We start from the raw sequence: 95,461 nt of genomic DNA, 5'->3' as shown, positions 1-95,461 counted from the left end.
CGCCGATGATAGTGCGGATTCCCGTGTGAAAGTAGGTCATCGCCAGGCTCTTATACTGCAGAACCCCCAGCCCCAAAGGCTGGGGGTTTTTGCTTTGGCGCGGCGCAAACGCCCGCGCCCCTCATGCCGTCATCCGCCGGTCCGCGACAGCCAGCGCAACGCCGGCCAGGCAGCAGCCTCCAACCAGCAATGCCGCTGGCACGGTGCCGTGCACTGCCAGGGAGCTGGCCGCAACCGGCATCAGCATCAGCACAGCCAGGTTGTTGATGCTTTCCGAGACGGCCAGAACCTGTCCCTTTGCCGTGCCAGCCCGCCGCGCCAGGATGGCGGTGCTCGATGGCGCCGCGATGCCGAGTGCCGCGCCCCACGCCAGCAGGCAGCCAAGCGACCCGGGCAACGCCAGGACGGCTGTCGTGAACAAAGTCATGGCCACGGCGACAAGCGCGGTGGCCGCTATCAGAACATTTTCCTCGCGCGCGAAGCACTGGCTGGCACGCCCTGCCAGCAGATTGCCAACGGCCAGGCCGAGGCCGAAGACCGATAGTGCCGCGCCGACGCCGGCCACGCCGAGCCCGTAACGCAACCGCAGCACTTCCCCCGTCAGTACATAGCCCGCTACGGCGCTTCCATTCCAGGCGCCTTTCGCGATCAATGGCAGCAGGATGCCTGAAGATGTTGGGGTGTTCCTGGATTTTTCCTGGCAGTCGCCGCTACGCGGCAGATTGCGCGGAAGTACGCAGTAGCCGGCAAGAAAGGCCGCCAGGCAACCGCCGGCGATGACAAGGAAGGGCGCGCGCCAGCCGAATCCATCGGCCAGCACCCCGGCCACTGCCGGGCCTGCGGCAACGCCGGCGGTCATGCCTAGCATGACGCCGCCCATGGCGCCAGCCTGCCGCGCCGGGGGAACCAGATCCGCGATCAATGCGAAGACGGTGGGAATCGTTGCCGCGGCGGCGAGCCCGCCGAGGATACGCAATGCCATGGCGGCATGCAGCGTAGGGACGAGCGTGAGAGCGATGGCATCGAGCGCGAACAACAGCAATGCAGCCAGCAGCACGCGGCGCCGTCCGGCACGGTCGGAGAACCAGCCCATCAGCGGCGCGGCCAAGGCATAGGAAAGGGCATAGGCAGAAACCAGTCCCGATGCGCGCGCCGGGGTGGTGGCAAAGGCGTCTGCAAGCGGCGCCAGCATCGGTGACAACATGAATTCGGCAGCGCCGACCATGCACACGGCGAGGGCAAGCACGGACAGCAGGCAAGGAGATGGCATAACGTAGCCTCCTCGGGCTTCAACATGGATGGGATGTGGCGATACCGGCCGAGACGTGCGAAACGTGACATAACAAGGCCGCATCACCGCCTAACAGTGGGTAAATCCGGAAAGTGAATGCACCGCTGAGTCGGGCGCGAAGAGGGTGGTGCGAGCGGGCACCGGGGATTGCGAGAAGGGGCGATTCAGAAAGATCGCCGGGAAGTCAGGGATGATTCTATCGTATTACCAGCAATCAGGGGCCACCGGTGCCCAGGCACCGGCGGCATGGCGGAAAGTTAGTCGGCCTCGATCTGCATCGACTTCAGCAGAGGCTGCCACTTGTCGCTCTCAGCCTTGAGCATTGTGCGCAGGCCTTCCGGCGTCTGCTTGTCGACCGGCACGATTTCCGCACCCAGGCCATCGAGTTTCTTGATCACCACGGGATCTTGCAGCCCCTTCTGCAGCGCCTTGGTCAGCCGCGCCACTGCAGCGGGCGGCGTGCCCTTGGGCGCGTAGATGCCGTGCCAGACCTTGACGTCAAAGCCTTTGAGACCGCCTTCCTGCAGCGTTGGCGCACTGGGCAGCGCCTTGATCCGCGCCGGCGTGGTCACGCCGAACAGGCGCACGCGGTCGGCCTGGATATGCGGCAGCGTGGCCGTGGTCTGGTCGCACAGCAGGTCGACCTGGCCGCCCAGCAGCGCGGTCAACGCGGGGCCGGCGCCCTGGTAAGGGATTGCATTGAGCTTGACGTGGACCGATTGCTCGAACAGCACGCCGCATAGTTGCGAAACGGCGCCCAGCCCGGCATTGGCCAGCGACACCTTGTCCTTGTTCTGCGTCACGTAGCGGATCAGTTCCGGCACGGTCTTGGCCGGCAGGTCCTTGCGGCCCATCAGGGTCATCGGCACGTCCGCGACCTGGCCGACATACTCGAAATCCTTCAGCGGCGCGTACGACAGCTTCTTGTACAGTGCCGGCGCGGTCGCCATGCCGTTATGGTGGATCAGCAGCGTATAGCCGTCCGCCTGTGCGCGGGCGACAAAGGCGGCAGCCACGGTGCCGCCGGCGCCGGTGCGGTTTTCCACCACCACGCTCTGGCCGAGATCCTGCGACATCGCCTGCGCCAGTGTGCGTGCCACGACGTCGGTCGGGCCGCCGGCGGAGTAGGGGACGACCAGCGTGATCGGCTTGCCGGGGTACGCTTCAGCAGCCGCCGCGCCGCTTGTGCCAGCCAGCGTCGAGGCCATCACCATCACACCCGCCAGCCATCGTGGCCCGGCGCGCAAATCCTTCGCATCCTTCATTGCTGTCTCCAGATTGGTGCCGCGCCGTGAGTCCGGGGCGGCTTGTCGGGGTTGCGCGGCTAGCATGGGGGTATGCCGCGGCGACCACAATCTGGTTCTCGTGAAGGGTGCCTAATCCCCGATGAAAGATCAGGCTGGCTGGCCGCGCGTGGCGACCACGCGGTATGTGCTTTGCACGAAGCCGCTTTCGTAGGTGGTGGTGCGCAGGTGAGCCAACCGGATGTCGTGTCCGGCATCACCGAACAGCGGGATGCCATGGCCGATCAGCACCGGGATGCGGGTGATTGTCAGCGTATCGATCAGCCCATCGGCCAGGAAGGACTGGATCAGCTTGCCGCCGTCGACATAGACACTGGCCGCACCGGCCGCGGCCAGTGCCGCGGCGGCTTCGCCCACCGTGCCGCGCAGCAGGCGCACATCATCGGCCAGGGCTGGCGGCACGGCGTCGGCCGCCAGGGTGTTGCTCATGACCACTACCCGCTTGCCGGCATAGGGCCAGGGGTCGAAGGTCAGGACTTTCTCGTAGGTATTGCGCCCCAGCAGCAGCGTGTCGACCGACTGCATGTAGGCGGCGTAGCCGTGGTCGTCGGTGGAGGTGGTCGCGGACAGCAGCCAGTCCAGGTCGCCGTCGGCGCGGGCGATGAAACCGTCGAGGCTGGTGGCAATAAAGACGGAGAAGCGCAGGTTCGGTGCAGTGGTCAAGGCTCGCTCCGGGTCGGGGCGATCCGGGGAAGCTGCGGCCAGCCTGCCGGATCCGGGCCGCCATGCTAACCCGGTTGTCCCGCCACTGCACAGCTCAGGCGACTTCGGCCACGCGCACTTCCACCAGCAGCTTCTTCAGTTCCGGCACGCACGAGCCGCAGTTGCCGCCGGCCTTGACGCAGGCGGTGATCTCCGCGGGCGTCTTCAGGTCGTGCTTGCGCACGGCGTCGCAGATGGTGTTGCGGCCCACGCCAAAGCACGAGCACACCGTCGGGCCGGTGTCGGCGCCTTTCTCCATCGGCTGGCCGAGCAGCAGGCCGATGCGGTCAGCGTCTTCCAGCCGCTCGCGGCCGAACAGGCCGGCGAGCCACGCGCGCGAGGGTAGCTCGGGCCGGGTCGACACGTAGACGCACGCTTCCAGCCGGTCGTTGACGACATAGCCCGCATGGTAGACGCCGGCGGTGCGGTCTTCGTACTCGAGCCAGTCGGCGTCCGGGTCGGTCACGCCGAGCAGCGCGCGGGCCCAGGCGGTGCGGTCGGCCACGGTGTCGCGGCCGGCGAATTCATAGCGCTGGAACTGGCGGCCCTGCACGCGCGTCCAGTAGGTCAGCGCTTCCGCGGGCAGCGCGCCGCGGCTCAGCACGAAGCCATGCCAGTTCACGCCGAATGGCTCCACGCGCACGGGCGTGTGCTTGAATTCGGGCTCGCCGGAAACGGGATCGACCACGGGATTGACCAGCGCGCCGACGCGTGCGTCGGAGCTGAACTGGCCGTTCCAGTGGATCGGCACGAACACGCTGCCGCGCGGGATGCCGCCGCCATGGCGCACGCGTGCCACCATCGCGCCCCAGCGCGTGCTGACGCGCGCGAGCTTGCCTTCGCCCACGCCGGACAACAGCGCGTCCTGCGGGTGCATGTCGACGAAGGGCTCGGGCAGGTGGTCGGCCAGCTTGGCCGACTTGCCGGTGCGCGTCATGGTGTGCCACTGGTCGCGCACGCGGCCGGTGTTGAGGATCAGCGGGAAATCGTCGTCGGGCGCGTGGGCCGGCGCGCGCGGCGGCGTGGCGACAAAGCGGGCCAGGCCGTCGGCATGGGCGTAGCGCCCGTCGGCAAACAGGCGTTGCGTGCCGGCTCCGGCCGGTGCGCCCGCGGGCAGCGGCCATTGCACGGGCTCCAGCGCGTCATAGTGCTCCTGGTCCAGGCCGGCCAGCCCGCCGATGTCGAACACGCGCGGTGCGGCATCGTTGCGCCAGGCGCTCAGGCGCGCGTGCTCGTCGAAAATCTCATGCACGCCCGCATAGTCAAAGCCATCAAAGCCCATGCGGCGCGCGACGTCGCACAGGATCCGCCAGTCGGCGCGCGCCTCGCCAGGCGCGGGCAGGAAGGCGCGCTGACGGGAAATGCGTCGTTCCGAGTTGGTAACGGTGCCGTCTTTCTCGCCCCAGCCCAGCGCGGGCAGCAGCACGTGCGCGGCAGCATTGGTGTCGGTGCGCTCGATGATGTCGCTGGTGACCACCAGTTCGCACCTGGCCAGCGCGCGGCGCACCTGGTCGGCGTCGGGCAGGCTTACCACCGGGTTGGTGGCGATCACCCAGACCGCCTTGACGCGGCCGGCTTCGATCGCCTCGAACAGTTCCACCGCCTTCAGGCCCGGGCGGTCGGCCACCACCGGCGATTGCCAGAAGCTCTGCACGACGTCGCGATGCAGCGGGTTGGCCAGTTCCATGTGCGCGGCCAGCATGTTGGCCAGGCCGCCGACCTCGCGCCCGCCCATTGCATTGGGCTGGCCGGTAAGCGAGAACGGGCCCATGCCCGGGGCGCCGATGCGGCCGGTCAGCAGGTGGCAGTTGATGATGCTGTTGACCTTGTCGGTGCCGGCCGACGACTGGTTGACGCCTTGCGAGAAGGCGGTCACGGTCTTTTCCGTATCCGCGAACAGTTGGTAGAACGCCAGCACGTCCTGCACGTCCAGCTTGCAGGCGCGGGCCACGGCAGCGGGATCGGCGCAGGCCGCGTCCGCGGCCTGCAGGGCTTCATCCAGCCCCGCGGTGCTGGCGGCGACGAAGGCGGCGTTGGTGCGGCCTTCGCGCGCCAGGTAGCTCAGCAGCCCGTTGAACAGCCACACGTCGGTGCCCGGGCGGATCGCCAGGTGCAGGTCAGCCAGTTCGCAGGTGGCGGTGCGGCGCGGGTCGATCGCCACGATCTTCATCTCGGGGCGCGCTTCCTTGGCCTGGGACAGGCGCTGGAACAGGATCGGATGGCACCACGCGGTGTTGGAGCCCACCAGCACCACCAGGTCGGCCAGTTCCAGATCTTCGTAGTTGCCCGGCACCAGGTCTTCGCCGAAGGCGCGCTTGTGGCCGGCCACTGCCGACGACATGCACAGGCGCGAGTTGGTGTCGATATTGGCGCTGCCGATGAAGCCCTTCATCAGCTTGTTGGCGATGTAGTAGTCCTCGGTCAGCAGCTGGCCCGAGACATAGAGCGCGACCGAATCCGGGCCGTGGCGGTGGACGACGTCCGAGAAGCCTTGCGCGACGGTGTCGAGCGCATGGTCCCACGAGACTTGCTGCAGGGAGCCATCGGTGCCGCGCACCTTGGGGTGGAGCAGGCGGCCTTCCAGGTCCACGGTTTCACCGAGCGCCGAGCCTTTCACGCACAGCCGGCCGTGATTGGACGGGTGCTGGGCGTCGCCCGCGATCTCGACCTGGCCGTCGGCACGCACGGTGGCGCGCACGCCGCAGCCGACGCCGCAGTACGGGCAGGTGGTGGCGGTGGTGGTGGTCAGGGTCGCCGAGACGACCGGGATGTCGGACAGGTTCACGCGTTCTCCGTGCGGGGACGTTGTATGGCTTACGGTGATGCTTAAGCGGCGAGCGCTTCGCACTGCGCCTGACCGAACAGCAGGCGCTGGCGCAGCGCGCCCACCGGCGTGCGGCGCTGGATCATGTCGAAGTACCAGGGGCCGTCCTGCACGTCGCCGTACAGCACGGCGCCGACCAGATAGCCGTCCTGCAGCACCAGGCGCTTGTAGACGCCGCGGCGCGGGTCGCGCAGCACCAGGTCTTCACTGCCTTCGGCGCCGATGAAGTCGCCGGCGGAATACAGGTCGACGCCGGTCACTTTCAGCTTAGTCGCGGTGGCCTGCTGCACGTAGTGGCGATGGCCGGCGCCGGCGAGGTGCGCGGCGCACACGCGCGCCTGATCCCAGATCGGCGCCACCAGGCCGAAGGTGGCCTGGCGATGCTGCACGCATTCGCCCACGGCGTAGATGCGCGGATCATAGGTCTGCAGCGTGTCGTCGACGACGATGGCGCGCTCGCAGTGCAGGCCGGCGCCGGCGGCCAGCTCGATATTGGGGCGCACGCCCGCGGTCATCACCACCAGGTCGGCGCGGATCTCGCTGCCGTCCTTGAAGCGCACGCCGGTGACGCGGTCGGTGCCGAGAATCTCCGCGGTCTGAGCGCCCAGCAGGAAGCGCAGGCCCTTGCGCTCGAGCGCGCCCTGGAGCAGCATGGCAGCGGGCTTGTCGAGCTGGCGCTCCATCAGGCTGTCGGGCAGGTGCACCACGGTCACGTCCATGCCCTGGCGCAGCAGCCCGTTGGCGGCCTCCAGGCCGAGCAGGCCGCCGCCGATCACCACCGCATGGCGGTGGTCGCGCGCGGCTTGCTGCATGGTCTCCACGTCCTGGATATCGCGGAAGGCGATCACGCCGTCGAGCTGGTGCCCCGGCACCGGCAGGATGAAGGGCTTGGAGCCGGTGGCCAGCAGCAGGCGGTCGTAGCGCACTTCGCGGCCGGAGGCCGAGCGCACGATGCGGCGTGGGCGGTCGATGGCCACCACCGGATCGCCGGCAAGCAGTTCGATGCCATGCTCGGCGTACCACTCGCGCGTATTCAGCATGATGTCCGCTACCGTCTTCTCGCCGGCCAGCACCGGCGACAGCAGGATGCGGTTGTAGTTGCCGTGCGGCTCGGCCCCGAACACCGTGATGTCGTACAGGTCCGGGGCGAGCCTGAGCAGCTCTTCCACAGTGCGCATGCCGGCCATGCCGTTGCCGACGACGACCAGGCGCGGGCGGGCTTGGGGGGTGGCGGAAGGCGTCATGCCGGCATCTCCGTTGGCGTGGCTTGAGGACAGGGGGAACATCAAATGGCCGCCGGTGTCAGGCTGCGAGTTCTTCCTCGGCCTCGCTCATGGCCACGCCGGCGGCAATCCAGACCTTGCCGTCATAGACGCGTGCGGCGTAGGCATTGACGGACTGCTCGGGCGCTTCCAGGCATTCGCCGGTGCGCAGGTCGAAGTGATGCTTGTAGATCGGCGAAGCCACCACCAGGCGCTCGCCCAGGTTGCCGACCAGCCCGCGCGACAGCACCGCGGCCTGCGAGTTGGGATCGAAGTTGTCGATGGCGTAGACCTCGTCGCCACGGCCGATGCGGAACACAGCGACCTGCTTGTCGTCGACCAGCGCGCACACACCAGTATTGGGCACGATATCGCGTACGGTGCAGACAGCGGTCCAGGTCTCAGGATGGTGGGGATGGCTCATCACGTTCTCCTTGTTTGCGGGCACGGTCAGGCTGCTTTTGCGGGCATGGCAACCACGGGAATCTGGCTCAGGCGGGAACGATGCAATTTCCGTTCCTCCGGCGTGGCCGGGCGGATCTGCCCGCGCTCTTCGATGAAGGCGACATTGTCGTCGCGGCGGTCGCTGTTGACGAAATGGCGGAAGCGCTTGCGCGTCTCGGGATCGGTCACGGCCTTCTTCCATTCGTCTTCGTAGGTGTCGACCACGTGCTGCATCTCGGCTTCCAGTTCGGCGGCGAGGCCCAGCTTGTCGTCCAGCACCACGGCCTTGAGGTAGTCCAGGCCGCCTTCGAGGTTGTCGCGCCAGACGCTGGTGCGCTGCAGGCGGTCGGCGGTGCGCACGTAGAACATCAGGAAGCGGTCGATGTAGCGCACCAGGGTGTCGTGGTCCAGGTCGCTGGCCAGCAGCTCTGCATGGCGCGGCTTCATGCCGCCGTTGCCGCACACGTACAGGTTCCAGCCCTTGTCCGTGGCGATCACGCCAACATCCTTGCCCTGCGCCTCGGCGCATTCGCGGGTGCAGCCGGACACGCCGAACTTGATCTTGTGCGGCGCGCGCAGGCCCTTGTAGCGGTTCTCCAGCTCGATCGCCAGGCCCACCGAATCGCCGACGCCATAGCGGCACCAGGTGGAGCCCACGCACGACTTCACCGTGCGCAGCGCCTTGCCGTAGGCATGGCCCGATTCAAAGCCGGCGGCGATCAGTTCTTCCCAGATGAAGGGCAGTTCCTCGGCGCGTGCACCAAAAAGGTCCACGCGCTGGCCGCCGGTGATCTTGGTGTACAGGCCGTACTTCTTGGCCACCTGGCCGACCGCGATCAGGCCCTCGGGCGTGACTTCGCCGCCCGGCATGCGCGGTACCACCGAGTAGGTGCCGTCCTTCTGGATGTTGGCCAGGTAGTAGTCGTTGGAGTCCTGCAGGCTGGCGTGCTCTTCCTTGAGCACGAATTCATTCCAGCACGAGGCCAGGATGCTGCCCACCGCGGGCTTGCAGATGTCGCAGCCCATGCCCTTGCCATGCGCTTCCAGCAGCGCATCGAAGGTCTTGAACTTGCCCACGCGCACCAGGTGGTACAGCTCCTGGCGCGAGTACGGGAAGTGCTCGCAGAGGTGGTTGTTGACGGCCATGCCCTGCTTCTTCATCTCGGCCTTCATGATCTGCGTGACCAGCGGCACGCAGCCGCCGCAGGCGGTGCCGGCCTTGGTGCAGGTCTTGAGAGCGCCGATGCTGGTGGCGCCGTCGCACACCGCGACGCAGATCTCGCCCTTGGAGACGTTGTTGCACGAGCAGATCTGGGCGGCGTCGGGCAGGGCATCGGCGCCCAGCGCGGGCTTGGCCTTGCCGCTGCTGTCGGGCAGGATCAGGAATTCGGGCGACTCGGGCAGCTCGATCTTGTTCAGCATCATCTGCAGCAGCGTGCCGTACTCGCTGGCGTCGCCGATCAGCACGCCGCCCAGCAGGTACTTGCCGCAGTCGGACACCACCAGCTTCTTGTAGACCTCTTTGCGGTCGTCGCAGAACTGGTAGAAGCGCGCGCCCGGGACGGTGCCGTGCGGGTCGCCGATGCTGGCCACGTCCACGCCCATCAGCTTGAGCTTGGTGCTCATGTCGGCGCCGGCAAACTCGGCGGCTTCGCCCTGCAGGTGGCGCGCGGCGACGCGGGCCATGTCATAGCCCGGTGCCACCAGGCCGTAGATCTTGCCTTGCCACAGCGCGCATTCACCGATGGCGTAGATGTCGGGGTCCGAGGTGAGGCACTGGTTGTCCACCACGATGCCGCCGCGCTCGCCCACCGCCAGGCCGCTGGTGCGGGCCAGTTCGTCGCGCGGGCGGATGCCGGCCGAGAACACGATCATGTCGGTGTCGAGGTGGGTGCCGTCGGCAAACACCATGCGGTGGGTGCCGTCTTCGCCGTCGATGATCTCCACCGTGTTCTTGCCGGTGTGCGCGGTCACGCCCAGGCCATGGATCTTCTGGCGCAGCATGCGGCCGCCGCCTTCGTCGACCTGCACCGCCATCAGGCGCGGCGCAAACTCGACCACGTGCGTCCGCAGGTCCATGTCGCGCAGCGCCTTGGCGCACTCCAGGCCAAGCAGGCCACCGCCGACCACCACGCCGGTCTTCGAGCGCGCACCGCATTCGCGCATCGCTTCCAGGTCTTCGATGGTGCGATAGACAAAGCAGTCCTTGCGGTCCTTGCCCGGCACCGGCGGCACGAAGGGGTAGGAGCCGGTGGCGAGGATCAGCTTGTCATAGGACAGGGTCTCGCCGGTCGACACCTTCACGGTGCGCGCGGCGCGGTCGATTTCCACCGCGCGCGCATTCAGGCGCAGCAGCATGTTGTTGTGCTGCTCGAAGAAGCCGGCGGGCACCAGCGACAGGTCCTCGGCTGACTTGCCGGCGAAGAATTCGGACAGGTGCACGCGATCGTAGGCGGGACGCGGTTCTTCGCACAGCACGGTCACTTCCACGTTCTGCGCGCCGGCTTCCGCCAGGCATTCCAGGAACTTGTGACCCACCATGCCGTGGCCGACGATGATCAGTTTCATGATGCTTTCCTTGTCCTGTAGTCAGTCTTTGCTGCTTGTTGTGCTGTGGGGGCGATGCTTCAAAATCAGTTGGCCAGCGCGCTGTCGTACAGCGCCTGCTCCTGGGCCTTGTGCTCGGCGCTGAAGCGGATGGCGATGGCGCACAGTGCGGCGATGGTGGCAAGCACGCCCAGCACCGTCAGCGTGTGCTGCAGGTCGCCCAGGCCCTTGAGCAGGAAGCCCGCGGCGACGGCGCCAACGTTGCCGCCCGCGCCGATGATCCCGGCCACGCCGCCCAGCGCCTTGCGGTCGATAAAGGGCACCAGCGCGTAGGTCGCGCCGCAGGCCATGTGGGTGAACAGGCCGAACAGCAGCATCGCGACCACCGCCAGCGTCACGCTGCCGGCCTGCGCGAACCACAGCAGGCCCAGGCCTTCGCCCAGGATCAGCACGAACAGCAGCGTGGCGCGTGCGTCCAGGCCGCGGCGGCGCGCCGCCTTGTCCGACAGCCAGCCACCCAGGGCGCGGGCAAACAGCGCCAGCAGGCCGAAGCTCGCGGCGGCCATGCCGGCGGCCTTCAGGCTCAGGCCGAAGCGGTCGACGTAATACGACGCGGCGATGTTGTGGATGAAGATCTCAACGCCGAAGCAGGCGCCGTAGGTGATGAACAGCAGCCACACGCGATAGTTGGCGCTGGCGGCGCGGAAGCTGGCCCAGCCGCCGCCTTTGCCACCGTCCTTGCCGGTGATGGCGATGCCGCGGGCGCGCAGGTCCGAGTAGTTGCCGTCCGGGCAGTCCTGGGTGAAGCGCCAGTAGATGACGGCCATGATCAGCATCAGCACGCCCGGCACCAGCAGGGCGAAGCGCCAGCCGAACGCCTGGTCGGCGCCGAGCATCAGCACGGCGGCCAGCAGCAGCGGCATGATGGCCTGCGCGGCGCCGCCGCCGGCATTGCCCCAGCCGGCCGCGGCTGCGTTGGCGGTGCCGACCACGTTGGGCGCGAACATCACCGAGGTGTGGTACTGCGTGATCACAAAGCTGGCGCCGACTGCGCCGATCAGCAGGCGGAAGGTCAGGAAGGTCTCATAGCTCTGTGCCAGCGCCACGCCCAGCACCGGCAGCGCGCCCAGCGCCAGCAGGCCGGTATAGGTCTTGCGCGGGCCGAAGCGGTCGCACATCGGGCCGATCACCAGGCGCACCAGAATGGTCACCGCCACCGCCGCGATATTGATGTTGGCGATCTGGCCCGGGGTCAGGCCGAACTCGCCCTTGAGCACCGGCATCAGCGGCGCGCAGGCAAACCACGCAAAGAAGCAGACGAAGAACGCCATCCAGGTCAGGTGGAAGGCGCGCATCTGCGGGGTCCTAAAGCTCAGCAGCTCGATGCGGGTGGCTTTGGCGGTCATCGTCCTTGGCTCCAAAAAACAAATGGCGTCCCGCAGACCAGGCCGCTCAGGCCAGTTCAGGGGACGCCGTTGTCCTGACAGCCACTACATGGGATAGGGGCTGCGTATGTGGGGTGGGCCGGTCGCCGTTGACGGGCCCGTACCCTGTTACGCAAGGGGTGTGCCAGGCCGGTATGTGACGATGAATGGGGGTTTGTTGCGCCGGGGTACGGCGGAGTGATGCCGGGATGCGCTGTGGTGGGGCGGCCGCCGGGCTGGCGGCACACTCATGGTGCAGTGCGGTGGGCTGCGCTGGTGCGATGCAGCAGCGCGCTCGATGCTATTGGTCCGAAGCCGGGGGCTGGGCGTTGACGGGGACGATCCGCATATCGCGCGGCGATACTTCCGCGCCATCCTCGTCGACCAATGCCGCGCGCACCAGCTTGCCGCTGGCGCTCGAGCGTATCTGCACCGGGCCTTCGCCGGACGGGGCCATGTGGCTGTCGCCCCACTGCATCAGGCCGACCAGCACCGGCAGCAACTCCACGGCGGCGCGGGTGGGGCGGTATTCGAAGCGTTCGCGCTCGCCGGGCTCGCGGTAGCCGACCTTGCGCAGCAGGCCGGCGTCGGTCAGCGTCTTGAGACGCGCGGACAGCACCGCGGGCGAGCATTCGAGCCGGCGCAGGAAGTCGTCGAAGCGCGTCACGCCATGGAACACATCGCGCAGGATCAGGATCGTCCACTTTTCGCCGATCAGCGACAGCGTCGCGGCAATCGAGCAGTGGCGGAGGTCGGACGCATTGAGGGTCATGATGCCGGCAAGCATAGCACGCTGACTTCATTTGCAAAAGTCAGGTTATCTCCTATATTCTGACTACGAATTTTGAATCCAGATGGTGCCGGCATGGATGATCAGGGCAAGACCCGCACGGGCAAGGCGGAAAGCTGGACGGTGGGACGGGGCGTGCAGGTCACGCTGCGCCATACGCGGCCGCAGGACGGCGGGGCACTGCGTGCGCTGGTGGACGGGCTCTCGCGTGAAAGCCGCTACTTCCGCTTCCTGAGCGGCGGGCGCGTGGTGGACGAGACTGTCGAGGGTCTGGCCGCACCCGGGCCGGGCGGCGTGGCGCTGGTGGTAGAGGCGCCCGACGAAGCTGGTGTATTAGCCATTGTCGCCAGCGCGGAATACGTGGTGTCCGGGCAGGTCGGGGAATTTGCCGTGGTGGTTGCCGACGGCTGGCAAGGGCAGGGACTGGGGCGGCGCCTGATCGCCAGGCTGTGCGAACTGGCGCGCGCGGCCGGCCTGCGCACCCTGCGCGGCGACGTGCTCAGCGAGAACCGCCGCATGCTGGCCATCCTGCGCGGCCTCGGCTTTGCCAGCCGCCGCAATCCGGAGGACAGCTACCTGCATGAAGTCACGCTGGCGCTTGGCCAGCCGGCGCGCAGCCCGCAGCGGCTGCCGGCGGACTGGTTCGGCGCGCGCTGATCAACTGGCGTCGCGCTTGCCGCGCGAGGTCATGGTGCAACCTACCGAGGCCGTGATGATGCTGGCGATCGCCAGCCATTGCAGCGCGCTCAGCTGTTCATGCAGGAATGCCAGCCCGGCCAGCGCGCCCATGGCCGGCTCCATGCTCAGCAGGATGCCGAAGGTGCGCCGGTGCAGGCGCTTGAGCGCCACCATCTCCAGCGAATAGGGAATCGCGCTCGACAGGATGCCCACCGCCAGCCCGAACAGCAGCAGCGTCGGGCTGAACATCGCGGTGCCCGCATGCGCCAGCCCGAACGGCAGCACCACCAGCGCCGCCATGGTCAGCCCCAGCGAGGTGGCCTGCCCGCCGTGGGCGTTGCCTGCCATCTGCCCGAACACGATATACAGCGCCCAGCCTACGCCCGCGGCCAGCGCATAGCCGATGCCCACCGGATCGAGCGTACCGGCGGCATCGCCGACCGGCAGCAACAGCAGCAGCCCGGCCACCGCAAAGGCGATCCACAGGAAATCGATCGCGCGCCGCGACGACAGCACCGCGACCGCCAGCGGCCCGGTGAACTCGATCGCGATCGCCAGCCCCAGCGGGATGGTGCGCAGCGACATGTAGAACAGCAGGTTGGTCGCGCCCAGCGCCGCGCCGTACAGCGCGATCGCGCGCGCGTTGGTTCGTGTCAGCGGAATGCGCCACGGGCGCCAGACGCACAGCAGGATCAGCGCGGAGAAGCTCACCCGCAGCGCCGTGGTGCCCTGCGCCCCGAGCGCCGAGAACAGGCTCTTGGCAAAAGAGGTGCCGATGCACAGCGAGGCCATCGAGCCGGTCAGGGCCAGCACGGCGAGCAGGGTCGAGCGACGGTGGGCGGCGGTTTGCGGCAATTTGGGGATCCCGTTTTTTGGCGTGGCCTGTGCAATGCTGCCGCATCATGCGGCAAGCACGGCGCGGGCGCCATATACAGGTGTGGACCAGTGGCTCAGTACAGTTGGCCGTGCCCCGAGTACGCCCGCCGTTCAGTGGTCCCGAGCTGCCGCCTTGCGCCGCTTGCCGGGCTTGCTGGCGCAGTCCGGGCAACGCCCCAGTAGCGTCAGCTCGTGGTGCTCCACTTCGAAACCCGGTGGCGTGATCTCTTCCAGATGCCCGGGGCACCCTTCCAGCGGGAAGACGCGGTCGCACGACAGGCACTGGAAATAGTGCCGGTGGGTCGCGGCACCCGGCACTTCCGACAATTCATAGCGGTCCGGCTGGCCCGGCAGTTCGACTGCATGCACCTGCTCGCCTTCCACCAGGGCACGGATGTTGCGATAGACCGTGGCCAGTCCTAGTGAGGGCACCTGGTGCTGGGCCGCGGCCAGGATCTCGGCCGGGCTCAGGGGCCGGCCGGCTTCGCGCAGCGCGTCGATGACGGCGCCGCGTTGACGGGTCATGCGTTCCATGACTAGAATCTTAATGAGAAAATATTATCATTAGTGGGTCGCTGCGGTTTGCCAGTCGGATGGCCGCCGCCGCGACTCGTTTTTATTGGGGTGTTCCTTATGCTGCTTGCGCAGCTCAGCCGTGCCCGGCGCCGCGCGCCGTTTTCGTTCCTGCCTGTTGTGCCAGACTTGCGCCCGGTCCAGGCGCGTTCATTGCGGCCGGTGGCCGCCCTGATGCTGGCGATGTCCGGCCTGGCCGAGGCGGCCGATACCGCCGAGGCCTCCGATATTACGCTGCCGGCGGTGTCGGTGGTCGGCACGGCCTCCGCATCATACAACCCGCCCGACGCCTCCGGCGCGACCCGCACCGACACGCCGCTGCGCGAAATTCCACAGTCGGTGCGCGTGGTGCCACGTGCCATGCTGGACGATATCGCCGCGACCCGTTTCGACCAGACCTTCGACTATGTCAGCGGCATCGCACGCCAGAACAATTTCGGCGGCCTTTGGGACAACTTTGCCATGCGCGGCTTCACCGGCCATGAGAACACCGGCGCGGGCTACCTGGTGAACGGCTTTGCTGCCAACCGCGGCTATACCGCGCCGATGGATGCGGCCACGATCGAACGCGTGGAAGTGCTCAAGGGCCCGACGTCATCGCTGTACGGCACCAGCGAGCCGGGCGGCACCTTCAACGTGGTCACGCGCCAGCCGCAGTTCCGGCCCGCGCAGCGCTATGGCTTCGAGCTTGGCACGCGCGACGGCTATCGTGCCACGGCCGATGTCACCGGCCCGCTCGGCGAGAACGTGGCCGGCCGGCTGATCGCCGTGGCCGACCACCAGGGCAGCACGCGCGACTACATCAACAGCCAGCGCTCCCTGGTGGCGCCGTCGTTTACCTGGACGCTGGGCAACGACACCGTGCTGCAGTACGCGGCCGAATTCCAGCGCTACACCACGCCGATGGACCGCGGCGTGGTGGCCGTCAACGGCCAGCTGGGCCGCATCCCGCGCTCGCGCTACCTGGGCGAGCCCGGCGACGGCGACATGCGGCTGGACAGCCAGTCGCACCAGCTCAGCGTCGAGCACCAGTTCAATCAGAACTGGAAGGGCAGGCTCGGCCTGTCGTATCGCGGCGGCGCGCTGACGGGGCATAGCAGCGAGGCGACTTCACTGGCCGCCGACGGCCGCACGCTCTGGCGCCAGCGCCGCTACCGCGACTTCCAGTCGGACGATGTCTCGCTGCAGGCCAGCGTGACCGGCAAGTTCAGCACCGGCCCGGTCGGGCATGAACTGCTGATGGGGGTGGATGCCTACCGCTTCGGCAATACCATGGCGATCCTGCGCAAGAACCCCAGCGCCGCGGCGCCGTACGCGATCGACATCTACGACCCGGCCTATGGCCAGCCGGCGCCGCCGATGCCGTGGAACATGGACACGTACGAGCGCCAGCGCAATCTCGGCGCCTACGCGCAGGACCAGCTGAGCCTGGGCGAGCGCTGGCGCGTGCTGGCCGGCGTGCGCTTCGACGCCTTCGACCAGTCGCTGGACAACCACCTGCGCGGCACACGCACCACGCAGCACCAGAGCGCGGTGTCGCCGCGCGTGGGCGTGAGCTACCTGGCCAGCCGGAACGTGTCGCTGTTTGCCAATGCCAGCCAGTCATTCCGTCCCAATGCCGGCGCCGACGCCGCGGGCCAGCCGTTCGACCCCGAGCGCGGCCGCGCGGTGGAGGCCGGCATCAAGTTCGACAGCGAGGACCGCCGCACCGGCGCCACGCTGGCTATCTTTGAGATCCGCAAGCGCAATGTGCTGGCCACCGACCCGTCCGATCCGTCCTTCTATATCGCCGCCGGCGAAGCGCGCAGCCGCGGCCTGGAGCTGGACGTGGCCGGGCAGCTTGGCACGCACTGGCGCGTGTCGGGCAGCTTTGCGCTGACCGATGCCGAGATCACGCAGGACACGCGACTTGCCGCCGGCACGCCGCTGTCCAACGTGCCGCGCACCAGCGGCAGCGTGCTGGCGGTGTATGAGGATGCCGCGCCGGTGGGCCAGCGCTATGGCGTCGGGGCCGGCCTGCGCTACGTGGGGCGGCGTCCGGGCGATGTGCAGGACAGCTTCTCGCTGCCGGCCTATGTGCTGGTGGACCTGCATGGCTACTGGCAATACAGCCGCAATGTGCGCGTGTCGCTCAACGTGGGCAACCTGTTCGACAAGACCTATTACGCCAGTTCGTACAGCAGCCTGTGGATTGCGCCGGGCGCGGGCCGCAGCGTGCGGCTGGGCGTGCAACTGAGCTATTGACGATGCTGCCAGCCAAGGTGCGCACTGCCGCGCCCCAGTCTTCTCCGACAGTCTTCCCTTCTGCCGCGGTCGCGCGGCCGGCCGGCGGCCGGCTGCTGTCCATCGACGCTCTGCGCGGACTGGTGATCCTGATCATGCTGCTGGACCACGTGCGGGACATGTTCTTCCTGCACGTCCAGGTGGCCGATCCCATGGATGTCGCCACGACCTCTCCGGCACTTTTCTTCAGCAGGCTCGCCGCGCATCTGTGCGCACCGGTTTTCATCTGGCTGGCCGGCGTATCGGCGTGGCTCTACGGTGCCGCCGGCCACGACCGGCGCGCCGTCAGCGGCTTCCTGCTCAGGCGCGGCGTGTTCCTGGTGCTGCTGGAGGTGACGCTGGTCGGCTTTGCCTGGACCGGGACCTTGCCGCCGCAGGTGATCTACCTGCAGGTGATCTGGGCCATCGGCCTGAGCATGATGGCGCTGGCGGCACTGGTGTGGCTGCCGCGGGCGGTGCTGATTGCCGCGGGCATTGCGCTTGTTGCCGGCCACAACCTGCTGAGTCCGCTGCATTTCCCGGTTGACAGCGCCTGGCACGTGCCCTGGGCCATCCTGCACGACCGCACCTGGATCGAGGTGGCTGACGGCTTCAGGGTGCGTACCTCATACCCGGTGCTGCCGTGGATCGGCGTGATCGCGCTGGGCTATGCGGCGGGGCCGTGGTTTGCCGCCACGGTGCCTGCCGCGGTACGGCAGCAGCGGCTGGCTGGTCGCGGGCTGGCGGCGCTGGCAGGCTTTGCGGTGCTGCGCGCGCTGAACGGCTACGGGCAGGAGCAGAAATGGCTGGCGGGCAGCGATGCCTTGCATACCGCGATGAGCTTCCTCAACGTCACCAAATACCCGCCGTCGCTGCTGTTCCTGCTGCTGACACTGGGCGTGGGCTGGTTGCTGCTGGCGTGGCTGGAGCGAGCGCAGGGCGGCTGGATCGCGCGGCGCCTGGCCGTGTTCGGCGCCGTGCCGATGTTCTTCTACCTGCTGCACCTCTACGTGCTGCAGGGGCTGTACCAGGCCTGCGTGCACCGCTGGGGCCTGAACCAGGGCAGGGTGTTCGGCCTCGACCACGTCTGGCAGCTGTGGCTGGGGGCGGCCGTGCTGGCCCTGGCGCTGTGGCCGGCGGTGCGCTGGTTCGCGGCGCTGAAGGCAAGGCGGCGGGACTGGCGCTGGCTGAAGTACTTCTGATCAGCGCCTGGGTCCCGCACGCCCCTAGCTTAGCGCGGCGTAGCCGCGACGGGTGCCGGCTGTGCCGCCGCCGGGGATTGCGCCGGAGCCTGGGGTTGCGCTACAGCCTGGGGCTGGGCTGCTGCCTGGGCCGGTGCCACGGTTTGAGGCTGTGCGGCGGCTTGAGGCTGCGCCACGGCCTGGGGCCGCGCTACGGCCTGAGGTTGTGCCACGGCTTGAGGCCGTGCCACCGCCTGGGGCTGTGCCGCGGCTTGCGGCCGCGCGGCGGGTGCCTGGCGTGCGCCGCCATTGGCCGCCGGCGCAGCCTCGGTCACCTCGCGCCAGCCGCCGCCCAGCGACTTGTACAGCGATACGCGGCTGGTCAGGCCGGCCAGCTTGTACGTGATCAGCGCCTGCTGCGCGGTGTAGAGCTGGCGCTGGGCGTCGAACACACCGAAGTAGTCGTCCACGCCGTTCTTGAAACGCATTTCCGACAGCCGCCGGGTCTCGCTGCCTTCGCGCACCAGGGCTTCCTGCGCCTGCACCTGGCGCTCGTAGGTGGCGCGTGCCGCCATGCTGTCGGCGACCTCGCGGAACGCGGTCTGGATGGTCTTCTCGTAGTTGGCGATGTTGATGTCCTTGCGCACGTTGGCCGCATCCAGCCCGGCCCGGTTGCGCCCGGCGTCGAAGATCGGCACGGTCAGCTGCGGCGCGAACACCCATGCCATGCCGCCGGAGAACAGCCCCGCCAGGCTGCTGCTAGCTACGCCCAGCGCGCCGGTCAGCGAGATGCGCGGGAAGAACGCCGCGCGCGCCGCGCCGATATTGGCGTTGGCCGCCTTGAGGCGGTGCTCGGCGTTGAGGATGTCGGGGCGGCGCACCAGCACGCTGGACGGCAGCCCTTCGGGGAACTCGCTCACCAAGGCGCGCGCGTCCAGCGGATCTCGCGCGGCCGCGTTGGCGTTGGCAGTTGCCGCGCCGGCATCGGTCACGGATTTCGGCAACGGGCCGCCGATCAGCAAAGACAGCGCGTTCTCATCCTGGGCCACCTGCCGCGTGTATTGCTCAACGCCCACCTGCGAGGTCTGCACCTGGGTTTGCGCGCGATGCTGGTCCAGTTGCGCCATCGCACCGACCTGCCGCCCGCGCCGCACCATCTCTGCCGCGTCCTGCTGTGTCTTCAGCGTGTCCTGCGACAGCTTCAGCAGTGCGCGGTCGGCCAGCAGCGTCAGGTAGGCGTTGGCCACCTCGGACACCAGGCTGATCTGCGCACTGCGGCGCGCTTCTTCCGTAGCCATGTATTCCTCGAGCGCGGCATGCTTGAGGCTGCGCACCCGGCCGAAGAAATCAAGCTCGAACGCGGTGAAGCCGATGCCCGCGTTGTAGGTGGTGATCTGCGGCGACTGGCCCGCCGCGCGCAGCCGTTGCGGCAGCCGCTGCGAGACCATGCCGGCATTGCCATCCACCGTGGGGAATTGCGCCGCGCGCTCGATCTGGTACAGCGCGCGCGCTTCGTCGATGGCAAGCGTGGCCATGCGCAGGTCGCGGTTGTTGGCCAGCGCCAGTTCGATCAGCTGGCGCAGTTGCGGGTCGACGAAAACATCGCGCCAGCCCAGGTCCGCGGCCGAAGGGCCGGCGGGTCGGGCCGGCTGGCCCGGCTGTGCCGCGCCGGCCTGCGGGGTGCGGTAGGCAGCGCCTTCCGGCCACGCTGACGGGACCGGCGCGTCGGGGCGCTGGTACTGCGGCTCGAGCGTGCAGGCCGCAAGGGCCAGCACGAGTGCGCCGGGCAGCAGCAGGCGCGGCGGGGGCAGGGTACGGGGGCGTGGCAGGCTTCGCATGGATGGTTCCGGAGAGTGGGGATTGTTATCTGGCATGGTTCAGCCCAGCAGCGCGCGCCGCACAAAGCGCGACAGCGCCAGCTTGGGCTGCCCCTGCCGGGCAATGTTGTGTGCGGGATCGGTGAACAGCAGCCGGATCAGCGCGTGGCGCGCCGCCATGCCGGCGTTCAGGGCGATGCCCAGCAACTGGCCGTCGCGGCGCACCACGCGGCACGGGATCCAGCCGGTCTGCGCCAGCCACAGCGCGCCCTCGGTGCCGGCGGGAATGGCCGGCGCCAGCGGCGTGGTGACGGCCACGCCGTTGCAGGAAAGATCCCTGGTGGTGACGCGGTATTCCTTGCCATGCACGCGCAGCAGCGCTGCCGCGCGGTGCGGGAAGCGCTCTTCCTTGCGCGGGCGCGGCAGTTCCACGCAGACCAGCAGCGAGGCCAGGTACAGCATCAGCGCCACCCCGGTCCAGATGGTGTTGAAGGCGAGCCCTTGCGCATCGGGGTCCACCACCAGGGCGCGGCCCAGTCCCAGCGCGGAGAAGCCCAGCAGCCCCGCGTACAGCGCCGCGAACTTGCCGTGGATTACCAGCTTGGAGCGGTCCAGCCCCTTGTTCGTGACCTTGAACGGCCGCCCGAACGGCTTGAACATCGCGCTTACCAGCGATGCGGTGACGGCCAGCGCCGCCACGATCTGCGTGACTTCGGTGAAGATCGGCAGCGCGCGCTGGCCGGTGATCCAGATGCTGTACGCCCAGTACGCCACCAGCGCCGGCAGGCCGTAGGCGAGGAACTGCAGCGGCTCGCCGTAAAGCGTGGAGACACCGAGGTACCAGTACAGCAGCGGCCCTGCCAGCAGCATCAGCGTGAATGGCCGCGACAGCCAGTGCAACAGGCCGTGCACGTAGTGCAGCCGCTGCATCCCGGTGTAGCCGCGCCCGCGCAGCGGCCCGTCCGCGGTCAGCGCCACCTGGATCGTGCCCAGCCCCCAGCGGCTGCGCTGGCTGATGTACTCGGGCAGGCCTTCGGCTGACAAGCCCACGCTCAGGCGCTCATTGAGCCAGCGCGTGATATAGCCGTGCGGCAGCAACCGGTAGGTCAGGTGGATATCCTCGGTCACCGTGCCGGTGGGGAAGCCGCCGATCAGGTCGATCAGGTCGCGCCGCACCACGAACGAGGTGCCGATGCAGAACGCCGCGCCCCAGGCGTCCTTGGCCGGCTGCATCACGTCGAAGAAGGCGCGCTGTTCATCGACCCAGCATTCGGTGGCGCGCAGGTTGTACTGGATCGGATCCGCGTTGTAGTAGAACTGGGGTGTCTGCACCACGCCCACGCGCGCATCGCTGAACAGGCCCACGGTGCGCAGCAGGATATTGCGATGCGGTGCGAAGTCGGCGTCCAGCACCAGGATGTAGGGCGCGCCGCCGGCCGCGGCGCTGTGGCGCAGGCCGTTGTTGAGATTGCCGGCCTTGGCGTGGGCGTTGTCCGGGCGCGTCACGTAGTGCGCGCCGACGCGTTCGCAGAACTCGCGCAGCCAGTCGCGGCGGGTGTCGTCCAGCACCCAGACGCGGAAGTCGGGATAGTCTATCGCCAGCGCCGAGACAATGGTCTTCTCCAGGATGTCCAGGCCTTCGTTGTAGGTGGCGATGAAGATGTCCACCGGCGGCACCTGCTTCGCGCGGCGCAAGGCGGCCTCGCCCGCGTCGGCGTCGGGGGTGTGGTTGCTGGTGCGCGCCAGCACCACGATCGACAGCAGCGTATAGGCCAGCGTCATGCATTCGAAGGCAAAGAACACATGGGCCCACACGCTGGCGAAGGTCATCTGCCAGTCCGGCAGTGTTTCGCGGATGCGCCAGGTCAGGTACACCGCCAGCAGCAAGGCGGTGACGCCGCCGAACAGCACGCGGTCCGCCGGCCGGTCTTGCCGGCACAGCATCGAGAGCAGCACCATCGCCAGCAGCACGCCGCCGTTGATGACCAGCAGCGTCTGGTTTTCCAGAAACAGGGCGAACATCGTCACTCCTTGGCGGCGGTGTTGACAGGGGCGGTTGCAGGTGCCGCGGCCGCAATGGCCGGCGGCGGGCAGGACGGTTCCAGGCATCCGCCCGGACGGAAGGGGTTCCAGCGCGCCGCGGCCAGCACGGCCCATGCGGTGGCGCCCAGGTGGGGCAGGTGGAAGTAGTGGAAGTCTTCCGTGGTCGAGGTGGGCCCGATCGACAGCCCGGTGCTGATGCGCGCCTCGGGCGTGGCGTAGAGCATCCCGGACGGCGCCCGCTGCGACAGCAGCAGCTGCCACAGCGGCTGCGCCTGTTGCGCCTGCCCGGCGGCCTGCAGCACCAGCGCGGCCTGCCCGGTGCCTTCGGTCCAGATGCCGTCGGGGCCGCCCTTGAAGCCGTAGCCCGCGCCGGCGCGATGCTTGGCCTCCACCCACGCCAGGTTGCGGCGCCAGTCCTGCGGCGGGTCCGGGATCGCGATCAGCGGCCACAGCACTGCGTCCAGCGCCGACGGGCCGGCGTTTGGCGCGCGCCCATCGTCGCGTGTGCCGATGATGAAGCGGCCCTCGCGCGCCTGCCACATGGCGCTGACAAAGCCGCGCGAGCGCGCCGCGCCATCGCGCCAGCGCGCATCGTTGCGCTGGCTCGCGAGCCAGCTGAAGGCGGCATAGGTATCGACGTTGTGCTCGGTCGACTTCCAGCCCTGGCGGGTCTGTTTCGGCTCATGGCCGAAGAAGCCGCCGATATAGCCGGCGGGCGCGCCCGAGTCGGGCACGATGGCATGCACCCAGCCCATCAGCGCGGCGGCGCCATCGAGGTAGCGCGCATCGCGCGTGGCGTCATGCACGGCCAGCAGCAGCAGCGCGGCCCAGGCCACGTTGCCGGTGGCAGTGCCGGCCTGGTAGGCATCTTCAAACCAGCGCTTGCTGGGCTCGTCCCACCAGCCTGGCAGGGGTACCGGGCCGGCCGGCAGCGGGCCGGCGCGATAGGCGTTGCGCAGGCGCGCATCGCGGAAGTGGCGGTCCTGGCGAGTTGCCTGCAGCACGGCGTCGGCAATGCGGCGCGCTTCGGCGGGACGCTTGCACGCCACCAGCGCGATGCCGGCCAGCGCGTTGTCGTAGACGAAGGCGGCATTGCGCAGCGCCGGGGCCAGCGGCTCGCCGCCCGGCGCGGGTTCATAGCTGGCGAGGAAGACGGGGCCGTTGCCGCTTTCACGGCTGACGCGCTCGGCCAGTGTCTTGCAGCCGTCGGCCAGCAGCGTCTGCTGGGCAGGCTCGGCAGCGCGCGCCGCGCCTGGCGCCAGCGCGAGCACGGCGGGCAGCAGCGCGCCGGCAACCAGGCGGGGCAGGCGTGTCGTCGGGATCGGCAGTCGCATCCGGGTCTCCTTTGCCTGCGTCGGCGGTTATATCAGCGATGCCCGCAGCTGGCCCAGCCAGCTCTGGTTCAGCGTCACGCGCGCCCAGCGGCCCATGCCGCAATGGCCCGACTGGCTTGGCCCTGCCGCTGCCCGTGTTGCTGTCGCTGAGGCAGCCGCCTTGCCCGGCACGTTGTCCAGCGGGCGGTCGAGCTTGGCGATCACATAAATCTCGTTCTTCTCGATCGGCGGGAAGGGCACGAAGTAACGCGCCTGGTCGCCGTCCGGCGCGCGCGGCAGCACCTCTGCCACCGATGCCGGCAACGCCGTGGGCACGCCGTCGACATTCACGTTCAGCCGTGCACCGGGCAGCAGGTTGTCGCTGAGGCTGCGCGGGAACACCGCCACCACGCGCGTCTGCGCGCAGTTGCTGGCGCGCGCCAGGGTGGCGCCGGCGGCCACGCGCATGCCGGGCTGCGCGATCAGGTCTTCGATGGTGCCGGGTTCGGCCGAGCGGATCTCCAGGTTCGAGAGCCGGTCGAGACGCTCCTGTTCCGTGGCGATCATCTCGTCGACCGACTTGCCATAGGCCTCCAGTTGTTCCAGCTCTGCCGTCAGCTGTGCCGATTCCGCGCCCAGCACCTGGCGTCGCTGAGCCAGCGTGGCGCTGGGGCCGTCGGTGGATGAGGCATAGACCTTGTTGCGCGCGGCCTCGCTCACGCTGACTGCGTTATCGAGCTCGGCCTTGGCCGCTGCCTTGGCATTGGTGAGCATCGACAGCTGGTAGCGCGAGGCATTGGTGTAGGCCTCGCTGACGGCCCCGGCCCACTGCATGCTCTGGTTGCGGTTGACCACTTCCTGCTGCTGGTCTTCCTGCGCCCTGGCCGATGCCAGGCGCGCCTCCAGGGCGCGCACGCGCGCCCCGTGCTCGCGTTGCGCAGCGCTGTTGTAGCGTTGCAGGTCCTGCTCGGTGGCGGCCATCAGCCGGCGGTTGCTTTCCAGCCGCGCGCGGGCGGAGTCATGGCGCTGCTGGTTGTCGAGCTTCTTGCCGGTCAGGTCGACCAGCAGCGAACGGTCGATGTTCGGGTTCTGCACGACCATCAGCGCCTGGTTGGCCGAGAACGGCTGGCCCGCGGCCACCATCTGCTTCATCACGATGCCTTCCACGGGAGAAGTCACCAGGCTGACCGGGCTGTTCACCACGGCCCGCTCCGACGAGCGCGTAAACACATTTGGAAACATGATTGTCAGCACGGCCCAGATGATGAACAGCACCACGCCGTAGCCCGCCATGCGCGGCACGATGTGCCAGAGCGGCACGGTAACGGGCTGCGGGCGTTGCACCAGGCCGTCGCCGTGGGGCTGGCGCAGCGGAGCCGGGGTCAGCGGGTGTTGTCTGGGTGGCGGATTATTGCGCTGGTCGGCCATGGTGTTGTTCTCCGGCAAGCAAAGTCAAAAAGCGTCCCCGCCGGCATGCACAGGGTGCATGCCGGATGAGCGAAATTCCAGGCAAGCGGGTAGCGTCGCGCAAGGGCTGTCGCGCGGTGCCCGGCTTGCATGTCCCCAATTCAGCTTGTTGTCTGCAGCGCGCTCGATGTGGCCAGGCCGTATCGGTGCGCCTTGCAATCGGGCCGACAAGCGGCCCGTGGATTTGCCCGGCTTCATCCGGGCAGAGTTGAACAATGGCCAGTCAATGGCCAAGAAGTGGCAGCCCGCTGACGCAAAGATTCATGCACTCAGGCCGCCGTGTGTGAGTTAAAGGCTAGTCAGTTGCCCCGTCCCTTGCTGTAAAAATGTGTAAGGGGAGGCTGTAGCACTGCTTAACACGGCAGTAACATGGCATGCGACGAACGACGAATGGAGCACAAATTGACGGGGCTTTGACGCAGGTGAAGAAATTGAATCCGGCAGCGATGGCAGTTGGCGCGCGCTGCGGTGACGCGGCTAATCGTCGGCGGCAAGTGGCGGCGCGATGTGCTCCAGCGGCCGCCGCTCGGCGTCGATGCCGAAGCGCAGTGCCAGCAGCCCGGCGACGATCACCAGCACCGCGCCGAAGCCGTAGCCTGCCGCCACGGCTTCGCGGCTGCCGCTTTCAATCAGCGCGCCCAGCAGCACTGGCGCGATAAAGCCGCCGGTGCCGGTGCCCACGGCATAGAACACCGAGATCGCCAGCGCGCGCATTTCCAGCGGGAAGACTTCGCTGGCGGTCAGGTAGGCGGAGCTGGCCGCGGCCGAGGCCAGGAAGAATACCGCCGACCAGCACAGCGCCTGGCCGCGCGCATCGAGCCAGCCTTCAACGAAGGCCCAGCCGGTCAGTGCCAGCCCGATGCCGGACAGTACATAGGTGGCGGCAATCATGCGCCGGCGCCCGATGTGGTCGAACAGCGGGCCAAGCAGCAGCGGCCCCAGGGCGTTGCCCAGCGCAAAGGGGAAGATATACATTGCCACGCGCGCTTCCGGCACGGCATAGAAGCGTGTCAGCACCAGCGCATAAGTGAAGAAGATCGCGTTGTAGAAAAAGGCCTGCGCCACCATCAGCGCCAGCGTGATCATGCTGCGGCGGCGGAAGCGCCGCAACAGCAGGCGCATGACTTCGCCCACGCCCGGCGCGGCGCGCCGGCGCATCGCCACCGCGACGCAATCGGGTGCCACCGGCGGCAGCGGGCCGTGGCGGGCGCGCACCTCGGCCTCGATCGCGGCGATCACGCGCTCGGCCTCTTCCAGCCGGCCGTGGGTGGCAAGCCAGCGCGGGCTTTCCGGCACATGCTTGCGCACCAGCACGATGGCCACGGCCAGTACAGCGCCCAGCGCGAAGCAGACGCGCCAGCCCCAGACCGGGCCGAACACGCGCGCATCGAGCAGCACCAGGCTCAACCCGGCGCCGAGTGCCGCGCCCAGCCAGAAGCTGCCGTTGATGGCCAGGTTGACGCGCCCGCGCACGCGCGCCGGGATCAGTTCGTCGATGGCGGAATTGATGGCCGCGTATTCGCCGCCGATGCCAAGGCCGGTGAAGAAGCGGCAGGCCGCAAAGAAGGCAAAGCCGGGTGAGAACGCGGTGGCCAGCGTCGCCACCATGTAGACCGCGAGCGTGGCCAGGAACAGCCGCTTGCGCCCGAGCCGGTCGGCCATGCGCCCGAACACCAGCGCCCCCAGCACCGCGCCGGCGATATAGAGCGAGCCCGACCAGCCCACCTGCGTCGCGGTCAGGCCCAGCGTATCGGGGCGCTCCAGCACGGCGCCGACCGAGCCCACCAGCGTGACTTCCAGGCCATCGAGGACCCAGGCAACGCCCAGCGCAATCGCCACGCGCCAGTGCCAGCGCGACCATGGCAGGCGGTCCAGCCGCCCCGGAATGTCGGTGCGGAATGCGGTGTCGACGGGAAGGCTGGCGAGGGCGGTATCGGTTGGCATTGCCAACCAGTATAGGAAACGGGGGCAAACGGGTGCCGCAGCGTTCAGCGGTACAGCACCGTGGGCAGCCAGAGGCCGATGCCGGGGAAGACGTAGAGCAGCACCAGCGCAATCAGCTGGATGCCCATGAACGGCAGCATGCCCAGGAAGATCTGGTTCAGCGTGACATGCGGCGGCGCCACGCCCTTCAGGTAGAACGCGGCCATGGCCACCGGCGGCGACAGGAAGGCGGTCTGCAGGTTCAGCGCCACCAGCAGCCCGAAGAACAGCGGGTCGATGCCGAAGTTGTCCAGCAGCGGGATAAAGATCGGCATGAAGATGATGATGATCTCGGTCCATTCCAGCGGCCAGCCGAGCAGGAAGATGATCAGCTGCGCCAGGATCATGAACTGCACCGGCGACAGGTTCAGCGACAGCACCCATTGCTCGACCAGCGCCTGTCCGCCCAGCAGCGCGAACGCCGCAGAGAAGATCGACGAGCCCACGAACAGCCAACACACCATGGCGCTGGTCTTGGCCGTCAGCAGCACCGATTCCTTGACCACGCGGAAGTTCAGCTGCCGGTACGCTGCCGCCAGCAGCGCGCCGCCGAGCGAGCCCACCGCCGCGGCTTCGGTCGGCGTGGCCAGCCCGAACACGATCGAGCCCAGCACCGCCAGGATCAGCAGCGCCAGCGGGAAGAACGACGACAGCAGCATCTTGAAGATTTCCAGCCGCGCGAAGCTGAAGCGCCAGTAGAAGTACACCAGCACCGCCGCCACGGCCGCCAGCGTGATCCAGAACCAGCGGGGCGCAGATACCGCAGCTGCCGCCGGCACTGGCGCTGGCTGCGCCCCGGCTTGCGCTGCGGTCGTGGGTGCAGGAGTGGTAGCGGCGGGAGCGGCCGGCGCTGCGGGCGCAGCTTCCACTGGCGGCGCCTGCAGGTCGTCGAGTGATGCGCTGCTTTCCTCGGCGCCTCCCATCGACAGCGGTGCCTCCACCGCGACGCTGGCGGCGGGCGCGGTGACCGCGCTGTATATCGTTCCCATCACCAACACCACGGCGATCGCCGGCAGCAGCACGATGCCCAGCTGGCGCGCGAACACTGCCGTCGGCAGGTCGGCATTGCGCGGGCCCTTGAGCGCGCGCATCAGGCCGGCACCGAGCGCAGGCAAGGCATGGGTGGCGCCGCCGGCTTCCAGCGTGCGCGCCACCGGCGGCAGCGGCACCACCCGCTCGGCTTCCGGCAGCGGCGGCGCGAGCGCGGGCTTGAGCTTGGCCAGGATCAGGATGTAGAGGATATAGAGCCCGGTCAGCATCAGGCCCGGGAAGAACGCGCCCGCATAGAGCTGCACCACCGACACGCCCGCGGTGGCGCCGTAGACGATCAGCAGCACCGACGGCGGGATCAGGATGCCCAGGCAACCGCCCGCGGTGACCGCGCCGGCCGACAGCGAGGTGTTGTAACCCGCGCGCAGCATGGCGGGGAAGGCGAGCAGGCCCATCAGCGTGACCACGGCGCCGACGATGCCGGTGGCGGTCGCGAAGATCGCGCAGGTCACCAGCGTGGCCACCGCGAGCGAGCCGGGAATCCACGCCAGCGCAAGGTGCAGGCTGCGGAAGAGCTTTTCGATCAGGTTGGAGCGCTCGACCAGGTAGCCCATGAACACGAACAACGGGATCGAGATCAGCACGTCGTTGGTCATGACCGCATAGGCCCGCTGCACCATCAGGTCCAGCGTCTGCTGCACCGCGATCGAGGGGTCGGCGTGGCGGTAGGCCAGCCAGGAGAACAGCACGCCCATGCCCATCAGCGTGAACGCGGTGGGGAAGCCCAGCATGATCGCCACCACGATCAGCGCCAGCATCAGCAGGCCGAGATGCCCGTTGGTCCAGTCCGCCGGCGCGGGCATGAACCACGCCACGGCGCCGACGATCAGCACCATCAGGGAAACGCCGAACCACAGTTCCTTCCTCATCGGCCGGCTCCAGGCTGGTCGTCGCGCGGCGGCGGTGACTCGGCCAGCTCAGCGGTAGGGGTGCCTTGCACCATCTCCTTGAGCTGCTCGACATCGACTTCCTCGACATCGCCTTCGCGCAGCGGCCAGCTGCCGTTCGCCAGGCACAGGATGCAGCGGATGGTCTCGGCCACGCCTTGCAGCAAAAGCAGCGCGCCGGCCACGGGAATCACTGCCTTGAACGGATAGATCGGCGGGCCGTCGGCGGCGATGGAAGAGTGTTCGTCCTGTGCCAGCGAGACCTCGAAGAAATCGATGCCGGCCCAGGCCAACGCAATCACCCCGGGGAAGAAGAAGGCCAGGTAGAGCACCAGGTCGATTGACGCCTGCATCCGCGGCGACAGGAAGCCGTAGAGGATGTCGCCGCGCACGTGGCCGCGCTTGGCCAGGGTATAGGCGCCGGCCAGCATGAACAGCGTTCCGTACAGCATATTGCTGGCGTCGAACACCCAGGCGTGCGGCGTGCCCAGGACATAGCGCGAGAACACCTCGTAGCTGATCATCAGCGTGAGCCCGATGATCAGCCACGCGCCGGCCTGGCCGACGAAGGTGCTGATGCGGTCGATGCCAAGCAGCAGGCGTTGCACGGTTTGGCCCCCGGAGTGGCGCGGCTCAGGTGCGTTTGGAGAAGTAGTGGCTCGTTGCCAGCCGGAAATCGACGTTAGTGTCGTTCTGCCAGCGCGTGGCGCGCTCGGCGAAGGCCTTCATCGAATCATTGACCTTCTTGAACATCGGGTTTTCTTTTTCCTTGCGCGCCACGATCTCATCCCATACCTTCAACTGCGCCTGCAGCACCGAGTTGGGGGTCGCGTAGAACTTCACGCCTTGCTTCTGCAGCGCCTGGTAGTCCTTGGAATAGCGGTCGATCGCCTTGATCGACATATCCGCGGACGCCGCCTCCACCGCGTTGGCGATCAGCGCCTTGAGCTTGGCCGGCAGCGCGTCATAGCGCTTGCGGTTGAACAGGATCTCGAACTGCTCCGAGGGCTGGTGGAAGCTGCGCAGCATGCAGACCTTGGACACGTCCTGGAAGCCCAGCGCGCGGTCGGAGCTGGCGTTGTTGAACTCGGCCGCATCGAGCAGCCCGCGGTCCAGCGCCGGCACGATCTCCGCGCCCGGCAGCGCATTCACCGCGGCGCCCAGGCCGGTGAAGATGTCGATCGACAGCCCGACCGTGCGGAACTTCAGCCCCTTGAAGTCTTCCGGCTTGGTGATGGGCTTTTTGAACCAGCCCAGCGGCTGGGTCGGCATCGGGCCATACAGGAACGACACCACGTCCAGGTTGAGGCTGCGGTAGATCTCCTGCTGCAGCTCCTTGCCGCCGCCGTACTTGTGCCAGGCCAGCAGCATGTTCGGGTCCATGCCCCAGGCCGGGCCCGAGCCCCACAGCGCCAGCGCCGAGTTCTTGCCATACCAGTACGCGATCACGCCATGGCCGCCGTCCAGCGTGCCCTTGCTGACCGCGTCGATCAGGTCGAAGGCCTTGACCACCGCGCCCGCGGGCAGCAGCTCGATCTTCAGGTCGCCGCCCGACATATTGTTTACCTTGGTGACGAAGTCGCCGGCGAACTCATGGAAGATGTCCTTGGTGGGCCAGGTGCTCTGCCAGCGCATCGTGACCGGGCCTTGCGCCTTGACGATGGCCGGGAAGCCCATTGCCGCGGCGCCCGCGGCCGCACCGGCGGCCCCCCCAAGGAAGCCGCGCCGGGAAACGCCTGGCTTGGTTTCCGCTTCAGGTTTTGCTGCGCCTGCTTTCCTTGTCCTGGATGCCATGACCGCCTCCATTTGCTATGTGTTGGATTACCCGCGAGCGCCGGCCATGGGGGCCGAGACAACTCGCCACTGACGCGAACATCGGAAAAGTCGGGAAATCTGGAGCATGCCGGGCCAGTGGCCGCGCGGCAGGGGCGGGCGTGCAGGTGGCCCGTGATTCCCTTCATGGTAGGAAAGGGACAGGGAACCACAATCTAGGGATTACCCGCGCGGTGGGGGCCCGCGCACTTTGGCGGGGCCGGCCGATGCCGCGGACCTGGGGCTGGGCGCTCAGGTGCGGGCGATGCCGACCGTGAACTCGGCCTCCAGCAGCCCCGCTGTATCGGCAGCCTGGCGCACGCGCATCTGGTTCGGGTGCGACCCCGCGATCGGGTCCTGCGTGGTGGCGCGAGACGGCACGCCGCGCGCGCGGTAGGCCGGGTGGCTGCCCAGCACCTCGCGGTTCAGGGTATCGCTGAAGTACAGCTGGCTGGTCAGGGCTTCCGACCGCCCCAGCAGCACCTTGAAGTGGATATGGATGGCGCGTGGCGCGTACCAGCCGGGATAGATCGACGTGAACGTGGCCACGCCGTCCTGGCTGGTAGGCTGGACGCCACGCAGGAAACGCGCCTGGCGGTTGCCGCGGCCCTCGCCGCTGTAGTTGCCGTCGGCATCGCAGTGCCAGATGCTGACCAGCGCACCCGGCACCGGCCCGCAGCCGCGCCCGGCATCCACCACCCGGATGCGCAGCCGCAAGGGCTGGCCGGGCCGGTCGTCGCGGATGTCGGTGCGCACCAGGGCATCGTCAAGGTAGAAGGGGCCTTCGGTGGCGGCGGGCGTCAGCAGGCAGGCGGCAGGAGTGGCTGCTGCCGCCCCGGGCGCAATGCCGGCAGCGGCAAGCAGGCCGCCCAACTCATGCAGGAAGCGGCGGCGCGCCGCGTCGGTGGCTGCCGCGCTATCGGCGCCAATTGCCGGGCGCACTGTCATGGTGGGCTCCGAGGTGATCCGCGTGCGCCTTGCGGCGCGTGGTGCTGCCGCGCTGGCGCCGGGACGTCAGCGTCCCATCGCCTTGAGCATCGAGTAGCCGTGGCTGGTGATGCGCGGCTCCTGCCGGCGGCCGTGCAGGATCTCAAGTTGTACGAGTTGCTTTTCGACCAGTGCCTTCAGGTCGATGGGGTCGATCTGGCGGGAATCGCTGGAATCGAGGGAATCGGGGCCGTCGCTCAGCAATAGCAGCGTGGCAAGTTCATGCGGGCTCAGCACGTTCGTCTCCTTGGCTAGAGGGGGGCGTTTGCTGGGAGTCTGCGCGGCGCAGCAGCGCCAGGCGCGGGAAGATTGTCAAGAAGCCCTGGAGACGATGCGGCACATGCCGCCCATGCGTGCTGCGCCGCGGTGAAATGCTGCGGCGCGGCATCCTGTCTCCGGCGACTAACTGGTTTGACGAGGCCGGCAGCACGCGGTTCCGTGCAACCGCTCGACGGTTACATGTGACCGGGCGTCGCACCGCCGTCATCGTCATCCGTCGTTCATTATCAGCCTGTCACGATGACAATGTGATGGCCATGCCGATACTGTGGAATTGGGCGGCAGCCTACCGCCCTTGCACCGCTTGCGCCGCATCGCGGCGTCTATCGGCCCTGCTGCTCGCGCCACGCCTCGTACAGGTCGATGCCCTCGTCACGCGCCGGCACGTAGGCCAGCGTCATCTCCCGTTGCTCCAGCGGCCGGGCCAGCTCGATATAGCCGCGCTCCGCGGACAGGTCATAGGGTTCGCCGTCTTCATTGGAGTAGGCGTAGTAGACCGCCTTCACGCCGGCCAGGTACATTGCCGACAGGCACATCGAGCAGGGGTAGCCGCTGGCGTACACCGTGCAGCCGCTCAGGTCCGGCTTGCCCAGCGCCCGGCTGGCGGCGCGCACGGCCTGCATTTCGGCGTGTGCGCTCGGGTCGCAGGTGGCGTCTACCTCGTTCACCGCGCGGGCCAGCACCTCGCCGTCCCTGACGACCACGGCGCCAAAGGGCCAGGTATTGCGTTCGCGCACGTTCCCCATGGCGAGGCGGATGGAATCAAGCAGATAGGCTTCTGTCGTGGACACGCGTTGTCTCCGTTGAGGCCTGGCCCGTGCAGGCGGACGATGGTTCGGGCCTCGGGACTATAGGCCAGCGTGCGCCGGCATGGTGGCGTGGGCTGTTATAGGGCGTATTTGGGCCGCGCGCGAGCCGCGCCGGTTATTGGCGATGGCACTGGCGCGCATTCGAATCCTTAACTTCGCGTGGCGTGGCCCGCATGACAGAATGCGCCAGACCGCATCGATACCCCCATACCACTCACACCCGACGCATCCGCACGGAGGAAAGAACATGCTGGCGGCGCGCCTGTCCATCTGCCTTGCCCTGGTCATTGCCATGCTGACATCCATCCCAGCCGTCGCCGGCGGCCCGCCCGAACAACAGCTGCGCGAGGCCGCGGCCAGCGGCAACGCCGCGCAGGTCACCGCACTGCTAGGCCAGGGCGCCAGCATCGATGACCGCGATGCGCAGGGACGCACGGCGCTGCTGCTGGCCACGCACCACAACCGCGTGCAGGCGGCCAGGGTCCTGATCGATGCCGGCGCCGACGTGAACGCGAAAGATGCCATCCACGACAGCCCCTACCTGTACGCCGGCGCGCGCGGCTACAACGAGATCCTGCGCCTGACGCTGGCCCACGGCGCGGACCTGCGCAGCACCAACCGCTACGGCGGCACCGCGCTGATTCCCGCCGCCGAGCGCGGCCATGTCGAGACCGTGCGCACGCTGATCGCGGCCGGCGTGGCGGTGAATCATGTCAACAAGCTCAAGTGGACCGCCTTGCTGGAGGCCATCATCCTTGGCAACGGCGGGCAGGCCCATACCGAGATCGTGCGCCTGCTGGTCAAGGCGGGCGCCGACGTGAACCTGGCCGACGGCGACGGCGTCTCGCCGCTGCAGCATGCGCGCCAGCGCGGCTATACGCAGATCGAGCAGATTCTGAGCGCCGCCGGCGCACGCTGAACCTTGCGCCGCAAGGCGGCTCGCTCTCGCCTGCCTCATATATACTGTCAGTGTGCATACAAAATGGTGAGAGCGATGTCTGCGAGAGCGAAACGCAACGCAACGAGCGGCAGTCATGAGGTGGCGGATGCCGTGCCGGAAGCCGATCCGGCAAAGGAGTTGCTCTGGGCCCGCCCGGGGTTCCTGGTGCGGCGCTTGCACCAGATCCACGTCGCGATGTTCTTCGAGGAGTGCAAGTCGCCCAATATCACGCCCGTGCAATATGCCATCCTGACGGTGCTGTCGGTGCTGCCGGGATTGGACCAGACTTCGCTCGGGCAGGAGGTCGGCCTGGACCGGACCACGACCGCCGACGTCGTGCGCCGGCTCGAGGAGCGCGGGCTGGTAGAGCGCCGCGACAACCCCGCCGACCGGCGCACCCGCCATGTCCACCTGACGCGGGAAGGCAAGAGCGTGGTCACGGCGCTGCGTGGCGACATGGCGCGTGCGCAGGAGCGCATGCTGGCGCCGCTGAAGCCCGCCCAGCGCGAAGTGTTCATGGACCTGCTGGCGACGCTGGTGGAAGCCAACAACCAGTACAGCCGCACCGTGCTGCGCAGCATGTAGGCCCGACGGCGGGCGCAAGGCCCGCCGCGCCCACGCGCTAGACCGGGTAGACCAGGTCGTTGGCGATGATGGTGGTGTCGTAGACAACCTGCCGCTCGCGCAGCAGCAGCCTGCCACCCTGGCGGCGGAAGCGGTCGTAGTAGGTCCCCGCCAGGTGGATCGTGGTGGGGCCCTCCACCAGCGTCTGCAGCAGCATGTAGTTGGCCTGTGCCACGATATCGCCGTCCGCGGTTTCGTCGCTGACACGCGTGTTGGTCACCAGGTGCAGGTTGTAGCGCGGCGCGAACATCTGGGTATTGGCAATCGCAGCGGCGCGGTCGCGCATCATGCCCACCCCTTCGGCGTAGACCAGCCCCACCGGCAGGTTGCGCTCGGCATTCTCGCGCGCGGTGATCCGGTAGAGCGCGTCCTCGGTGAAGAAGCGGGGCCATTGCTCGACCAGGCCGGCGTCGAGCACCGCGCAGTATTCCGCGTGGAAGGCCTCGATCTCCAGCCGCAGTTCAATGGCGCGCGCGGTGCCGAGGGCGCTCTCGCGATAGAGGGAATAGTTCATCGGTTTCATGTTCTGGGGAATCCCGTTAGCCGCCGTTCAGAATCCCATCACGCCGCGGTAGTACTGGTACATCGCACGGATGGCGGATTCGGAGATCAGGGAGTTGGAGGTGCCGACCTGGTCCGGATCCAGCTTGAGCACATTGAGGTCGCTGCTGGAGCGGCGCACGCCTTCCTGCACGAACTTCATCGCCTCGTTGTCCTCCAGACCCAGGAAGCCTGCGGGGCCCATCAGGTTGCCCTGGCGCAGGCGGTGTTGCGTCATCTCCTCGGTATCGTCCTCGTAGCCGAACATGGTCCACAGCATCAGCATGCTGTCCGGCCCGTTGGGCACGATCTGGCGCACGCCGAGGGTGTTCATTTCGCGCTGCACGATCAGGTTCGGCCAGATCGTCTGCATCGTCACCGACCACGGCGAATCGAACTCTTTCACATACTCCAGGAAGCGTTCGTCCTCCAGGCGCATGCCTTCATGGTATGAGCGCATCTCCTTCTTGTTCTCGTCGCTGACCGCCGCGTACTTGTCCTCCTTTTTCGCCGACGCCATGGTGCCGTGCCGCCCGTGCACAGGATCGGCGATCATGGCGCTTTCATTGCCCGCCACCAGCAGTCCGAACACCACCAGGAAGGAGTGCAGCAACGTGGCGTGGTACGGGTCCTTGAGGTTCTCGTGGTACATCTTCCAGTTGCACGGGAGTTCGTTCTTGTAGTACCCGAGCACCTTGAGCGGCTTGCCGTTGAAGACGATGTCGAAGTCCTTGAGGATCTCCGGCGTCAGGTAGTCTTCCAGGCTTTCCATGTCCGCCGCGTACGAGGCGAAGACTACGCCGTTGCGCGTGGCCACATTCAGCTTGACCAGGCCGTGGTCCTCGTTGCGGAAGTCCCTGGGCATGCCGCCCGCGCGATTAACGCCGCGCTTGAACGGAACGCCCTGCAGGTTGCCCTTGAGGTCGTAGGACCACTGGTGATAGGGGCAGACGAATTCCTTCGCATTGCCCTGGCTGTGGCGGCAGAATTCGGCGCCGCGGTGCGCGCAGCGATTTTCGAAGACGTTGACCGAGCCGTCTTCGGCGCGCGACACCACCACCGGCGTCGCGCCGACATAGGAGCGCTTGTAGTCGCCGGCGTTGGGGATTTCCGCTTCGAGCGCGACGTAGTTCCAGGAGCGTCCGCGAAAGATCTTCTGCAGCTCGAGGTCATGCACCTCCTTGCTGGTGTAGACCCAGTCCGGGATGTAGTGCAGGCTGTCTTCGGGCCAACGGCAGTCGGCCAGGCCGGCGTCTTTCTTGCCCAGCGTGTGCTGGATCACCGCTTGTGTCTGGTACATGTGGGAGTCCTTTCAGAGTGTAGTGGGGCTGGCCGCTGCCGTCGGGAGCTCGCGCACCAGCTGTCGCAGCGGCAAGGCGTCGTCGCACAGCCGTGGCAGCAGGTCTTCGACGGCATGGCCGAAGAGCGCGCGCAGCGGCCGCAGGTCGCCGCCGGCATTGATGGCGATGGCGTGGCTGAGCCGGCCGTGCCGGGTGCCGAGCAGCATGAACCTGGGGCAGGGCGCGTCGCTGGCGGCGATGCCGCGCCAGGCATAGCGGGTATCGGGAGTGGCCGCGCCGAGCATCTGCACGTTGCAGCCGAACTGGTCGGTCCAGAACCACGGCATCGCCGCGGGTTCGGCCTGCACGCCCAGCATGGCCGCGGCGGCGATGCGCGCCTGCTCGTTGGCGCTTTGCCAGGATTCCAGCCGCATGTGGGCGCCGAACCGGGGCTGGTACTGGCTGCAGCAGTCGCCCGCGGCATAGATGCCGGCCGCGCTGGTGCGGCCCTGCTGGTCGACCTGGATGCCGCCGTTGGCTGGGTCCAGCGCCAGGCCGGCGGCGGCGCCGAGCGCAACCTCGGGCGTCAGCCCGATCGCGACCACCACCAGCGGCGCCTGCAACGCCGCGCCGTCCGCAAGCCTGACCTGCACGCCATCGGCCCGCGGCACCAGGGCCGCGATGCCGCAGCCGAGCCGCAGCTCGACGCCTTGCGCAAGCACGCGCTGCGCCAGCCAGCTGCCAAGCTCAGGCGGCAGCGCGCGGCCGAGCAGCCGGTCGGCGCTTTCGATCAGCGTGAGCCGGAGGCCGAGTCCGGCCGCGGTCGAGGCCGTCTCCAGGCCAAGGAAGCCGCCGCCGATCACGATCACCTCACGCGCGCGCTGCGTGGCGTCACGCAGGCGGGCGGCGTCGTCGAGCGTGCGCAGGTAGTGCACGTGGGGCGTGCCCGGGGGAAGCGTAGGCAGGACGCGCGCATTGCCGCCTGTGGCGAGCAGGCAGGCGGCGTAGCGAATGGCCTCGCCGTCGGCGCAGTGCGCCACGCTGTGCGCGGGGTCCAGCGCGGTGACCGTGGTGCCAAGCCGCAGCTCGATCTCCTGCCCGGCATAGAAGCCGGCGGGGTGCACGCCGATCTTGCCGTCCTGCGCGGCATCGGCGAGCACGGACTTGGACAGCGGCGGGCGTTCGTACGGTGCATGGCGCTCGCCGCCGGCCATGACGATGCGGCCACGATGGCCGAGCCTGCGCAGTTCGGCAGCGGCCATCGCGCCTGCCTGGCCGGCGCCGACAATCAGGATGGGCGTATCTTGTGGCATGCTCGGCTCCTTCAAAGCTCGACCCACACCCGGCTGTCTTCGAACTTGACCGGGTAGGTGCGGATGTCGCTGGTGGCAGGCGCGCACATCGCCTTGCCGGAGCGGATGTCGAAGCGGGCCTGGTGCAGCGGGCACTCGATGCAGCCGTCTTCCAGGTAGCCGTCGGACAGCAGCGCGTACTGGTGCGTGCAGACGTTGTCGGTGACGAAGTACTGGTCGTCGCTGCGATAGACGGCGAGCTGGCGGTCCCCCAGCGTGAGCGGCATTACCTCGTCGTTCTGCAGGCCGTTGGCGGCGTCGATTTCAATCCATGCCATGGCGATCTCCGTGAATTTGATTTGTCAGTATGCTGAATATATAAGATCAGTGTACTGATGTTTCTTGCTCGCAGTATTCTGGTTAACCCTGGGCCGGGTTGGCCGCGCCGGATCGTGCTGACCCCACCGCGGGCGCGCCGGCCTGCAGCGACGGGCGGGCCTGCCAGCGCGCCAGGATCTCGCCCATGATGCCGCGGCGGAACGTCAGCACGCACACCACGAAGATCAGCCCCGTCACCATGCTGACCGATTCGCCCAGCGTTTCGAACCAGCCGATGCCGGTCATGGCCGCGAGCGCATTGCCGGCGTCGCCCAGCTTGTTTTCCAGCGCCACGATCACCAGGGCGCCGACCAGCGGGCCCGACAACGTGCCCATGCCGCCGACCAGGGTCATCAGGATGACCGTGCCCGACATCATCCAGTGCACGTCGGTGAGCGTGGCAAAGCCCAGCACCAGGGTCTTGAGCGCGCCCGCCAGCCCGGCCAGCGCCGACGACAGCACGAACGCCAGCAGCTTGAAGCGGTCCGCGTCATAGCCCAGCGAGATGGCACGCGGCTCGTTCTCCTTGATCGCGCGCAGGATCTGCCCGAACGGCGAGTTGACGATGCGCATGATGCCGAGAAAGGCCGCTGCGGTGATCAGCAGCACGACGTAGTACATGGTGTGGTCCGACGCCAGCGGCAGCACGCCGAACAGGTCGCCCCGCGGCACCGCCTGGAGGCCGTCTTCGCCACCGGTCGCGGGCGTCTGCAGGCAGAAGAAATAGAACATCTGCGCCAGCGCCAGCGTGATCATGGCGAAGTAGATGCCCTGCCTGCGTATTGCCAGTGCACCAAACACCAGGCCGAGCAGGGCACCGAAGGCGGTGCCTGCGAGCAGGCCCAGCTCCGGCGTCAGCTGCAGGAACTTCATCGCATAGCCGCAGGCATAGGCGGCGCCGCCGAAGAAGGCCGCGTGGCCGAACGACACCAGGCCGGTGTAGCCCAGCAGCAGGTTGAAGGCGCAGGCAAAGAGCGCGAAGCACAGCAGCTTCATCACCAGCACCGGGTAGGCGCCCAGCCAGGGCGCAAGCAGCAGGACCGCCAGCAGCAGTCCGTAGGCGAAGGTTGCACGCTTTCCGCTTGCCATCATTTTTCCTTTCCAAAGAGCCCGGCGGGGCGCACCAGCAGCACGCACACCATGGCGACGAAGACCACCGTCGCGGAGGCTTCGGGGTAGTAGACCTTGGTGATGCCCTCGAAGACACCCAAACCAAGTCCGGTGAAGATCGAGCCAAGGATCGAACCCATGCCGCCGATCACCACCACGGCGAAGACCGTGATGATCAGGTTCTGGCCCATCAGCGGCGAGACCTGCATCACCGGCGCGGCCAGCACGCCCGCCAGCGCGGCCAGGCCCACGCCGAACGCGTAGGTCAGCGTCACCAGCAGCGGCACATTGACGCCGAAGGCCTCGACCATGCGCGGATTCTCGGTGCCGGCGCGCAGATAGGCGCCCAGCCGCGTCTTCTCGATCATGAACCAGGTGGCAAAGCACACCGCCAGCGACGCCAGCACCACCCATGCACGGTAGTTGGGCAGCACCATGAAGCCCAGCTGGCTCACGCCAGACAAGGCTTCCGGCGTGGGGTAGGGCAGGCCTGAGACGCCGTAGACCGAGCGCAGCGCGCCTTCGATCAGCAGGCAGATGCCCAGCGTCAGCAGCAGCCCGTACAGGTGGTCGAAGCGGTAGAGGTGGCGCAGCATGGTGCGCTCAAGCACCACGCCGAGGGTCCCGGCCAGCACCGGTGCCAGCACCAGCATCAGCCAGTAGTTGAGCCCGAGGTAGTTCAGGCCCATCCAGGCCAGCACCGCGCCAAGCATGAACAGCGCGCCGTGCGCAAAGTTGATCACGTTGAGCAGGCCGAAGATCACGGCCAGCCCCAGGCTCAGGATCGCGTAGAACGAGCCGTTGACCAGTCCCAGCAGCAACTGGCTCAGCAGCGCGGGCAGGGGCACTCCAAACAATTCCATGAAAAGTCTCCTTAAACGCCCAGCAAGGCGCTGAGCGTGGGCATCTTTCGTTCGAGCTCATCGGCGCCGAACGCCTCGACGATGCGGCCGTGCTCCATCACGAAGAAGCGGTCCGCCAGCGGCGCGGCAAAACGGAAGTTCTGCTCCACCATGACGATGGTGTAGCCGCGGCTGCGCAGCATGGCGATCATCTTCGCCAGCTTTTGCACGATCACGGGCGCCAGGCCTTCCGAGATCTCGTCGAGCAGCAGCACGCTGGCGCCAGTGCGCAGGATGCGGGCCACCGCCAGCATCTGCTGCTCGCCGCCCGACATGCGCGTGCCCTGGCTCTTGCGCCGCTCGTGCAGGTTGGGGAACATCTCGTAGATCTCGCCCAGCGTCATGGGCTCGCGCAGTCCGACCGCGCCCGGGGTGCAGGCGAATTGCGGCGGCAGCAGCAGGTTCTCCTCGCAGGACAGGCTGGCGAAGATGGCGCGCTCTTCCGGGCAGTAGCCCAGGCCCAGCGGCGCGATGCGGTGCGTCTTCATGTCGATGGTTTCCTGGCCGTGCACGCGCACCGAACCCTTGCGCATGCCGACCAGGCCCATGATGGCCCGCAGCGTGGTGGTGCGTCCGGCGCCGTTGCGGCCGAGCAGCGTCACCACCTCGCCCGGGTTGACGGTCAGGTCCACGCCGTGAAGGATGTGCGACTCGCCGTACCAGGCGTGCAGGCCGCGGAGTTCGAGGGCAGGGGAGGCCGTCCTGGTCATGATGCCTCCGCGTTCAGCGCCGCCGCGGCTGCGGGGCGGTCTTCGGGTTCGTCGGTGGTTCCCATATAGGCTTCCCTTACCTGCGGATTGCGTGAGATCTCGTCATAGGTCCCTTCTGCCAGCACCGCGCCGCGCTGCAGCACCGTGATGCGGTCCACGATGGACGACACCACGCTCATGTTGTGCTCCACCATCAGCACTGTCCGCCCCGCCGAAACGCGCTTGATCAGGGCGGTGACGGTCTCCACGTCTTCATGGCCCATGCCTTGTGTCGGTTCGTCCAGCAGCATCAGTTCCGGGTCGGTCGCGAGCGTGGTGGCAAGCTCCAGCGCGCGCTTGCGCCCATAGGCCAGCTCCGCCGTGCCCAGGTGCGCGAAGCCGGCCAGGCCGACCGCATCCAGCAGTTCCATGGCGCGGCTGTCCAGCCGCGACAGGGAGCGCCTGCCGCGCCAGAAATGCCACGAGGTTCCCAACCTGCGCTGCAGCGCGATGCGCACGTTCTCCAGCACCGTCAGTTGCGGAAATACCGCCGAGATCTGGAACGAGCGGATCACCCCCATGCGGGCGATCTGGGCCGGCCGCAGCGCGGTGATGTCGGTGCCGTTGAAGTGGATCGAGCCGGACGAGGGCGCATGGAACTTCGTCAGCAGGTTGAAGCAGGTGGTCTTGCCGGCGCCGTTGGGGCCGATCAGCGCATGGATCGAGCCCCGCCGCACGGACAGGCTGACATCGCTGACTGCGGTAAAGCCCTTGAAGGCCTTGGTCAGTCTCTGCGTCTGCAGGATTACATCAGTGTCAGGCATGGCGCGCTCACTTCTTCACCAGGGGGCATTCGCTGGCGGACAGCGGCCGGAAGGCTTCGTCGCCGGGGATCGTGCCGACGTACCTGACCAGGTCCCACGGGCCCTTGGACTCGGCCGGGGTCTTGGCCTGGGCCAGGTACATGTCATGCACCATGCGGCCGTCGACACGCACCTTGCCGTTGCGCACGAAGGCATCGTTGACGGGCAGCGCGCGCATCTTCTCCGCCACGGCCGGGCCTTCCACGGTCTTGGCGGCTTCCACCCCCTTCAGGTAATGCAGCACGCCTGAATAGACGCCGATCTGGCCATGCGTGGGATAGGCCTTGTGGCGCTTGTAGTAGCGCTCGACGAAGTCCTTCGACTTGCCATCCAGGTCGAGCTTGAACGGGTCGACATAGGTCAGCCCCTGCGCGGCGTTCAGGCCCAGGCTCTTGATATCGGTGATGAAGGTGGAGGGCGTGATCACCGTCTGGCCTGCCTTGATCAGGCCGAACTCGCCGGCTGCCTTGACCCCGTTGATCATGTCGTTGCCGGCATTGGCCAGCACCACCACCTTCGCCTTGGAAGCCGAGGCGGCCACCACCGGGCTGCTGAAATCGCTGGCGTTGAGCGGATGCCGGGTGGCACCCACGTTCTTGCCGCCGCCGGCGTCCACGGCCTTGCGGAAATCCGCCTCCAGCGACTGGCCGAAGGCGTAGTCCACGGTGATGTAGTACCAGCTGTTGCGGCCCTGTTCGATCATGCGCCGCACCAGCGGGTAAGACACCGAATACGTGTCCCAGGCCCAGTGGAAGCCGGTGGGCGAGCAGTTCTGGTTGGTCAGTGCCATGGCGCCGCCGGTCGAGACGATGTCGATCTTCCGCTTCTGCCGCGCCACCTCCTGCACCGCCAGCGCGGTCGACGAGTTGGGGAAGTCGATCACCATGTCGACGCCATCGGTATCGAACCAGCGGCGCGCCAGCGACGAGGCGATATCGGCCTTGTTCTGGTGATCGGCGGAAAGCACCGTCACGGGTTTGCCGAGGGCCTTGCCGCCGAACTCTTCCACCGCCATCTGCGCGGCAAGCACGGAGCCCTTGCCGGAGAGGTCGGCGTAGGAGCCGGACATGTCGGTGATGACGCCGATCTTCACGCCATTGGCGTCGGCCAGTGCGGGCGTGGCGGCGGCCAGGCCCAGCAGGGCGGAGGACGCAGCGAGGGTGCGGAGGATGCGAGAGGTGGACATCAGGGGCTCCAGGTTGTCTACGCGAAAGATTGGAATGGTTGCGATGGCTGCGTCGGCAGACCGCGGCGCCATCGCTGCGCCGCGGGTAGCGCGGATAAACTCAGTATGCTGAATAGTTGACCGGAAGAAAGGGCGGAGAGATCCGCCCTTCAGCTTCACCCGTAGTGCCGCTCAGGTAGCCAGGTCGCGGCCGCGCGTCTCCGGCACGAACAGCATGCCGATGACGAAGGCCAGGCCGGCGATGATCACCGGGTACCACAGGCCGAAGTAGACGTCGCCGCTGGCCACGTTCATGGCCGTGACCACGAAGGACAGCATGCCGCCGACCCAGCCCGCGCCGAGGTGGAAGGGCAGCGACAGCGAGGTGTAGCGCACCCGGGCCGGGAACAGTTCCACCATGAAGGCCGCCATCGGCCCGTACACCATCGCCAGGAACAGGATCGGGACCAGCAGCAGCACGAATACCATCGGCGTGTTGATCTTCGCGGGGTCCGCGCGCTCGGGCCAGCCGGCCGCCACCAGCGCGCTCTTGATGGCGTCGCGGTCAAAGCCCTGCAGCGTGCGATCCGCGATGCGTACTTCCGCCTGCGCCGGATTGCTGGCCGGCACGAAGGTGTAGCCCACGCCCAGGTCGGTCAGGTAGCCGCGGATCTTGTCGCAGGCGGACACCGGCTCGCCGAACAGGCGCGCCTTGCAGTCGCTGGCCGTCACCTGCACGGCGCCTTGCTGCTGGAACTGCTCGAGTGCCGGATTGGCATAGTGGGTCAGGCCCTTGAACACCGGCTGGATGCACACCGCCGCCAGCAGGCAGGCGGCCATCATGATGTACTTGCGGCCGATGCGGTCGGACAGCCAGCCGAACAGCAGGTAGCAGGGCGTGGCCACCACCAGCGCGATCCCGATCAGCATGTGGACTGTTTCGAGCGGCACGTGCAGCGTCTTGTTGAGGAAGAACATCGAGTAGAAGTGCCCGGTGCCGAAGATGGCGCCCAGGCCCGCCGCCACCACGAACAGCAGCAGCACGGACTTGAGGTTCTTCCAGTTGGTGAAACTCTCGCGGATCGGCGCCCTGGAGGTGGTGCTGGCAGCCTTCATCCGGGCAAAGACCGGCGATTCATGCAGCTTGCCGCGGATGTAGACCGAGATCACCAGCATCACCAGCGACACGATGAAGGGAATGCGCCAGCCCCAGTCACGGAACTCGGCCTCGGTCAGGAAGGTCTTGAGCAGGTAGACGACCAGCAACGAGGACAGCAGGCCCAGCGTTGCCGTGGTCTGCAGCGAACTGGTGTACAGCCCGCGCTTGTGCACGGGGGAGTGCTCGGCCACGTAGGTGACCGCGCCGCCGACCTCGCCGCCCAGCGCTAGGCCTTGCAGCAGCCGCAGCAACACCAGCAGCACCGTGGCGGTGATGCCGATCTGCTCATACGTGGGCAGCACGCCGACGCCGACGGTGGCAACACCCATCAGCAGGATGGTGACCAGGAAGGTGTACTTGCGCCCGATCAGGTCGCCCAGGCGGCCGAACAGCAACGCGCCCACCGGCCGTATCAGGAAGCCTGCGCCGAAGGTGGCCAGGCTGGCCAGGAAGGCGGCAGTCTCATTGCCCTTGGGGAAGAACAGTGCGCCGAAGTACACCGCCAGTGCGGCGTAGATGTAGAAGTCGTACCACTCCATCAGGGCGCCGAAGGAAGAGGCAAGGATGACCTTGCGCTCCTCGGCTGTCATGCCGGAGGCGGGGGCGCGTGTCTCGCTGCGAGTCAGGCTGATCGTCATGGCGGGGGTCCTTTGGTCTAGCTGTTGTCTCTATATGTCTGCTCGTCCCGGCGGTGCCGGCGCCGCTGGCCAGGGCCTGTCGGTCCCTCGCGCAGTGCAGCGCCGCATCCTTCCGGTGCATCAGTCAGTATGCTGATGAGAAACGCAGTATGCTGAGCAAAATGTAGGCCAGTCCACAATGTGCCGGAAGCCCGAAATCGCCTGTTTAAATGGTCTTTTAATATCGTCAGCATACTGAGCATCTGGGCTCAGTGTACTGAGGGCCTATGGCCATCGTTATAGGTGTTAACCCTCCGCGCCGCTTCTAGACTTTTGGAAATTCGCTGACTAGAATCCGAAACTAATCAGTGTACTGAGCAATTGCATCGGCGCACGCCGCATGCCATGCAGGACGCGCCCGCAGCGAAGCGATTTCACCAATCAGGAGCCCCCACCAGCATGACCAAAGTGAAGAAGATCGCCCTCGAAGAGCATTTCATGACGCCGGGATTCCAGGCCTATTCCAAGGCGTTCACGCAGCATATCGATCCGGCGGTGTTTGCCGAGCTGGACCGCCGCCTCGCCGATTTCGACGAGGACCGCCTCGCCGAGATGGACCGTGCCGGCATCGACATCACGGTGCTGTCGCAGACTGGCCCGGGCGTGCAGGGCGAGTCCGACACCGGCCTTGCCCTGGCGCGGGCGCGCGAGAGCAATGACTTCCTGGCCGCGCAGATCGCGCGCCACCCGACGCGCTTTGCCGGCTTTGCCGCGCTGCCCATGCACGACCCGGAACAGGCCGCGCGCGAGCTGGAACGCGCCGTGCGCGAGCTTGGCTTCAAGGGCTCGCTGGTGAACGGCCATACCCACGGGCGCTACTACGACGACCCGGCATACGATGCGTTCTGGGAACGCATGCAGGCGCTGGACGTGCCCATGTACCTGCACCCGACCGACGCGCTGGTTCAGCCGCAGGTCCTGGCGGGCCACCCCGAACTGACCGGCGCGGCGTGGGGCTGGGGCGTAGAGACCGCATCGCATGCGCTGCGGCTGCTGTTCGGCGGCGTGTTCGACCGCTTCCCGCGCCTGAAGCTCATCCTCGGCCATATGGGCGAGGGCCTGCCGTACCAGCGCTGGCGCTTCGACAGCCGCTTTGCGGTCTATTCGCACGGCGTCCGGCTGGCGCGCGCGCCTTCGGAATACATCGGCACCAATATCGTCATCACCACTTCGGGGGTGTGTTCGCACGGCGCGCTGGCCGGTGCCATTGCCGAGCTCGGCGCGGAGGCCGTGATGTTTTCGGTCGACTATCCCTACGAATCCACCGAAGTCGCGGCGAAGTTCATCGAGGACGCGCCGCTCGACGACACCACGCGCGCGCTGGTCTGCCACGGCAACGCGCAACGCCTGCTCAAGCTGTAACCGTACAACCCGAGGACCCTCATGCAAAAAGTCTTTCGCATCGGCCAGATCGTTCCCAGCTCGAACACGACCATGGAAACCGAGATTCCCGCGATGCTGCTGGCGCGCCAGCAGATCCGTCCGGAGCGCTTCACCTTCCACTCCAGCCGCATGCGCATGAAGAAGGTGGTCAAGGAAGAGCTGGCCGCCATGGATGCCGAATCCGACCGCTGCGCGGTGGAGCTCAGCGACGCCCGCGTCGACGTGCTCGGCTACGCCTGCCTGGTCGCCATCATGGCCATGGGCCACGGCTATCACCGCAAGTCGGAGCAGCGCCTGAAGGCCCACACCTTCGAGAATGGCGGCGACGCGCCGGTGATCACCAGCGCCGGTGCGCTGGTGGATGCGCTGCGCGTGATCGGCGCGCGCCGCATCGCCGTGGTGGCGCCGTACATGAAGCCGCTGACCGAGCTGGTGGTGGACTACATCCGCAACGAAGGCTATGAGGTGGTGGACTACCGTGCGCTGGAGATTCCGGACAACCTTGAGGTCGGCCGCCACGATCCGTCGCGGCTGCCGGGCATCGTGTCGCAGATGAAGCTGGCGGATGTCGATGCCATCGTGCTGTCGGCCTGCGTGCAGATGCCGTCGCTGCCGGCAGTGGCAAAGGTGGAGGCGATGACGGGCAAGCCGGTCATCACCGCGGCCATCGCCACCACCTACGCCATGCTCAAGGCGCTGGACCTGGAGCCGGTCGTGCCGGGCGCCGGCGCGCTGCTGTCGGGCGCCTACTGAGGGCATGCCATGACCACCTTCCTTTATGGCGGGCATGTCCATGCCAACGGCATTCGCCAGCACTTCCTGCGCTATGGTGGCAACGACGGTGAACGCGCCGCGCGCGATCCCGTGATCATCGTGCCGGGCATCACCAGCCCGGCAATCACCTGGGGCTTCGTCGGCGAGCGCTTTGGCGCCAGCTTCGATACCTATGTGCTGGATGTGCGCGGGCGTGGCCTGTCGTCGGCCGAGGCCGGGCTGGACTACAGCCTCGACGCCCAGGCCCGCGACGTGGTGGCCTTTGCCGAGGCACTTGGCCTGCGCCGCTACAGCGTGGTTGGCCATTCGATGGGCGCACGCATCGGCGTGCGCGCCGCGGCGGGCCGGCCTGACGGCATGGCCAGGCTGGTGCTGGTTGATCCGCCGGTGTCGGGGCCCGGGCGCCGCGCATATCCCGCGCAACTGCCGTGGTATGTGGATTCCATCCGCCTGTCGCGCCAGGGCACCGACGTGGAGGGCATGCGCCGCTTCTGCCCGACCTGGACCGACGAACAGCTGCGCCTGCGCGCCGAATGGCTGCATACCTGCAACGAAGATGCCGTGGTGCGCAGCTTCGAGGATTTCCATCGCGACGACATCCATGCGGACCTGCCCCGGGTCACCGTGCCGACGCTGCTGATGACCGCCGGGCGTGGCGACGTGGTGCGCGCTGAAGACGTGGCGGAGATCTGCACGCTGCTGCCGGGGGTGCTGGTCAGCCATGTTGCCGGTGCCGGCCACATGATCCCGTGGGATGACGAAGCGGGCTTTTACGCGGCGCTGGGGGATTTCCTCGGCGCACCGCTGACGCAATGACAAGCAAGGAGGCGACATGCCGGTAAGTGACCACCAGATGATCGAGGCCTGGCGCAAGGTGCTGAAGCTGTCGCGGCTGGAGCCGGGACAGACCGTCACCATCCTGACCAGCGCTGCGACCCACCCGCAGACGCTGTCCACCGCGCTGATCGCCACGCAGGCGATGGGTGCCATCGTCAACCGGCTCGACCTGCCGCCGGTCAACGGTGAAAAGGCGCTGAGCCGCGACGCGCTGGCCTACCTGGGCACGACTCCGCTCACGGGCAACCGTGCCGCGATTGCCGCGCTCAGGGAAAGCGACCTGGTGCTGGACCTGATGACGCTGCTGTTCTCCCCCGAGCAGCACGACATCCTGAAGGGCGGCACCAAAATCCTGCTGGCCGTCGAGCCGCCCGAGGTGCTGGCGCGCCTGGTGCCTTGCGAGGCCGACCGCGAGCGCGTCAAGGCCGCCTCCGAGCGGCTGGCCCGCGCCAAGGAAATGCATGTGGTGTCGCCGGCCGGCACCGACCTGCGCTGCCCGCTGGGCGAGTTCCCGGCCATCAGCGAGTATGGCTTTGTCGACGAGCCCGGGCGCTGGGACCACTGGCCCAGCGGCTTCGCGCTGACCTGGCCCAACGAGGGCGCTGCCAACGGCACCATCGTGCTGGAGCGCGGCGACATCCTGCTGCCGCAGAAGACCTACGTCACCGAGCCGGTCATGCTGACGGTCGAGGGCGGCTTTGCCACGCGCATCGAAGGCGGCCTGCACGCCGAGCTGCTGAGCGAGTACATGGCCTCCTTCAACGACCCGCAGGCCTATGCCATCTCGCATATCGGCTGGGGACTGCAGCCGCGCGCGCACTGGTCCACGCTGGGGCTGTACGATCGCGAGGCCACCATTGGCATGGACGCGCGCGCGTTCGAGGGCAACTTCCTGTTCTCGCTCGGCCCCAATAACGAAGCCGGCGGCAGCCGCACCACGGCCTGCCATATCGATATTCCCGTGCGCAACTGCACCGTCCGCCTGGACGGCGTGGATGTGGTGACCCGCGGCAAGGTCACGGACGGATTCCGCTATCCGGAGGAGAAGTAGCCATGCACAAGGAGATCGGCGCGTACCAGCGCCAGGGCTTCGGCAACGACCTGGAACTGGCGGGCCCGATCGGGCTGCTGGTGGTCGATTTCGTCAACGGCTTTGCCGATCCGGAGGTGTTCGGCGGCGGCAATATCCGCGAGGCCATCGCCAACACCGTGCCGCTGCTGGCCGTGGCACGGCGCGAGGGCTGGGCGATTGCACACAGCCGCATCGTTTTTGCAGACGATGGTTCGGACCACAACATCTTCTCCATGAAGGTGCCGAACATGCTGTCGCTGAAGGAGCGCGAGCGCAACAGCGCCATCGTCGAAGAACTGGCGCCGCGGGCCGGCGAGCTGGTGGTGCGCAAGACCGTGCCGTCGGCGTTCTTCGGTACGTCGCTGGCCGCCTGGCTGACGCAGCGCGGCGTGCGCACGCTGGTGGTGGCCGGCGCGGTGACCAGCGGCTGCGTGCGCGCCAGCGTGGTGGACGCCATGCAATACGGCTTCCGGCCGCTGGTGCTGTCGGATTGCGTCGGCGACCGCGCGCTTGGACCGCACCAGGCCAACCTGTTCGACATGGAACAGAAATATGCGACGGTCACCACCCGCGCGGAAGGGCTGGCGGCCATCGGGGTGCGCGAATGAGCGCTTGCATGAATCATCGGGACGGATAAGACAATGACATCGTCGATGGAACCGGATCATTCGGAAGGAGGGCGCGGCCAGGGCGTGGGCGCCCGGGTGGCGCGCAAGGAAGACGCCAGGCACCTGCACGGCAAGGGCCGCTTTGTCGCGGACATCGCCATGCCGGACTTGCAGGAGGTGGCCTTCCTGCGCAGCCCCGTGGCGCATGCCAGGCTGTTGTCCGTGACCAAGCCCGCGCGCCACGCGCAAGCGGTGATCGTGCGCGAGGACATGGCGGCGGCGCGGGACATCGTCGCGGATTCGGCGTTCCCGTCCTACCAGCCGTCGGCGCAGGCGCCGCTGGCCAGCGGCAAGGTGCGCTTTGTCGGCGAGCCCGTTGCCATGGCCTTTGCCCCCACGCGCGCCGAAGCCGAGGACATCGCCGAGCAGGTGGTGGCCGAGTTCGACGAGCTGCCCGCGCTGACCGACGTGGCACAGGCCCGCCAGCTCGCAGGCGAGGTGCGCGTGCACGAACACTGGCGCGACAACACCTTCCTGACGCTGAATATCGACAAGAACTTCGACGCGCGCCAGCGCGAGGCCTCAGTCGTCGTCCACCGCAAGGTCAACCTGGCGCGCCAGTGCATGGTGCCGATGGAGGGCAAGGCGGTGCTGGCCTACTGGGACCACCAGTTCGACCAGCTGGTGGTGTACAGCGCCACCCAGGTGCCGCATATGATCCGGACCATCCTGAGCCATTGCCTGGGCCTGGACCAGGCGCGCGTTCGCGTGATCTCGCCGGACGTTGGCGGCGCCTTTGGCTACAAATGCGTGCTGCAGCAGGAAGAGCTCTGCATCGCCTGGCTGGCGCTGACCTACAAGCGGCCGTTCCGCTTTGTCGAGGACCGGCGCGAGCACCTGACCGCCGGCGCCAACTCGCGTGAGCATCACTACGAGCTTACCGCCTACGCCGACAAACGCGGCCGCCTGCTGGCGCTGGACGCGAACATCGCCATCGACGGCGGTGCCTATTCGGTCTGGCCGTTCACCATCGGGCTGGAGCCGGGGCAGGCGATCGGCAACCTGCCCGGCCCTTATGCCTTCGACGGATACCGCTGCGAGACTACCTGCGTGGCTACCAACAAGCCGGGCTTCGTGCCGTATCGCGGCGTGGCCCGGACCGGCGTCTGCTTCGCCATGGAACTGATGATGGACGCGATCGCGCGCGAGGTGGGGCGCGAGCCGTGGGAAGTGCGCTGCGAAAACCTGGTGCCGCCGCAGGCCATGCCTTACGTCAACGTGACCAACAAGCACTTCGACGGGGGCGACTACCCGGCCAGCGTGCGCCAGGCGATGGAGATGATCGATCTGCCCGCGATCCGCGCGCGGCAGCAGGCGGGTCCGCAGGGCAGCCGCTATGTCGGCGTGGGCTTCGGCACCTACACCGAGCAGTCGGCGCATGGCACTTCCGTGTTCGCGGCCTGGGGCACGCCGGTGATCCCGGGCTTCGACTCGGCCACAGTGCGCATCACGCCGGACGGCGGCCTCGAAGTGCGCGTCGGCGTGCATTCGCACGGGCAGGGGATGGAGACCACCTTCGCGCAGATTGCCCACGAGATCCTGGGCATCGACATCGGACGGATCAAGCTGGTGCATGGCGATACCGGTCTGACGCCGTTCTCCACCGGCACCTATGCCTCGCGCTCGCTGGTGATGTCGGGCGGCGCGGTGTCGCGGGCGTGCAAGGCGCTGCTGCCGCGGCTGCGGAAGATTGGCGCGCATATGCTGGGGCAGCCGGTGGAGGCGGTGACGTTCGCGGACGGTGCGGTTCGTGCAGGCGATGCCAACGTCATCGACATTGGCCGCATTGCCGACGCCTGGTATATCAATCCCCAGCTGCTGCCGTCCGACGTGGATGCGCAGGGCCTGGAGGTCACCATGGGCTTCAAGCCCGCGGTCGATACCGGCAGCTTCACCTACGCCACGCATGCGGTCGCGGTGGAAGTCGACATCGATTCCGGCCATGTCGAGATCCTGGACTACGTGGTGGTGGAAGACTGCGGCACCATGATCAATCCGATGGTGGTCGAGGGCCAGACCTTTGGCGGCGTGGCGCAGGGCATCGGCACCGCGATGTTCGAAGAGATGCGCTATGACGGCAACGGGCAGCCGCTGGCCTCCACGCTGGCGGACTACATGCTGCCCGGGCCGACCGAGATTCCGTCGATCCGCATCCATCATTTCGAGACGCCGTCGCCGCATACGGAATTCGGCGCCAAGGGGATGGGCGAGGGCGGCGCCATCGCACCGCCGGCGGCGATCTTCAACGCGGTGAACGACGCCTTGCGCGACTTCGGCGTCGAACTTCAGGAAACGCCGCTGACCCCGAGAAAGATCCTTGAAGCGCTGGATGCGGCAGTGGCCGGCGCACAAAGCAAGAAGGCAGCCTGACCGATGAAAGCCGTCGCTTTTTCCTATCATGCACCCGGCTCGCTGCCGGACGCGCTGGCCCGCCTTGGCGCGGGCACCGACGTGGCCAAGACCATGGGCGGAGGCCAGTCGCTCGGCCCGATGCTGAACCTGCGGCTGACCCGTCCCGACACGGTGGTCGATGTGTCGGGGCTGGCCGAACTGCGGCAAGTCGCATCGACCCCCGATGGCATCCGCATCGGCGCCTGCGTGACCCATGCGCAGATCGAGGACGGCGTGTTCGCGCCGCTGCGCGGCACCATGCTGCAGGCCGTGGCGGGCGGCATTGCCTATCGTGCGATCCGCAACCGCGGCACCGTGGGCGGCAGCCTGGCCCATGCGGACCCGGCCGCGGACTGGGTAGTGGCGATGACCGCGCTGGGTGCGCGCATCGAGATCGCATCCGGCACCGGCACGCGCGAGGTGCCCATGGAAGCCTTCATGATCGGCGCCTACACTACGGTGCTGGCCGACGGCGAGCTGATCGCCGCCGTGCGCGTGCCGCATGCCACGGCGCACAGCCGCTGGGGCTACCAGAAGCTGTGCCGCAAGACCGGCGAGTTTGCCGAAGCCAGCTGCGCCGCGTACTTCGATGCCAGCCGCCGCTTCGCCCGCATCGTGCTCGGCGCGCTGGACGGGCCGCCGGTGGTGCTGCCCGGACTCACGCGCGCGGTCGCCGCGCAAGGCGCCGCGGCGCTCACCGCCGGTGCCGTGGACGAAGCGGTGGCGCAGGCCGCGCCCGGCAAGGACGCCATCGACCGCAAGCTTTACCGTACCGTCGTGATGCGCTGCGTCACGCAAATGCTGAACTGAGGAGCGCCCGTGCAGACCATCGAATTCAATGTCAACGGCCGCCGGGTTTCCGGCGCGTGCGCGGACCGGACGCACCTGGGCGACTTCCTGCGCGACACGCACCGGCTGACCGGCACCCACCTCGGCTGCGAGCACGGCGTGTGCGGCGCCTGCACCGTGCTGCTCGACGACAAGCCGGTGCGCTCGTGCATCACCTTCGCGGCCGCCTGCCAGGGCGCCGACATCGTCACCGTCGAAGGCTACCAGGACGATGCCGTGATGGCCGGCCTGCGCGCGGCCTTCAACCAGCACCACGCGCTGCAGTGCGGCTTCTGCACGCCGGGCATGCTGGCGACCGCGCGCGACATCGTGCTGCGCCTGCCCGACGCCGACGACGCCACCATCCGTCACGAGCTGTCGGGCAACCTGTGCCGCTGCACTGGCTATATGGGGATCGTCGCCGCCATCCGCTCGGTACTGGACGCACGCCGCGCCGCAGCCGGCGTGATTGCGCGGCACGCCGCGGGCGCGGCACCGGCCGAAGCGCCGTTCACCGGTTTTGCCGTTGCGGACGAAGCGCTCGGCACGCTGCCGCACCTGGCCGCCGGCACCGGCGCCGAGGCGGAACGCTCAGCCGACCGCAAGGGCTGGTCGCGCATCGAAGGCGGCTTCACCGTTCCCTGCGCGCTCGACGCGGTATGGGCCTTCATGGCCGACCTGCCGGCCGTGGCGGGCTGCCTGCCGGGCGCCGTGCTGACTGAAATGGAGGGGGAGAAGGTCAAGGGCCATATCGCCATCAAGTTCGGCCCGATGTCCGCCAGGTTCGAAGGCGCCGCGCGCCTGCAGCGCGACGACGCGAACAAGCGCGGCGTGCTGAAGGGGGCGGGGCAGGACTCGCTCAGCAATTCCAAGGCCGCGGGCGACATCGCCTACCAGCTGAAGGCGCTTGCCGCGCACGAGACCGAAGTCGCGGTCGACCTGCAGTATTCGCTGCAGGGGCCGCTGGCGCAGTTCTCGCGGTCGGGGCTGGTGCGCGATTTCGTGCGGCGCATGATTGCGGATTTCGGCAAGTCGGTGGCGCGCAGGATGGACCCGACGCTGAGCGATGCCGAACGCAACCAGGCGGTACGCCTCAATCCCGTGGCGATGTTCTTCGGCGTGCTGTGGGAGCGGGTCAAACGGTGGTTCGGCGCCCGCTGAACCCGCCCGCCGGGCTGTCGCAACCCTTGCCCGCGTCAGCCCGGATGCACTACAACCAGTAGTGCGGTGGCAGTGGTCTTGCCGCCATTGGAGATCGCATGTGCGACATCGGCCGCATAGCGCGCGGTCTCGCCGTGCCTCAGCTTCTTCTCATCGGCGCCCGCGCGCACCGTCATCGATCCGCTCAGCACCGACAGGTGTTCCTGGGTGCCGGCCTCGTGCGGCTCGGAGGCCAGCACGCCGCCGGCCTGGATGGTCAGCTCATACCACTCGAAGCGCCCGGCCAGGTCGATCGGGCCCAGGATGCGCAGGTCGCAGCGGGTATCGGGGCTTTTCAGCGACGGGATCGCGTGCGGCTGGACCACGGTGATGCCGCCGGCGGGGCGCTCAGCGGCGCCTCCGGCGAGGAAGTCCGTCAGGTTCACGCCGAGCGCATTGGCCAGGCGCCACAGCACCGCCACGGTGGGGTTGGCCAGGTTGCGTTCGATCTGCGACAGCATCGACTTGGAAACCCCGGCACGGCGCGACAGTTCATCGAGCGACAGCCGTTGCTGCTGGCGCAGCGCCTGCAGCGCCATGCCGACGGCGGGCGGGCCATCGGCCTGCGGGGTCTGGGCGAGGGCTTGCGTCATGGATTAATGTTCGTTATATTGCGCAAAATGTTCGATATACAGAACGTGTTCGATTTATCGATCGAATCCTAGCACATCCCTCGCACACCAACGGGAGCCAAGCCATGTCGAATGCCGAGGCATTCTATGCATCCATCCGTACCGAACTCGAAAGCATCCGCGCGGCGGGGCTGTTCAAGAACGAGCGCGTGATCGCCACGCCGCAGGGTGCGCGGGTGCGCACCACCGACGGCCGCGAGGTCATCAACCTGTGCGCCAACAACTACCTTGGCTTGTCGTCGCACCCGCAGGTGATCGAGGCCGCGCATGAAGCGCTGCGCACGCATGGCTTCGGGCTGAGCTCGGTGCGCTTTATCTGCGGCACGCAAGACCTGCACAAGACGCTGGAGACGCGGCTGTCGGCCTTCCTCGGCACCGAGGACACCATCCTCTATGGCTCGGCCTTCGATGCCAATGGCGGTTTGTTCGAAACGCTGCTGGGCGCGGAAGACGCGGTCATCAGCGATGCGCTCAACCATGCCTCGATCATCGACGGCATCCGCCTGTCCAAGGCGCGCCGCTACCGCTACCAGCACAACGACATGGACGACCTGCGCGTGCAGCTGGAGCAGGCGCGGGCCGACGGCGCGCGCTACATGCTGGTGTTTTCCGACGGCGTGTTCTCGATGGACGGCACCGTGGCGCGGCTCGATGAGATGCGCGCGATCTGCGACGAGTACGGCGCGCTGCTGGGCATCGACGAATGCCATGCCACCGGTTTCATGGGCCAGCGCGGGCGCGGCACGCACGAGGCGCGCGGCGTATTCGGCAAGATCGACATCATCACCGGCACGCTGGGCAAGGCGCTGGGCGGCGCCTCCGGCGGCTTCACCAGCGCGCGCAAGGAAGTCGTGGCGCTGCTGCGCCAGCGCTCGCGGCCCTACCTGTTCTCCAATACGGTGGCGCCGGCCATCGTGGGCGCGTCGATCGCGGTGCTCGACATCCTGGAAGCCAGCACCGAGCTGCGCGACCGGCTGGAGGGCAATACCAGGTTCTTCCGCGCGGGACTGGACCAGCTGGGCTTCGACGTCAAGGCGGGCGACCACCCCATCATCCCGATCATGGTCTACGACGCCGACAAGGCACAGCAACTGGCGCAGCGCCTGCTGGAGCTGGGCGTGTACGTGGTCGGCTTCTTCTACCCGGTGGTGCCCAAGGGCCAGGCGCGCATCCGCGTGCAGATGAGCGCGCTGCATGACGAGGCCGCGCTGCAGGCGGCGCTGGATGCCTTCGGCCAGGCTGGCCGTGAACTGGGGCTGATCTGATGGAAGACGGCAAACCGAAGATCCTGATCGTCGGCGCCAACGGCCAGATCGGGTCTGAACTGGCATTGGCGCTGGCCGAGCGCTACGGGCGCACCAACGTGATCACCTCCGACGTGGTGCCCACCGGCCGCCATGTGCACCTGACGCACGAGATGCTCAACGCCACCGACCGCGGCGAGCTGGCCACCGTGGTCGAGCGCCACGGCATCACCCAGGTCTACCTGCTGGCGGCCGCGCTGTCCGCCACCGGCGAAAAGGCGCCGCAGTGGGCGTGGAACCTCAATATGACCAGCCTGCTCAATGTGCTGGAGCTGGCGCGGCAGACCGGACTGGAGCGGGTGTTCTGGCCAAGCTCGATTGCGGCCTTCGGCCCGACCACGCCTGCCGGACAGACACCGCAGAAGACCGTGATGGAGCCCACCACGGTCTACGGCATCTCCAAGCAGGCGGGCGAGGGCTGGTGCCGCTGGTATCACGCCAACCATGGCGTGGATGTGCGCAGCGTGCGCTATCCCGGTCTGATCTCGCACAAGACCCCGCCCGGCGGCGGCACCACCGACTATGCGGTCGACATCTTCCATGCGGCGGTGAAAGGCGAGCCCTACACCTGCTTCCTGAAGGAAGACGAGGCCCTGCCAATGATGTACATGCCCGATGCGATCCGCGCCACCATCGAACTGATGGAAGTCCCGGCCGGCAAGCTGAGCGAGCGCGGCAGCTACAACATCGCCGGCATGAGCTTCACGCCCGCGCAGATCGCCGCGGCCATCCGCGAGCAGGTGCCGGGCTTCCAGATCCGCTATGAACCCGACTATCGCCAGGCGATTGCGCAAGGCTGGCCGGATTCGATCGACGATTCGGTCGCGCGCGCGGACTGGGGCTGGCAGGCGGAGTACGGCCTGAAGGAGATGGTGGCGGACATGCTGGCCAACCTGAAGGCGACGCTGCCCGCCTGAGACGCTATGGCGCGATCGTGCCGTCGATGGCGATGCGGGTGCCCTCGGTGCCGACTGCCACCGGTCCGGTGCGTCCCACCAGGTCCCCGGCTTTCGGCAAGGCGCTGCCGCTGGCGGAGATGCGCGCTTCCAGCATGACCTGTTGCTGCCCTGACAGCCGGTGGTCGGGCCGCATCGCCATCACATCGTCCAGGGTGAACGACAGCGGCAGATCGCGCGCCTGCCGGCGCAGCACCGCCAGCGGCATGCGTGAGCCGTCGGCGGGCAGCGCATAGACAAAGAGCGTGTCGCCCGGTTGCGGCGTGCGCCCGGCCTTTTCGCTGAGCGTGACCATGCCGGTGATCTTCGGGGTTTGCGCCGCGGCATCCGTGCCGCGCGCGGCCGCGAGGTTGGCGGCGATGCGCGCCGCGGTCTGCGAATCCGCCGGCAGCAGCCGGTACAGGTGCTCCCAATATCCGATCGCCGCCTGCTTGTCGCCGCGTTCGGCCGCGGCGCTGGCCGCAAGCGCCAGCGCCTTGGGGTCGTCCGGGTCCAGTGCCAGGGCCTGGCGCACCTGTGCCATGGGCGGGCCTTCTAGTGAGCCGCCGTTCAGGCTGGCCGCACATCGGCGTAGTCCGAGCGCAGCGCGGCCACGTCCGGCGCCAGTTCGACTGCCCGCGCGTACGCCGCGGCGGCATCGGCGTGGCGTTTCATCACGCTGTATGAGCGCGCCAGCATGGCCCAGCCCTGCGCGTCGCCGGGCGACTCGCGCAGGCGCTGCGCGAGCTGGTTCACCATGCCCTCTATCTGCGCGCCGCTCAACTGGTGCTGGCTGCCGGTGTTTTCGGGCAGGTCGTCGGCACGCCAGAGCGCGACCGGGTTGCCCAGGTGCAGATAGAGCAGGATGGCGGCGCTGGGAAGCAATGCGAGCAGCAGCGCGGCGAGCAGCGGCGAGGTGCCTGCCCGTCCCGCGCCGGTGGCGGCGCCGGCGGCGTCATCGAGCAGCCGGCGGCCGAGCTCGTCGCGGGCTTCGGCGTGGCGCGCCGCGGTGAGGGTGCCGCCGCGCAGGTCGGTGTCGAGCTCGCGCAACTGGTCGTGGTATAGGTCAACCAGCAAGGTGCGTTCCGGCGTGCCCGGGTCTGGCACTGCCCGGCGGCGCAGCAGCGGCCACAGCAGGCAGGCCGTGGCGGCAGCGATCAGCGCGGCGGCGAGCAGCCAGAGTCGCGGGTGCGGCGCTGGGTTGGTCTGGGCGCGCGGGCGCAGGGTGGTGCCCAGGGCGTGGATTTCCCGGCACGCACGGTGCGCATCGTGATGCCGTACGCCGCGGGCGGGACCGGCGACGTGGTCGCGCGCATGGTAGCGGACGGCCTGGCCAAGGCATGGGGCAAGGCGGTTGTGTTGGACAACCGGCCAGGCGCCGGGGGCATGATCGGCGCGGACATGGTGGCCAAGGCGGAGCAGGCAGGGCCGGCTGGTGCGGGCGCCTGCCTGCCGCGCGTTTACTGGTAGGTCACTACCACCACGTACGCGTCCGGCGTGCCGCGTTGCCTGGCACGGGCGGGCTCGACGTCCAGCCTTGCCACGCCGATGCGGGCTTGCCCGGGCATCCGGGCAGGCGACAACGGCAACGGCGCCGAGACGATCTGCCCCGACGGCTGCTGGCAGCTCGCCTGCAACTGTCCGGCGGACGGACGGAAGCCGCAGGACGGATACGAGATTCCCCCAAGGAACGTAAGGGTGCCGGTATGCGCGGCAGCGGGGCCGATACCCGCGGCTGCCAGAACGCCCGCTGCGACCAGCCGGCCGGCAACGCCGGCGGCCTTCCTGCTGAGTTCGACCGTTTTCATGACTACCCCTCTCTCTTATTGTCAGCGTGGCCCCGAGACAGGGCGCCACTGAGAACCGGCACAGTGCAGGCCCACGGATCCGCGCGTGGGCCATATTCATCATAGCGACGGTTTCAGAACATTCTTAAGAGTTATGACACTTCTGTGACAATTGAGCCTGGGGACGGCCGCTGTCCTATCGCAGGATCAGCCGCGAGCGGGCAAAGCCTGCATGGGTGCGCAGCGCCTGCATCAGCTGGTCTGACGGCACGCGGTCGAGGTCGGTGACCACATAGCCGGTGTGGCCGCGCGTCTGCAGGTGCTGGCCGGTGATATTCACGCCTTCCTGCGCCAGCAGCGTGTTCAGTGCCGCCAGGGCGCCCGGCGCGTTGCCGTGCACATTGAGCAGCCGCGCCGGCGCGTGCAGCGGGCCGGGATCGACCTCGGGGAAGTTGACGGCGCCGATGGTGCCGCCGGTGGCCAGGAAGTGCGCCAGCTTGGCCGCCACTTCGGTGCCGATATTCTCCTGCGCCTCTTCGGTGCTGCCGCCCACGTGCGGGGTCAGCAGTACGTTGGGCAGGTTCTGCAGTTCGCTGACGAAGGGATCGTTGTTGGTCTTCGGCTCCTCCGGGAACACGTCGATGGCGGCGCCGCCCAGGCGCTTCTCGCGCAGCGCCGCGGCCAGCGCGGCAATGTCCACCACGCTGCCGCGCGAGGCATTGATCAGGATCGCGCCCGGCTTGCAGGCGGCCAGGATGCGCGCATCGATCATATTGCGCGTGCGCGGTGTGGCTGGCACATGCAGGGTCACCACTTCGGCCTGCGACACTGCCTCTTCCAGCGATCCCGCGGCGCGCGCGGAACCGTGCGAGAGTCGCGCCAGCACGTCGTAGTAGACCACGCGCATGCCCATCGATTCGGCCAGCACGCCTACCTGCGAGCCGATATTGCCGTAGCCGACGATGGCAATGGTCTTGCCGCGCGCCTCGAACGCGCCGGCGGCGCCCTTGGCCCACTTGCCGGCGTGTGCCAGGGCGTTCTTTTCCGGAATCCGGCGCAGCAGCATCACTGCTTCCGACACCACCAGCTCGGCCACCGAGCGGGTGTTGGAGAAGGGCGCGTTGAACACCGGGATGCCGGCCGTGGTGGCGGCTTCCAGGTCCACCTGCGAGGTCCCGATGCAGAAGCAGCCAATCGAGAGCAGCTCGGGCGCGCTGCGGATGTCGTCGGCGCGCAGGTGGGTGGCAGAGCGGATGCCGACCACGTCGTGGCTGGCCAGCACCTGGCGCAGTTCGGCACCGGCCAGGGCGCCGGTGCGGCGCTCGACCTGCAGGCCGGCTTCAGCCAGCCGGGCATTGGCGCTCTGGTGGATGTTCTCGAGCAGGATCGCAGTGGTCACGTTCGTTTCCGCATGGAGGGTTGGCGGCGCTTGCCGCATCGTCACCATTCTGCGCGCAAAAAAGCCCGTGGGCCGGGGAGCCCCTGCTGCCGGCAATGGCACCGGCTGCCTCGCTGGCGTCGCTTCAGCGCGAGCGGCGCGCGTCGCCGCCGAGCGGGTCGACGATGATCATGGTCTGGCGCAGCACGCCGGCGTCATCGAAGTAGCAGCTGAAATGCGCGGTCTGCAAGCCATCTTTGTACATGCGCCAGGACCAGGCTTCACGTTTCATCAGGGCGTAGTACTGGATGGGCTCGCGCGGCAGGCCAAAGTGCTCCTGCACGTCCTTCTTGGTCCAGGTCCCGACCTGGGCGCGGTAGATCTCCGTCTCGGTCAGCATCTGGCGATAGTTGGTGAGCTTGCCGCCGGCGTCGAAATCGGCGGCGTAGACCTCATGGCCAAGGGGCTGGCGCGACCAGATCCAGCGGCTGGTGCCGTCGGCGAGGCGGTAGGTCTCGGTGGGGGATCCGAATGTACTGCGTACGGCACTTTCCGGGCTGCCGATCATTCGCTTGCCGGTCTGTTCCGGCTGCAAGGTCGCACAGGCCCCGAGCGAGCCGAGCACGACAGCGGCGACGCACAGTTCGCCGATACACCGGGATGGCGTGCGGGATTGCATGGCGCTCTCCTGCGGACGAGATGCCCGCATCCGGCCATTCTCCGTCCGCCAGGCCGGCCCGTGCAACACCGGCTGGTGCCGGGGGCAGCCGGGGCCGCCGGTCAGTGCGGCGCCGGCGCTGGCTCAGCAGCGGCCTTTCTTGGCCTGTCCCGGCGGGCAGAAGGACTCGTTGCCGTACGGGTCGACGCGGCAGTTGCCCTTTTTTGCCTGCCCAGGCGGGCAGCCCTGGGGGCCGCTGCCGTAGGTGTCATAAGGGGCTACCACGCAGCCGCCCAGCAGTGCGCTGCAGGCGACCAGAAGGGCCAGAGCGGATTTCATCGCATTCTCCTTGTTGTGGGGGATTCCGTTTGCGACAGGAGAATAGATGGTGGCAACGTCTTTGTCTGTAAGGAATAGTGAAAACGATCCGCTCAGGATGAATGCCGGCTACTTGCCCGCGGCGCCGGCGGGGCGCTTTCCGGCTGGCCCGGGCCGGCGCACTGCACGGATCTTGCCGCTGTTGCCGCCGCCGCAGAAGAACTGGTCGCCGCCATCGGACTCCAGCCCCGACACGCCCGCACCGGCCGGCATGGTGACCGATTCCAGCACCGCGCCCGATTGCGGGTCGATGTGCCGCAGCTCGCTCTGGTCACCTTCCCAGGTGCCGTGCCAGAGCTCGGCATCAACCCAGGTGACGCCGGTGACAAAGCGGTCGGACGTGATGGTGCGCAGGATCGCCCCCGTCTGTGGATCGACCTGGTGGATCTTCCGCTCCCGGTACTGGCCCACCCACAAGGTGCCTTCGGCCCAGGCAAGCCCCGAGTCGCCGCCGCCGCCCGGCGCGGGGATCGTGGCCAGCACGCGGCCGCTTTGCGGATCGATCTTCTGGATCCGGTCCTCGGCAATCTGGTACAGGTGCTGGCCGTCGAAAGCCGTTCCGGCATGGGCGGCGACATCGAGCGAGCGCAGTGTCCTGCCGGTGACCGGGTCCAGGGCATTGAGCTTGTCTCCGCTGGCAAACCAGACCCGCTGGCCGTCATAGCTGACACCGTGGACGTTCTCGACGCCGGGGAAGGGGCCATACTCGCGAAGCACTTCGGCTTGTGATCGTTTCATGCTGTGATCCTGTTGGCTTGGGGATGGCTACATGCTAGTCAACCGGCAGCGGCGAGGGGAGTAACAAGGTCGTCGTGAATCCCGGCACCGGCGGCGTCATCCAGCGGCGCGCGCGCCCGTGGCCAAGGGACTGGATCTTGCCCGCTGCCGCCAGCGTTTCCAGTGCCCGTTGCACCGAGCGCTGGCCGGCACCCAGCGCCAGCGCGAGCGCGGAACTGGACCATGACTCGCCATCGGCCAGCAAGGCGAGCACTGCTGCGTGCTTCTCTTCCACAGGCCGCGCCAGCACCACTACCTCGCGCGCGCGCTGCGGCACCAGTGCGAAGCCGCGCCCGGTTGCCGTGACGCCGGCAAATGCGCCAAGCACCGCCCGCAGCCGCCCGATCTCGACACGCAGCCGCGCGCGGTGCGAAGCATCGGCATGCCTGGTGCGGAAGGCGTGCGCGATCAGCGTGTCCCGGGGCACGTCGGCGGGCCAGGCCTCGGCCAGCGCGCGCGCCAGCGTGAACAACACCGGCCGCCTGGCGAGCGAGACCGCGGTGCCAGCGCAGCGCACGGCATAGCGGCACGCATCGACGACCAGCGCTTTCGATGCCAGCAGCGCTTCGACTTCCTCGAGCAGCAGCGGCCGTTCCTCGCCGCGCGCGATGCGGCGTGCCGCGGGGCTATGCAGCGCCAGGGCCGCGCTTTCTACCTCGGCGCGCAAGGATGGGATGCCGGCGCGCTGCGCCGCGTGCGCGGCCTGTGCCAGCGCGGCGCGCGCCGGCCGGGTCTGCACGCGCCGCATCGCGATGCCCGCCACGATCAGGGCATGGGTTGTGCGCAATGCGGGCGGGAAGGGGGTGGGGTCAAGCCCGGCAAGCGCCTGCTCGGCGTCGTCGATGCGGCCGATCAGCAGCAGCCGCCGTATCTCCAGATAGCGCGCATGGGCGGCGTTGACCCAGTCGCCGTGCGCTTCCAGGGTGGCGCGCGCGCTGTCCAGCGTCTTTGCGGGCCAGCCCAGGTCGCGCGAGACAAAGGCGATTTCGGTTTCGGCCACCACGCACCTGGCGCGCGCGACGGCTTCGCGCGGACCGAAGGCGCGCGCCGCGCTGCGCAACAGTGCCCGCGCGCGGATGAGGTCGCCAAGCTGCGCCATGGCGATGCCGCGCAGCGCCAGCGCCGGCGGATCGTCGCGCAGGGCAACCCGGTTCAGCGCGCCAAGCGGATCGCCCGCGGCGAGCGCTAGCGCCGCGGCGGCAATGCGTGAGTCCATCCGAATCCCGCCAGAAATCCCGCCACACTTGTCACTCCCACCGTTGGAAGCCGGCGCCTAATCTAGCACACGAACACCAACCAACGGAGGGATGCACGATGACCACACACAGCACCGGAACCCGTGAAGCCTGGCTGGCCGCGCGGCGCGAACTGCTCGAGGCCGAGAAGGATCTCACCCGACGCAGCGATGAACTGGCACGGCAGCGCCAGGCCTTGCCGTGGGTTCGAATCGACAAGCCCTACCGGTTCGAGACCGCGGCGGGCAGCGCCGCGCTGGCAGACTTGTTCCAGGGACGTTCGCAACTGCTGGTCTACCACTTCATGTTCGGCCCGGACTACCAGGCAGGTTGCCCGTCCTGCTCCGCGATTGCGGACGGGTTTGACGGCTTTGCCGTCCACCTGGCGCATCACGACGTCACGCTGGCCGCGGTGTCGCGGGCACCGTTGGCGAAATTGCTGGCGTACCAGCGGCGCATGGGCTGGACCTTCTCGTGGGCGTCGTCGCAGGGCAGCGACTTCAACACGGACTTCAGCGTCTGGTTCAGCGAAGCGCAACAGCGCCAGGGCGATATCGACTACAACTACCGGCGCGAGGCGGCATTCGCCTGGCGACCTGAACTGGAGGCCGGCGGCGCAGCGGCCGAGGCCCAGTTTGCTGCCATGTGCGGCACCGATGCCGCAACGTACCAGCGCGACCGGCCCGGCATGAGCGCCTTCGCGCTGGAAGATGGCGTTGTGTACCACACCTATTCCACCTATGCGCGCGGGCTGGATGGCCTGTGGGGCATGTACCAGTGGCTGGACCGCGCGCCGCGCGGACGCAACGAGGCCGGGGTCTGGTGGCGCCGGCACGACGAGTACGAGCAGGGCTGAGGCAGGCCGTGTCCAGCGTACTCACCGCGCACAGGCCGGCGCGCTCACGCAGCGCCGGCCCGCGCCTTGCCTTCTTTGGCATCCTGGCCGTGCTATTCATCGCCGGCGTGGCGGCGACACTCGCCTGGCATGCGTCCATGCCCGCAATGGGCGCGACGCCGATGCCCGGCGGCTGGACCATGTCGATGGCGTGGATGCGGATGTGCGGCCAGACCTGGATCCGCACGGCAATGGCCTTCCTCGGCATGTGGTTCGCCATGATGGTGCCGATGATGCTGCCCTCGCTGGCACCGATGCTGTGGCGCTACCGCCAGGCGCTGGCGGCGGCAGGGCAGGTCCGCCCGGGCATGTCGACGGTACTGGCGGGCGCCGGCTACTTCTTCGTGTGGGGCATGGTGGGCCTCGCCGTTTTCCCGGTTGGCGCTGCGCTGGCAGCGATAGCCATGCAGGCGCAGGGCCTGGCGCGCGCGGCGCCGCTCGCTGCTGCGGTGGTCCTGGTGATGGCAGGCGTGCTGCAGTTCACCGCGTGGAAAGCACGGCAGCTTGCCTGCTGCGCCAGCGCAGCGGGCCGCACGCGCGCACTGCCGGCGGATGCCGGCTCGGCGTGGCGCCATGGCCTGCGGCTGGGCGCGCACTGCACCCGGTGCTGTGCGGGCTTGACCGCGGCATTGCTCGTCATGGGCGTGATGGACCTGCGCGTGATGGCAGCGGTGACATTGGCGATGACGCTCGAACGATGGAAGCCGGCGGGTGCGCACGTGACCAGGCTTGCGGTACGGCTCACCGGGGCCGTCCTGGTCGGCGTGGGCGTGGCTACGCTCGTGCAGGCAGGTTGGGGCGGATGACGGCAGGGTACTCGTGTCCTGTTCCGCAGATACCTTGCCATGAAATCGCCCAGTTGGCCGCCATGCGTCGTTGCTCGTCGTTGCCATAGCTACGGCTATGGCGCCTCCTCGCGCCTGGCCTGACGACCAACTGGACGACAAGCTATCTGCGGAACAGGACACTAGCCCAGCGCGACCGCGAACAGCGCCGCAATCAGCGGCCGCTCCTTGCGCACCGCCAGGCAGCACAGCGAATAATCGATCGACAGCAGCGGCTCGTCGACCGGCACCACCTGCAGGCCCGGCAGCGGGATGCATTCGATCTGCGTGACGAAGCTGATGCCCATGCCATTGGCCACTGCATGCAGGATGGCCTCGCGGCTGTTGATCTCCATCACGCAGTTCAGCGCCACGCCATGCTGTGCGCACGCGCGTTCAACCCGGAGCCGGGTCTTCGAGCCCGGCTCGCGCAGGATCACGGCTTCGCCGGCGACCTCCTGCACCGTGATCGAAGCGCGCGCGGCCAGCGGATGGCCGGCCGGCATCACGGCAACGATGCGCTCTTTCCGATACGGCGCGATATGCAGGCCATCGACCGGATCGGGCTCGGCCAGGATGCCGACGTCGATATCGAAATCCTGCAGGCCGCGCAGCACCGAGGCTTCCGAGCCGATGGTGACCGTCAGTTCCAGCGAAGCATGGGTGGAACGGAAACTACGCGCCAGCCCCAGCGCGATCGGCGGCGACACCGCGCCCACGCGCACCAGCCCGGTCTTGAGCTTGTGCGCGCTCTGCAGGAACTGCATGGCCTCTTCTTCCTGCCCGAACAAGCCCTGGGTGATGGCGTAGAGCCGCTCGCCGGTGTCGGTCAGGCGCACGGTGCGGCCCGCGCGCAGGAACAGCTCCACGCCGAAGCGCGTCTCCAGCGCCTTGACCTGGTCGGTCACGGTCGGCTGCCCGATATGCAGGTATTGCGCCGCGGCAGTGAAGCCGCCCGTCCGGGCGACCGCATGGAAGCAGCGGATCGACTTGTAGTACTGGTGGAACATGGGGTCTCGATGGGGGCTGGCCGCCGTTCTGCGCGGTGTGTGCGGCGAGTCTCCCACAGACGCGTGCCGTTGCGTACAGGGTTTCCCCGAGGCCGGCAGCGTGCCGGCGATCCATTGGTTTTGGCGCACCTCGCCGTCAAAGATGCGATTGGACCGGGGGTTTGGCGTCTCCCAAACTTCAGCCACCAGGAAACGCGGCTCAAGCTGCCGCCCAGGCTACCCAGAAAAGAAGTGAGGAGACCCCATGAACCATGCCTACCACAACCCCGTGTCGATCCATTGCGGGGCTGGCAGCCTTGACCGGCTCCCGGCCCTGCTGCACGGCCGGCGCGTCGTCGTCGTGACCTTTCCCGAAGCGCGTGCGCTGGGACTGGTGGCGCGGCTTGAAGCCCTGCTGGGCGCAGACCTTGCCGGGCTGATCGAAGATGTGCAGCCGAACCCGGATGTCGCCCAGTTGTCCGGCCTGTACAACCGCTTCTGGGAAGACGCCGACGCCTGCGACGCCATCGTTGCGGTCGGTGGCGGCAGCGCGATCGATACCGCCAAGGCGTTGATGGTAGGGACCAGGTCGGGCCGGTTCGATTCGCTGATCAGCCTGCTGGCGACCGGCAAGGCGTTCACGCCGGCGCAGGTCAAGCCGCTGATCGCGGTGCCGACGACTGCCGGCACCGGCAGCGAAGTGACGCCCTGGGCCACCATCTGGGACGCCGCGAACCAGAAGAAGTACTCGCTTCACCTGCAGGCAACCTGGCCCGAAGCGGCCATCGTGGATGCGGAGCTGATGATGTCGGTGCCGCGGGGCACCACGATCTCCACCGGGCTCGATGCCCTGTCCCACGCGCTGGAATCGATCTGGAACGTCAATGCCAACCCGGTTTCCGACACCTTCGCGATTTCGGCGGTGGAGGACATCTTCGACACCTTGCCGGAACTGGTGCGCAACCTGGACGACATTGGCCTGCGTGAGCGCATGGCGCTGGCCGCCCTCAAGGCCGGACTGGCGTTCTCCAATACCAAGACGGCACTTGCGCACTCCATCTCCTACGAAATGACGCTGCGCCATGGCCTGCCGCACGGCATCGCGTGCTCGTTCACGCTGCCGATGGTGCTTGAAAAAGCCTGGGCACGCCGGCCCGACCGCGACCGCACGCTGCAGCGGCTGTTCGGGCCGGTGCTGGGCAACGGGCAGCAGCGGCTGCGCGCCTTCCTGCAGGACCTGGGCGTGAAGACCGAGTTTGCCGACTACGGCGTCTCCGACGACGAGGCCGGCGCCATGATCGCGCGTGCGCTGGACGGCGCCCGGGGCAAGAACTTCATCGGCGCTGTGCCGGCCTAGTGGCACGACCCCGGCCGACGGTGCCGCCGGCCAACACGAGCCCGCAATACGGGCCGACAATACAAGAGGAGACAAAAATGGAAACTGCCGATCGCATCCAGGCAGGGGCGTTCGTCGCTCCGGCCGAGCATTCGTTCCGGCGCGCCCAGTGGCGCATGCTGCTGGCCGCGATGTTCTGCTACTTCTTCTTCTACACCGGGCGGCAAACCTTTGGCTTCGCCATTCCCGGCATCCAGCAGGAATTCGGGTTTTCCAAGGAAGCGCTGGGCTGGGCCTCCACCTGCCTGCTGTGGTGCTACGCCATCGGGCAGGCCATCAACGGCAACCTGGGCGACAAGTTCGGCGGCCGCCGCGTGATGACCGCCGGCGCGATCCTGTCGTGCGCCGCCAACTGGGTGGTCAGCTTCGCCGTCGGCTTCAAGAGCCTGGCGATTCCCTGGGGCATCAACGGCTACTTCCAGGCCCTTGGCTGGGCGCCCGGCAGCCGGCTGCTGTCGAACTGGTGGGGCGCCGAAGAGCGCGGCAAAGTCTACGGCTTCTACGTGTTCGCGGCCGGCTGCGCCTCGGTGCTGTCGTTCGTCACCTCGATCGTGGTCGTGAACATCCTGCACCTGGACTGGCGCTGGATCTTCCGCCTGCCGGTGCTGCTGATGCTGGTGGGCGGCATCACCTTCTTCCTGATCGTGCGCGAGCGGCCGGAAGACCTTGGCTTCAAGTCGCCCGATACCGGCGTGGCCAAGGCCGAGGATGCGGAGAAGGCCACGGCAGTCGAGACCGATGCCGGCGAAAGCTCCTGGTCGCGCTACAAGGCCGTGCTGCGCAACCCGCGGCTGCTGGTCGCGGGCCTGTCGATCGGTTTCCAGAATGCCGCGCGCTATGGCCTGATCGTCTGGGTGCCGGTCCACTTCCTGGGCAAGAACTGGAAGAGCGCCGAGACCCTGATCGACCCGGCCTGGATCTCGGTGGCGCTGCCGGTGGGCATGGCCTTCGGCGCGCTGTCCAACGGCTGGATTTCCGACCGCCTGTTCGGCTCCAGCCGCAGCAAGGCCATCATGCTCTACATGGTGCTGGGTGCGATTGCCTCGATGATCATGTACCAGCTGCCCACGGGCATGGGCGCGATCGTCGCGCTGTTCCTTGCCGGCTTCTTCGTATACGGCCCCGCCTCGTCCTTCTGGGCGCTGTGCCCGGACCTGGTCGGCGCCAGGCGGGCCGGCACCGCTACCGGCATCCTGAACTTCTTCTCGTACCTGCTCGCAGGCCTGGGCGAACCCCTGATCGGCCGCATCCTGGACCAGTCCGGCAATACCTCGCTGGTGTTCCCGATCGTGGCAACCAGCTGCATCATCAGCGCCGTGATCGCGGCCTTCATCCGCCGCTGAGCGCGCCGGGCCGGCAAGGCGCCGGCCCGCCCGCGACGGCTGCATCTCCTTCCACCCACTGCTCAAGACCCGCGAGGGCAAGCTCATGACCGCATTGCAAGCCACCCCCGAAATCCGCCACGAAGCGCTGCGCATCGCCGGCGAGAAGATCTACCGCGAAGACGTGATCGAGGTGACCTATCCGTACACCGGCGAAGTCATCGCCACCGTGCCGAAGGCCACGCTCGACGACGTGCGCCGCGCCTACCGCATCGCGCGCGACTACCAGCCCACGCTGACGCGCTATGAACGCTACAAGATCCTGATGCGCGCGGGCGAGATCATCGCCTCGCGCCTGGATGAGATCTCGCGCACCATCACGCTGGAATCCGGCCTGTGCCGCAAGGATTCGCTGTACGAGGTGGGCCGCGCCTCTGACGTGCTGCTGTTTGCCGCCAACCAGGCGCTGGTCGACGACGGCCAGGTGTTCTCGTGCGACCTGACCCACCACGGCAAGAGCCGCAAGGTCTATACGCTGCGCGAGCCGCTGCTGGGCGTGATCACCGCGATCACGCCGTTCAACCACCCGTTGAACCAGGTGATCCACAAGGTGGCGCCGTCGGTGGCCACCAACAACCGCATGGTGCTCAAGCCCAGCGAGAAGACGCCGCTGGCGGCCTACCTGCTGGCCGATATCCTGTATGAGGCCGGGCTGCCGCCGCAGATGCTGTCGGTCATCACCGGCGACCCGCGCGAGATCGCCGACGAGATGCTGACGCACCCGGACGTGGACCTGGTGACCTTCACCGGCGGCGTGCCGATCGGCAAGTACATCGCCGCCACGGCCACCTACAAGCGCCAGGTGCTGGAGCTGGGCGGCAACGACCCGATCATCGTGATGGAAGACGCCGACCTGGAAGAGGCCGCCACGCTGGCCGCCAGCGGCTCGTACAAGAACTCCGGGCAGCGCTGCACGGCGATCAAGCGCATGCTGGTGCATGAGTCGGTGGCGGACCGCTTTGTCGACCTGCTGGTGGCGAAGACCGAAGCGCTCAGCTACGGCGATCCCATGGACCCGAAGGTGGACATGGGCACCGTCATCGACGAAGCCGCGGCGATCCAGTTCGAGGCGGTGGTCAATGAAGCGATTGCCGCCGGGGCCACGCTGCGCTACGGCAATATCCGGCGCGGCGCGCTGTATTCGCCGACGGTGCTCGATCATGTCGATCCCGAAATGACCGTGGCCAGGCATGAGACCTTCGGGCCGGTGTCGCCGGTGATCCGCTTCAGGGACATTGGAGATGCGATCCGCATCTCCAACGGCACCGCCTACGGCCTTTCGTCGTCGGTCTGCACCAACCGGCTCGACTACATCACGCGCTTCGTGCGGGAGCTGAAGGTCGGCAGCGTCAATGTGCGCGAGGTGCCGGGCTATCGCCTGGAGCTGACGCCGTTCGGCGGCATCAAGGATTCCGGACTGGGCTACAAGGAAGGCGTGCTGGAGGCGATGAAGAGCTTTACCAACACCAAGACATATTCGTTGCCTTGGTAGTTAGCGCCCGGTCCTGGCGGTCACGGACTAAGCAGGCGTTCCTGTGCGTGCGGCGTGCCGTGGTTGCCGGCAGCCAGGAACGAAGTGTCTTCGCGCAGGGCGCCGGGCATGCCTGCCGGCGCGGCGCACAGCAGCGCGTTCATCTGGGACAGTTCGCGCAGGGTGTCCAGGTGCAGGGCGCTGGTTTCCACGCTTGCGGTACGGCGCTGCGCGACACGGGCAATGTGGCGGGCGGTGAAGCGCTCGGCGCGCGCCTGGAAGTCGCCGGCGCATTCGAGAAGCAACGCCGACGCTGCGCGGTCGTTGGCAACAAAGAGCGACATCCTGGTACGCAGGTTGGCCACCAGCATGTCGCAAAGTTCCAGCAGTTCGGCGCTGCCCTCGGCCGAGAAGCAGAAGTTGCGGGCGAGCTTGCGCTGGTCCAGGTCGACCAGGATCCGTTCGACGATATCGCCCGCGTACTCCAGGTTGATATTGACCAGCATGATCGCGTCCCAGCGTGCGGCATCCTCGCCGTCGAGGCTGCCGGCGTCGACGTCGGTCAGGTACATCTTGACGGACGAATAGAGGTCGTCGATGCGGTCGTCCAGCGCGCGGCAGCGGACGTTCGCGGCGCGGTCGTTGCCCACGATCGAGAGCTTCATGCCATTGAGCATCTCCTCGATCACGTCGCCGATGCGCACGACCTCGCGCGTGGCATTGCCCAGCGCGACGGACGGGTGCCGCAGGTCGCCCTGGCTCAGGTAGCGCGCGCCGCCGGGCGCCGCGTCGTCGTGCGCATCAGGCAGCCATCGGGTGCAGAGGGCCGCCACCGGGTTGACAAACCAGATCAGCGTTGCGGCCAGGGTCAGGTTGAAGGCCATGTGGAAGTCGATGGCCATGGTGCCGGCACTGCTGCCCAGGCGCGCCAGCAGCCAGGGGATGGCGTCAAGCAGCGGCAGGAATGCCAGTATCCCCACGAACCGGAAGATCAGGTTCGCGAGCGATACGCGCCGGGCAGCAGGCGCACTGCCGGAATTGGCCAGGCAGGCTATCAGTCCACTGCCCAGATTGGCGCCGAGCACCAGCGGCAAGGCGGTGGCAGGGCCGATGACACCACCCATGGCCAGCGTTGCAGTCAGCAGTACCGCGGCCAGGCTGGAGTACGCGAGCAACGTCACAAGGGCGCCGATCACCAGGGCCAGCAGTGCGTCGTTGCCAAGCGAGGTGAAGATGGCGCGCACGATCTCGGCGTGCAGCAGCGGCGCGGCGTAGAGGCGGATCAGCTGCAAGGCCAGCGTGATCAGCCCCAGTCCCACGATGACTTCGCCGGCCTGTCCGCGCAGGCTGGCCTTGCCGGACAGGCGCAGGGCAATGCCGATCACCAGCAGCAGTGGCGAGAGCCAGGAGATATCGACCGACAGCAAGCGTGCCATCAGGCTGGTGCCGACGTCGGCACCGAGCACGATCGGCAGTGCCGCCGGCAACGACACCAGGCCCCCTGCCACAAAGGCGCTGGTCATCAGCGCCGTCGCGCTGCTGCTCTGGATCAGCGCGGTCACGCCAAGCCCGGCCAGGAAGCCACGCGCGGGACTGGCCGTGCCCGCGGCCAGCACCAGCCGCAAGCGCGGCCCCAACAGCTCCAGCATGCCGTGGCGCGTCACATGCGCGCCCCAGATCAGCAGTGCGACCCCGGACATCAGGGAAAGCAGGATTTGCATGGCGCCGCCCCCTGGTGGTGGCTGTCTTCGCGGCCACCCTTATCTGCTTGTTGAGGAAGCGTGCCGGCCAGGCCGGCACACACCGGACTTAGTCCGCGTGGTTCAGCGCCAGCCGCAGGATGTCGAAATTGCGCAGCCGCTGGCCTGCGGGCGCAGTGACCTTGCGGTTGAACAGCAGCGGCACCTTCTGCTCGGACAGGCCGCCGTGCGAGCGCAGCGGGGCATCCAGGCCACTCAGGTCATGGCGCGCCGGCGTGGTGCCGAGCACGGTCAGGCGTTCGCTGACCACCACCAGGTCGCCGATGCGGTCGGGCGGCAGCTCGAAGCGCTCGCTGGCGGCGCGCTTGTCCAGCACCAGTTCGATCCCGGGCAGTGCGGCGATGGCTTCATGCACGGCCTGTTGATCGGTGCCGGCAGGCAGGTACACGGTCGCGTAGGAGCCCAGTGCGCCATGGTGGGCGACGTAGGGATCGGTGATCGGCAGCAGCACGCGCGTGGCGTCCGCGCCGAAACGCTCGTCCAGCACCTGCTGCAGGAACAGGATGTTGGCCTTGCCCAGCGAATCGGTCTTGGCATTCATGCCGTGGTCGGCGGTGACGCCGATGACCGCACCCAGCGCGTCCAGGCGCTGCAGGTAGCTGTCGATCATGGCGTAGAAGGCACTGGCCTGCGGCGTTCCCGGGGCATGCTTGTGCTGGATGTAGTCCGTGGTGGACAGGTACATCAGGTCGGGGCGGACGGTTTCCAGCAAGGCCACGCCGGCGGCGAACACGAACTCGGACAGGTCGGCGCTGTAGACCGAGGGCAGCGGCATGCCGACCTTGCGCAGCACGTCGTCGATGCCGTTGTCTTCGATGGTGGCCTGGTCGGCCTTCTCCGCCGAGAAGCAGATGCCCCTGAGGCCGTGGCCCAGCAACGCGCGCAGCTTGTCCTTGGCGGTGACCACCGCCACCGATGCGCCGGCCTGCGCTGCCGCGGCCAGCACGGTGGGGGCGCGCAGGTAGCGGGCGTCGTTCATCAGCACCTCGGCGCCGGCTTCGGTGTCGTAGAAGAAGTTGCCGCAGATGCCGTGCACCGACGGCGGCACGCCGGTCACGATCGACAGGTTGTTGGGGTTGGTGAACGATGGCACCACGCAATCGCCGGTCAGCACGGTACCGCGTTTGGCCAGGCTGGCGAAGAAGGGGGTGGCGCCCGCCTGCACGGCAAGGCTGATGTATTCCTGCTCGCAGCCGTCGATGCAGACGATGACGGTGGGGCGGGCGGGAAGCTGGTAGTGGTGGCCGTTGACCTGGATCTGGGTGCTCATGGCGTCTCTTGCGGAGGGATTGTGAATGGGATTTGCCTGAGACCCATGCTAAGTTAGGCGATAAGCTCTCACAATCGAGTTTATTTTCCAGATCCTGTCAGGAAATCTCACAATGCCGCACAAGCTGCCCCCGCTCAACGCCCTGCGCATCTTCGAGGTTGCCGCCCGCGCCGGCAGCTATTCGGCGGCCGCGCGCGAGCTGCACCTGACCCATGGCGCGGTCAGCCGGCAGATCGAGATCCTGGAGCAATGGCTGGGGCAGCCGCTGTTTATCCGCCAGGGCCAGCGCATGGTGCCGACTGTCCACGCGCAGGCGTTCGCGCGCGAGATCAGCACGGCGTTCGACCAGATCAGCGCCGCTTCCGAGCGCTATGGCCGCATCGCCACGCGCAAGGTGGTGCGGGTCAATGCCCCGGCAACCTTTGCCATGCGCTGGCTGATTCCGCGGCTGGATGACTTCCGGCGCCAGCAGCCGGAGGTCGATGTGCGTGTGTCGACCGCCTTCAGCAACGAGGCGGGATTCAACGGCACCTTTGACGTGGCGATACGGCGCACCCTCGAACGTGGCGAACAGTTCGAGTCAGTGCCGATCTTTTCGGAGTACCAGACGGTGATCGCCAGTCCGGCGATACTGGAGCAGGTGCCGTTGCAGGGTGTAGAGGACCTGGTGGAGGGCGTCTTCCTCTATACGGAGACCCGGCCGGGAAGCTGGGAATCGTGGCTGCAGCAGGCGGGACATGCCTCGCTGCTGCCGGTGCGCACGCTGCGCTTCGACCATTTCTTTGTCACGCTGCAGGCGGTGGTGGACAGCCTTGGCTTTGCCATCGGCACCTTTCCGACCCTGGAAACGGACCGCGCGGGCGGGCGCATTGCGACGCCGTTTGCCGCCATCCGCGCACCGGGCAATACCTATCATGCGCTGGTGCCGCGCGATGCCGACAAGCCGCTGCATCTGCGCGCGTTCCTGGAGTGGCTGCAGCAGCAGGGGCAGGCGGCCGCGGCGACCTGAAGCGGCGCACGCCGGGGAAGCGGGGTGAGGGTGGCGCGCGGCCCGCGCGATGCGGGCCTGCGCTGAGACGGGAGCTCAGGCCCCGTCGAGGAACGCGCTGCGCTGGCCCAGGCGCGAGCCGAGCGCATCGGGTGCCAGGCTCATGCTGGCGGGGTCCACGGCCGAGGCGGGGCTGCCTGCCATGGACGGGTCGGCGGCTGCCGGCGCCATGCCCGGCTGGGCCGCCTGTACCGGAGCCTGGGCATAGCTGCCGCCCGCTGCGGGTGCCACCTGGGCCGACGGCGCTGCCGACGGCATGGCTTGCGCGGGCTGGGCGGACTGCACCGGCTGAGTGGATTGCATCGGCTGCATCGGCTGCGTCATTGGCATCGGCTGGCTCGGCTGCAGGGGCTGAGCCTGCTGCGCAAACAGCGGGTAGGACGCGATCATCGCGCCAGCCACGACCAGGGATTTCGCCAGATGTTGCTTCATTCGTGTACCTCCTAGAACGCCTACAGGCAAGGGAACAGTCACTGTAGCGCCGCGGCACCTGACATTCTGTTTGATTTTGCAACGGTCGTTAACCAGCCTTGCCATCGCGGCCAGGGCAGGTTAATTGCGCGCGCGGCCTGCAAATCTTGCGCGGCCGTCAACGCCGGGCCAATCGCTTGAGCGCCGCGGGGTCCAGCAGTTCGATCTGGCGGTACTCGCGGCGGATCAGGCCCGCGTCTTCCCACGCCTGCAGGTACTTGGCCACGGTCTGGCGCGAGCGGTTGACCATGTCGCCAAGGTCCTCAGCGCTGATGCGCACGACATGGTCGGTGCGGTCGGCCAGTTCCAGCAGGCGCGCCGCCATGCGCGCGTCGATGGGCGCCTGCGCCGCGCTTTGCGCGTGGTCGAACGCTACGCGCAGGCGCGCGCAGATCTGCTGCACGATCAGCTGCATGCCTTCCGGATGCGCGGCCAGGATGCGGTGGAAGTCGCGCTGGCTCAGCACCATCAGTTCCGTATTGCCGACGGCGAAGGCGTCGTGCGTGCGCGGCTTGCCGTCCAGCAGCGAGATCTCGCCGAACCAGCGGCCACGCCCGATCACCGAGTACACCGACTCGCGCCCGCCCGTGCTGACCCGGCTCATGCGCACCCGGCCCGACAGCACCATGCAGAAGTAGGTGGGCGGATCGCCGCGCGCGAAGATCATCTCGCCGTCGCCAAAGCGCAGGCGGCGTGCGGCGTTCGCCACGGCATCGAGCACGCCCGGCGGCGCATTGCGCAGCCAGCCGCTGGCCAGCACGCTGCGCGGCAGCGTGCGCACCGGCTCCACCGCTCTCGATCCACTCTTCACATCAGCCTTCACATCGCTCTCCTGCTGGAGCCGAGATTGTCCAATACTTAACAGACTTTGGCGCGGTGCGCCCGGACAATGCATCGATTCAATGACTCACATGCCCCGGGGAGGTGTACGCATATGGCGCAAATCCAGCTCGTCGATTCAATCAGGGACCGCGTCTCCGACGCCGAATGGCAGATGCGCGTGGACCTGGCGGCCGCGTACCGCCTGGTCGCCCACTTTGGCTGGGACGACCTGATCTTCACCCATATCTCGGCACGCGTGCCCGAAGCGCCGGACCAGTTCCTGATCAACCCGTACGGGATGATGTTCGACGAGATCACGGCATCGAGCCTGGTCAAGGTCGACCACGAAGGGCAGCCCGTGCTGGAAACGCCGTATGACGTCAACCCGGCCGGCTTCATCATCCACAGCGCCGTGCATGAGGCGCGCCCCGAAGTCGGCTGCGTGATGCACACGCATACCTCGCACGGCGTCGCCGTCTCGGCGCAGCAGGCGGGCCTGCTGCCGATCTCGCAGCAGTCGATGTTCGCGCTGACCGGGCTGGCGTACCACGACTATGAGGGCGTGGCGCTGCGCGAGGACGAAAAGGCGCGGCTGGTGGCCGACCTGGGCCGCTGCAAGCAGATGATCCTGCGCAACCATGGCCTGCTGACGTGCGGGCGCACGGTATCCGATGCTTTCCTGACCATGTACACGCTCGAGTCCGCCTGCCGCATCCAGATCCTGGCGCAAAGCGGCGGCACGCCGCTGACCATGGTGCCCGAAGCCGCCAGCGCCAACATGGGCCAGCAGGCGCGCCAGGCCACCAAGGGCAAGGGCTCCAACCTGGCCTGGCCGGGCCTGCTGCGCCGCCTCGACCGCATCAACCCTGACTACCGCAACTGACCATGGCCATCCTCGTTCACCTGCCGTCGTTCATGGCGGTTCCCATCACTGCCGCGCTGCGCGAAGCCGCGCCGGACATCACCGTGTGGAACGGCCGCGAGGCCGCCGTCGCGGAACAGGTCGAAGCCATCATCGCCTGGGGCCTGAAGCCCGGCGTGCTGCCGGCCTACCCTAAGCTGCGGCTGGTCTGCGCCGCCACCGCGGGCGTCGACAAGCTGCTGGCGGCGCCGGACCTGCCGCCTGGCATGCCGGTCACGCGCATCGTCGATCCCGGCCAGCAGACCGGCATCGCCCACTACGTGCTGGCGATGGCGCTGCGCCATACCCGCGCGCTCGGCCGGTACGCCGAACAGCAGCGCCGCGGCGAATGGAAGCGCCACCCGGGGCGCGATGTGTCGCGCTGCCGCGTGGGTGTGCTGGGGCTGGGCGAGATCGGCAGCGAGGTGGCGCGCATGTTTGCCGCCATCGGCTACCCGGTCAGCGGCTGGAGCCGCAGCGCCAAGCATCTGCCCGGCGTGACCGACTTCACCGGCGACGACGGGCTGGATACGATGCTGGCGCAGAGCGAGATCCTGGCCTGCACGCTGCCGCTGACGCCGCGCACCGAGGGCATGCTGAACCGCCAGACGCTGTCGCGGCTGCCCAAGGGGGCGTTCCTGATCAACGTCGGGCGTGGCGAGCATGTGGTCGAGCCCGACCTGGTCGCACTGATCGACGAAGGCCACCTTGCCGGCGCGGCGCTTGACGTGTTTGCCAAGGAGCCGCCCGCGGCGGACGATCCGGTCTGGACCCATCCCCGCATCGAGGCCACGCCGCATATCGCGGCCGACCCCTCGTACGAACTGGTGGCGCGGCAATGCATCGACAACCTGCGGCGCGCGCGCGACGGGCGTGAACTGTTGAACCAGGTGGACCGGCAGGCGGGCTACTGAGGGCCCGGCGTGCCGGTCCGTCCGGATGGCTATGTCACGCTCACATCGGCGGTGCCGGCCGCCACCTCCAGCAGCCGCGTGCTCGCCGTGGCAGGTAGCGCCGGAGCCGTGCCGCCTTCGAGCAGCTTGAGCGTATGGAAGGTGCAGCTCAGCTTCTCGGGCGTCAGGGTGACCAGCGCGTAGCCCTCGGCGTTGGAGTCGGCGTGGCGCAGCCACGCGTTGAAGGCGCGCAAGGTGGTGTCGAAGGTGTTCACCACCGCGCCGCCCACGTTGCTGTAGACCAGTTCACGCAGCGCGGCGAAGGCCTGGTCGTTGTCGACGATCGAGCGGAATGAACTGAGCAGGGAGTTGCTAGACAGACCGGCCGTGACCAGGTCCACCATCACCGGCGCTGGCGTCGGCGCATCGTAGTCGTCCATCACCTGGCCGGCAAAGAAGGCGTGGATATCGCCGCTCAGCGCCACCACATTGCGCACGCCGTTGTTCTTCAGGAACGCCATCAGGTTCTTGCGCTCGGCGTTGTAGCCATCCCACTGGTCGGCATTGAGGATAAAGCGGTCGAGCAGCGCGATGGCCGGCAACCGGCTTTCGATCAGCGGCTTGATGTTGGCATCGAACGCGGCGCTGTCGATGCCGACCTGCGCCAGTACATTGCGCAGCGCCGTGTAGGCCAGGTTGGCATAGGTGCCGGCGGTCTTGGCCGCGCGCAAGTCGTCGGCCAGCGCATTGGCAATGGCGCTCTCCAGCGAGGACAGGGCATTGTTGGCCAGCACCAGCGCCCTGGCGATCAGCCGCGCCACCGCCTGGATCACATCCACCTGCATGCGCAACAGCGACAGCTGGTTGGCCCACAGCTTCCACGTGGTGGCGTCGGCGCCGACGCGGTCCTGCCACCACGCGCGCTGCGCATCGCCCAGCATCGACACCGGTGTCAGCGTGCCGCCGGCGGCGGCAATCTTCTGCGCTTCGGCCGCGGCCAGTGTCTCGGCCGGGACGAAGTACAGCGCGCCGACTGCGCGGCCGGTGGTTTGCTCGGAGATGATGTGGTCGGCACGGTACAGGCGCTCGTCGGTCATCAGCAGGGTGGCGAGATTGCCGAAGGTGAACGAGCGATAGATCTGGATGTTCTGGAACGACGGGTTGTTGACGTCCAGGCTGACATCGGCCGGCATGAACTCGAACCACGCCTGGTTGGCAGCGCGCCGGCGCGCGGTGCGCGGCGTCAGGTCGTCGTCGGAGTCGTAGGTCTGCCGGTCCTGCCAGCAATTGTCGGCGAACTCATGGTCGTCCCAGATCGCAATCATCGGGAACGCGGCATGCAGGGCCTGCAGGCGCGCGTCGGTGCGATAGCTGCGGTACAGGTGGCGATAGTCGTCCAGCGTGGTGGCGTAGACGCTGCCGTCCGGCAGCGCGGTGCCATTGGGCAGCTGCAGCACGCCGTGGCGATCCTCCACATTGCCGGCGCGCGAGCCGCCCGGGACGGCCTCGTAGATGTAGTCGCCGACATGGACGATGAAGTCCAGCTCCTGCTGCGCCAGTTCTTCCATGCCGGCCCAGTGGTTGGCATTCCAGTCCTGGCAGCTGACAAAGGCGAAACGCAGCTGTGACAAGGGCGTGCCGGCCGCTGCCGCGGTGCGGGTGCGGCCGACGGTGCTGGGGCGGTTGCCCAGCAGGAAGCGGTAGTAGTAGCGGGTGCCGGGGCTCAGGCCCGTGACCTTGTTGCGGATGGTGTAGTCCCAGTCCGGCAGGGCCATCAGCGGTTGATTGACCAGCAGGCTCGGCGGCGGGAAGTCAGGCTGCGTCGACACCTGCAGCCGCACCACCACCGGCCGCTTGCCGTTGCTGCCTTCCACCCGCGTCCATACCACCACGCTGTCGGGTTTGGGATCGCCCGAGGCGACGCCATGGACGAAATTGAAGTTCTCCGGATTGCCGGTGTCGGGTTCCGGGTCGTCGCCGCCGCCGCAGGCGCTCAGCCCGCCGGTGGCAACGGTGACGGTCAGGAAACTTCCCCACTTGAGAAACTGTCGGCGGTCCATGGCGCTCCTCCTGTGCTTGCGGTCTCGGTCCACGCAGCGCGCAGCCGTGCCCGGGATGCCGCGTGCGGCACCAGGATTCGTGGGGGCGTGCTGGTTGCTGAATGCATACTAGTGGCTGGCCTGCACGCTCGCCGTCGGTGAGGTTCCGACATCGATATAGGAGGAAGTCGACTGGTTCGTGCCGGCGCTGGCGCACCGCGCACCACCGTTGCTGGCGCGATCGGCAAGTCGGCATGCATTGCCTGCGACGCGGCCTAGACTGAAAGCAAAAGATTCGGACGCGAGGGCATCATGGCGTACGACAGCATCCTGGTCCATCTCGACGGCAACCGGCAGGCCATGCAGCGCTTGCAGGTTGCGGCACGCCTTGCCACCGCCAGCCAGTGTCCGCTGATCGGCCTGCTGGCCGGGCGCGTGCCAGACCCCAGCTGGTTCTACCGCATGAACAATGCCCAGCGCTGCCTGGCCGAAGACCAGGAGCGGCGCCGGCTGCAGCGCGAGAACATGCGTTGTGCCTTCGCGGCCGCCACGCGCGAGCTGGCGGTTGCCTGCGACTGGCGCACCGTCGAGCGCGATCCGGTGCCACTGGCGCTGCGCGAGGCGCGCGAGGCCGGCCTGATCGTCTCCGGCCAGTATGACGCCGACAACGCTGAAGGCCCGGTGGCGCGGCAGTTGTTGGAGGCGCTGCTGCTTGAGAGCGGCCGGCCGGCGCTGGTGGTGCCCTGTTCCGGCGCTTTCGCCACCGTGGGCACACGCGTGCTGGTGGCCTGGAACGGCAGCCGCGAGGCCGCGCGTGCCTTGCACGACGCGCTGCCGCTGATGGCCGGGGCACGCGCGCGGGTGCTGGGCGCCCATGCCGCCAGGGAGCCGCGTGCCGATGCCACTCCGGTCAGCCACGCCGTGCACGTGCTGGAGCGACAGGGTGTGGCAGTTGAGGTGGAGCACGGCCCGGGCGGTGGCGACCTGGCCATCGGTGAGTTGATCCTGTCGCGAGCGTCGGACTTTGGTGCCGACCTGATCGTGATGGGCGCCTACGGCCACGGCCGGCTGCGCGAGCTGGTGCTGGGCGGCGTGACCAGGGTGGTGCTGGAGTCGATGACGGTGCCGGTGCTGTTCTCGCACTGAAGCGCAGCGCCACGATTCCGGCAAGCCGCGCCAGAACAGCGTCCCCTGGTGGTCTTCAGTCGACCGTGATGTGGTTGGCCTGGATCACCTTGCCCCACACGCCCACGTCGTCGCGCACGGTCTGCGCGAACTGCTCGGCACTCCTGGCGGGCGCCATGCCCATGTTCAGCTGCAGGAAGCGCTCGCGCATGGGCGCGTCAGCCAGCAGGCGGGTCACTTCCGCATTGAGCCGCTGCACGATGGCGGCACTGGTGCCGGCCGGCGCGAACAGGCCATACCAGCTGTCGGTATCGAACGGGTAACCTTGTTCGGTCATGGTCGGCACGTCCGGCGTGGCCGGCGCGCGGCGCGTGCCGCTGATGGCCAGCGCGCGCAGCTTGCCGGCGCGGATCAGCGGCAGCGACGACGAGGTATCGACAAAGGCCACCTTGACCACGCCGCCCTGCATGTCGGTCAGGATCTGCGCCACGCCCTTGTACGGCACGTGGCGCAGCTTCATGCCGGTCTGCATCTTGAGGGCTTCCATGGTCAGGTGGCCGCCCGAGCCGATGCCCCATGAGCCGTAGTCGTATGCATCCGGGCGCTTGAGCACGTGGGCGACGAACTCCTTGAGCGTGCGCGCCGGGAAGTCCGGCGTCACCACCAGGAAATTGCCGCCCGCGCCGACCTGCGCCACCGGCAACAGGTCGCGCAGGCCGTCATAGGGCAGCCTGGGCTGCAGGGTCTGGTTGATCACCACCGTGGCGGCATAGGTGAACAGCAGCGTGTAGCCGTCGGGGCTGGCCTTGGCCACGGTATCGTTGCCGATGATGCCGGTCGCGCCGGGCTTGTTGTCGACCACGATGGTCTGGCCCAGCGCCTTGCCGAGCGATGCGGCCAGCGCGCGCGCGAACAGGTCGGTGCCGCCGCCGGGCGGGGCCGGCACCACCAGCCGGATGGGCTTGGCGGGCCAGGCATTGCTGGCGCACAGCGGGCCGGCCGCCGCGCCAAGACTGAGTGCGGCAAGCGCGCGCAGCACGTCGCGCCGGCGCGCGTTGCCAGGCAGTTCCGTCGGAACCGGGTTCATTGCTTGTGGCATGGCGTCTCCCTAGTGCATGCCGAAGTTGTCCGCCGCGTCGCTTTCCAGCGCGTCGGCGGCCGCGCCATACAGGCTGCGCGACACATAGCTGCGGACCTGCGTGGCGCGCTGGCGCAGCCAGGCGGCCTTGAGCTGGCGGGCCTCGCGCACGGTGGGCGTTTCATCGGGCGCCAGCGCCAGCACGTCGATCACGTGCAGCGCCAGCTGCGTGTTGCCGCGTGCGGCCAGGGCCTGGGCGTGGCGGATCAGTGCGCCGTGGTCGGCGACGGCCGCGGCGATCTCGGCCGCCGCCCGCTGCGGCGCGGCCGGATGCAGCGTGGTGGCATTGCGGTCCCACCAGCCGTTCTCCGAGCGGTAGATGTCGCGCGCGATGTAGCTGGGGTCGCCATAGGTGGGGCGCATCCAGGGCTGGTCGAACAGCTCAGCCGGCGGCTTGAGCGCGGCCAGCACCTGGCGTTCGTTGCAGCCGGCGTTCATCAGCCGCACCACCTCCGCGCGCAGCCAGCGCAAGGCCCTGGCGGTCTGGCACAGCACGCGCTGGCATTCGTCCTCGCCCTGCAGCGTGGCGCCGAACTCTCGCACCACGGTGCGCGGCTGCAGGCCGGCCAAACGTTCCAGCGTATCGGCCCAGCGCACGGTGTCGCGCATGGTGCGGAAGGGGGTGCCGATGTTCGGGATCGAATCGATCACCGCGGGGCCGCCGTACAGCAGGCGCCGGCCCGGCAGCCAGACCGCCACGGCGTCGTCGGTCTCGGACGGTGCCCACAGGATTTCCGCGCGCCGCTCGCCCCGGCCCAGCGTCAGGCCATCGGCAAAGGTCTCGGTGGGTTCGATGTGGACCAGCTTTCCCGCCAGCGCGCCGGCCGGCTGGCGGAACTGGATCTCCGCCATGCGCTCCTGCATGCGCTGGGTTTCGCGGTAGCGCGCCTGCCGCGCCAGCACATTGACGTGGGCCAGCACCCGCGGCGCGGGCTCGCCGCGCGCGGCGGCGTGGTCCAGCCATTGCTGCAGGCCGGCGTTGTAGCCCATATGGCCGTGGCTGTAGCAGATGGCCAGCACCGGCAGCCCGGTCTGCGTGCGCAGCGCCTCGATCATGCCGCGCGTGACGCGCCCGCCGGGACCGCTGTCGACCACCAGCAGGCCGCCACCCACGTCGGCGACAAAGCTCTGCCCTTGTCCGTGCAGCAGCCACACGCCGTCGCCGACGCTTTCGATTCCGGTGCCAGTGACCAGTGCCGCCGGCCGGTCCTCAATGTCCTGCATGCTTGCCTCCTCTGCGAACCAGGTCGCGTCCAGCGCAACTGTCACGCAAGAAGGGGCATCCCGGGGATTGGGGAAAGTCCCGCCGAGATCCGGCGTACCGGCCGCAAAGCAAGCGCCGGTGCGGCCCGGCGGAGGTTTTGGAATTTCAGGTGTAAACCGCTGGTTAGCACCGCGCGGGTGCAGGGAGTTCCCCGCCGGCGCGCGCTGCGGTAGCGGCTGCCGTCAGTCAAGTCGGCGCAGCGGACTGTCAGGCAGGTTGGACAGATAGTGGACTTCACGCCGCAGCAGGGTGGCGAACTGCGCCGCCACCGGCGTCATCGGCGAATCGGCGCGGTAGATCAGGCTGACGGTGTGGCTGGGCAGCTTGTCCTCGATCGGCAACGGCACCAGGCCATTGGCGGCCAGCCGGCCGGCCACCATCTGGCGCGGCAGCATGCACAGCAGGTGGCGGTCCTGCATCAGGTGCTCGATCATGCCGATGGTGTCGCAGCGCACCGCCACGCGCGGCAACGGCAGATCGCGTTCACGGAAGGCATCGAGGATGGCGGCGCCCGGGCCGTGCATGCGCTGGCCGGTCAGGATCCAGTCGGAGCCGATCAGTTCGCGCAGGCTGCGGGCGTTGCGCAGCGGATGCTCGCGGTGCGCCATCACGACCGAGTCGTTGTTGTAGAGCGGCTCGCAGGTGAATTCGCGCTCGATGCCCTCATCCGGGACCGGGCTGACTGCCATGTCCATCACGCCCGAGCGCAGTTCGTCCAGGTGGGTCGGGTAGCCCCAGCTGTCAATGCACACCAGCACGTCGGGATGCTGCACGCGAAAGCGCTTGACCACCGCGGGCAGCAGCACATGCGCCGGGCCGCGGGTGGTGCCGACGCGCACCACGCCGTTGCGCGCGCCCAGCATCTGCGCCATTTCCTCGCTGGCCTTGCGGGCCTCGGTGGCGATCAGCCGCGCGCGCCGCAGGAAGGCGTCGCCGTAGCGCGACAGCACCACGCCGCGGGTGGTGCGGGTCAGCAGCGGCACATGCAGCTCCTCTTCCAGCTGGCGGATGCTCTTGGTCAGTGCCGGTGCCGACACGTCGCGCGCACGGGCCCCGGCGCGGATGCTGCCGTGCTCGGCCACGGCGATGAAGTCCTGGACTTGGCTCAGACGCATGGATTTGGCTCCACTCAAACGACGCACTGGGCGCACAGCATAGCGGCATTCCGGCGGGTTCGGGATAACCCCAGGGTGCTAACCGGTGGTTTGCACCGAAGCAGTTTTGGCATCTGCCGTGATGCGCCGTGCCAACGCATGATCGCTCCACATCGTCGCAAACCGCCGGCAGCGCCGGCATCTTCCAGGAGTGGGATCGCATGGCGAACCGGCAAGACCTGCCGCTGGCAGGCATACGCGTGGCGGAGTTCGGGCAGTTCATCGCGGCGCCGGGCGCGGCCATGATGCTGGCCGACCTGGGCGCCGACGTGGTCAAGGTGGAGGCCTTGCGCGGCGACAGTGCGCGGCGCTTTGACGGCACCAGCCCGCAGAGCCCGATGTACCTGGCCTACAACCGCGGCAAGCGCGGCATCGCGCTGGACCTGCGCACGCCCGGCGGGCTGGACGCCGCACGGCGGCTGGCGCTGGCCAGCGACGTGGTGCTGCACAACACCCGCGCGGGCGTGATGGAAGCGCTGGGGCTGGACGCCGCCACGCTGCGCGCGGCGCGTCCCGACCTGATCCATGCCTCCATCAGCGGCTTCGGCACACGCGGGCCGTCGCGCACGCGGCCCGGGCTGGATATTGCCGCGCAGGCCGAGAGCGGCATGATGTCCGTGACCGGCGAGGCCGGCGGGCAGCCGCTGAAGGCCGGCTTCGCGCTGATCGACGCGGCCACCGCGCTGGCGACCGGCAACGCCATCCTGGCGGCGCTGTTCCGGCGCGAGCGCACCGGCGCCGGCGAGACTATCGAGACCTCGCTGCTTTCGGTCGGCGTGCAGATGCAGGCCCAGCTGTGGGCCGAGTACCAGTGCTCCGGCGCGCTGCCGGTGCGCAGCGGCAACAGCCAGCCCAAGGCGGCGCCGGCCGCGGATGTGATCGCGGTGGCGGACGGGCATATCGTGCTGTCGGCCTATCTCGACGAACACTGGACGCGCCTGTGCGAGGCCATCGGCCAGCCGGCGCTCGCGCAGGACGCGCGCTTTGCCTGCAATGCGCTGCGCGTGCAGAACCGCCCGGCGCTGCTGGCCATCCTGCACGACGCCATGCGCCACCTGAGCGGCGACGCCGCCCGTGCGCTGCTGGAGCGCCACCAGGTGGTGGTGGGCGTGGTGCGTGACTATCACCAGGTCAACGCGAGCGCCGACGTGCGCGCCAGCGGCGTGCTGCAAGCAGTTGACGACGGCGAGGGCGGCCAGCTGGAGCTGCCGGGCCTGCCCTTCACCATGGCCAGCATGCCGGCAGGGGCGATGCCCGCGGTGCCGCGCCTCGGCCAGCATACGACCAAGGTGCTGGCCGAACTTGGCTACAGCGCCGCGGAGATTCACACCATGGCCCGCGCCGGCGCGATCGGCGTGGAACAAGCCCAGCAGGAGCCCGCATGAACACCCCCCAAGCCCCCGTACTGCTGCAGCGCCATGCCGGCTGGGCCGAGGTGGTGCTGAACCGCCCGGCCCGCCGCAATGCCGTCGACATGTCGCTGGCCCGCGCGCTGGGCGACGCCATCGAGACCCTGGCCGCCGACGACAGCGTGCGCGCCGTGCTGCTGCGCGGCGCCGACGGCGCCTTCTGTTCCGGCCTGGACCTGCAGGCACTGCAGGCGGAGCCGGGCGGGCTGGCCGCGTTTGCGCCGGTCTGGGAGCGCGTCCACCTGGGCCTGCTGCAAAGCCGCAAGGCATGGATCGTGGCGCTGGAGCGCCATGCCATCAACGGGGGGGCGGCGCTGGCGCTGGCCGGCGACCTGCTGGTGTGCGGCGCCGGGGCCTTCCTGCAGATCGGCGAGATCCGCCTGGGCATGGCGGCGCCGCGCAATGCCGACTGGCTGGCGCTGCGCCATTCCGAGGCCGTGGCCGCGCGCCTGTGCCTGCTTGGCGACCGCGTGCCCGCGCCGGAGTTGCTGCGCCTGGGCATTGCCACCGAACTGGTCGAAGACGCCGAGGTGCTGGACCGCGCGCGCGGCCTGGCCGCCACCATCGGCGGCTTTCCGGTGGAAGGCGTGGCCGCGATCAAGGGCGGCATGCGCGCCGCGACGAGGCGCATGGCATCTGCTGCGCGCGACAAGCATTCCTGAGGACCGATATTTCCATGACAGATTCCATCACCACCGACGACGACGCGTCGCTGCAGGATTTCCGCCGCGAGGTGCGCGAGTTCGTCGCCCGGTCGCTGCCCCATGCCGTGCGCGAGAAAGTCCGCCTCGGACTGGAACTCAGCAAGCCAGAGCTGGTCGACTGGCAGCACCGGCTGGCCGAACGCGGCTGGCTGGCGCCGCACTGGCCGCCTGAATGGCAGGGCTGCAACTGGAGCGCCGAGCGCCGCGCCGCGTTCCAGGAAGAACTGGTGCTGGCGCACGCGCCCGAGAGCGGCGGCATCACCTTCGAGATGATCGGCCCGATCCTGATCCGCTACGGCACGCCGGCGCAGCAACAGTACTTCCTGCCGCGCATCCTGAACCAGGAGCACTGGTGGTGCCAGGGCTATTCCGAACCGAACGCCGGCTCCGACCTGGCGTCGCTGAAGACGCGTGCGGTGCGCAGGACGCGGCCCGACGGCACCGAGGTCTACGTGGTCAGCGGCAGCAAGATCTGGACCTCCTACGCGCAGTACGCGGACTGGATCTTCTGCCTGGTACGCACCGATACCGAGGCGCGCGCGCAGCAGGGCATCAGCTTCCTGCTGATCGACATGCGCAGCCCCGGCGTCAGCGTGCGGCCGCTGGTGGGCATCCATGGCTGGCACCTGTTCAACCAGGTGTTCTTCGACGAGGTGGAAGTGCCAGTGCAGAACCTCGTCGGCGAAGAGAACGCCGGCTGGACCATCGCCAAGTCCCTGCTCGAGCATGAGCGGCTGAACCTGGCGCGCGTGGCGGAGAACCGCCGCCGCCTGGCCAAGGTGCGCGCCATCGGCGACGAGCTGGAGGAGGGCGGCCAGCCGCTGTCGCAGCGCCCGTGGTTTGCACGCCGGATGCGCGCGCTGGAGGTGCGGCTCGAAGCGCTGGCTGCAACCGTGCTGCGCTTTCGCAAGCGCGCGCGCGCCGGCGAAACGCTGGGGCCGGAGACCGGCATGCTCAAGCTGCTGGGCAGCCGGCTGATCCAGGACATCGAGAACCTGGCGGTCGATGCGCTGGGGCCGGACACGCTGGCCTATGACCGCGCCGCGCACTTCGAGCCCGCCGTGCCGCAAGCGGGCCAGTCGGCGTACGCCGCGGCGGCATCGGCGCGCCGCTTCGTCACCCGCGGCTACACCATTGCCGGCGGCTCCAGCGAGATCCAGCACGAGCTGCTGGCCAAGCAGGTGCTGGGCCTGTAGTGGCTCCAATCGTGCCCGCAATTCAGGACAAGGACTGAACACATGAGCGATTCAACGGACGATCGCCGCATGCTGCAGGAAAGCGTGCGGCGCTATGTCGAGCGCGGCTACGGCTTCGAGCAGCGCCGCGCGGCGCTGGCCGAGCCCGATGGCTTCTCGCGCAAGCACTGGCAGGCATTTGCCGAAATGGGCTGGCTGGCCGTGGGGCTGCCCGAAGCCTGCGGCGGCCTGGGCGATGCCGCGGACCAGGCCCTGCTGGCCGAGGAACTGGGCCGCGCCCAGCCTGCCGAGCCCTGGTTGGCCAATGCCGCGCTGTGCGCGCCGCTGCTGGCCGCCTGCGGCGATCCCGCCCACGCCGCGATCGCGGCGGCGATGGCCGAGGGTGGCGCGATGCTGGCGCTGGCCGCATGGGAAACGCAGGGACGCTATGACGCTTTCGATATCAGCACCACCGCGCAACAGCATGAGCCGGGGCAATGGACGCTGGACGGCCGCAAGACCCTGGTGCTGGGCGGCGGCAGCGCCGCGGTGCTGCTGGTGCTGGCACGTAGCGGCGGCCAGCGCCGCGACCGCGACGGCCTGACGCTGTTCGCGGTGCCGGCCGACACGCGCGGCATCAGCGTCGATGCGCTGCCGACCTACGACGGCCGCCAGACCGCCAGCGTGACGCTGCGCCGCGCGACCGTGCCGGACAGCGCGCGCATCGGCCCGGTGGACGGCGCCTGGCCGCTGGTGGAAGCCGCCATCGACCAGGCCACGGTGATGGCCTGCGCCGAAGCCGTGGGCACCATGTCGCGCGCGTTCGACCTGACCCGCGACTACCTGGTGACGCGCGAGCAGTTCGGCCGCGCGCTGACGGCCAACCAGGTGATCCGGCACCGGCTGGTGGACCTCTATGTCAGCGTCGAGCAGGCACGCGCCATCACCGAGCTGGCGGCCAACGCCCTGCATGGCGATGCGGTGGCGCGCATGCGCGCGGTATCGCATGCCAAGGCCTTTGTCTCGGATGCCGGGCGCGCGCTCGGCGAAGACGTAGTGCAGCTGCACGGTGCGGTGGGCATGACCGACGAGATGGAAATCGGCCACTGCTACAAGCGCCTGGCAGCCCACGCCAACCTGTTCGGCGATGCCGACTGGCACTACGAACGGCTGGCGGCACTCGATCACGCCGCGCAGGCGCAAGCCTGAGCCGGTTCAGCCAGGGCGCCCGGGCCGGTGCCCGGTGCGCCCACCCATGACACGCCGGCAACGCACCGGCATGCGCGGCCAATGCGCCGCAACGGAGACAGGAATATGAGCAGCCAGCACACTGGCGCCCGCAGGGCTTGTGCCACGCGCATAGCAGCCCTGGCCGCGGCGCTGGCCCTGGCGGGCGCCGCCAGCGCGCACGCCGAGGCCCCATACCCCAGCAAGCCCATCCGCATGGTGCTGCCCTCGGGCGCGGGCACCGTGACCGACCAGACGGCACGGCTGGTGGCCGAGCGCCTGACCGCCGCGCTCAGGCAGCCGGTGGTGGTCGACAACCGCCCCGGCGCCAACGGCATCATCGCCAACGAGACCGTGGCGCGCGCCGCGCCCGACGGCTACACGCTGCTGTTCACCTATGCCGCGACCATGACGGTGAACCCGTGGACCACGCCGTCGCTGCCCTATGACCCGATCAAGGACTTCACCCCCATCGCACGCCCCAGCCAGCCCGGCGGCAACCTGCTCGCGGTCAGCGCCAATGTGCCGGTGCACAGCCTGCAGGAGCTGATTGCCTACGCCAGGTCCAGCAAGACGGAACTGGCGTACTGCTCATGGGGCGTGGGCTCGGGCGGCCACCTGGCCATGGAATACCTGAAGGCCAAGACCGGCATCCACCTGCGCCATATCCCCTACAAGACCGCCACCCAGTGCAGCAACGACCTGGCCGCGGGCCACGTCACCATCGGCATCACCGACGCCATCTCGTCGGTCCCGCACCTGAAGTCCGGCCGCATCCGGGGCATTGCGGTCTCCGGACCGGAGCGCCTGCTGACGGCGCCGGACGTGCCGACCATGTCGCAGCAGGGCGTGCCCTTCCAGCAAGCCAGCTGGGTCGCGATCTTCGGCCCCAGGGGCCTGCCCGCGCCGATCGTCAACCGGCTGAACGCCGAGGTGAACCGCATCCTGCAGACACCGGGCGACCGCGACAAATTCACCGCCATGAACCTGCAGCCTGCCGCGCCGTCGAGCCCGGCCGACCTGGGCAAGCTGGTCAGCGCCGATCTGGCCGCGTGGGGCGAGGTGGTGAAGGTGGCGGGGCTGCAGGCGAAGTAAGGCTGGACCACAACAACAACGGGAGACAGGCAGCGTGAAGGCAAGACAGTGGATGGTGATGGGCGCGGCGCTGGCCGCGGGCAATGCCGTGGCCGGCACGATGCAGCTGTTCGGCGTGGTCGATGCATCGATCGAATACGCCAGGGGCTCCGAAAACGTGGTGCGCATGCGCGAAGGCCAGCAGGCCGCGTCGCGCTGGGGCATCCGCGGCATCGAGGACCTGGGCGGCGGGCTCAAGGCCAACTTCCTGGTCGAGTCGGGTTTCAACATCGACAACGGCACGGAGTTCTTCGGCAACAACCGGCTGTTCGGGCGGCAGGCCTATCTGGGCCTGTCAGGCAACTGGGGCGAATTCCGCCTGGGGCGGCAGTACACGCCGTCGTTCTATGCGCTGCTGCGGCTGGATCCGTTCCTGCTCAATGGCGCGGTGTCGCCGTTCAACCTGCTGAGCGCGACCGCATCGCAGGGCACCGGGCACGTGGCCTACGGCGCCCGCTTCGACAACGCGGTGCAGTATTTCTCGCCCAAGTGGGGCGGCTTCTCCTTTGGCGCGGCCGTGGCCCCGGGCGAGGTGCCGGGGTCGGCGCGCTCAGGGCTGAACTTCGGCATGAATGCGACCTACGAGGCCGGCAACGTCTACGCGTTCTACTCCTACCAGGGGATGTATTCGGGCGCCAACGTGCCGGTGGAACCGACGCTGACTTCCAATCATTTCGTCGGCGGCTCCTATCGCTTCAAGCCGGTGGAGATCGGCCTGCTGTACAGCGCCGCCAGCAGCGACCGGCCCGAGACCCGCTCGGCACGCCACTACGGCGTGACCTTCAGCTGGAACGTGACGCAGCGCGACACCTTCAAGGCCGCCGCACTCAAGCGCCAGATCCTGGGCGGCGGCCAGCGGCCGCTGGCGGTGACGCTGGGGTGGGACCATGACCTGAGCAAGCGCACCACCGCCTATGTGCGGGCGGTGCTGGTGCATAACAGCCCCGGCGGCAGCGTGAGCAACAACAGCATCGTGATCGATCCGGGCAGCGGGGATGATGCGAAGTCGGTGAGCGTGGGGTTGCGGCATCGGTTTTGAAACGGACTGCTGCCCGTTCATGCGGGGCTGAGGCCAAGCGGCTGAGGCTACGGAGACCCGGGGCGGGCTGCCACCTGTCCCGCGGACGCTCCCCGCAAAGTGGGAGAGGGCGCCAATCTCAAGAACGCATCCCGGGCTGTCGCTCCGTGTCGGGTCATTTTCCTTTGTGCTTACTCTTCACGCTTCACAAGGCGAACGAAATCGCACGGAACGACCCTATAGATCATGGCGATACGAGATTGATATAGGACATCCCTTAATTTCTATTGGAATTATCATTCAATCGAAAACAATGGCGATATCTGAATAATCCACCTTCCTTCCTCAACGCATTACGGCTACCGTACGCGACGAACGCATCTTCTTGACGGTCATACACATGACGCGAAAGGCAAAGCACCAGAACACTGGTGCTTCTGCGGCAAGAGAAAGTTCAACGCTACGGAGTGCTGCACTTGGATAACCGACCGCCGTTCCTTTCCTCCCGCACCGTCACCGTGTCTGGTCCGGCGTTGCCGGAACTCTTCGGACAGTCCCCCTTCACCTTCGTACGCCTGGAGGGCAAGGAAGGCGTCTGCGGCCTGTTCGAATACGACATCGAACTGAAGACGCCGGACAAGGCCTATAACTTCCACGGCCCGGAAGGTAATTTCGACTTGCGCGAGATGAACGGGCGCGAGCTGACCGTCCATATCGAACTCGACGGCATGGGCACGGGGTTGGCGGGACGCATTGGCGCAGGCACTCGCGAGATCAGCGGCATCGTCGATCGCGCCCGCTACCTGCGTGCCGAAGGGCGGCACTTCGTCTACGGACTGACGCTGCGTCCCTGGCTGTGGATTGCCTCCCAGAACAGGAACAGCCGCGTCTTCGAGAACCGCACCGATATCGAGATCATCGAAGAGGTCCTGTCTGCGTACTCCTTTCCGGTTGAGCGCAGGCTCGACGTGGCGAAATACCCCAGGCGGGTCTACCGCACCCAGTGCGACGAGAGCGACTACACCTTCATCGCCCGCCTCATGCAGCACTGGGGCATATCGTGGTTCTTCGAACATTCTGACGGCAAGCACCGCCTGGTTCTGGTCGATCACGTCGGCGGTTACTTCAACATGCCGAGCGAGGCGTACCAGGTGCTGGAAATCCATCCGCCTGGCGTCAGGGTCGACCAGGAACACCTCGATGCGTTCTCGGTCGTCGATGCCGTGGTCGCAGGCAAGTACACGACCAATGCCTACAGCTTCACCCAGCCGCGCGGCAACCTGAGCGCCAGCAGTTCGGACCCGCGAGACACCGGCCTGAACACTGGCGCGCTGCACCAGGAGGTGTATGACTTCCCCAGCGAGCATGCCCAGCCGGCCACGGACAACCGCCCGTGGGACGAAGGCGACATGATCGCCCGCATCCGCATGGAGGAAATCCGTTCGCGTGGCCTGCGCTGCTTTGGCACCGGCAACCTGCGCGCGGTGGTGCCAGGCTGCACCATGAACGTGAAGGGACACCCCCAGCAGGCGGCCAACCGCGAGTACGTGGTGCTTGGCGCCAGCCTCAGGCTGGAAGACGTGGCCGAGGCCTCCGGCGAGGGCCAGCGCTGGCATTGCCGCGTCGAGTTCGAGTGCCACCCCACCCATGAGGTCTTCCGTCCGGCGCTGAGCATCCCGTGGCCGGTGGTCGCTGGGCCGCAAAGCGCGACCGTGGTCGGGCCGGAAGACCGCCATGTCGTGTGGCCGGATCAGTATGGACGCGTCCGCGTGCAGTTCCCGTGGGACCGCTTCAACAAGATGTCCTGCTGGGTACGCGTGGCGACGCCGTGGGCGGGCTCACAGTACGGCCAGGTCAGCATCCCGCGCATCGGCAGCGAAGTGCTGGTGATGTTCCTGGACGGCGGCGATCCGGACAAGCCCATTGTGATGGGGGCGGTGCCGAACAGCCTCAACATGCCGCCATGGCAGCTGCCGGACCAGCTCGCTCTCACCGGCATTCGCAGCCGCGAGCACGATGGTGGTCGTAGTAACCACCTGGTGCTGGACGACACCAAGGGACAAATCCAGGCGCAGCTCGCATCGGACCACCTGCAGTCGCAGATCAGCATGGGGTACATCACCGGCATTCCTGACGTGCAGGGACGCCGCGACAAGCGTGGTGAGGGGCTGGAGGTGCGCACCGATGGACATGCCGCGCTACGCGCGGCGTTGGGCATGCTGCTAACCACCTACCCGCGTGAACGGGCCGAGGGCAACGCCATGAACGTGGAGGATGTCATCCATGTGTTCATGGAAGCCCTGACCCTGGCGGATTCGCTCGCCCAGAGCGCGGTCAATGCCCAGGCCCAGACCGGGCAGCAGCAGGAGGTTGCCAAGACTTTGCGCAGCCAGGCCGATGCGGTCAAGGGTGGCGGCAAGCTGGGGGAATTCACCGAGCCGCACATCACCGTTGCCAGCCGGGCAGGCATTGCCACCACCGCGCCGGGATCCACGCACGTCTACAGCGGCGAACACATTGCGCTGACCAGCGGCCAGCACCTCTCATTCTCCTGCGGCGGTGGCATGTACGCCACGATCAGCGACCGTTTCTCGCTCTTCGTCCAGCGCGACGGGATCAAGCTGTATTCGGCCAAGGGCAAGGTGGAGGTGCAGGCCCAGTCGGATGGCGTCGATGTGATCGCACAGAAAGTGCTGCGCCTGCTGTCCACAACTGATTGGGTGGAGATCAGCGGCAAGAAAGGCGTTCGGGTCAATGTCGAAGGCAACGAGTTGCGCATCACGCCGGAGGGCATCGAGAACATTTCGACGGGCAAGTGGATTGTGTTCTCGGCCAGCAAGTCGCTCACCGGGCCAAAGAATGCTCCCTATACGATGCCCACCACCAAGATCTGCGCGCACCTGGCGGCGGGAGCGGCGGCATCCGGCGCCGGTGCCGTGCCTCTGCATTGAGGACGAACATGGCCGCACCCATCGGCAACCCATTGACCCAACTGCCCTGGCCGCAGGCCTGGGGCGACGGTTACCTGGTGCTCGATCCGCTAAATCACGATCCCATCCTGGCGGATCTGTCTGCCCTGAGGCTACATCAGTGCTTGCCCGCCGGCATCGGCGACAACGCACACCTGATGCCCGCCGTGGTAGAGCTGGCCACCGTGTCGCCGGCAGACCGGCAGATGCTATTGAACGTGGCCCAGGAGGAAGCCGCGCGTGGAGATCCGCCCCTCATCTGCGCGTGGCTGCAGAGCGCCGCCCCTGTCCAGGAAGTCAGCAGCCATCTGGCGTCCTGCCTCACCGGCACCGACCATGCCGGCGGACACGCGCTGTGGCGCTTCTACGACCCTCGCGTATTTGCGCACATGACGTGGCTGCTGCGTCCCGTCCAACTCCATGCGCTCTTTGGCCCGAGCGAGTCGTGGGGCTTCGCCTGGGCGGGCGATTGGTACCAGTTCGCCAGACCGACGCTGGCGGAGGCACCGCCGACGTTGCCGCGCCCCTGGTGGCCAGACGCCAGGCAGTGGCCCACCGTCGAGCAAACCGCCGATATTGCGCAGGTCCTGACACGCATTGCCGGGCGCAACAAGCCGTCCCTGGCACAGGCCCGCACAGTGGACCGCGCCTTGCGGCACGCCGACGAAGTGCTGCATCTGACCCTGCCGGCGGATCGCCGCCACTACGCCACGCACGTCGCGGCGTTTGGGCAGCCGTTCGAGGACCAACCGAAACTGCAGGCCGCATGGCCCGCCGTGGCCGCAGGCGAAATGACGCTGCGCCAGGCACTGGGATCGCTGTCCAGCGACGACTGGGAACTCATGAAAATCATGACGCAGCACGCCAGGCAAATCTCATCGGAACGCCACCATGGTCATGTATAACGTTGACAGCACGATGGAATGTTCATCCAAACCGGTGAAGGCGTGCAATTTTTGTCACCATGAACCCGGTTTGGCCGTGCTGCCGGTCCGGTACGCCGTCGTCGGACCCGAGGACAAGAACGGGGCGCCGCCGCTCTCAGGGAATTTCAGGATCGAGAACGCCCCTGCCCAGCTCGGCAGCGGGGTGCAGTACATCCTTCGCACGATGCGCGCCGGCTTCCTGTACGTCTTCCATGAAGCCATGCAAATGTGGGATGCCTATGTGGTCATGAAGGGCGGTCACCTGTGGAAGGTCATACCGGAGAATCCTGGCCCAGCCAAAGTCCCGGAGGCGTTCAATTGCTGTGTCAGTTCGCACCATAGCCTTGAATCCTTGTATTTCACCATTCCCGATCCCGCGCACGCGACGCATGTCTGGTACGCCTATTCGCATGTAGCCTGGACCAAGGCACAACTGGATGACAACAAGCTCAAAGTCGATGTGCGCAGGGCTCATATGCAATGCCTCGACGTGGCCGCCTGGATGGGCAACCAGAACCAGCCACACGCCGGCCGCGCGACGGAAATCAACAAGCGCGTGGCATCGTTCGCCATGACGCCCGAAGCGCAGCAACAAGCATTCCGGTATCTGAGCGCGACACCGCCCGGAACCATTAACCTGGGCGAGATTGCTCCGATTGGCCCCACAAGCGGTTCGATGCTTGCGGACCGGATGGAGATCGTGTCCCCCGGCAAGGCGATGATGCTGGCGTTCAATGATCCGCTCGCAATCACTGAAGACCTGGGCATCTTGACCAATCCCAAGCTGCACGCTAAGGCAAACAACGGCGTCATCTGGGACAAGGCAACAGATCTGTTCCTGGATACGCTCGAAAAGAACATCCGGGCCAACGCCGAGGCGCAGCACACGAAAGAGGCGGAGGCCGCTGCAGCCGAGGCCGAGCGCATGGCGACCACGCCGGATGGGAAACGCGAAGACGCTGCGCGCGAAGCCACGCGACTTGCCCGCAAGAAGGATTTCCGGCTTACGAACTCATGTCGATTCTGTTTAATGGAAAAGCGACGGCTGAGCGATGGCCATCTTCGGCATCCTGAAGAGCGGTCTCGACAAGATGGACTCCATGGCAAAGGGCCTCACTCTTCCCGAAGCCCTAGCGAAGATGGGCCTGGTACCGCGCCTGACCTGGATACTGGCCGACCAGATCATTCCGACCCTTGCAAACAGCTTCAGCTCGGCAGCGGCCAGGCTAGCCTTGTACGGGATGAGCCTGCTAGGCGGCGTGCGCCTGATCGCTCCGACGGCCAGCGTCATGCAAATCCGAGCGGTCGTGCTGAACGATCTCTCCACGGTGAATCCGGAGTTGTACAAGCAACTGGACCGCACCCGACGGCGCGAGGATGCTGTGGCACTCGGACGCGCGGCCAAGCGCATGGCTCAAACCGCCAGATTGGTGTGGTTCAAGACAGAGGACCTGGAGCGCATTCCGGAACTGAGCGCCCTCAAGCTGCGTACCGCCAATGACGTGCCTGGGGTGCGGCAAGTCAAGGCGGTCCTGGGTTCACGCTTCGTGAATGTCGGGGCGGTCGCCTGCATCCTGCAGGGACTGGCGCTCTATC

Annotated in this window: 85 protein-coding genes (1 of these 85 cut by a window edge); 35 read left to right on the top strand and 50 right to left on the bottom strand. The window is 67.9% G+C overall.

The features are described 5' to 3' along the window. Positions 1–121: 121 nt before the first annotated feature. From AC3WLF_RS18995 to AC3WLF_RS18955, 9 genes are all read right to left on the bottom strand, one after another. On the bottom strand, positions 122–1,270 hold the full coding sequence (locus tag AC3WLF_RS18995; protein WP_492358628.1) for an MFS transporter: 1,149 nt from the start codon (positions 1,268–1,270) through the stop codon (positions 122–124). A gap of 278 nt (positions 1,271–1,548) precedes the next feature. Beyond that, a complete protein-coding gene (locus tag AC3WLF_RS18990) occupies positions 1,549–2,556 on the bottom strand; it encodes a tripartite tricarboxylate transporter substrate-binding protein (protein WP_492319073.1) in 1,008 nt (335 codons plus the stop codon). A 129-nt stretch (positions 2,557–2,685) separates the two neighbouring features. Beyond that, positions 2,686–3,258 carry a dihydrofolate reductase family protein gene (locus tag AC3WLF_RS18985; RefSeq protein WP_492319074.1) on the bottom strand — a complete coding sequence of 191 codons (573 nt, stop codon included), beginning with the start codon at positions 3,256–3,258 and terminating at the stop codon, positions 2,686–2,688. Positions 3,259–3,352: 94 nt separating this feature from the next. After that, positions 3,353–6,082: a molybdopterin-dependent oxidoreductase gene (locus AC3WLF_RS18980; protein WP_492353445.1), complete on the bottom strand. Its 2,730-nt coding sequence runs from the start codon at positions 6,080–6,082 to the stop codon at positions 3,353–3,355. 41 nt (positions 6,083–6,123) lie between these two features. Further along, positions 6,124–7,365 carry an NAD(P)/FAD-dependent oxidoreductase gene (locus AC3WLF_RS18975; protein WP_492356458.1) on the bottom strand — a complete coding sequence of 414 codons (1,242 nt, stop codon included), beginning with the start codon at positions 7,363–7,365 and terminating at the stop codon, positions 6,124–6,126. A 58-nt stretch (positions 7,366–7,423) separates the two neighbouring features. Beyond that, entirely contained in the window at positions 7,424–7,807 is a 384-nt protein-coding gene (nirD, locus tag AC3WLF_RS18970; RefSeq protein WP_492356457.1) for a nitrite reductase small subunit NirD, read from the bottom strand. 26 nt (positions 7,808–7,833) lie between these two features. Beyond that, positions 7,834–10,395 carry a nitrite reductase large subunit NirB gene (gene nirB / locus AC3WLF_RS18965; protein ID WP_492319078.1) on the bottom strand — a complete coding sequence of 854 codons (2,562 nt, stop codon included), beginning with the start codon at positions 10,393–10,395 and terminating at the stop codon, positions 7,834–7,836. Positions 10,396–10,460: 65 nt separating this feature from the next. Beyond that, the gene (locus AC3WLF_RS18960) at positions 10,461–11,780 is read right to left on the bottom strand and encodes an MFS transporter (protein WP_492319079.1); all 1,320 of its coding nucleotides are present in this window, start codon (positions 11,778–11,780) and stop codon (positions 10,461–10,463) included. A gap of 319 nt (positions 11,781–12,099) precedes the next feature. Next, complete coding sequence (locus tag AC3WLF_RS18955; RefSeq protein ID WP_492319080.1) at positions 12,100–12,585, bottom strand: winged helix-turn-helix transcriptional regulator; 486 nt, start codon at positions 12,583–12,585, stop codon at positions 12,100–12,102. Positions 12,586–12,663: 78 nt separating this feature from the next. Between AC3WLF_RS18955 and AC3WLF_RS18950 the strand changes: the two genes are divergently transcribed. After that, positions 12,664–13,245: a GNAT family N-acetyltransferase gene (locus AC3WLF_RS18950; RefSeq protein WP_492350997.1), complete on the top strand. Its 582-nt coding sequence runs from the start codon at positions 12,664–12,666 to the stop codon at positions 13,243–13,245. Here the strand turns inward: AC3WLF_RS18950 and AC3WLF_RS18945 are convergent, their stop codons facing one another. Next, positions 13,246–14,121, bottom strand: coding sequence for an EamA family transporter (locus AC3WLF_RS18945; protein WP_492319082.1), 876 nt, complete (start codon positions 14,119–14,121; stop codon positions 13,246–13,248). Positions 14,122–14,253: 132 nt separating this feature from the next. Continuing rightward, positions 14,254–14,676 (bottom strand): Fur family transcriptional regulator, encoded by a 423-nt coding sequence (locus AC3WLF_RS18940; protein ID WP_010814233.1) that lies wholly within the window; start codon positions 14,674–14,676, stop codon positions 14,254–14,256. Positions 14,677–14,775: 99 nt separating this feature from the next. Between AC3WLF_RS18940 and AC3WLF_RS18935 the strand changes: the two genes are divergently transcribed. Together AC3WLF_RS18935 and AC3WLF_RS18930 are read left to right on the top strand one after the other, a co-directional pair. Continuing rightward, on the top strand, positions 14,776–16,959 hold the full coding sequence (locus AC3WLF_RS18935; protein WP_492358627.1) for a TonB-dependent siderophore receptor: 2,184 nt from the start codon (positions 14,776–14,778) through the stop codon (positions 16,957–16,959). A gap of 2 nt (positions 16,960–16,961) precedes the next feature. Continuing rightward, positions 16,962–18,179, top strand: coding sequence for an acetyltransferase domain-containing protein (locus AC3WLF_RS18930; RefSeq protein WP_492319084.1), 1,218 nt, complete (start codon positions 16,962–16,964; stop codon positions 18,177–18,179). A gap of 29 nt (positions 18,180–18,208) precedes the next feature. Here AC3WLF_RS18930 and AC3WLF_RS18925 read toward each other — a convergent pair whose 3' ends face one another. The 11 genes from AC3WLF_RS18925 to AC3WLF_RS18875 all read right to left on the bottom strand — a co-directional run bounded on the left by AC3WLF_RS18925 (position 18,209) and on the right by AC3WLF_RS18875 (position 32,587). Then, positions 18,209–19,996 (bottom strand): efflux transporter outer membrane subunit, encoded by a 1,788-nt coding sequence (locus AC3WLF_RS18925; protein ID WP_492350995.1) that lies wholly within the window; start codon positions 19,994–19,996, stop codon positions 18,209–18,211. 39 nt (positions 19,997–20,035) lie between these two features. Then, positions 20,036–21,997: a glycosyltransferase gene (locus tag AC3WLF_RS18920; RefSeq protein ID WP_492319086.1), complete on the bottom strand. Its 1,962-nt coding sequence runs from the start codon at positions 21,995–21,997 to the stop codon at positions 20,036–20,038. 2 nt (positions 21,998–21,999) lie between these two features. Further along, positions 22,000–23,352 carry a hypothetical protein gene (locus AC3WLF_RS18915; protein ID WP_492358626.1) on the bottom strand — a complete coding sequence of 451 codons (1,353 nt, stop codon included), beginning with the start codon at positions 23,350–23,352 and terminating at the stop codon, positions 22,000–22,002. 27 nt (positions 23,353–23,379) lie between these two features. Next, the gene (locus tag AC3WLF_RS18910) at positions 23,380–24,759 is read right to left on the bottom strand and encodes an HlyD family secretion protein (protein ID WP_492319088.1); all 1,380 of its coding nucleotides are present in this window, start codon (positions 24,757–24,759) and stop codon (positions 23,380–23,382) included. A gap of 516 nt (positions 24,760–25,275) precedes the next feature. Beyond that, the gene (locus tag AC3WLF_RS18905; protein WP_492319089.1) at positions 25,276–26,742 is read right to left on the bottom strand and encodes an MFS transporter; all 1,467 of its coding nucleotides are present in this window, start codon (positions 26,740–26,742) and stop codon (positions 25,276–25,278) included. 44 nt (positions 26,743–26,786) lie between these two features. Next, positions 26,787–28,700, bottom strand: coding sequence for a TRAP transporter large permease (locus tag AC3WLF_RS18900; protein ID WP_492358625.1), 1,914 nt, complete (start codon positions 28,698–28,700; stop codon positions 26,787–26,789). After that, positions 28,697–29,326 (bottom strand): TRAP transporter small permease subunit, encoded by a 630-nt coding sequence (locus AC3WLF_RS18895; protein WP_492319091.1) that lies wholly within the window; start codon positions 29,324–29,326, stop codon positions 28,697–28,699. The genes AC3WLF_RS18900 and AC3WLF_RS18895 overlap by 4 nt, the downstream gene beginning before the upstream one ends. Before the next feature lie 25 nt (positions 29,327–29,351). Continuing rightward, positions 29,352–30,395: a TRAP transporter substrate-binding protein gene (locus AC3WLF_RS18890; RefSeq protein WP_200872559.1), complete on the bottom strand. Its 1,044-nt coding sequence runs from the start codon at positions 30,393–30,395 to the stop codon at positions 29,352–29,354. A 387-nt stretch (positions 30,396–30,782) separates the two neighbouring features. Next, the gene (locus AC3WLF_RS18885; protein ID WP_492319092.1) at positions 30,783–31,478 is read right to left on the bottom strand and encodes an intradiol ring-cleavage dioxygenase; all 696 of its coding nucleotides are present in this window, start codon (positions 31,476–31,478) and stop codon (positions 30,783–30,785) included. 66 nt (positions 31,479–31,544) lie between these two features. Next, the gene (locus AC3WLF_RS18880; RefSeq protein ID WP_035819482.1) at positions 31,545–31,754 is read right to left on the bottom strand and encodes a hypothetical protein; all 210 of its coding nucleotides are present in this window, start codon (positions 31,752–31,754) and stop codon (positions 31,545–31,547) included. A 365-nt stretch (positions 31,755–32,119) separates the two neighbouring features. Next, positions 32,120–32,587 carry a nucleoside deaminase gene (locus AC3WLF_RS18875; protein WP_492319093.1) on the bottom strand — a complete coding sequence of 156 codons (468 nt, stop codon included), beginning with the start codon at positions 32,585–32,587 and terminating at the stop codon, positions 32,120–32,122. 265 nt (positions 32,588–32,852) lie between these two features. Here AC3WLF_RS18875 and AC3WLF_RS18870 point away from each other — a divergent pair, with 265 nt between their 5' ends. Continuing rightward, complete coding sequence (locus AC3WLF_RS18870; RefSeq protein ID WP_492358624.1) at positions 32,853–33,524, top strand: ankyrin repeat domain-containing protein; 672 nt, start codon at positions 32,853–32,855, stop codon at positions 33,522–33,524. A gap of 75 nt (positions 33,525–33,599) precedes the next feature. Next, the gene (locus AC3WLF_RS18865) at positions 33,600–34,130 is read left to right on the top strand and encodes a MarR family winged helix-turn-helix transcriptional regulator (protein WP_492350992.1); all 531 of its coding nucleotides are present in this window, start codon (positions 33,600–33,602) and stop codon (positions 34,128–34,130) included. 37 nt (positions 34,131–34,167) lie between these two features. Here AC3WLF_RS18865 and AC3WLF_RS18860 read toward each other — a convergent pair whose 3' ends face one another. The 10 genes from AC3WLF_RS18860 to AC3WLF_RS18815 all read right to left on the bottom strand — a co-directional run bounded on the left by AC3WLF_RS18860 (position 34,168) and on the right by AC3WLF_RS18815 (position 44,185). Next, the gene (locus AC3WLF_RS18860; protein ID WP_492319096.1) at positions 34,168–34,683 is read right to left on the bottom strand and encodes an aromatic-ring-hydroxylating dioxygenase subunit beta; all 516 of its coding nucleotides are present in this window, start codon (positions 34,681–34,683) and stop codon (positions 34,168–34,170) included. Positions 34,684–34,719: 36 nt separating this feature from the next. Continuing rightward, on the bottom strand, positions 34,720–36,009 hold the full coding sequence (locus tag AC3WLF_RS18855) for an aromatic ring-hydroxylating dioxygenase subunit alpha (RefSeq protein ID WP_013952432.1): 1,290 nt from the start codon (positions 36,007–36,009) through the stop codon (positions 34,720–34,722). A 12-nt stretch (positions 36,010–36,021) separates the two neighbouring features. Next, on the bottom strand, positions 36,022–37,302 hold the full coding sequence (locus AC3WLF_RS18850; RefSeq protein WP_492358623.1) for an NAD(P)/FAD-dependent oxidoreductase: 1,281 nt from the start codon (positions 37,300–37,302) through the stop codon (positions 36,022–36,024). Positions 37,303–37,313: 11 nt separating this feature from the next. Next, positions 37,314–37,619: a non-heme iron oxygenase ferredoxin subunit gene (locus tag AC3WLF_RS18845; protein ID WP_492358622.1), complete on the bottom strand. Its 306-nt coding sequence runs from the start codon at positions 37,617–37,619 to the stop codon at positions 37,314–37,316. Between the two features lie 82 nt (positions 37,620–37,701). Continuing rightward, positions 37,702–38,748 (bottom strand): branched-chain amino acid ABC transporter permease, encoded by a 1,047-nt coding sequence (locus AC3WLF_RS18840; protein ID WP_492358631.1) that lies wholly within the window; start codon positions 38,746–38,748, stop codon positions 37,702–37,704. Then, positions 38,748–39,632, bottom strand: a complete 885-nt coding sequence (locus AC3WLF_RS18835; RefSeq protein ID WP_492319098.1) for a branched-chain amino acid ABC transporter permease — start codon at positions 39,630–39,632, stop codon at positions 38,748–38,750. The genes AC3WLF_RS18840 and AC3WLF_RS18835 overlap by 1 nt, the downstream gene beginning before the upstream one ends. A gap of 11 nt (positions 39,633–39,643) precedes the next feature. Next, a complete protein-coding gene (locus AC3WLF_RS18830) occupies positions 39,644–40,381 on the bottom strand; it encodes an ABC transporter ATP-binding protein (RefSeq protein ID WP_492350989.1) in 738 nt (245 codons plus the stop codon). Continuing rightward, on the bottom strand, positions 40,378–41,184 hold the full coding sequence (locus AC3WLF_RS18825; RefSeq protein WP_492319100.1) for an ABC transporter ATP-binding protein: 807 nt from the start codon (positions 41,182–41,184) through the stop codon (positions 40,378–40,380). Before AC3WLF_RS18825 ends, AC3WLF_RS18830 begins: the two co-directional genes overlap by 4 nt. 7 nt (positions 41,185–41,191) lie before the next feature. Continuing rightward, positions 41,192–42,409, bottom strand: coding sequence for an ABC transporter substrate-binding protein (locus AC3WLF_RS18820; RefSeq protein ID WP_492358621.1), 1,218 nt, complete (start codon positions 42,407–42,409; stop codon positions 41,192–41,194). A gap of 171 nt (positions 42,410–42,580) precedes the next feature. Then, positions 42,581–44,185, bottom strand: a complete 1,605-nt coding sequence (locus tag AC3WLF_RS18815; RefSeq protein ID WP_492358620.1) for an MFS transporter — start codon at positions 44,183–44,185, stop codon at positions 42,581–42,583. A gap of 438 nt (positions 44,186–44,623) precedes the next feature. Between AC3WLF_RS18815 and AC3WLF_RS18810 the strand changes: the two genes are divergently transcribed. Genes AC3WLF_RS18810 through AC3WLF_RS18775 form a run of 8 tightly spaced genes read left to right on the top strand, consistent with a single transcriptional unit; the run spans position 44,624 to position 53,338 of the window. Continuing rightward, positions 44,624–45,586, top strand: a complete 963-nt coding sequence (locus tag AC3WLF_RS18810; RefSeq protein WP_492350985.1) for an amidohydrolase family protein — start codon at positions 44,624–44,626, stop codon at positions 45,584–45,586. Between the two features lie 21 nt (positions 45,587–45,607). Then, a complete protein-coding gene (locus AC3WLF_RS18805) occupies positions 45,608–46,360 on the top strand; it encodes a maleate cis-trans isomerase family protein (RefSeq protein ID WP_492358619.1) in 753 nt (250 codons plus the stop codon). A gap of 9 nt (positions 46,361–46,369) precedes the next feature. Next, positions 46,370–47,197, top strand: coding sequence for an alpha/beta fold hydrolase (locus tag AC3WLF_RS18800; RefSeq protein WP_492358618.1), 828 nt, complete (start codon positions 46,370–46,372; stop codon positions 47,195–47,197). Between the two features lie 16 nt (positions 47,198–47,213). Then, positions 47,214–48,269: a 2,5-dihydroxypyridine 5,6-dioxygenase NicX family protein gene (locus AC3WLF_RS18795; protein WP_492358617.1), complete on the top strand. Its 1,056-nt coding sequence runs from the start codon at positions 47,214–47,216 to the stop codon at positions 48,267–48,269. Between the two features lie 2 nt (positions 48,270–48,271). Then, on the top strand, positions 48,272–48,898 hold the full coding sequence (locus AC3WLF_RS18790) for an N-carbamoylsarcosine amidohydrolase (RefSeq protein WP_492358616.1): 627 nt from the start codon (positions 48,272–48,274) through the stop codon (positions 48,896–48,898). A 33-nt stretch (positions 48,899–48,931) separates the two neighbouring features. After that, complete coding sequence (locus tag AC3WLF_RS18785; RefSeq protein WP_492358615.1) at positions 48,932–51,328, top strand: xanthine dehydrogenase family protein molybdopterin-binding subunit; 2,397 nt, start codon at positions 48,932–48,934, stop codon at positions 51,326–51,328. Between the two features lie 3 nt (positions 51,329–51,331). After that, positions 51,332–52,159, top strand: coding sequence for an FAD binding domain-containing protein (locus AC3WLF_RS18780; RefSeq protein ID WP_492358614.1), 828 nt, complete (start codon positions 51,332–51,334; stop codon positions 52,157–52,159). A 9-nt stretch (positions 52,160–52,168) separates the two neighbouring features. After that, positions 52,169–53,338, top strand: coding sequence for a xanthine dehydrogenase family Fe-S subunit (locus tag AC3WLF_RS18775; protein WP_492358613.1), 1,170 nt, complete (start codon positions 52,169–52,171; stop codon positions 53,336–53,338). A gap of 35 nt (positions 53,339–53,373) precedes the next feature. On the opposite strand, the gene AC3WLF_RS18770 is transcribed toward AC3WLF_RS18775, so the two are convergent. Continuing rightward, entirely contained in the window at positions 53,374–53,970 is a 597-nt protein-coding gene (locus AC3WLF_RS18770) for a helix-turn-helix domain-containing protein (protein WP_010813494.1), read from the bottom strand. Positions 53,971–54,074: 104 nt separating this feature from the next. On the opposite strand from AC3WLF_RS18770, the gene kbl reads away from it, so the two are divergent. Both kbl and AC3WLF_RS18760 read left to right on the top strand, forming a co-directional pair. After that, positions 54,075–55,274 (top strand): glycine C-acetyltransferase, encoded by a 1,200-nt coding sequence (gene kbl, locus AC3WLF_RS18765; RefSeq protein WP_492319111.1) that lies wholly within the window; start codon positions 54,075–54,077, stop codon positions 55,272–55,274. Then, positions 55,274–56,230: an L-threonine 3-dehydrogenase gene (locus AC3WLF_RS18760; RefSeq protein WP_492319112.1), complete on the top strand. Its 957-nt coding sequence runs from the start codon at positions 55,274–55,276 to the stop codon at positions 56,228–56,230. Before kbl ends, AC3WLF_RS18760 begins: the two co-directional genes overlap by 1 nt. A 4-nt stretch (positions 56,231–56,234) precedes the next feature. On the opposite strand, the gene AC3WLF_RS18755 is transcribed toward AC3WLF_RS18760, so the two are convergent. Continuing rightward, complete coding sequence (locus AC3WLF_RS18755; protein WP_492319113.1) at positions 56,235–56,792, bottom strand: c-type cytochrome biogenesis protein CcmI/CycH; 558 nt, start codon at positions 56,790–56,792, stop codon at positions 56,235–56,237. 26 nt (positions 56,793–56,818) lie between these two features. After that, on the bottom strand, positions 56,819–57,370 hold the full coding sequence (gene ccmI / locus AC3WLF_RS18750; protein WP_492340477.1) for a c-type cytochrome biogenesis protein CcmI: 552 nt from the start codon (positions 57,368–57,370) through the stop codon (positions 56,819–56,821). 66 nt (positions 57,371–57,436) lie between these two features. Here ccmI and AC3WLF_RS18745 point away from each other — a divergent pair, with 66 nt between their 5' ends. Continuing rightward, entirely contained in the window at positions 57,437–57,718 is a 282-nt protein-coding gene (locus AC3WLF_RS18745; RefSeq protein WP_492319114.1) for a tripartite tricarboxylate transporter substrate-binding protein, read from the top strand. Here the strand turns inward: AC3WLF_RS18745 and AC3WLF_RS18740 are convergent. From AC3WLF_RS18740 to AC3WLF_RS18715, 6 genes are all read right to left on the bottom strand, one after another. Next, positions 57,709–58,056, bottom strand: coding sequence for a hypothetical protein (locus AC3WLF_RS18740; protein ID WP_492319115.1), 348 nt, complete (start codon positions 58,054–58,056; stop codon positions 57,709–57,711). The two genes, AC3WLF_RS18745 and AC3WLF_RS18740, sit on opposite strands and share 10 nt — an antisense overlap. 175 nt (positions 58,057–58,231) lie before the next feature. Continuing rightward, entirely contained in the window at positions 58,232–59,482 is a 1,251-nt protein-coding gene (serA, locus tag AC3WLF_RS18735; protein ID WP_492319116.1) for a phosphoglycerate dehydrogenase, read from the bottom strand. Positions 59,483–59,558: 76 nt separating this feature from the next. Then, a complete protein-coding gene (locus tag AC3WLF_RS18730) occupies positions 59,559–60,092 on the bottom strand; it encodes a hypothetical protein (RefSeq protein WP_492319117.1) in 534 nt (177 codons plus the stop codon). A gap of 123 nt (positions 60,093–60,215) precedes the next feature. Next, a complete protein-coding gene (locus AC3WLF_RS18725; protein ID WP_010813486.1) occupies positions 60,216–60,410 on the bottom strand; it encodes a lipoprotein in 195 nt (64 codons plus the stop codon). A gap of 108 nt (positions 60,411–60,518) precedes the next feature. Further along, positions 60,519–61,187: a Vgb family protein gene (locus AC3WLF_RS18720; protein ID WP_492319118.1), complete on the bottom strand. Its 669-nt coding sequence runs from the start codon at positions 61,185–61,187 to the stop codon at positions 60,519–60,521. 34 nt (positions 61,188–61,221) lie between these two features. Next, positions 61,222–62,442: a helix-turn-helix domain-containing protein gene (locus AC3WLF_RS18715; RefSeq protein ID WP_492350964.1), complete on the bottom strand. Its 1,221-nt coding sequence runs from the start codon at positions 62,440–62,442 to the stop codon at positions 61,222–61,224. A gap of 98 nt (positions 62,443–62,540) precedes the next feature. Here AC3WLF_RS18715 and AC3WLF_RS18710 point away from each other — a divergent pair, with 98 nt between their 5' ends. Further along, positions 62,541–63,317 (top strand): DUF899 domain-containing protein, encoded by a 777-nt coding sequence (locus AC3WLF_RS18710; protein ID WP_492358612.1) that lies wholly within the window; start codon positions 62,541–62,543, stop codon positions 63,315–63,317. Positions 63,318–63,325: 8 nt separating this feature from the next. Beyond that, on the top strand, positions 63,326–64,162 hold the full coding sequence (locus AC3WLF_RS18705; protein ID WP_492358611.1) for a DUF2182 domain-containing protein: 837 nt from the start codon (positions 63,326–63,328) through the stop codon (positions 64,160–64,162). Positions 64,163–64,323: 161 nt separating this feature from the next. On the opposite strand, the gene AC3WLF_RS18700 is transcribed toward AC3WLF_RS18705, so the two are convergent. Further along, positions 64,324–65,190 (bottom strand): LysR substrate-binding domain-containing protein, encoded by an 867-nt coding sequence (locus AC3WLF_RS18700; RefSeq protein ID WP_492356446.1) that lies wholly within the window; start codon positions 65,188–65,190, stop codon positions 64,324–64,326. A gap of 244 nt (positions 65,191–65,434) precedes the next feature. Between AC3WLF_RS18700 and psrA the strand changes: the two genes are divergently transcribed. The 3 genes from psrA to phnY all read left to right on the top strand — a co-directional run bounded on the left by psrA (position 65,435) and on the right by phnY (position 69,439). Continuing rightward, positions 65,435–66,526, top strand: a complete 1,092-nt coding sequence (gene psrA, locus AC3WLF_RS18695; RefSeq protein WP_492358610.1) for an iron-containing alcohol dehydrogenase PsrA — start codon at positions 65,435–65,437, stop codon at positions 66,524–66,526. Between the two features lie 77 nt (positions 66,527–66,603). Beyond that, positions 66,604–67,908, top strand: a complete 1,305-nt coding sequence (locus tag AC3WLF_RS18690) for an MFS transporter (protein WP_492350961.1) — start codon at positions 66,604–66,606, stop codon at positions 67,906–67,908. An 85-nt stretch (positions 67,909–67,993) separates the two neighbouring features. Further along, the gene (gene phnY, locus AC3WLF_RS18685) at positions 67,994–69,439 is read left to right on the top strand and encodes a phosphonoacetaldehyde dehydrogenase (RefSeq protein WP_492319125.1); all 1,446 of its coding nucleotides are present in this window, start codon (positions 67,994–67,996) and stop codon (positions 69,437–69,439) included. A 20-nt stretch (positions 69,440–69,459) separates the two neighbouring features. Here phnY and AC3WLF_RS18680 read toward each other — a convergent pair whose 3' ends face one another. After that, positions 69,460–71,139: a Na/Pi cotransporter family protein gene (locus AC3WLF_RS18680; protein WP_492319126.1), complete on the bottom strand. Its 1,680-nt coding sequence runs from the start codon at positions 71,137–71,139 to the stop codon at positions 69,460–69,462. 88 nt (positions 71,140–71,227) lie between these two features. Further along, positions 71,228–72,448, bottom strand: coding sequence for a phosphonoacetate hydrolase (gene phnA / locus AC3WLF_RS18675; RefSeq protein ID WP_492356441.1), 1,221 nt, complete (start codon positions 72,446–72,448; stop codon positions 71,228–71,230). Positions 72,449–72,560: 112 nt separating this feature from the next. On the opposite strand from phnA, the gene AC3WLF_RS18670 reads away from it, so the two are divergent. Next, positions 72,561–73,457 carry a LysR substrate-binding domain-containing protein gene (locus AC3WLF_RS18670; protein ID WP_492319128.1) on the top strand — a complete coding sequence of 299 codons (897 nt, stop codon included), beginning with the start codon at positions 72,561–72,563 and terminating at the stop codon, positions 73,455–73,457. A gap of 75 nt (positions 73,458–73,532) precedes the next feature. On the opposite strand, the gene AC3WLF_RS18665 is transcribed toward AC3WLF_RS18670, so the two are convergent. Next, entirely contained in the window at positions 73,533–73,928 is a 396-nt protein-coding gene (locus tag AC3WLF_RS18665; RefSeq protein ID WP_492319129.1) for a hypothetical protein, read from the bottom strand. Between the two features lie 157 nt (positions 73,929–74,085). Then, positions 74,086–74,790, bottom strand: coding sequence for a Crp/Fnr family transcriptional regulator (locus AC3WLF_RS18660; protein ID WP_492319130.1), 705 nt, complete (start codon positions 74,788–74,790; stop codon positions 74,086–74,088). 111 nt (positions 74,791–74,901) lie between these two features. Here AC3WLF_RS18660 and AC3WLF_RS18655 point away from each other — a divergent pair, with 111 nt between their 5' ends. After that, positions 74,902–75,672 carry a class II aldolase/adducin family protein gene (locus tag AC3WLF_RS18655; protein ID WP_492319131.1) on the top strand — a complete coding sequence of 257 codons (771 nt, stop codon included), beginning with the start codon at positions 74,902–74,904 and terminating at the stop codon, positions 75,670–75,672. A 2-nt stretch (positions 75,673–75,674) separates the two neighbouring features. Next, positions 75,675–76,604: a 2-hydroxyacid dehydrogenase gene (locus AC3WLF_RS18650; RefSeq protein ID WP_492358609.1), complete on the top strand. Its 930-nt coding sequence runs from the start codon at positions 75,675–75,677 to the stop codon at positions 76,602–76,604. A 29-nt stretch (positions 76,605–76,633) separates the two neighbouring features. Here AC3WLF_RS18650 and AC3WLF_RS18645 read toward each other — a convergent pair whose 3' ends face one another. Continuing rightward, on the bottom strand, positions 76,634–78,643 hold the full coding sequence (locus tag AC3WLF_RS18645) for an alkaline phosphatase D family protein (RefSeq protein WP_492340459.1): 2,010 nt from the start codon (positions 78,641–78,643) through the stop codon (positions 76,634–76,636). Between the two features lie 291 nt (positions 78,644–78,934). Between AC3WLF_RS18645 and AC3WLF_RS18640 the strand changes: the two genes are divergently transcribed. Further along, complete coding sequence (locus AC3WLF_RS18640; protein WP_010813371.1) at positions 78,935–79,768, top strand: universal stress protein; 834 nt, start codon at positions 78,935–78,937, stop codon at positions 79,766–79,768. 55 nt (positions 79,769–79,823) lie between these two features. Here the strand turns inward: AC3WLF_RS18640 and AC3WLF_RS18635 are convergent, their stop codons facing one another. The 3 genes from AC3WLF_RS18635 to AC3WLF_RS18625 all read right to left on the bottom strand — a co-directional run bounded on the left by AC3WLF_RS18635 (position 79,824) and on the right by AC3WLF_RS18625 (position 83,264). Beyond that, the gene (locus AC3WLF_RS18635; protein ID WP_492358608.1) at positions 79,824–80,846 is read right to left on the bottom strand and encodes a Bug family tripartite tricarboxylate transporter substrate binding protein; all 1,023 of its coding nucleotides are present in this window, start codon (positions 80,844–80,846) and stop codon (positions 79,824–79,826) included. 9 nt (positions 80,847–80,855) lie between these two features. Continuing rightward, positions 80,856–82,109, bottom strand: a complete 1,254-nt coding sequence (locus AC3WLF_RS18630; RefSeq protein ID WP_492358607.1) for an alkyl sulfatase dimerization domain-containing protein — start codon at positions 82,107–82,109, stop codon at positions 80,856–80,858. Positions 82,110–82,331: 222 nt separating this feature from the next. Beyond that, complete coding sequence (locus AC3WLF_RS18625; RefSeq protein ID WP_010813374.1) at positions 82,332–83,264, bottom strand: LysR family transcriptional regulator; 933 nt, start codon at positions 83,262–83,264, stop codon at positions 82,332–82,334. A 200-nt stretch (positions 83,265–83,464) separates the two neighbouring features. On the opposite strand from AC3WLF_RS18625, the gene AC3WLF_RS18620 reads away from it, so the two are divergent. From AC3WLF_RS18620 to AC3WLF_RS18575, 10 genes are all read left to right on the top strand, one after another. Then, positions 83,465–84,688: a CaiB/BaiF CoA transferase family protein gene (locus AC3WLF_RS18620; protein ID WP_492356436.1), complete on the top strand. Its 1,224-nt coding sequence runs from the start codon at positions 83,465–83,467 to the stop codon at positions 84,686–84,688. Continuing rightward, complete coding sequence (locus AC3WLF_RS18615; RefSeq protein ID WP_492319137.1) at positions 84,685–85,374, top strand: enoyl-CoA hydratase/isomerase family protein; 690 nt, start codon at positions 84,685–84,687, stop codon at positions 85,372–85,374. Before AC3WLF_RS18620 ends, AC3WLF_RS18615 begins: the two co-directional genes overlap by 4 nt. Before the next feature lie 14 nt (positions 85,375–85,388). After that, positions 85,389–86,612, top strand: coding sequence for an acyl-CoA dehydrogenase family protein (locus tag AC3WLF_RS18610; protein WP_492319138.1), 1,224 nt, complete (start codon positions 85,389–85,391; stop codon positions 86,610–86,612). Positions 86,613–86,654: 42 nt separating this feature from the next. Further along, the gene (locus tag AC3WLF_RS18605) at positions 86,655–87,800 is read left to right on the top strand and encodes an acyl-CoA dehydrogenase family protein (RefSeq protein WP_492319139.1); all 1,146 of its coding nucleotides are present in this window, start codon (positions 86,655–86,657) and stop codon (positions 87,798–87,800) included. A 105-nt stretch (positions 87,801–87,905) separates the two neighbouring features. Then, positions 87,906–88,913: a Bug family tripartite tricarboxylate transporter substrate binding protein gene (locus AC3WLF_RS18600; protein ID WP_492319140.1), complete on the top strand. Its 1,008-nt coding sequence runs from the start codon at positions 87,906–87,908 to the stop codon at positions 88,911–88,913. A 52-nt stretch (positions 88,914–88,965) separates the two neighbouring features. Next, complete coding sequence (locus AC3WLF_RS18595; protein WP_492358630.1) at positions 88,966–89,991, top strand: porin; 1,026 nt, start codon at positions 88,966–88,968, stop codon at positions 89,989–89,991. Positions 89,992–90,446: 455 nt separating this feature from the next. Beyond that, positions 90,447–92,921 carry a type VI secretion system Vgr family protein gene (locus AC3WLF_RS18590; RefSeq protein ID WP_492358606.1) on the top strand — a complete coding sequence of 825 codons (2,475 nt, stop codon included), beginning with the start codon at positions 90,447–90,449 and terminating at the stop codon, positions 92,919–92,921. A gap of 8 nt (positions 92,922–92,929) precedes the next feature. Beyond that, a complete protein-coding gene (locus AC3WLF_RS18585; RefSeq protein WP_492358605.1) occupies positions 92,930–93,844 on the top strand; it encodes a DUF4123 domain-containing protein in 915 nt (304 codons plus the stop codon). Next, positions 93,831–95,366: a T6SS effector BTH_I2691 family protein gene (locus AC3WLF_RS18580; protein WP_492358604.1), complete on the top strand. Its 1,536-nt coding sequence runs from the start codon at positions 93,831–93,833 to the stop codon at positions 95,364–95,366. Before AC3WLF_RS18585 ends, AC3WLF_RS18580 begins: the two co-directional genes overlap by 14 nt. Beyond that, a protein-coding gene (locus tag AC3WLF_RS18575) for a hypothetical protein (RefSeq protein WP_492358603.1) crosses the window boundary here: on the top strand, positions 95,275–95,461 show its 5' end (the start). It continues 584 nt past the right edge of the window; only the first 187 of its 771 coding nucleotides appear in the window; it begins with the start codon at positions 95,275–95,277; its stop codon lies off the right edge, out of view. The genes AC3WLF_RS18580 and AC3WLF_RS18575 overlap by 92 nt, the downstream gene beginning before the upstream one ends.

The sequence above is a fragment of the Cupriavidus sp. FW306-01-F10A genome (genome assembly GCF_058782785.1).
Note: the sequence above shows the minus strand (reverse complement) of the source record. Positions and strands in the feature narration are given on the sequence as shown.

Excerpts from the sequence above, each read along its gene's own strand:
- AC3WLF_RS18995 (WP_492358628.1), bottom strand. The coding sequence starts at position 1,270 with ATGCCATCTCCTTGCCTGCTGTCCGTGCTTGCCCTCGCCGTGTGCATG.
- AC3WLF_RS18990 (WP_492319073.1), bottom strand. The coding sequence starts at position 2,556 with ATGAAGGATGCGAAGGATTTGCGCGCCGGGCCACGATGGCTGGCGGGT.
- AC3WLF_RS18975 (WP_492356458.1), bottom strand. The coding sequence starts at position 7,365 with ATGACGCCTTCCGCCACCCCCCAAGCCCGCCCGCGCCTGGTCGTCGTC.
- nirD (WP_492356457.1), bottom strand. The coding sequence starts at position 7,807 with ATGAGCCATCCCCACCATCCTGAGACCTGGACCGCTGTCTGCACCGTA.
- nirB (WP_492319078.1), bottom strand. The coding sequence starts at position 10,395 with ATGAAACTGATCATCGTCGGCCACGGCATGGTGGGTCACAAGTTCCTG.
- AC3WLF_RS18960 (WP_492319079.1), bottom strand. The coding sequence starts at position 11,780 with ATGACCGCCAAAGCCACCCGCATCGAGCTGCTGAGCTTTAGGACCCCG.
- AC3WLF_RS18955 (WP_492319080.1), bottom strand. The coding sequence starts at position 12,585 with ATGCTTGCCGGCATCATGACCCTCAATGCGTCCGACCTCCGCCACTGC.
- AC3WLF_RS18950 (WP_492350997.1), top strand. The coding sequence starts at position 12,664 with ATGGATGATCAGGGCAAGACCCGCACGGGCAAGGCGGAAAGCTGGACG.
- AC3WLF_RS18940 (WP_010814233.1), bottom strand. The coding sequence starts at position 14,676 with ATGGAACGCATGACCCGTCAACGCGGCGCCGTCATCGACGCGCTGCGC.
- AC3WLF_RS18935 (WP_492358627.1), top strand. The coding sequence starts at position 14,776 with ATGCTGCTTGCGCAGCTCAGCCGTGCCCGGCGCCGCGCGCCGTTTTCG.
- AC3WLF_RS18930 (WP_492319084.1), top strand. The coding sequence starts at position 16,962 with ATGCTGCCAGCCAAGGTGCGCACTGCCGCGCCCCAGTCTTCTCCGACA.
- AC3WLF_RS18925 (WP_492350995.1), bottom strand. The coding sequence starts at position 19,996 with ATGCGAAGCCTGCCACGCCCCCGTACCCTGCCCCCGCCGCGCCTGCTG.
- AC3WLF_RS18920 (WP_492319086.1), bottom strand. The coding sequence starts at position 21,997 with ATGTTCGCCCTGTTTCTGGAAAACCAGACGCTGCTGGTCATCAACGGC.
- AC3WLF_RS18915 (WP_492358626.1), bottom strand. The coding sequence starts at position 23,352 with ATGCGACTGCCGATCCCGACGACACGCCTGCCCCGCCTGGTTGCCGGC.
- AC3WLF_RS18910 (WP_492319088.1), bottom strand. The coding sequence starts at position 24,759 with ATGGCCGACCAGCGCAATAATCCGCCACCCAGACAACACCCGCTGACC.
- AC3WLF_RS18905 (WP_492319089.1), bottom strand. The coding sequence starts at position 26,742 with ATGCCAACCGATACCGCCCTCGCCAGCCTTCCCGTCGACACCGCATTC.
- AC3WLF_RS18900 (WP_492358625.1), bottom strand. The coding sequence starts at position 28,700 with ATGAGGAAGGAACTGTGGTTCGGCGTTTCCCTGATGGTGCTGATCGTC.
- AC3WLF_RS18890 (WP_200872559.1), bottom strand. The coding sequence starts at position 30,395 with ATGGGCTTCCCGGCCATCGTCAAGGCGCAAGGCCCGGTCACGATGCGC.
- AC3WLF_RS18885 (WP_492319092.1), bottom strand. The coding sequence starts at position 31,478 with ATGACAGTGCGCCCGGCAATTGGCGCCGATAGCGCGGCAGCCACCGAC.
- AC3WLF_RS18870 (WP_492358624.1), top strand. The coding sequence starts at position 32,853 with ATGCTGGCGGCGCGCCTGTCCATCTGCCTTGCCCTGGTCATTGCCATG.
- AC3WLF_RS18865 (WP_492350992.1), top strand. The coding sequence starts at position 33,600 with ATGTCTGCGAGAGCGAAACGCAACGCAACGAGCGGCAGTCATGAGGTG.
- AC3WLF_RS18860 (WP_492319096.1), bottom strand. The coding sequence starts at position 34,683 with ATGAACTATTCCCTCTATCGCGAGAGCGCCCTCGGCACCGCGCGCGCC.
- AC3WLF_RS18855 (WP_013952432.1), bottom strand. The coding sequence starts at position 36,009 with ATGTACCAGACACAAGCGGTGATCCAGCACACGCTGGGCAAGAAAGAC.
- AC3WLF_RS18850 (WP_492358623.1), bottom strand. The coding sequence starts at position 37,302 with ATGCCACAAGATACGCCCATCCTGATTGTCGGCGCCGGCCAGGCAGGC.
- AC3WLF_RS18845 (WP_492358622.1), bottom strand. The coding sequence starts at position 37,619 with ATGGCATGGATTGAAATCGACGCCGCCAACGGCCTGCAGAACGACGAG.
- AC3WLF_RS18840 (WP_492358631.1), bottom strand. The coding sequence starts at position 38,748 with ATGGCAAGCGGAAAGCGTGCAACCTTCGCCTACGGACTGCTGCTGGCG.
- AC3WLF_RS18835 (WP_492319098.1), bottom strand. The coding sequence starts at position 39,632 with ATGGAATTGTTTGGAGTGCCCCTGCCCGCGCTGCTGAGCCAGTTGCTG.
- AC3WLF_RS18830 (WP_492350989.1), bottom strand. The coding sequence starts at position 40,381 with ATGACCAGGACGGCCTCCCCTGCCCTCGAACTCCGCGGCCTGCACGCC.
- AC3WLF_RS18825 (WP_492319100.1), bottom strand. The coding sequence starts at position 41,184 with ATGCCTGACACTGATGTAATCCTGCAGACGCAGAGACTGACCAAGGCC.
- AC3WLF_RS18820 (WP_492358621.1), bottom strand. The coding sequence starts at position 42,409 with ATGTCCACCTCTCGCATCCTCCGCACCCTCGCTGCGTCCTCCGCCCTG.
- AC3WLF_RS18815 (WP_492358620.1), bottom strand. The coding sequence starts at position 44,185 with ATGACGATCAGCCTGACTCGCAGCGAGACACGCGCCCCCGCCTCCGGC.
- AC3WLF_RS18810 (WP_492350985.1), top strand. The coding sequence starts at position 44,624 with ATGACCAAAGTGAAGAAGATCGCCCTCGAAGAGCATTTCATGACGCCG.
- AC3WLF_RS18805 (WP_492358619.1), top strand. The coding sequence starts at position 45,608 with ATGCAAAAAGTCTTTCGCATCGGCCAGATCGTTCCCAGCTCGAACACG.
- AC3WLF_RS18800 (WP_492358618.1), top strand. The coding sequence starts at position 46,370 with ATGACCACCTTCCTTTATGGCGGGCATGTCCATGCCAACGGCATTCGC.
- AC3WLF_RS18795 (WP_492358617.1), top strand. The coding sequence starts at position 47,214 with ATGCCGGTAAGTGACCACCAGATGATCGAGGCCTGGCGCAAGGTGCTG.
- AC3WLF_RS18790 (WP_492358616.1), top strand. The coding sequence starts at position 48,272 with ATGCACAAGGAGATCGGCGCGTACCAGCGCCAGGGCTTCGGCAACGAC.
- AC3WLF_RS18785 (WP_492358615.1), top strand. The coding sequence starts at position 48,932 with ATGACATCGTCGATGGAACCGGATCATTCGGAAGGAGGGCGCGGCCAG.
- AC3WLF_RS18780 (WP_492358614.1), top strand. The coding sequence starts at position 51,332 with ATGAAAGCCGTCGCTTTTTCCTATCATGCACCCGGCTCGCTGCCGGAC.
- AC3WLF_RS18770 (WP_010813494.1), bottom strand. The coding sequence starts at position 53,970 with ATGACGCAAGCCCTCGCCCAGACCCCGCAGGCCGATGGCCCGCCCGCC.
- kbl (WP_492319111.1), top strand. The coding sequence starts at position 54,075 with ATGTCGAATGCCGAGGCATTCTATGCATCCATCCGTACCGAACTCGAA.
- AC3WLF_RS18760 (WP_492319112.1), top strand. The coding sequence starts at position 55,274 with ATGGAAGACGGCAAACCGAAGATCCTGATCGTCGGCGCCAACGGCCAG.
- AC3WLF_RS18755 (WP_492319113.1), bottom strand. The coding sequence starts at position 56,792 with ATGGCACAGGTGCGCCAGGCCCTGGCACTGGACCCGGACGACCCCAAG.
- AC3WLF_RS18740 (WP_492319115.1), bottom strand. The coding sequence starts at position 58,056 with ATGAAAACGGTCGAACTCAGCAGGAAGGCCGCCGGCGTTGCCGGCCGG.
- serA (WP_492319116.1), bottom strand. The coding sequence starts at position 59,482 with ATGGTGACGATGCGGCAAGCGCCGCCAACCCTCCATGCGGAAACGAAC.
- AC3WLF_RS18730 (WP_492319117.1), bottom strand. The coding sequence starts at position 60,092 with ATGCAATCCCGCACGCCATCCCGGTGTATCGGCGAACTGTGCGTCGCC.
- AC3WLF_RS18725 (WP_010813486.1), bottom strand. The coding sequence starts at position 60,410 with ATGAAATCCGCTCTGGCCCTTCTGGTCGCCTGCAGCGCACTGCTGGGC.
- AC3WLF_RS18720 (WP_492319118.1), bottom strand. The coding sequence starts at position 61,187 with ATGAAACGATCACAAGCCGAAGTGCTTCGCGAGTATGGCCCCTTCCCC.
- AC3WLF_RS18715 (WP_492350964.1), bottom strand. The coding sequence starts at position 62,442 with ATGGACTCACGCATTGCCGCCGCGGCGCTAGCGCTCGCCGCGGGCGAT.
- AC3WLF_RS18710 (WP_492358612.1), top strand. The coding sequence starts at position 62,541 with ATGACCACACACAGCACCGGAACCCGTGAAGCCTGGCTGGCCGCGCGG.
- AC3WLF_RS18700 (WP_492356446.1), bottom strand. The coding sequence starts at position 65,190 with ATGTTCCACCAGTACTACAAGTCGATCCGCTGCTTCCATGCGGTCGCC.
- psrA (WP_492358610.1), top strand. The coding sequence starts at position 65,435 with ATGAACCATGCCTACCACAACCCCGTGTCGATCCATTGCGGGGCTGGC.
- AC3WLF_RS18690 (WP_492350961.1), top strand. The coding sequence starts at position 66,604 with ATGGAAACTGCCGATCGCATCCAGGCAGGGGCGTTCGTCGCTCCGGCC.
- phnY (WP_492319125.1), top strand. The coding sequence starts at position 67,994 with ATGACCGCATTGCAAGCCACCCCCGAAATCCGCCACGAAGCGCTGCGC.
- AC3WLF_RS18680 (WP_492319126.1), bottom strand. The coding sequence starts at position 71,139 with ATGCAAATCCTGCTTTCCCTGATGTCCGGGGTCGCACTGCTGATCTGG.
- phnA (WP_492356441.1), bottom strand. The coding sequence starts at position 72,448 with ATGAGCACCCAGATCCAGGTCAACGGCCACCACTACCAGCTTCCCGCC.
- AC3WLF_RS18670 (WP_492319128.1), top strand. The coding sequence starts at position 72,561 with ATGCCGCACAAGCTGCCCCCGCTCAACGCCCTGCGCATCTTCGAGGTT.
- AC3WLF_RS18665 (WP_492319129.1), bottom strand. The coding sequence starts at position 73,928 with ATGAAGCAACATCTGGCGAAATCCCTGGTCGTGGCTGGCGCGATGATC.
- AC3WLF_RS18655 (WP_492319131.1), top strand. The coding sequence starts at position 74,902 with ATGGCGCAAATCCAGCTCGTCGATTCAATCAGGGACCGCGTCTCCGAC.
- AC3WLF_RS18650 (WP_492358609.1), top strand. The coding sequence starts at position 75,675 with ATGGCCATCCTCGTTCACCTGCCGTCGTTCATGGCGGTTCCCATCACT.
- AC3WLF_RS18645 (WP_492340459.1), bottom strand. The coding sequence starts at position 78,643 with ATGGACCGCCGACAGTTTCTCAAGTGGGGAAGTTTCCTGACCGTCACC.
- AC3WLF_RS18640 (WP_010813371.1), top strand. The coding sequence starts at position 78,935 with ATGGCGTACGACAGCATCCTGGTCCATCTCGACGGCAACCGGCAGGCC.
- AC3WLF_RS18635 (WP_492358608.1), bottom strand. The coding sequence starts at position 80,846 with ATGCCACAAGCAATGAACCCGGTTCCGACGGAACTGCCTGGCAACGCG.
- AC3WLF_RS18630 (WP_492358607.1), bottom strand. The coding sequence starts at position 82,109 with ATGCAGGACATTGAGGACCGGCCGGCGGCACTGGTCACTGGCACCGGA.
- AC3WLF_RS18625 (WP_010813374.1), bottom strand. The coding sequence starts at position 83,264 with ATGCGTCTGAGCCAAGTCCAGGACTTCATCGCCGTGGCCGAGCACGGC.
- AC3WLF_RS18620 (WP_492356436.1), top strand. The coding sequence starts at position 83,465 with ATGGCGAACCGGCAAGACCTGCCGCTGGCAGGCATACGCGTGGCGGAG.
- AC3WLF_RS18615 (WP_492319137.1), top strand. The coding sequence starts at position 84,685 with ATGAACACCCCCCAAGCCCCCGTACTGCTGCAGCGCCATGCCGGCTGG.
- AC3WLF_RS18610 (WP_492319138.1), top strand. The coding sequence starts at position 85,389 with ATGACAGATTCCATCACCACCGACGACGACGCGTCGCTGCAGGATTTC.
- AC3WLF_RS18605 (WP_492319139.1), top strand. The coding sequence starts at position 86,655 with ATGAGCGATTCAACGGACGATCGCCGCATGCTGCAGGAAAGCGTGCGG.
- AC3WLF_RS18600 (WP_492319140.1), top strand. The coding sequence starts at position 87,906 with ATGAGCAGCCAGCACACTGGCGCCCGCAGGGCTTGTGCCACGCGCATA.
- AC3WLF_RS18595 (WP_492358630.1), top strand. The coding sequence starts at position 88,966 with ATGGTGATGGGCGCGGCGCTGGCCGCGGGCAATGCCGTGGCCGGCACG.
- AC3WLF_RS18585 (WP_492358605.1), top strand. The coding sequence starts at position 92,930 with ATGGCCGCACCCATCGGCAACCCATTGACCCAACTGCCCTGGCCGCAG.
- AC3WLF_RS18580 (WP_492358604.1), top strand. The coding sequence starts at position 93,831 with ATGGTCATGTATAACGTTGACAGCACGATGGAATGTTCATCCAAACCG.